Below are 114,590 nucleotides of genomic sequence, written 5' to 3' on the forward strand. Positions count from 1 at the left end.
AGCCGATATTGCTATCGATAGGAGTAAAACATTTAATATCGGTTATGGTGGAGTGATTTCCGTATTCGCTCCGACAAGTGTAACACTCACAGGAAATACCGGAACAACCCTCACTTCTGCTTTGCTTGTGAAGAAAAATTCAGAAACTGAATATACCGCACACGGTGGAGGAACGATTATCAGTTTTGACCAAAGTAACTATACATCTAACCGTGCAACGATCCGCTTTGATCAGCCTCTGCTCGCTGGCGGAGGGATGATCCCTGCCGGTTCCTATACAGGTACGATGACCTTTACGATTTCTTACAGTGAATCAGAATCAACAAGTGGGCAGTGAAAGGGGAGAACAGCATGAATAAGACATCAAAGACAGTTCTCCTGATTCTGCTGGCGGTGATCCTTGTGGGAGGCGGCGTGTTTGTCGGGATCAACTGGAACAACTGGTTTGGCAAAGATGATACGCCGGTCACTGCGGATCTTGATGAAAATGCAGAGGACTATACCGGCGACCGGGATGTTTACCAGGGAGAGAAGAATACCGATACCATTGATATTCCCGGATTCGAGGCGATCAATCTGAAGGCAGGAACCGCCGAGCAGAGTGTGAACCTGTATAACCCGGAACAGAATACCTGCTATTTCCAGATGTCACTGCTTCTTTCAGACGGCACGGAACTTTGGAAGAGCGGCCTGGTGGAACCGGGGAAGGCAATCTACAATATCACCCTGAACCAGACGCTGGAGGCAGGAGAATATGAAAATGCGGTACTCAAATATGAGTGCTTCGCCATGAATGATGAACAGACGCCGTTAAACGGCTCTGAAATAAAACTGACATTAAATGTATTAGAATAGGGAAGACAAGGATGTACCCTGAAAAATTTCAAGGAGGAAGAAACAATGAAGAAAAAAATGTTCGCAGCAATGATGGTGGCAGTGATGACGGCGGGAATGGTGATGCCGGTGAGTGCAGATACAGGAACATCATCAGAGGATATAACTGTAGGATACGAGGAAGAGTCCACTTATATGTTGTCGGTTCCGAGAGACGTTACATTATCTGAAGATGCTGTAACAACTGGTACGGTTGGCCTTAGCACCATTAACGTATCTACCACAGAAAAAGTACAGATTACAGTAACGAGTGGTATTTCATCAGAAGGAGCAGTAACACTTACCGATACGAATGATTCGGAGAATACCTGTACTTCTATTGTCAGACTGGCGCAGGGAGGCACTCCGCTGACTTCTGATGCTGTAATCGCAGAATTTACAATGGATTCTGATCCTTTGACTGCTAATCTGTATTTTGATCCTTTGGGAAACGTTCCTGCCGGAACTTACAGCGGACAGATTGTATATCAGGCGTCTATTGTAAGCACAGATGTTTCCGGAGTAACAGGTGAATAATAGAAGGAAGTGCCGGGAACAGTCCGGCGGAAGGGAGAGACAGACCATGAAAGTAAGGACGAAAAAAGCAGGCGTTGTTTTCCTCTCGGCGGCCCTTATCATGGCAGCCGGGATTCCGGTCTATGCTAGTGAGGGAGCCGATACCGGAACGCAGGAATCTTCCATGAACTTAACCATGAGCAAGGAGTCAGATTATATGATGACGATCCCAAAGACGACAACGAGTATTCAATTTGGAACAGTGGATACCGTGATCGGGGATCTGTCCGTGACCGGAGACATTGGCACGAAACAGCAGGTGGCTGTGACGGTGGAGAAAACGGATTTTACAGATGTAAAGGATGAGAAGAACGCTTTTCCTTTTGCCCTGCAGAGCGGTGGAGCAGATTTTGAAAAGGCAGTATGGAACTGGGAACAGGTTCGGGCGGATACACCGACAGCTTATTCCCTGACAGTACATATTCCCAGTGAGACCTGGGGAGAAGTTGTGGCAGGAGATTATACGGCAGTACTGACTTTCCATGCGGAGCTTCAGGATATCGAGTAAACAGGTGGTGACAGGATTGAAAAAGAGACGAAAAATAACAGGACTTGCGGTGATGCTCCTCCTGCTGATTTCCATCTTCCCTATGACCGCTTTTGCGGCAGAGAACACCGGCCAGTCCAGCAGTCAGCTTACACTGACGGTATCCGTTTCCGGATATCCGGCAGATATAGAGAACGGTCAGGCAGAGACAACGCTGCCGGACGGAACCACAGTAGCGGTGCAGGGAGAGGATCTGCCGGACGGGCTTCTCTTCGTAGTGGAACCCTTGGAGGGAGATACTCTTGCGTGGATCGAATCCTGTATGGAAGGCAAAGGAACCGATATCCGGGCTTACGATATTTATTTCCTGGATAACAGTGGCAATCGGTATGAGGTCACAAAGCCGATTACGGTGTCTTTCAGCCTGGATGGAGAATATCAGCGCCCGGTGGTGTATTACATCAGTGAAAGCGGAGAGACGCAGAAGATGGAAACCTCTGTAGCCGGAGATCAGATCTCCTTTACCACAGACCACAACAGTTATTATGCTCTGGCGGAACAGGTGGGAACAGAGGAGACAGGCAGCTCCGGGAATCCTTCGGGCAGCACAGGCGGAACAGGAGGGCAGACCGGAAGCGGTACGTCCGGCAATGTATCCGGAAAGGGCAGCCCAAAGACGGGAGATGAGACAGAGATAGGATTTTGGGCAGGCATGATGGCTGTCTCTATGATCTTTTTATCTACCATGGCAGTTATGTTAAGGAAGAGGAAAGCATAGGGATAAGGAAAATTTTTTACAGCCGTAACATCTTTAAAATAAGAAGCAGCCTTAGAGCATTTGAGCGTCCAGGCTGCTTCTTGTTGTAAATGACAGTTACTATTCAGAAGAAAGGACTTGCGATAATGTACGATGATTTCCAGATTATATCCAACAATATAAAATATTTGCGAGAGAAGAAAGGATATACCCAGGAGCAGTTGGCAGAGGCGGCAGATTTATCTGTATCTCATTTAAGCAAAGTGGAAGCCGGTCAGCGAAGGATCGGGATGAAAGCGTATATCACGGTATTGAAAGCCCTGGGAGCAGAGGAAAAGGATTTTATTTCTCTGGTAGCTGTAAAAGAAAATGAAAATAATTTTAAAAAGTTTCAAAGGATAATGAAAGGTTGTAGTGAGGCAGAGCAAAAATTTTTAATAGAAACAATGGAATCCATAAAGGAGAATTTGTCTCTACTCATGGATAATAACCTTTCTTCGGAAGTGATTTAGGCTTCAGTGGTGTTTTCTCGGAACTTGCTTAAAATGGCGATGAAATATTCGCCATTTATTATTGGAACAACAAAGGAAAGAGGAATAACAATGGAAAAGAGAATCGACGAATATGAAGCATATTTAAAGGAACAGGAATTAGCAGAGGGCACGGTCAGTACCTATATCAGATACGCAAGGCAGATCGAACAAAGAATGGAATTGTCGGGAGCATCGAAGAAAACAGTCCTTGAGTATAAACAGAACCTTAAAGAAAAGAAAGCGGCTCCGACCACTCTTAATCTTGCCATAATTGCTGTTAATAAGTATTTGAAATTCTGCGGACTCAAAGAATGTACGGTAAAAACAGAAAAAATACAGAAACGAAAGAGCTTGGAAAATGTGATCAGCATAGACGAATACAGAAAAATGCTGCAATATGCAAAGAATAGCAAGCGAAAAAAATATTATTACATTATGAGAACGCTGGCACAGACCGGAATCCGAATCAGCGAATTGCAGTATTTCACTGTCGAAGTGCTGGAAAAGAAGAAAATTCAAGTGAGCAATAAAGGAAAGATCCGTGAAATATATCTTCCGGATGGATTGATACAAGAGCTGTACGAATACTGCAAAGATAACGGTATAAGCAGCGGAGTAATATTTAAAGGAAATACATCAAAACCTATAGGCAGATCATCTGTTTATAAGATGCTTGCCCGGATCGGAACCGAGGCAGGCATATCTAAAGACAAAGTTTACCCACATAGTTTTCGTCATCTATTTGCTGTAACGTACATGAACTGTTATGGCAATCTCACAGAGCTGGCCGACATTCTAGGCCATTCCAATTTAGAAACCACCCGAATTTACACACTAACAACAGCAGAAGAAAAGCGAAAGCGCATGGACAATTTAGGACTGTAAAAGCACATTGACAAGGGCAACAAAATACGATATTTTGATGCATTTATCAATGTGCTTTTGCCATATGTGAGTGACTTTATCTGGATTTTTTTGCTGGGGAAACGGGAGGAGAGTTGTGGCTTTAAAAATCTTTACGTCAAATTATTACAAATTCTAATATTGTATAAGAAGATTTGACAAATTATGATATAAAAAATTTGTCACAATTCATCTAAAAATCTGAAAGGGCAAGACGGGAAACTGGCTTGCCCTTATAGTCTCTGTTTAAAATTCCCTTTTTTATTAAAATAGTATTCAATCCGGAATAATGGATTATCGCACCTTGATAAGTAAATAGGATTATATTGATCCTGCAGGACGTATGAAGCCGTGGAGCGGGTAACGGGATGCGCCATGACTGCCTGTATCTCTGACTTTGCGCCATCGTGTCGCAAAGTTGGTTAAAATTGCCATAGAAACAGGTACGAGCGAAACACATCCGGTTACAGCGGGGGATGGAATCCCTGTGCGATGATCTGGCTTCTGATAATGATACTTTCGGGGATGGCTGCTCCGGTCTGAAAAGATGGTGAGATTCCAATGTGGTTGTGTTCCGCAGCCGCCTGCAGGAGATTAGAAAAGAACTTATAATGAAATGTTTTGACAGGGAGAATGATTTTATGCAAAGAACATCCAAAAAGATAGAAAGGAAAAGATTAGTACGGTATAAAGAAGGCGCAGAGCTGTATAGCATGGGGATGAATAAGTTTCAGACACTGGCAAAGGACGCCGGTGCTGTTTTAAAAATAGATAGAATGGTATTGGTAGATTTAGATACATTTGACCAATATCTGGAAACATTTCGTGTGAAAGAATAAAGAAAAGAGTTTTCGCATTATAAGAAATTAGTATTGACTTTTCGTTAAACAAAAAGTATAATGAACATGTAATGGATGGAGGTGTATGATGTGGCGAAAACAGGAAGGCCGAAGTCAGACAATCCGAAAAACAATTTGTTTGGACTGAAGCTGACAGATGAAGAAGCCACAAAACTTAGAGAGTATGCGTCCAAACATGGCATGAGTATAACGGAAATGTTACAGAGAGGAATTGAATTGCAGTATGAAATGGACAAGACCTCAAAGTAGCTAGTGCGAAAATTCTTTCCTTGAGAAAGGAGAGAAAATGGCACGATCAAGGAAAGACAGTAAAGGGAGGGTTTTAAGAAAAGGCGAAACGCAGCGCAAATGCGACGGGAAATACGTGTACACCTATACTGATCCGGAAGGACGGAGGCGGAGTATTTATTCCAAAGATATTAAGATACTTCGAGAGCGTGAAGAACAGTTGGTTAAAGATCAGTTGGACGGACTGGATACATATGTTGCTGGGAGTGCGACAATAAATTTTGTCTTTGACAGGTACATTTCTACCAAAACGGAGCTTAGAGATACAACTAAGACAAACTATAAATATATGTATAATCGTTTTGTCAGAGATGGTTTTGGGAGAAAAAAGATTGCCGGAGTGAAATTTTCAGATGTTCTGCAGTTTTATCAACATTTAATAAAAGATAAAGCAATGCAGATTAACACGTTGGAAACGATTCATACGGTACTTCATCCAACCTTTCAATTAGCTTTAAGAGACAATATTATCCGAACAAATCCGAGTGATGGCGTTATGGCACAGATAAAGAAACTGCCAGGTAAAAATCATGGAGTGCGACACGCTTTAACATTGGAGCAACAGAGGGCTTTTGTCAAATACATAGAGGACAATCCGAAGTTTGACCGTTGGGTACCGATTTTCAAGTTTTTGCTTGGAACAGGATGCCGGATTGGCGAGGCTATCGGAATCAGATGGGAAGATGTAGACTTTGAAAAGAGACTGATCAATATTAACCACAGCTTAGTGTATTATAGCAGAGAATACAAAGAACATCCCACTTGTACGTTTTCTATATCCTTACCAAAGACAGAAGCAGGAATACGCATTATTCCGATGATGGATGCAGTTTATGAAGCGTTGCAAAAAGAGTTGACTGAACAGCAACAAAACGGATTTAATGAGACAGAAATCGATGGAATGAAAGGCTTTATTTTTATGAACCGTTTTGGAAATGTCCATAATCCGCAGGCCATCAATCGAGCAATTAAGCGTATTTATGAAACCTATAATGCCGAAGAAATGGTAAAGGCTGTAAAAGAACACAGGGAGCCGCTCTTATTACCACATTTTTCATGCCATCATTTAAGGCATACCTTTTGCTCAAGGTTTTGTGAGAATGAAACAAATTTAAAAGTGATTCAGTCTATTATGGGCCATGCGAATATTGAAACCACGCTGGACATTTATGCGGAAGTCACAGAGACAAAGAAACACGAAGCAATCGAAGAATTAGCACATAAGATAGACGTATTTTAGGAAAGAGTCCTATTTAGGACTGATGGAGAGTACGACAAATCATGTGCTGTACGACAAGAGTACGACAAATTCGAGAGTCTTAATCAGTTTTAAAGGTTTATAGGATAACTGATAGCAGACTGTAAAGTGTTTTAATAAAGGGAAATAAATTCTAACGGATGTGTGAGGTTAGAAATCCCGACAATGAAGTCACAGGGAGCGGCAAAGAATGCAGCGAACAATGACGCGCAGGCTTCCGGGACAGTAGCGGAGCAGGCTGAGGGTCCGGCAGCGTCAGCACCGGCCGTAAAGATCGATCTTTCCAAAGTGAAAGTCGAGCCGCTGTTTGAGGAGGATGTTGATTTTGATACCTTCAGCAAGTCGGATTTCCGTGTTGTAAAGGTGGAGGCATGCGAGGCAGTTCCGAAGAGTAAGAAGCTCCTGAAGTTCACTCTGAATGACGGAACAGACCGGAAACGCACGATCTTAAGCGGTATCCACGATTATTACGAGCCGGAAGAACTGGTCGGAAAGACCTGTGTGGCGATCACAAATCTGCCGCCGAGGAAGATGATGGGAATTGATTCCGAGGGTATGCTGATCAGTGCGGTGTACGAGTATGACGGACGCGAAGGACTGAACCTGCTGATGCTGGATGACAGCATTCCGGCGGGGGCGAAGCTGTACTAAAACGATAGCGGAAAAGTGGTTTTGTACCAATCTTGTACCAATTTTGTACCAATTTCCAGAGAAGATTTAAAAATTTATAAAGAAATATGTATGAGACCCCGGGAGAGAGACGTCTTCCGGGATCTTTTGATAAGATGGCTGCAGCTTAATCAAAAGCGGAGTAAAGACATGGCTCAGAACCAGAAAGACGTTATGGAGATTCTTGATTTCGGAGAAGGAGATGGATATACTATAAGTGAAAGCAAAGAGTTGTCTGAGCTATGCAGGGGAGGGGAGATTCGGTAATGAACGACAAAAATGAAATTACGTTTATGCAGACAAGGATGATCCGTCTTGCGGCAGAGGAATGGCATTTATCTATTGATGAAGTTGTGGGAATTTTTAGAAAAATGAATGTATTCGACTATATAGAAAAAAGCTATGGGATTTTTCACTGTGAAGGTGATGAGGCGGTTCTGGAAGAAATCAGAGAGTTTCTGGAGAGGAAAGGGATAGATATATATGCAGGAGTTAGTTGACGGACTTATTCTTTATCACGGAAGTTACTGTGAAGTGAGCAGCCCCCAGCTTAGTAAGTGTGCAAAAAGAAAGGATTTTGGAAAGGGGTTCTATCTTACGAGTTCCAGAGAGCAGGCTGTCAGTTTTCTAAAGACATCTATTATCAAAGCAGAAGTGGAGGGCGTGATTAAACCGGGACAGGAGTACGGCGTCATATCAACGTTTAAAGTTCGTCTGAATCACAGGTTGTCCAGCTATATATTCCAAAGTGCAGATACAGACTGGCTTCATTGTATTGCCGCACACAGGAAGAAAAACGCTTTTACGGAAGTAGAAAAGCAGATGGCACAGTATGACGTGATTGGCGGAAAGATTGCAGATGATGCCACAAATAGGACACTGTTCCGGACAGATTGAAAGACCAGTATTGCTTTAAAACGGAAAAAGCTCTGGAGTGCCTGCATTTTGTGGAAGGTGAGAAAATATGGCTGAAAAAATAAATGAGAAAGACAAGATGGATTTTACGATTGATACGCTGATTGCTATGGTGGTGGAAGAACTGTCAGAGGATCTTGGAAAAGATTCAAAAGAGATATTGGCAGATTTCTGTATCTCAAAGACAGGGAAAGCCCTCTACGATGAATCAACGAAATTGTGGTGGAACGGTCCCTCGTATATTGCAGACATTTATAAAAAGGAACTCGCCGTAAGGGAAAGCGGAAAATAATATGTAAAAGAATATGTAAAAGAATGTCCGGGATGAAATATGCCCGGATTTTTTATGCGAAAAGAGCGGAAAACACCAAGATAAAAACAAAGCTTGTAAAAAGTATAAACAGAAAGTATAAACAGGAGAGGAGAAGCACCTTGGCGTCGGATTGTATCTGGCTGAGAAGATTTTCCGGGCGGATGGGCTCAGAATGCGGGTGGAAAATACAGAAGACGGGGTGTGCGTAACCGTGAGATAAATCCTGTATTTCTCACTCCTCTTCATCCTCCGCCATCCGGTATCCTACTCCGACTTCTGTGAAGATATACCGGGGCTGCGCCGGGTCGTCTTCGATCTTGCGGCGGATATTGGCCATATTGACGCGCAGGATCTTGTTATCGCTGTCCGCGTAGGGACCCCACACATTGGACAGGAGAGTGGCGTATGTGATGACCTTGCCGGAATTCTGGGCGAGGTAAGCGACGATCTTGTATTCAATGGGGGTCAGATGGACGACCTGGCTGCCGATGGTGAGCAGACGTTTGGAGAAATCCAGTGTCATCTCCCCGTGGCGGTAAGGGCGCAGATAGAGAGGACTGTCTGTGCGCAGGCGGTTGCTGTGCCGGAGGGATGCCCGGATGCGGGCCAGGAGCTCAGAAGTCCCGAAAGGTTTTGTGATATAATCGTCTGCGCCCAGGTCAAGGGCGGATACTTTCTCCTGTTCTGCGGTGCGCGCTGAGATTACGATGATAGGAGTGCTCGTCCATGTGCGGACCTCCCGGATGATATCAAATCCGTTCATGTCCGGGAGACCGAGGTCAAGGAGGATGATGTCAGGGCACTGGGAGCGGATGATCTCAAGCCCCTGGGCGCCGGTATCAGCACACAGGACCCGGTATTTCTGGCGCTTAAGCACTTTCCCCATAAAAGTCTGTATATTTTTTTCATCTTCAATGATAAGAACTGAGCATTTAGACATTGTTGTTCTCCTTTTCTTTCGGAAGTGTGAAGGTAAATTCAGCTCCGTCAGCGTGGTTTGACGCTGTGATCGTACCACCGTGCGCGCGGATGATGGTTTTGCAGATGGACAGTCCGATGCCAATCCCTTTGTGTCCGTCCGCGGACGGGGATGCAGAGCGCTGTCCTTCAAAAATATAAGGAAGCTGGCCCTCATCTACTCCGTTTCCATAGTCGCGCACGGTAAAGATAATGCTGTCATCGATATCCCGTATGATGAGGTCGATCGGATCGCTGCTCCCGGAGTGTACAAATGCGTTTTCCAGGAGGTTGATAAGTACCTGTTCGATCAGGGTGGGATCCATGGAGAGCATCAGGAAATCATTGGGCATGCTGACGCGGATGCGGATATCAGGAAGCCGTTTTTTCAGCCGCAGTATTGCCTCTGAGATCACTTCTTCCACGACTTCAGGGGACTTTTTGACTTTGTCTGTTGAGTTGTCGTCAATGCGGGTGACTGTCAGCAGGTTTTCGACCATGTTGAGCAGCCATTGGGAATCATCCCGTATATTCGCGATCAATTCCGTGCGTTCCCCGTCAGAGAGCTCGGGATAATTTTCCAGAAAGGACGAGGATGAGCCGATGATACTGGTCAGGGGAGTCCGGAGGTCGTGGGAGACCGCCCGCAGGAGATTGGCGCGCAGCTTTTCCCGCTCCGCCTCAGCCAGTGCCTTCTCACGGTCCGCCATTGCCTGCCGCTGTTTTTTCAGAGTGCTCGTGGTCGTGCTGGTAAGCAGGGAGATGGCGAGCATCCCGATGAACGTGATGGGGTAGCCGTCCAGAGAAAAATTAAAGTGAAAATACGGGTAGGAGAAAAAATAATTGACAGCTGTTACACAGTACAGTGATGCTGCGATGCCATACCAGTATCCTGTAGTCCCCAGAGCAGTCAGTATGAGCGCGAGAGAATAGATGACAGTGATATTGGCGATATTTTTATTGCCGAACTGAAAAAAGGCAAATGATATCATTGTAGCCGCAAGCATCAGCAGTATAGTTAATAGGATTTCGGATAGGATCTTTTTCTTCATACGCATAAAACCTGCCGGGGATACGCCGCCGCAGGGATACAGTTACGAAAAGGGATAACGGGCAACAGGCGGGGATAACGGAAAGAAGAGCCGGTTATACCGGCTCTCCGTTCTTATATTTCTGAATGACGTGCTGGATCCTCTCGTTCGGGCTTAAGATGGAACTGATGGAACCATCGTGATTCAGTGTGTCAATGATGAGAGCGATGTATTTGCTCATATCACAGTTGATATAATACGGTTTGGAGAGAAGCTCCGGCGTCTGATAGATCAGGTTCGTGGTGAGGATGCCGCTGATGATACCGTCCTCATACGCTTTGTCGAACTTCTCCATACCATTGGTAAACAGGCCGAATGTAGCGGCAGCAAAGATCCGTTTTGCTTTTCTCCTCTTTAACTCCGCGGCAACATCCAGGATACTGTCTCCGGAAGAGATCATATCGTCAATGATGATCACATCCTTGCCTTCCACGGAGCTTCCCAGGAACTCATGGGCTACGATCGGATTGCGTCCGTCCACGATCCGGGTATAGTCGCGGCGTTTGTAGAACATCCCCATGTCAAGGCCGAGCACATTTGCCAGATAGATGGCGCGGTTGGTAGCGCCTTCGTCCGGGCTGATCGCCATCATGTGCGCGCTGTCGATCTGGAGATCTTTCACAGTGCGGAGCAGCCCTTTGACAAACTGATAAGTCGGGGAAACTGTCTCGAACCCGCTTAACGGGATAGCGTTCTGCACGCGCGGGTCATGTGCGTCAAAGGTAATGATGTTCTCTACGCCCATGCGGACGAGCTCCTGGAGCGCAAGAGCACAGTCCAGGGATTCGCGGGAGCTTCTCTTGTGCTGGCGGCTCTCGTACAGGAACGGCATGATGACATTGAGGCGCCTGCCTTTACCGCCGACAGCTGCGATCACTCTTTTTAAGTTCTGGAAATGGTCATCCGGCGACATATGATTCGTCTTGCCTGTGAGAGAATACGTAACACTGTAATTACATACATCCACCATCAGGTACAGATCTTTCCCGCGTACGGACTCACCCAGTATGCCTTTTGCCTCGCCGGATCCGAAGCGCGGCACGCGCGCGTCGATGAGATAGGTATCCTTCTCATAACCGGAAAAAGCGATGTCATCCCGGTAATCATTGGCACTTTCATGGCGCCATTTTACGAGATAATCATCTACTTTTTTCCCAAGCTCCTCACAGCCTGTGAGTGAAATGAGCCCGAGGCTCCCTACCGGAATGTTTTCTAAGATTCGTTCTGTTCGGCGTAACATTAATGTTCCTCCCTGTTTTTTAACTTTTTCTTGATACGTATATCATCACCGATGATCTTCAACAAGGTATAGCTGCTGGTGATCCTGGAAAAAGAACGCTCTGTGTAGAGGTCCGCGATGGATTCCAGAGACAGGTTTGTTGAGATGATCGTTGATTTCCTGTGCAACAGCCTTTCGTTGATGCAGGAGAAAAACTGCGCTGCAATAAAGGCGTTTGTGTACTCGCTCCCCAGATCATCGATGATCAGGAGATCGCAGTTGAAAATAAAGTCATTCATATTTTTAGCGTCCACGTCGCTCCGGTCAAACTTTGACTGGGAGAGCGCGCTGAAAAGCTGTGGAGCTGAAAAGTACAGGACAGAGAATTCCCTGTCCATGATCTCCCGGGCAATGCATGTGGAAAGATAAGTTTTCCCCACGCCCACGCTGCCGTAAAAAAAGAGGTTCTGGAATTCTGTCCCAAAAGTATCGATAAACCGATGGCAGATCCTCAAGGTGTCCTCCATCATGGCGCGGGCGCTCCTCCCGGTTGTTTTATCATAAAGGGACGGAGAATAAAAATCAAGACTGAAATTCTCAAAAGCCGCTTCCGAGGGGAATTCCCGTATATTGGACTGGTCGTACAAAAGACGGATGACAGCCTTTTTGAAGCAGTGGCATTTCTCGTTTCCGATATAGCCGGTGTCCTTACAGTCCGGACATTCATAGACCGGTTCCAGATAGTCTTCCGGGAAACCGGCGGACACGAGAAGATTTTTTTTGCTGCTGCGCAGGATCTCCAGCTCTTCCTTCAGGGCGTCCAGCGCGTGGTCATCTCCGTTTAGCAATTTCTTTCCATATTGAACGGAAAGGATGGAGATGGACTCATCCAGGGATTTAAATTCAGGAAGCTTTTTATACACTTCCTGGTAGCGGGCAGTCTGGATGTCATGGTTCCTGAGCTGCCGCTGTTCATATTCCCGCATGATCGCATAGTATTGTGAATTTTTCAGTGCCATTGGAAGACTCCTTCTAATTACTGTTCAATAACTGCTCCTCAAGGGATTCCATATCATAGCTGCGCCGTTCGAAGTTGTTCAGGTTCCTTGTGGCAGCCCGGGATCTTGCGGCAGTCCTGCCTGCGGAGCGCTCTTTCTGGTACTCATCATCCAAAGCAGAGATATCTTTCAGATGGCGGATATTTTTTTCGTGCCATTTTGTAAGGATAGAGTCCGCATATTCAAAGCTGGGCTGATGAGTGGCAGTGATCGTGCGCCGGCATGCCTCGGCGATGATATCCGGAGAAAAAGCATAGTCATCCGCCCATTTCCTGATATATGTAAGCTCGGAAGACGCCGGCCCCCGGTTCTTGATGCCGAATGCATTGAGCACGGTGTAGCAGTTCTTATTATAGAGGGCGGACTGTTCCTTTGCCTGGGAGACAGTCTCAATGCCTTCCTCCACCCATGAAAAGGCAACTTTGCGGATATAGTGCATACTCTTATGCCCGTTCTCCACGCAGGACTCGATCAGATATTCGATCAGGTCCGCGGACATATGGAGAGTATCATAAAAATAAGTGATCGTCTCCATCTCTGTATGGGTCAGTGTTTTGCCCAGGTACTGCTCCGCGATAAACAGGAGAGACTTGATCTCCTTCTGGGCGCGGAAACTGTCGATGGGCACTGCTTTCGAAGTCCTTGATGCGCAAAGCGGTGCTGAAGCAGCGTCCGCAGACGGCGCTGCCTGGGAGACGGCCGCGGACTCCGCCTGAGAGGCTGTGGAGAGCGCCGCCGCAGAGGCGGCCGGAACCGCTGCCGCAGTGGAAGATGCAGAGGCAGACGGAACTGCCCGGGCGGGCATGCCTGTCCCCGGTGCGGGGGATGTGTTCCCGCCTGAGAGAGACATTTTCTGCAGCTCAAGTGCGTTGATCTTCCCGTCCGCATCCCGCTCTGTGCGCAGGAGACCTTTTTTCTCCCAGTAGCGGAACGCGCGCAGGACATCTGCCTCCGTATTGTTCAGGCAGTCTGCGATCATCGTGAGCGTCAGTGACGAGCACGGATCGTCAAGATGCCGGAGAAGGAAAAGATATACCTTCACAAATTCACCGTTTGCATCGACCATATAGTTATCGATGAAATCATTTGGCAGCAGTGTCGCATTTGTCTGAAATTTATTTTTTAGTGTCAAAGTCTTCATAAGATCCCGTCCCGCTTTCTTCATTCGCTTTTGTAAAATATAAGATCCACAGAGTGTAAAATGGAAAGCGGTCCTGTCCCGCTTTCCCCTTTTACTTTCAGGAAACAAACTCCCTGTATTTCCTTCTGTCATGAATAATATATCATCTTATCGCCGGGGCTAAAAGTATTTTTTCGTGGGTAACTCCCGGTTTTTTGTAGATAACTATGTGTAGAAAGTGTGGATAACTTCCGGAGACCGCGCGCACTGCGGTATAAATGACTGTCAGGCGTCCTGGCGGAGCAGGTCTTCCCCGACTGTCACCACATCGCCTGCGCCCATGGTGATAAGCAGGTCTCCGGGGCGGCAGTTCTCTTTCAAAAAGGCCTCGATCTCTTCGAAACTCGGGTAATAATGCGTATCTGTACCGAGCTTTGCTGTCTCCTTCGCAAGGTCAGCGGAAGAGATCCCCAGTGTGTCTGTCTCACGCGCCGCATAGATGTCAGCCAGGACCAGGTGGTCCGCATGGGAGAGCGCCTCGGCAAATTCATGGAAGAACGCTTTTGTGCGGGTGTAAGTATGAGGCTGGAACACGCACCACACGCTGTTGTGCGGGGAATGCTGGGCAGCCTTCAGGGTGGCTTCGATCTCGGTCGGATGGTGCGCGTAATCGTCCACCACGGTCACACCGTTAAACTCGCCTTTATACTCAAAGCGGCGGTCTGTCCCCGTAAAGGAAAGCAGGCCCTTCTTTGTGACTGCCATGGGGATGTCGAGCAGGTCTGCCACAGCGATGGCGGAGAGCGCATTTGACACATTGTGGTCCCCGGTCACGGAGAGGCAGATGTGATCCGTCTTTTCCCCGTGCAGGATCAGGTCAAAGGATACATGGCCGTTCTCATCGTAAGTGATATTGTCCGCGCTGTAATCAAAATCACTGGAAGAGCCGTACGTCACGACATTGCAGGAGAGCCCTCTGTATATCTCGGGATAATCTTTGATATCCCCGTTGATGACAAGCGTGCCGTCGTCCGGCAGGAGTGCGGCGAACTGATGGAAGGAATGCCGGATGTCTTCCAGATCCTTAAAGAAATCCAGATGGTCTTCTTCTATATTTAAGATCACGCTGATCTTCGGGAAGAAATGAAGGAAGCTGTTCGTGTATTCGCATGCTTCTGTGATAAAAGTGCCGGAACTTCCCACACGGATATTCCCGCCGATCGCTTTCAGGATGCCGCCCACGGAAATGGTCGGGTCCATATCTGCCTCGAGAAGGATGTGGGAGATCATGGAAGTGGTAGTTGTCTTCCCGTGGGTGCCGGACACCGCGATGGGGGTGTCGTAATTTTTCATGAGCTGCCCCAGGAGCTCCGCGCGGGTCAGCATGGGGATCTTCTGTGCGACAGCTTCGATCAGTTCCGGGTTGCTCCGGTTGATCGCCGCGGTATAGACAACACAGCCGATGCCGGGAGTGATATTCTCAGCGCACTGTCCATAGGCGATATGGGCGCCCTCTGATTCCAGCTTCTTAGTCAGCGGGGATTCCTTTGTGTCAGAGCCGGACACTGTGAACCCTTCTTTGAGCAGGATCTCGGCAAGGCCGCTCATGCTGATGCCCCCGATACCGATGAAATGGATATGCATCGGATGGTTAAAATCGATCTTATACATGTGGATTCCTCTTCTCTTTATTTTCTGAACTTTGGATTTTCTGTCATAATTTATCTCAGTCTTCTATATTATACTATATATGATAAAAATTAAAAGCAGTTCTTTTTATGCAAAATCAATAAAAAGTTTGAAAAAAATAAGAAAAAATTGTAAATTATTATTGGATAAAAATGAAAATATGGTATAATGTTTACATCTAACTAGAAATGAGGTGACGCAATGTTCAAAAAGGAAATGATTGCCATGCTGCTGGCGGGCGGACAGGGCAGTCGACTGGGGGTCCTTACAGCAAAAGTTGCTAAGCCTGCCGTTGCATTTGGCGGCAAGTATCGGATCATTGATTTCCCGCTGAGTAACTGTATCAATTCGGGAATCGACACTGTGGGCGTGCTGACTCAGTATCAGCCGCTTCGCCTGAACACGCACATCGGGATCGGTATCCCGTGGGATCTGGACAGAAACGTCGGAGGAGTATCTATCCTGCCGCCGTATGAAAAGAGCTCGAACAGCGAGTGGTACACAGGGACGGCGAATGCGATCTATCAGAATCTGAACTATATGGAGACATACAACCCGGATTACGTGCTGATCCTTTCAGGGGATCATATCTATAAGATGGATTACGAAGTCATGCTCGATTTTCACAAGGCAAACAAGGCGGACGTCACGATCGCGGCAATGCCTGTGCCGATCGAGGAGGCGAGCAGGTTCGGTATCGTTGTGACAGACAGCGAGAACCGGATCAAGGAATTTGAGGAAAAGCCGGAGAAACCGAGCAGCAATCTGGCGTCCATGGGGATCTACATCTTCAGCTGGCCCGTGCTCAGGGATGCGCTGATCAAGCTGAAAGACCAGCCCAACTGTGACTTCGGGAAACATATCATCCCATACTGCCACGGAAAAGGGGACAGGCTGTTCGCATACGAATACAACGGATACTGGAAAGACGTGGGTACGCTGAGTTCCTACTGGGAAGCGAACATGGAGCTGATCGATATCATCCCGGAGTTTAACCTCTATGAAGAATTCTGGAAGATCTACACGAACAGCGCGAGCATCCCGCCCCAGTATATTTCAGAGCAGGGTGTTGTGGACCGCTGTATCATCAGCAATGGGTCCGAGATCTACGGTGAAGTACACAGCTCTGTCCTGGGCAGCGGCATCACGGTCGGAAAGGGAAGCGTGGTGCGCGACTCCATTATCATGCAGGGAGTCACGATCGGAGAAAACTGTGTGATCGAGAAAGCGATCATCGCAGAGGACACAGTGATCGGAAACGGCGCTGTCATCGGTATCGGAAGCGAAGTACCGAACAAGATGAAGCCGAATATCTACAGCGGCGGCCTGGCGACGATCGGAGAGAATTCCGTGATCCCGCCGGGAGTCCAGATCGGGAAGAACACCGCGATAAGCGGAGTGACATCCATCGAGGATTATGACAACGGAGTGCTGGAGAGCGGCGAGACATTGATAAAGGCAGGTGACAGAGTATGAGAGCAGTAGGGATTATCCTGGCGGGCGGAAATAACCGTAAGATGCATGAACTGACCGCGAAGAGGGCGGTTGCGGCAATGCCCATCGCAGGGAGCTATCGGGCGATCGACTTCGCGCTGAGCAATATGACGAATTCTCATATCCAGAAAGTCGCGGTGCTGACGCAGTATAATGCAAGATCATTAAATGAACATCTGAACTCTTCCAAATGGTGGGATTTCGGAAGGAAGCAGGGAGGCCTGTTTGTATTTACCCCTACGATCACTGCTGATAACGGCTACTGGTACAGGGGCACGGCGGATGCGATCTACCAGAATCTCGATTTCCTGAGGAAATGCCATGAACCGTATGTGATCATCACATCCGGCGACGCAGTGTACAAGATGGATTACAATAAGGTCCTGGAATACCACATCGCGAAGAAAGCGGATATCACAGTGGTATGCAAGGAGCTGGGGCCGGATGAAGACGCGACCAGGTTCGGCACGATCCGCATGAACGAGAGCTGCCGGATCGAAGAGTTCGAGGAAAAGCCCATGGTGGCGCATTCGCAGACCGTTTCCACGGGGATCTACGTGATCCGCAGGAGACAGCTCATCGACCTGATCGAGCACTGTGCGGAAGAGGAACGGCATGACTTTGTAAATGATGTCCTGATCCGTTATAAGAATCTGAAGAAAATATACGGATACAAGATAAGCAGCTACTGGAGCAACATTTCAACAGTGGATGCATATTACCAGACGAACATGGACTTCCTGAAGCCGGAAGTGAGGAACTACTTTTTCAGAGAACTCCCGGCGGTCTACTCCAAGGTGAGCGACCAGCCGCCGGCAAAATACAACCCGGGCGCGATCGTAAAGAACAGCCTTGTGGGGAGCGGGAGCATCATCAACGGCACGGTTGAGAATTCTGTGATCTTCAAGAAAGTCTTTGTCGGAAATAACTGTGTGATCAAAAATTCCATCATCCTCAATGATGTGTATCTCGGAGACAATACGTACATTGAGAACTGTATCGTCGAGAGCCGTGACACGATCAGGGCGAACACAAGGCACGTCGGAGAAAATGGTGTCAAAGTAGTAGTGGAAAAAAATGAAAGATATGCTTTATAGACTTACGGGGGATGAAGTAAGGCTGATGATGCCTGTCAGCGCAGGGATCGGATGTTAAGTAACAGCGGCAGCTGATCGGGACAGGTTCAGGGATGCACATGAGAAAGGAGAACTGAGAGTATGCAGATCACAGATGTACGTGTACGTAAAGTAGCAAAAGAGGGGAAATTAAAGGCAGTCGTATCGATCACGATCGATGACGAATTCGTAGTGCATGACATAAAAGTCATAGAGGGAGAAAAAGGAATGTTCATCGCCATGCCCAGCAAGAAATCACTGGATGGCGAATACCGCGACATCGCCCACCCCATCAATTCAGCGACAAGAGAGCGGATCCAGACGACCATCCTCAACAGATATGAGGAAGCGATGGAGGAAGAAGAGGAAGCGGCAGTGGTCGATGAGATGTAAATCTGTATTTGTGGGGGAGCCTTCAGTAGAGTCAAACGTCCGAAAACACCGAAGCGTGTGTACCGAAGACGTATTCAGCACGGGTGTGTGGGTGGCTTCGGCTCCGGGGCTCCGTGGCAGCAAAAACTAAGAAATCCGGGACTATGCTAAAAGCAGAAATCAGCAGGGAGCAACTCGCCTTTGGCTCAGACAAGCCCCCTGCTGATCTCAACGCATAGTCCCGGATTTCAAGTTTTTTCAAGCCCCTCCGCAGTCACCTCAGACACCCACACACCCGTGCTGAAAGGTTTTCGAAAAAGGCGCTTCGCTGTTTTCTGGTTTACTCAAGCCGGAAGGTCCCCAGCAAATGCAGCGTTTAAAAATGTAACGAAAAGGGAGCTCTCCCGGCCAAAGAAAACCCTTTCCCAGCCGGCAGAAACACACAAACAAGCATACAACAAGGAAAACCTCTCCGCCAAAAGATAAATCTCCTTTTGCCAGCAGAAACTTATCACAAGAGAAGCGAAGCTCCCCTCTCACCCACCTTTCGAAATCCTGCATTTGCCTGCGGGGACCTTCCGATCGGATGAACCCATATCCCCGTCCGCCGCGAAAACATCCTGCAACAAACCGACGGTTTTCGGACGTCATATTCACAAGGAAGGCTCCCCCGCAAATCCAGATTTTTCCTGCTCGGTCCATGCGGATGGTGTCATCCCGGTCTCGTTTTTGAAGATGCGGCTGAAATACCGGGAGTCTTCGTACCCGACATTGGAAGCGACTGTTTTGATACTGATGTCCGGGTGCCTGAGCAGGAGTTCTTTCGCGCGGGAAATCCTCAGGTCAGTAAGGTACTGGAGCGGGGAGGTCCCATACTCTTTCTTGAAGATCCGGTTGAGGTAGGATGGTGTGTACCCGAAGCGCTGGGCGAGTGCGGTCAGGGAGATCTGTTCCCTGAGGTTGATCTCAAGATACTGGGCAATCTTTGCGCACAGAGTGGTGCTGCCTGTGTGGTGGGAAGCGGTTTTCCACAGCTCTTTTAAAGACGCCTCCAGACAGGACTGGAATTCCTCTGCGGATTTCACAGATATGAGCCGGCTGCAAAAGGCGGCGGCAGCTCCTTTGCAGTCCTGGTGATCGATCTGGAAGCACATCGGCGATAGCGATGATGCTGGCAGGAGTCCTGTGCGGCGCGGCAGTCATCCGAAAAAGACGAGAGGAATAGATCAGGATCTGTAAAGCCGGATCGGATTTCTCTGGTATGATACAGACGAAATAATAAAATGTGACAGGGTTGCAGAATGCACAAAATTGCTATGGGTGGTTTGAATAAAACTGCCCATAGTTTTTTCTGCCCGGATATGCTATGATTAAGTCCACCTGATCCCGGTCATGGGGATCAAATTATCTGTTTCAATTTCATTTTATTTCAAGGCTGGTTCAGCCAGTTATTCACAGGCGTACGATGTGAACTGCAAAGGAAAGGAGTGAGGAGCAGGAGCTGTTTATTTATTGTAAATCAAAAGCAAAAATACTATAATCAAAGGAGAAAAGCTTATGGAAGAAAAAACAAAACTGAATATGCAGATGTATGATGCTGAGAGTATCCTTGCTCCCCTGCAGAAGCTGAACCTGATGGATGATTTCCTGTTTGATGCTGCCACCGGGGATCTGGAAACATGCAGGATCATTATCGAACTGTCACTGGGCATCAGGATCCGTAACATTGCCTGGAAAGAAGGACAGAAGGTGATCCGCAATCTTCCGGGGAACCGGGGGATCCGGATGGATTTCTATGTGGGTTCGACCTTTATGGATATGGGCTGTACCGATATACATTTGACAACCGGTGCAAAGAGCTCCCGGATCTGGTCATGGGAGACGAATGCAGCAAGATCATCCTGAATACGAAGGGGAAAAATGAAGACAGAGTAGACAGGGCGCTGATCGATTTTTTGCATTACGTGGAAAAGAGCAGCGACGAGAATGTGCCGGAAGACTGTGATGAGCGTTTGAAACATCTGCATAAAAAGATTCACCAGATCAAAATGAGTGAGGAGATTGGAGTGAGTTATATGAAGATGGAAGAACGAGACAGACTGATAAGAGATGAAGGTTTAAGGCGGGGAAGAGCGGAAGGAAAAGCGGAAGGCAGAGCAGAAGGAAGAGCGGAAGGCGAGAGCCGGCTGATCGGTATCATACGCAGAAAAGTATCCAGAGGGATGGGAGCTGCTGAGATAGCGGATTTATTAGAGATCCCCTGCGCGGCGGCCGAGGCGGTGACAGAAGCGCTCATGCTGCATCCTGACTGGACAGATCTCCAGATCGCAGAAGAACTGCTGAGCGGGGAAAACCTGGCAGACTCAGATCTTACCACGGATTTTCCTCCAGCATAAATGTCATTTTCTCCCCGCTCACGGGATGCAGGAACTCCAGCCGGTATGCGCAGAGCCTGAGAGGACCTTCCGGTGTCTGTGATGCCGGGGGTGTGGATGCCGGGGGGATGTCTTTGCCGGGGGTTGTGCGGCAGGATTGGACTGCGCCGTATTTCCGGTCTCCCACGAGCGGGCATCCCAGATGCGCCATCTGCACCCGGATCTGGTGATGCCGCCCGGTGTCCAGATGGATCTCCACAAGAGAGGTGACAGGGGAAGTGTCCCGGTATATTTTTTCAGTCCGGTAATGAAGCCTGGCGGCTTTTGCGCCGGGAGTATTTTTGGTGCAGACCCGTGAGGCGTTGGTGCGTGCGTCCTTTACAAGATAGTCTTCCAAGGTGCCCTCGGACGGATCGGGGATGCCGGAGACGAGGGCGCGGTAATATTTCCCAAAGCCGGCGGCGGTAAGCTGCCGGTTTAATTCTTTTGCTGCTCTTGGTGTTTTCGCGAAGACGAGGAGCCCTTCCACCGGCTGGTCCAGGCGGTGGATCACAGCGAGATATCCGCCGGATAAATAGTTCTTCAGCATGCTTTCCATGTCGGAAGTGCCGATGCGGGCGGTCTGTGTCGGGATCCCCGCGGGCTTGCGGCAGACGATGATGTGCGGATCTTCATATATAATGAGAGAGTGGATATCGTGTCTCATAAAATCCTCCTTCTTAAGATCATTTTAGGGAACCGTTCAGCCGCCGGGCTGAGCAGCTGCCTTTTCAGCAGTATTTTAACATGCCGTTTCTTGACTTTTCCGGGTCTTCTGGCTAAACTGATTATCATATAAAAGTAATGAACGGTCAAGTGATTTCAGGGAGGCTGGGTATGATAAATAATGACTGGGAGCGGTTCGGTGATGAGATCCGCAGGACGATACAGGATGCGGTCGATTCCGGGGATTTCCGCAGATTAAATCAGACGGTTTCGGATACGGTGGGACGGGCTGTGGACAATGTGTCCCGCGGCCTGAAAAACGGCGGATGGTACCGGGAGGCCCCGTCAGGCATGGGGAATCAGAAAAACCAGTCCGGGAACAGGCAGTTTCAGGGACAGGGGGGACAGATGGGGCAGAGCGGCCCGATGGGAGAGAGCGGCCCTGCATATGGCGGTCCGGCACAGACCAGGCAGCGTCCGTTGTTCCTGAAAGGGACTTCCGTGAAGATCGGCGGGATCTTTCTGGCTGTGACAGGGTATGTATTCGGCGCGGCATCCCTGGTCTTCCTGCTCCTTCTTGCGATCGGCGCTCTGGCGGCAGGATGGGATCTGGTGCTGCAGATCGGGGCAGGGGCCTTCGCTGTGTTTACAGCCATATTCCTCGTGATGGCTGTGACCGGGACGAGGATGGCGGGCAGCGTCAGCCGTTTCCGCAAATATGTGGGATTTATCGGGAATCGGGAATACTGTGATATCAAAGAACTGTCGCAGAAAGCAGGGCGTCCGCTGAAAAAAGTCATAAAAGATCTGAGGAAGATGATCGAAAAGGGATGGTTCTGCCAGGGACATATGGATGAACAGGAATCCTGCCTGATGGTCAGTGATGGGGCTTACCGCCAGTATACGGAACTTATGGAGCGCACACGCAGGGAAAAGGCGGAGCGGGAAGCTGCCGCAAGGAAGAGGGAAGAGGAGTATTCCAGGCTTTCCCCGGAAGTGCAGAAGGTGATTGAGGCGGGCGATGAATATGTGAGAAAGATCCGTGAGGCAAATGACGCGATACCGGGCGAGGAAATCTCGGCGAAGATTTCCAGGATGGAGACGCTGGTGGACCGTATCTTTGACCGGGTGGAGCAGAAGCCGGATACTGTGGACGATATACGGAAGCTGATGGAATACTATCTCCCCACCACGATCAAGCTCCTGGAAGCCTATGAGGAACTGGACGCGCAGCCTGTGCAGGGCGAGAATATCATTTCGTCCAAGCAGGAGATCGAGAAAACGCTGGACACGCTCAACACAGCTTTTGAAAAGCTCCTGGACGAGCTGTTCCAGGATACGGCGTGGGATCTGTCATCAGATATTTCCGTTCTGAATACCATGCTTGCCCAGGAAGGGCTGACAGAGGACGGGCTGAAGACAGGCAGGAAGAGATAACGCATAGAAATGTGGGAAAACGTGTTGTATATAGAGCAGAGGGAAAAAGAACAACGATAACAGAAAGATGGAGGACAGGCAGATGGGCAATGAATTTCAGGACATGAGCACAACACCGACGCTGACACTGGATCCGTTCCAGGCACAGGAGCAGAAAAAGCCGCCTGTGGCGCAGCAGGAAGAACCGGCGCTGGATGACAGCGTGCTGACAGAGGAAGAGCGCAGGATGGTGGATTCGTTCGCGCAGCAGATCGACCTTACAAATTCCGCGCTGGTGCTCCAGTACGGGGCGGGAACGCAGAAGAAGATGGCGGATTTCTCAGAGTCTGCCCTCGAGAATGTCAGGTCAAAGGACCTGGGAGAAGTAGGAGACCTGCTCTCGGGTGTTGTGACAGAGCTTAAGAGCTTTGATGAGGAAGAGGAAAAGGGATTCCTCGGATTCTTTAAGAAAGCGTCGAACAAGATCGAGTCCATGAAGACGAAGTACGCGAAGGCAGAGGAAAATGTAAATGAGATCGTCAAGGCGCTGGAGAAACATCAGGTACAGCTTATGAAGGATACGGCTCTGCTGGATAAGATGTATGAGCTGAACCTGACCTACTTTAAAGAACTCTCCATGTATATCCTGGCAGGGAAAAAGAAGCTGGCGGAAGTCAGGGGCACTCAGCTTGCGCAGCTCACGCAGAAAGCGCAGATGTCCGGCCTGCCCGAGGACGCGCAGGCAGCCCGGGACCTGGAGTCCATGTGCCTGCGGTTTGAGAAGAAGATCCATGACCTGGAGCTGACCAGGATGATCTCGATCCAGACCGCTCCGCAGATCCGGCTCGTGCAGAACAACGATACGCAGATGGTGGAGAAGATCCAGTCAACGATCGTGAATACGATCCCGCTGTGGAAGAGCCAGATGGTGCTCGCCCTTGGGGTGGAGCACTCTGCGCAGGCTGCGGAGGCGCAGCGTCAGGTGACGGACATGACGAATGAACTGCTGAAGAAAAATGCCGAGAAGCTGAAGATGGCGACCGTAGAGACTGTGAAGGCGTCTGAGCGGGGCATTGTGGATATGGAGGCGCTGAAAGCGACGAATGAATCCCTGATCTCGACGCTGGACGAGGTGATGAACATCCAGAGAGAGGGCAGGGAGAAGAGAGCGGCAGCGGAGACGGAACTCAGGAATATGGAGACGGAGCTGAAAAATAAGCTGCTGCAGATGCAAGGATAAAGACGGTATATTCTTGAGCATTTTCATAGAATATGTTAGTATGATCATGTGGTGGCAAACTTTCTCGGAGACAGGCAGGGAAAGTTTGTCCCTTTTTATATTATGCTGCCGAATAATCCCGAACGATTATGTTGAATAGTTATAGGCTGCATGATATAATGAGGGCGCAGAAAGGGGTACCCATGATAAATCAACTGGCAGGATATTTTGACCAGATGGCAGCGATAATCCGGCGGATCGAAGATAAAGAAATATTTCGTGAAAAAGATTTTGCGAGTCTGTTAGGTGATAAAAATCATCAGATTTATTTTGAGTTAATTAGTTTTTTTCCCAAATTGATCAGGGACAACAGAACGGCGGGAAGCCTTATGATAAGTGATATTGGAGAGGATTTTTCTATGGCTGTATCGCAGGTGCTTGCCCAGGATAATATCGCGATGCTGCACCTGCTCCTCTATTATATGGATCGGGGGATTGGAGATTGCTATGATCAGATGATCGGATTTGAGGATGATATTGAGGTGTGTGATGCGCTGAATGATAATTATCATGATACCGGTATTATAATTTTGAGAAAAGTGGGATGCAGATGGGAAATGCGTCAGCCGGGTAAAGGCCTGAATGGGTTGCTTCAAAATTTTTACTACATCGATCGGAACAGACTGGATGGAATGAGACTTAGAAATTATATATTGGACCGGGCCTATGTGATGAGAAGCAGAAAAACCAGTCTGAAAATCGCGGTTTCTCCCATAACCCGGGAAAAATCGGTTGAATTCAGTGCTCCTTATGAAGGAGTCAACGGAAGGACAGGGATACCTCAAAAGATGTTCCGCGTGGAAAGGGTTCTGAGTGAAAAACTGATTACGGATCAGGTGATCGAAAATATTCATATTGCCGGGGCGAAGGAGACAGATATCCTTGTGTTTCCTGAAATGCTGGGTACGGAGGAAATGCTGTGTAAGGTGATGGAAGCACTGGAAAGTGACTGGAAGACAAATGTACCAGCCCTGATTGTTTTTCCGTCTGTGTGGGAGAAAACAGAAAACGATCTGGCTAATACAAATAAGAGTTATATGATCCTGAATGGAGACGAAGTTTTGTTTGAGCAGCACAAGCGCTGTGATTATAAATATGATACAGAGGGTGGTCCGGTTTATGAGGATATTAACCGCGACAGGGATAAAAACAATATTTTGAATGTCATACATGTGGAAGGGCTTGGAAGGATATGCATAATAATCTGTTATGATTATCTTGATGAAGAAAACCAGGAGAGGATCATGAAAAATATACGGCCGACACTTGTGTGTACCCCGTCCTTTTCAACCGGGAGTTTTCATTTTAAAACTTTGGCTGAAGCTTTTTTCAAACAGAGCTGTAACCTGGTGTGGTGCAATACTTGTTCCGCAGCGCATGAGACAGATAAAGACAGAAATTTTGAAATTATAGGCCTGGTCACAACGTTGAGTAAGCAGTGTGAGCAGTTTAACCCGAATTCATTTGAACGGATTTTTGAGGGGAAAACAAAGTGTGGCAGAGAAAATTGTAAAAATTGTATTTATTATGCTGAGATTCCATTGAACAGAGACAGCGTAAAGACGGGAGAGCCATGAGAGAAGAAAGGAAATTTATTGCAGAATTAGAAAAAAGCATAAAATATGGCAGTGAGCCGATGAGCAATGCTGTGCTGGGTGCTTTTCAAAAACTATTGGTGGAAAGTACAAATACATATTTTCAGGCATATTTTGAACATGATTTTGGAGAAATCAACCGGCTGCTTCAGGAACAGCGCAGTTTGAGAAAAACATTGACAAATGAACTGAGAAACTATGCGGATCAGTCAATCGTAATATCTGCTAAGCTGGTTCAGACATATAATGTATTTCATAAGCTTTTACAGGCTGAAGAGCAAAAAAGGGAGTTCGCAGACCAGATCATATTGATTGAAAAACGATATGTAAAAGCAAGAAAAGTTTTGGTATATCTATACAGACACGCACATGTTCAGCACAAAGAACTGAAAAAGAATCTGGGAATCGCGGGAAGTACGCTCAGTGATCTGCTCAATGTGTTAAGAGATGCAGATTGTGTGGAAAAAATCGAAAGCGGAAGATGCTGCTTCTATAATCTGACAAATGCCGGACGCAAATATTTAAAGGACGTCCGGCCGGATATCGATGAAGAGTGGGACGTTGACCCGGACAGTTTCAGCGTTGCGGCCTGGAAGATTATAAGGGAAAAAGAACAGGAAGAGACATTTCCTTTGTATGCAAATTACAGACGGAAACCGGATATTGACAGATTGGATAAGAAGTGGACGGATGAAAAAAATTTTATGCGGATGTTTAGTGATGCGGGAGAGTGCCTATGAATTTATTGATAGAAAAATTTGAGCAACTGAAAGAAATTGACGATAATTGGGCGCAGACAGTACGGGAAGAACAAAAGAATGATACACCGCCTGAAAACAAGGAACTGGTCCGTGCTTTTAATGAACTTTTTTCTGTAGCAAGGGAAACTTATAAGAAAGATGCAAAACAGACGGAAAGTGTTTTTAAAACCTATATGGCAGACGACAGTTCGTGGCTGCTTGAGGATGTGATAAGTTCGCTGGAAATTTTCTTTGAGGTTTCAGAACTGAGAAAAATGCAGAGCAGTGATGAAAAAAAGGCAAAGAAAGTCATTGATTATCTGTTTGACAATGCAATCGTATATTTTGACCGGCAATTTGCGAATGCCTATGATGAATTGGGTTTTGAGACACAGGATTCCCTTTATAATACAGCCCGGGTACTGGATGGTTTGATTGGATATTATATCAGGCAGCATCTGTCCCCGAAGGCGATGAAAAGAGATCTGAGGATGGAAACAGAATTCGGTGAAGAAGTGTGCGGGTATTTAGTGCACAAGATCAGTGAAAATTACCATACTCTGCAGATGAATACACTGATGGATATGATTCGGGTTGACAATCCATCCTGAATTCGCTAAAATCACAGTTACGGACAGCGATGAACGGGATCAGTATATATGAAGGAATGCCCCAGAGAGAAGGCGGGTGGTGCGAGCCTTGAGCAGGAACATATAGAACCGGCCCGGGAGCTTCTGCATGAAAATGCAGCGCAGGCCTGCGTTAAGGGCAAAAGAGCGAACCGCGCATGCGGCTTTTCGGATGCGGCTGACCGGCTGTCAGATGAAAAGGAAAATGCAGGCGCAGTTAATTAGGGTGGTACCGCCGGGAAATCCGGTCCCTTGTTTTATGACAGGGACAGAGGATGTCCCGGCGTTTTATTTTACAGAAAAAAGGAGAAGAGAAGATGGCAAAGGAAAAGAAACTGGTACAGTCGATCACTTCCAGGGATGAGGACTTCGCGCAGTGGTATACAGACGTTGTGCGCGAGGCAAAACTCTGTGATTATTCAGGGGTAAAGGGATGTCTGAACTACCTGCCCAACGGCTATGCGCTGTGGGAGAATATCCAGGCGGACCTGGATAAGCGTTTTAAAGATACAGGTGTGGAGAATGTGTATCTTCCGGTGCTGATCCCGGAGAGCCTGCTCCAGAAGGAGAAGGATCATATCGAGGGCTTTGCGCCGGAAGTGGCGTGGGTGACACACGGCGGTATGGAGCAGCTCCAGGAGAGATTCTGCATCCGGCCCACATCTGAGACGCTGTTCTGCGATGTGTGGAGCAAGACCGTGCAGTCCTACCGCGACCTGCCGAAGGTATGGAACCAGTGGTGTTCCGTGCTCCGCTGGGAGAAGACGACAAGACCGTTCCTGCGTTCCAGGGAGTTCCTGTGGCAGGAGGGGCATACGATCCACGCTACTTATGAAGAGGCGGAAGAGCGCACAAAGATGATGTGGGAAGTGTACAAGAGTTTTGTTGAGGAAGACCTGGCGATCCCGGTCGTTGCCGGAAGGAAGACTGAGAGCGAGAAGTTCGCGGGAGCGCAGGATACTTATACGATCGAAGCGCTGATGCATGACGGGCAGGCGCTCCAGTCTGCGACAAGCCACTTCTTCGGAAACGCGTTCCCGGATGCGTTCAATATCAAATATGCGGATAAGAACAATGAGCTGCACAGCGTGTATGAGACTTCATGGGGGCTGTCCACAAGGATCATCGGGGCGATCATCATGGTACACGGCGATGACAGTGGTCTGGTGCTCCCGCCGAGGATCGCGCCGGTACAGGTGAGAGTGATCCCGATCGCGCAGCACAAAGAAGGCGTACTTGACAAAGCGAATGAGCTGCTTGACGCGCTGAAGGCAGCAGGCTACCGCGCGAAGATCGATGATTCCGAGAAGAGCCCGGGGTGGAAGTTCAGCGAGCAGGAGATGCTCGGTATCCCGGCGCGTATCGAGATCGGACCGAAAGATATCGAGAATGGACAGGTCGTAGTCGTGCGCCGCGATACGAGAGAGAAGATCGTCGTAGCGATCGATGAGATCACGACAAAGCTGGGTGAGATCCTTGAGACGATCCAGAAAGACCTGTATGCAAAGGCAAAGGCATTCCTGGACGACCACATCAGTTCAGCGACGACGATGGACGAGATGAAAGATGCTGTCCAGAATAAGAAAGGATTTGTGAAGGCAATGTGGTGCGGAGAGGAAGCATGCGAGGATGAGATCAAAGCCCAGACAGGCGGCGTGACATCCAGATGCATCCCCATGGAAGAAGAGCACCTCTCCGATGTGTGCGTGTGCTGCGGCAAACCGGCGAAGCACATGGTATATTGGGGAAGAGCATACTAAAAGCAGAGATTACGGAAAGATAAAGAGGGATACCGGTCATGTACGCCTGGGAAAAAATGTTTCAGCAGACAGCCCTGGAAAAGGGGAAAATGAAATATAAGGAGCACCGTGTGACAGAATTAAAGACAGACGGGGAAAAATACACTGCGGCTGTATTGGGACACAAGCGGCATGAGGTATCCATAACGATGCAGGATGGCAGGCCGAAACGGGGGAAATGTGACTGTCCTGTGGCAAAAGGGCGGCAGTTCTGCGCACATATGGCGGCACTGCTCTACGTGATAGAAGACGAGAAAAAACGGCAGGAAAAGAAGGAGCAGAAAGAGGACGAGGAGAAAGAACGCCGGCGCCTCGCCAGGGAAAAGAGAAAAGAAATAAAGAAGCAGCGTGAGATCGAGAAACAGCAGCTGGAGGAAGCCAGAAAGCGCGCGGCGGCAGAGGAAGCCGCCCGGGAAGAGGGACAGAAACGGGCGAAAGCGGAGAAAGAAGCCGCAGAGAAAGCGCGGAGAGAAGAACGTAGAAGGCTGGAAGAGGAAGCACGCCGCCTGGCGGATGCGCGCAGGGAGGAAGAAGAAAGAGAACGGCTGGCCCAGGAGCAGGAGCGGCTCGAGCGGGAACGCCGGGAACAGATGCGGAAGGCGGAAGAAGAGAAGGACAGCAGATATACGCTTCTCGGGGAGCCGTGGGAGGACGGTGCGGAACAGGAAGAGACAGAGCAAAATGAGTTCAGTATCATCGACCTGGAGCATTATCGGTATTTTGATATCACAAAGATCCGGGACTCTGTCCGGTTCCCTGCGGATGCGCTGAGAAATGGGAGAAGGCTTTTCCAGCAGGGTGCGGTGAAGATCACGAAAGTACGGGCGGGATTTGACCGGGAGCACGGAGAAGCTTTCGGCGAGTTTTTTACAACCGTGACGGACAGGAATACGGAGATCCCGCAGATTATCCGTTTTACGCGCACAGAGGTTATGGATTCCCGCTGCGGATGCCCGCAGTGTACCAGGAGATATTATGGCTTTTACAGCGGAGGAGAGAAATCCGTATGCCAGTATTCCGCCGCTGCCATGGATGCGCTGGAACTGTACCTGCAGAACTATGAGGTCACAGACGCAACGGATGCAAAAGGCTGGTATGTGCTGGATGCGTTCGGCGGAGAGGGAGTCCGGGAAGACCGCGGGGACGGAGACATGGACGGCGGGAAACTGCAGCTTGAGGCAAGGGTTTCCGCAGCGCAGCAGGGGCTTGAGGTGTCCTTCCGTGTCGGAAACAGTAAGATGTTTGTGATAAAAAATCTGGAAGAGTTTTGTGACAATGTACGGAACTGCGCGGACGAGACTTATGGGAAAAACACAGTATTCAACCTTGCCCGCCCGAACTTTACCGAAGAAGCAAAACAGTGGGTTGATTTTATCATGCGGGTGGAAAAGGAAAACGGGCAGGCAGTGGAGCGGACGGAAGCTGACTGGTATTACTATGGATCGAGAAGAAAAGCTTCCAGGGACCTTGATCTGTATGGCTGGAGACTGGACGCGTTTTTTGATACAGCTTCCAAAGCGGGATCAGTTGAGTATGACGCAGGCGGAAGAGGGAAGAAAAAATATGTACCGCTGAAGATGAGGGAGCAGAATCCGAAGGTCAATGTGGAGATTTCGGAGGCAAAGCTTGACGGGGGAAAAGATTTCCACGGCATTGATGTGGATATCGCCATGCCCCGGCTGTATTCCGGCCTGAATGCGGATTATTATATTGAAGGCGGTTACATGAACCGTACGGATCCGGGATTTTCCGAGAAGCTGGGCGCGCTCGCAGAGCAGGAAGAAAATGGGCATGTCGCCTTCCGGGTGGGCAGGAATTATCTGAATACATTTTATTATAATGTACTTCCACGCTTGGAAGAGATCGCCAGGATCAACGAGCACTCCCGGGAGAGGATCCGTCAGTACCTGACCCCGGAGGCGAGATTTACGTTTTATCTGGATGCGGATGAAGGCGAGGTGTTCTGCCGGATCTTTGCAGAGTATGGACAAAGGGAGTTCTCACTTGTGGAGACGCTGGCGCAGAAAACGATAAAAGAACCTTACCGGGATGCAGTGGGAGAAGGAAGGATCCTGAACAGGGCGTTGGACTGGATGCCGTATGTGGATGAAGAGAGAGACGCCTTATCTACCGGCCGGGATGAAGAGCAGGTTTACCGGGCGATGACAGAAGGGGTGGAGCAGCTCCTTCAGATGGGTGAAGTGAGATGTACGGACAGCTTTCGCAGCCGCCGGGTGATCCGCCGGGTAAAACCGCGGGTCGGAGTGTCTGTGTCCGAAGGGCTGTTGGAGCTGGAAATCTCGGCGGACGGGCTGGATCAGAAGGAGCTGCTGGACATCCTGCAGAGCTATCGGATGAAAAAGCGGTATCACAGGTTGAAGGACGGGAGTTTCGTTGGGCTGGACGATGCTGCCGTAGGGACAGTGGATGAGCTTACAGAGGCGCTTTCCCTGAAACCGGCGGATATGATAAAAGGGAAAATGCATATCCCGCTGTACCGGGCACTGTATCTGGACCGTATGCTCGCCGAAAATGACGAAGTGTACAGCAAAAGGGACTCCCATTTCCGGGAGATGGTCAAAGAGTTTAAGACCATCGACGATTCGGATTTCGAGGAGCCGTCGAGCCTCTCTGATATCCTCCGGAATTATCAGAAGGACGGCTTTAAATGGCTGCGTACACTGGAAGAATGGAACCTCGGGGGGATCCTGGCGGATGACATGGGACTGGGAAAGACGCTTCAGATCATCGCTCTCCTGCTGTCTGCAAAGCTAGAGGGACGGACAGGGACCACCCTTGTGGCAGCGCCTGCCGCCCTTGTATATAACTGGGAGGAAGAAATCCGGAAATATGCGCCGGAGCTTCGCGCAGCGGTGATCGCGGGGAATCAGGAGGAGCGGCGGGAAAAGATCGAACGGTATGGAGAATATGACGTGCTCGTGACTTCCTATGACACTCTGCGCAGAGATATTCCTTTTTATGAGGGAAAGGAATTCCGCTGCGAGGTCATTGATGAGGCGCAGTACATTAAAAACCATACAACGGCAGCAGCGAAAGCTGTGAAGGTCATAAAGAGCAGGCATCGTTTCGCGCTGACCGGAACGCCGATCGAAAACCGGCTCAGTGAGCTTTGGAGTATCTTTGATTATCTCATGCCGGGATTTCTGTATGGATATGAGACATTCCGCAGAGAGATCGAGACGCCGATCGTGAAAAACCAGGACGAGGATGTGATGAAGCGGCTGCAGAAGATGACAGGGCCTTTTATCCTGCGCAGGCTGAAGGAAAACGTACTCAGCGACCTGCCGGAAAAACTGGAAGAGACACGGTATGTGCGTTTTGACGGTGAACAGAAAAATCTGTACGATGCCCAGGTGGTCCATATGCGCGAGACGCTCGCGGGACAGGCGGAAGAAGATTTCAATAAAAACCGTTTCCAGGTGCTGGCGGAGCTGACACGCCTCCGCCAGATCTGCTGCGCTCCGTCCCTCTGTTTTGAAAATTACAGAGGGGGTTCGGCCAAGGTCGACGCATGCGTGCAGCTGATCTTAAGCGCCATCGACGGTGGACACAGGATGCTCGTGTTCTCGCAGTTCACAAGTATGCTGGAGATCCTGGAAAAAGAGCTGGATAAAGAGGAAATCCAGTATTATGTGATCACAGGGAGCACCCCGAAAGAAGAAAGGCTCCGTCTGGTGAAAGAGTACAACAGTGGCTCTGTCCCTGTATTCTTCATCTCTCTCAAAGCCGGCGGAGTAGGACTGAACCTGACCGGGGCGGACGTGGTCATCCACTATGATCCATGGTGGAACCAGGCAGTGCAGAATCAGGCAACGGACCGTGCACACCGCATCGGGCAGACAAAGAAAGTCACAGTATACAAGTTGATCGCGAAAAATACGATCGAAGAAAAGATCCAGAAGCTCCAGGAAACAAAGCAGGATCTGGCGGATCAGATCATCGGCGGCGAGACGGGCCAGCTGGCAGGGATGAGCAGAGAAGATATCCTTGCCCTGCTGGAACAGGAATAAAATGCGCGGGAATAAGGACAGAAAGCTGTTGAGCAGTTCCGAAAAGCGTCATATAATATAATAGTTCAGCCATCGGGCTGCTCAGGAGAGAAAATCATGCGCGCATGATTTTTCGAGCGGGCAGTCCGATGAGCTGAACTGTTGCAGCATGTTGGAAATAAACATTTTCAGAAAGGCAAGTGACCGAAAGTGATCTATAATAATATTCTTGAAGCAATGGGAAATACACCTCTGATCCGTCTGGAGCGCATGGCGGAGAAGGGGAGCGCCCAGATCCTCGTGAAATTCGAGGGACTGAATGTGGGAGGCTCCATAAAGACAAGGACCGCATACAATATGATCCGCGATGCGGAGGAAAAAGGACTGATCCATGAGGATACGATCATCGTAGAGCCTACCAGCGGCAATCAGGGGATCGGGCTGGCGCTGGTGGGCGCGGTGCGCGGTTATAAGACCCGGATCATCATGCCGGATTCCGTCAGCGAGGAGCGCAGGAAGCTGATGAAACATTATGGCGCGGAAGTGATCCTGATCCATGACGCGGGAAATATCGGGGCCTGCATCGAAGAGTGCCTGAATACAGCGCTTAAGATGGCAAAGGAGGATCCCAGGGTATTCGTGCCGCAGCAGTTTGAAAATCCGGCGAACCCGGCAGTGCACAGAAGCCGGACCGCGGTCGAGATCCTGGAACAGGCAGACTGTCCGATCGACGGATTCTGCTCCGGCATCGGGACTGGCGGGACGATCACCGGCATCGGTGAAGTGCTCAGAGAAAAGAACCCGCAGATCGAGATATGGGCAGTGGAGCCGGAGCACGCGGCGATCCTCTCCGGCGGTTCGATCGGGACCCATCTGCAGATGGGGATCGGCGACGGCCTGATCCCTGCGATCCTGAACACAGAGATCTATGATGATATCTGCATCGTTACGGATGAGGAAGCGATCCAGACATCCCGCGACCTGGCTGCAAAAGAAGGAATCATGTGCGGGATCTCGTCCGGCACGAATGTGGCGGCGGCTCTGAAACTGGCGAAGAAGCTCGGGGAAGGGAAGACGGTGGTCACAGTGCTGCCGGATACGGCGGAGAGGTACTTCTCCACGCCGCTGTTTGAGGAGTGAAGATAAAGAAGAAAAAAAGTGAAGAATTGGTCTGAAGCCGCAGCGTGCAGCTTTGGATCAATTTTTTTGGGAAAAATGATGGACCGGGGAAAATGATGTAATAAATTCCTGTAAAATCCCTTGACTTTCCAATTTAAACGTAATAAACTAGTCTAGCGTGCACAAAAGAGGCATCGCTCTTTTTGTGCGCTCAAATGGATAATGACAAGATTATCCGCAGCCGCCCGCGGCATGAGCCGTGAGGTAACGAATAATCCATAGGAGGTGAAAAGGAATGCCAACATTTAACCAGTTAGTTAGAAAAGGACGTCAGACTTCTGAGAAAAAGTCTACTGCACCGGCACTTCAGAAAGGATACAACTCCCTGAAGAAACGTGCGACAAACGTATCCGCACCGCAGAAGAGAGGTGTGTGTACAGCTGTTAAGACTGCTACACCGAAGAAGCCGAACTCAGCTCTGAGAAAGATCGCCAGAGTTCGTCTTTCTAACGGAATCGAAGTAACAAGCTACATCCCGGGCGAGGGACACAACCTTCAGGAGCATAGCGTTGTTATGATCCGTGGAGGAAGAGTTAAGGACCTGCCTGGTACAAGATACCACATCATCCGTGGTACACTGGATACAGCAGGTGTTGCAAAGAGACGTCAGGCTCGCTCCAAATACGGCGCGAAGAGACCGAAAGACGCTAAGAAGTAATGAACACTTAATGAGTTCAAGCGTACGCGAAGAACGAATTTAGTGTGAATACTGTTCTTCGGAACTTGGCGATGCTTTGAACACTTGGCAAGGTGTTATCGAGCCTGGTGAGAAAGCAGATACTCGGAGCGTAGCAGAGAGTATCCTCATGCGAGCCTGGTAAGAAGAACTACTTTAGCGCAAAGTAACTATAGTGTTAAATCGTATCACAAACAGAACTATGATTATCGTAGGTTGCGGTTAAGCAGAGCACTTGGCGAGGTCTTTTCGAGCCTAGTGCGAGCTTAGTTCGGCGGAACTTGGCGAGGTCCTTTCGAGCCTAGTAAGCCGAACATCTTAGATATATAAAGTCCCGCGGCCGCGAGCACATGCTATGCGATTCCATAGAGAGACACATGTGAGTACCGATGAATTAATCCCGGCAAGACCGGAAAATATGATTAAGGAGGGAAGGACCGTGCCACGTAAAGGACATACTCAGAAAAGAGATGTATTAGCGGATCCGATATACAACAATAAAGTTGTTACCAAACTTATCAACAACATCATGCTGGATGGTAAGAAAGGCGTAGCACAGAAGATTGTATACGGCGCATTTGAGAGAGTTGAGGCAAAGGCTGAGAAGCCGGCGATCGAGGTGTTCGAGGAAGCTATGAACAACATGATGCCGGTTCTGGAAGTTAAGGCAAGACGTATCGGCGGTGCAACATACCAGGTACCGATCGAGGTTCGTGCTGACAGACGCCAGGCGCTCGCTCTTCGCTGGCTGACAATGTACTCCCGTCAGAGAGGCGAGAAGACAATGGAAGAAAGGCTGGCTAATGAGATCCTCGACGCAGCGAACAACACAGGCGGCGCTGTGAAGAGAAAAGAAGACATGCACAAGATGGCAGAGGCAAACAAGGCGTTTGCTCACTATCGATTCTAATAGGAGGAAAAAACCTTGGCTGGAAGAGAATATCCATTAGAGAGAACCAGAAATATCGGTATCATGGCGCATATCGATGCGGGTAAGACAACGCTGACAGAGCGTATTCTCTACTATACCGGTGTTAACTACAAGATCGGTGATACTCACGAAGGTACTGCTACCATGGACTGGATGGAGCAGGAGCAGGAGAGAGGTATCACGATCACTTCAGCCGCTACGACATGTCACTGGACTTTGGAAGAAAAGACAAAACCGAAGCCGGGTGCACTGGAGCATCGTATCAACATCATCGATACCCCGGGACACGTTGACTTCACCGTAGAGGTTGAGCGTTCACTCCGTGTACTGGACGGCGCTGTAGGTGTTTTCTGTGCAAAGGGCGGCGTTGAGCCTCAGTCAGAGAACGTATGGCGTCAGGCAGACACATACAACGTACCGAGAATGGCATTCATCAACAAGATGGACATCCTTGGAGCTGATTTCTACAATGCAGTGGATCAGATCAAGACCAGACTCGGCAAAAACGCGATCTGTCTTCAGCTTCCGATCGGAAAAGAAGACGAATTCAAGGGAATCATCGACCTGTTCGAGATGCAGGCTTACATCTACAATGATGAGAAGGGTGATGACATCACCGTATGCGACATCCCGGAAGAAATGCAGGATGAAGCAGAACTGTATCACACAGAGCTGATCGAGAAGATCTGCGAGCTGGATGACGACCTGATGATGGAATACCTGGAGGGCGAGGAGCCGTCCGTAGATGCGCTGAAAGCCGCACTGAGAAAGGCTACATGCGAGTGTACAGCCGTTCCGGTATGCTGCGGTTCCGCATACAGAAACAAAGGTGTCCAGAAGCTTCTGGATGCGATCCTTGAGTTCATGCCTGCTCCGACAGACATCCCGGCTATCAAGGGTGTTGACGAAGACGGCAACGAAGTGGAGAGACATTCTTCCGATGACGAGCCGTTCTCCGCTCTCGTATTCAAGATCATGACAGACCCGTTCGTAGGTAAGCTTGCTTACTTCAGGGTTTACTCTGGTACAATGAACTCCGGTTCCTATGTACTGAATGCAACTAAAAATAAGAAAGAGCGTGTTGGACGTATCCTTCAGATGCATGCCAACAAGCGTGAAGAGTTGGATAAGGTTTACTCAGGAGATATCGCTGCTGCGATCGGATTTAAGATCTCCACAACAGGAGATACGATCTGTGACGAGCGTAATCCGGTAATCCTTGAGTCCATGGAATTCCCGGATCCGGTTATCGAGCTCGCGATCGAGCCGAAGACAAAGGCTTCCCAGGGCAAACTTGGTGAGTCCCTCGCGAAACTTGCTGAGGAGGACCCGACATTCCGCGCTCATACTGATCCTGAGACAGGACAGACGATCATCGCCGGAATGGGTGAGCTCCACCTGGAGATCATCGTTGACCGTCTTCTCCGTGAGTTCAAGGTTGAGGCTAACGTAGGTGCGCCTCAGGTTGCTTACAAAGAGACGATCACAAAATCCACAGATATCGACAGCAAGTACGCAAAACAGTCCGGTGGACGTGGTCAGTACGGACACTGTAAAGTTAAATTTGAGCCAATGGATGCAAACGGTGAGGAGACATACTCCTTCGAGTCTACTGTTGTCGGCGGATCTATCCCGAAGGAATACATCCCGGCCGTAGACGAAGGTATCCAGGACGCTATGAAGTCCGGTATCCTCGGAGGATTCCCGGTAGTAGGTGTTCACGCAAACTGCTACGATGGATCCTACCATGAGGTCGACTCTTCAGAAATGGCATTCCACATCGCAGGTTCCCTTGCGTTCAAGGATGCTATGAAGCAGGGCGCTCCGGTGCTCCTTGAGCCGATCATGAAGGTTGAGGTAACAATGCCAGAGGAATACATGGGCGATATCATCGGCGACCTGAACTCACGCCGCGGACGCATCGAGGGTATGGACGACCTTGGCGGCGGAAAGATCGTACGCGCGTTCGTTCCGCTTTCCGAGATGTTCGGATATTCCACAGACCTCCGTTCCAGAACACAGGGACGCGGTAACTACTCAATGTTCTTCGAGAAATACGAGCAGGTACCGAAGTCTGTACAGGAAAAAGTGTTATCCAATAAAAATGCGTAAATCGCAGAAAAAGGCTTGAAAATCGGCTAAGATTGAAATATAATCAGTCTTAGCCGAGTAAAATCGAAACCAATTAAGGGCCCGAAAACGGGTGGTAATTTTAAGGAGGACATTCAAAATGGCAAAAGCTAAATTTGAAAGAACAAAACCGCATTGTAATATTGGTACCATCGGCCACGTTGACCATGGTAAAACAACTCTGACAGCTGCTATTACAAAGGTGCTTTCTCACAGAGTATCCGGTAACGCAGAGGTTGCTTTCGACAACATCGATAAGGCTCCGGAAGAGAGAGAGCGTGGAATCACGATCTCCACAGCACACGTTGAGTACGAGACAGAGAAGCGTCACTACGCACACGTTGACTGCCCGGGACATGCTGACTACGTTAAGAACATGATCACAGGCGCAGCTCAGATGGACGGCGCTATCCTCGTAGTTGCTGCTACTGACGGTGTTATGGCTCAGACAAAGGAGCACATCCTTCTGTCCCGCCAGGTTAACGTACCGTACATCGTAGTATTCATGAACAAATGCGATATGGTAGACGACGAAGAGCTGCTTGAGCTCGTAGAGATGGAGATCCGTGAAGTACTCAACGAGTATGAGTTCCCGGGAGATGACACACCGGTTATCCAGGGTTCTGCTCTGAAGGCTCTTGAGGATCCGGACAGCGAGTGGGGCGACAAGATCATGGAGCTCATGGATGCTGTTGACGAGTGGATCCCGACTCCGGAGCGTGACACAGATAAGCCGTTCCTGATGCCGGTAGAGGATGTATTCTCCATCACAGGACGTGGTACAGTTGCTACAGGTAGAGTAGAGCGTGGTACACTTCACGTATCTGACGAAGTTGAGATCATCGGTATCCACGAGGATGTTAAGAAGACAGTCGTAACAGGTATCGAGATGTTCCGTAAGCTTCTTGACGAGGCTCAGGCTGGTGATAACATCGGTGCTCTTCTTCGTGGTATCCAGAGAACAGAGATCGAAAGAGGACAGTGTCTGATCAAACCGGGCACAGTTACATGCCATACAAAATTCACATGCCAGGTATACGTTCTGACAAAGGATGAGGGTGGACGTCATACACCGTTCTTCAACAACTACCGTCCGCAGTTCTACTTCAGAACAACAGACGTTACAGGCGTTTGCGAGCTTCCGGAAGGCACAGAGATGTGCATGCCTGGAGATCACGTTACAATGACAGTTGAACTGATCCATCCGGTAGCTATGGAAGAAGGTCTGAGATTCGCTATCCGTGAGGGTGGACGTACAGTAGGATCAGGAACAGTTGCTTCCATCATCGAGTAATTACGCGTAAGGCTACAAGCCGTGCGCTAAAATAGAAGAAAAGCCCAGGGAAAGTGCTTGCATTTTCCCTGGGCTTTTCTTCTATTTTAGCATAGGGCGCCAGCCCGCGAGCGAGATGTAGCGAAGCGGAATCGAGCTACGCACGGCGGAGTAAATCATTCGAAAGTGCTTGCATTTTCCTGTGGCTCTTCTTTTATTTCGTCATAGGGCGCCAGCCCGCGAGCGTGATGGAGCGCAAAGCGCGGAATCGAACTGCGCACAAGTGTGAAAATAGAAGGTTGACTTGGTTGCATTTCAGAACTATTATTAAGAAAAGTTCATTCTTAGAATTGATGGAATAACAGATCCTGGATTTTGGAGGGCGTTGGATGGGAAAAAGGATGAGCCTTCATCGGTATATGTTTTTTTGTGCAGGATACTGTCATTGCTTGGTCTGATCATTTTAGTTATGTTAATGTATTTCCGCCAGATGAATTAGTACTTTTGGCTTATTCGGCAACATATTATCGGAAGCTGACATATGTATTATTCTATAAAGATTATTATAGAATTTTCTTAAATCAAAACATGAACATTAAAAAGTAAAGTTATTTTGATATATCAAAATAACTTTACTTTTTAATGCGTTTATTCTAAAATAAAGGAGGGGATAATAGGGTAAACGAGGTGTTTTTATGATCAAGCGTGAAAATATATTAAAAAGGATCCGGCCATTTTACGAGAATGAATTGATCAAGGTGCTGATCGGTTTAAGGCGTTCCGGAAAATCTGTGCTCTTGCATCAGATCATGGATGAGCTGCTGCAGGCAGGTGTGAAAAAGGAACAGATTATTTATATGAATTTCGAAGATTTTCAATATTCCTCGATTACAAATGCACAGCAGCTATATGAGTATATTTGCGATAAAAGGCAGAATGAGGAAAAATATTACCTCTTTTTTGATGAGATCCAGATGGTCTCAGAATTTGAAAGGTCGATCAATTCTTTCCGGGCGACATGGGATGTAAGTATTTTTATGACGGGTTCCAACAGTAAACTTTTGTCAGGGGAGCTGGCTACTGTTCTTTCCGGGAGATATATTACATTCAGGGTAATGCCATTCTCTTTTCAGGAAGCATGTGAGATGAGAAAAATTAAGACGCCGGATGAAAATGATCTTACAGAATATATGAACTGGGGCGGTATGCCGCAGCGGTTTTCCATGCATGGGGAGAGCGAGGTCCGTACATTTCTGCAGGATCTGTATAACTCGGTTGTACTGCGGGATATTGTACAGCGGGCTGGCGCCCGGGATGTCGATCTTCTGAACCGCATTATGGAGTATCTGATGGCAAATCCTTCGCAGACTTTTTCCTCTCAGGGGATACTGAAATATTTCAAGAGTGTGGACAGAGATGTAAGTACGCAGACGCTGTACAATTATCTGGATCACATCCAGACGTCCCTGATCGTGTCGAAAGCGCGGCGGTATGATATCAGAGGCAGGAAGATCCTTACTACGCTGGATAAGTACTATCTTACGGATCTAGGGCTTGGGAGGATCCATAACAGCGGGTATAAGCTGGAAATGGGAGCGCTTCTGGAAAATGTCGTCTATAACGAGCTGCTCTCCAGAGGCTATGAGGTGTATGTCGGAAAGCTCCCGGGCGGCGAAGTGGATTTTGTGGCGCTTAAAAACGGAAAGAAAGAATATTATCAGGTGACATATTATCTGTATGACCAGAAGGTGATCGACCGGGAATTCGGAGCATATGCAAGTATACCGGATAATTATCCGAAATATGTGATATCCATGGATAAGATGGATTTTTCAAGAGAGGGGATCATACATCTGAATGCCCTGAAATTTCTGTTGGAGAAATAAACAACAATAGATATTGCAAGTGTAAAGGAAGTGATGACCTATGTTTGCGCAGTTCAGCCTTGAAGTGGCGGGGATGCTTTCCCGCAGCACGTCTCTCTCGACGATCGTCCAGTATGCGGAGAGCCGGGCTCTTTATCCGCTCATGTGAAACGCGGATACTTTAGAAAAAACTGCATATCCTGACTATATTAAACATCAGGAGCAGCAGAATGAAAAGAAGAGAAGAAACAAAAACGGGGAAACTCCTGTGGGACTTCCTCTACAATATCGCCGGCAGCATCCTGTATGCTGCCGGTATTTATACTTTTGCGGGAAATGCGGGATTCGCCCCAGGCGGAGTATCCGGGCTGGCACTGATCATGGACTATCTGTGGGGACTGCCTGTGGGAACGGTGACGCTCCTGCTCAATATCCCGCTGGTCATCATCAGTTACCGTGCAGTAGGGAAACGGCTGTTGGTCAAAAGCGCGGTAACGATGGTGATCTCGTCCTTATTTCTGGATCTGGTGTTCCCGCTCTTTCCCATGTACAGCGGCGACCGACTGATCGCGTCAGTGTGTTCGGGAGCATTCCTCGGGGCGGGAATGGCTTTGTTTTATATACGCGGTTCATCATCGGGCGGCATTGATTTCCTGGCATTTGCGATCAAGAAAAAGAAGCCGCACATGACGATCGGGGTGATCACCATGCTGATCGACCTGGCGGTGATCCTGCTCGGTTGGCCCGTGTTCGGGGATGTGGATGCTGTGCTGTACGGTGTGCTCGCCACATTCGTATCAACGGTGGTCATTGACAAGATCCTCTATGGCGTGGGCGCGGGAACGCTGGCTGTCATCATTACCGGGAATGGAAAAGCGGTGGCGGAACGGATCGGGGAGCGGGCGGCGCGGGGCGTTACGTCCCTGAGGGCGGTCGGCGCTTATACGGGGAAAGACAGGGAGGTCCTCCTGTGCGCCTGCTCCAAAGCTGAGGCATATCTGGTAAAAGAAGCAGTGCAGGAAGCGGATGAGAAAGCGTTTTTCATGTTTACGGAGATCAGCGAGGTATACGGGGAGGGATTTAAGAGATAGCGGGACTTGCAAAATACACTTTCATGCCGTAAAATAAAGACCATATGAGCCGGAAATCCGGCTGCCGGATGATAAGAACGGATATGCCGGCAGCCGCAGATATTTATTGGAGGGCAGGAAGCCGATGGAAATGATCCATGCAGAGAAACTGATCTATGAATATGACAAGCGGGACGAGGAAGGCAATGTGATCGGGACGAACCGCGCCATCGACGGCGTGGACATAGACATCCCACAGGGATCCTTTGTCGCCGTGCTGGGCCATAACGGCTCCGGGAAGTCTACGCTGGCAAAGCATATGAACGCCATCCTCGTGCCCACGGGCGGGACAATGTGGGTGGACGGCCGGGATACGAAAGATCCGGCTGAACTGTGGAATGTGCGCCAGACCGCGGGCATGGTCTTTCAGAATCCGGACAATCAGATCATCGGCACTGTGGTGGAAGAGGACGTGGGATTCGGCCCGGAAAATCTGGGTGTGCCCACGGATGAGATCTGGAAGCGGGTGGAGGACAGCCTGCGCTCTGTGGGAATGATCGAGTACCGCAAGGCGTCCCCGAACAAACTCTCCGGCGGGCAGAAACAGCGCGTGGCTATCGCGGGAGTGATCGCCATGGAGCCGAAGTGCATCGTGCTGGACGAGCCCACGGCGATGCTGGACCCCAACGGAAGGAAAGAGGTCATCCGCGCGGTGGAGAAGCTGAGGAAAGAGAAGAAGGTCACAGTGATCCTGATCACACATTATATGGAAGAAGTCATTGACGCGGACCAGGTGTTCGTCATGGACGGCGGGCATATCGTCATGCACGGCACGCCCCGGGAGATCTTCAGCAGGGTGGAAGAGCTGAAGTCGTACCGGATGGATGTGCCCCAGGTGACGATGCTGGCAGAGGAACTGCGGAGACGGGGACTGGATATCCCGAGGGGCATCCTGAGGAGAGAAGAATTGGTGGAGGCATTATGTCGATTGCGTTAGAACATATCAATTATGTATACAGCCCGGGGACAGCCTATGAGAAACAGGCGCTCAAGGATGTGTGCCTTGAGATTCCCCAGGGACAGTTCGTGGGCATCATCGGGCACACCGGATCCGGGAAGTCCACGCTGATCCAGCACCTGAACGGGCTGACCAGGGCGACTTCGGGCAGGATCCTGTACGAAGGGAAGGATATTTACGAAGAGGGTTTTGACATGCGCTGGCTGCGCAGCCAGGTCGGTCTTGTCTTCCAGTACCCGGAGCATCAGCTCTTTGAGGTGGATGTGCTGAGCGATGTTTGTTTCGGGCCGAAGAACCAGGGACTGTCCCAGGAAGAATGCGAAGAGCGGGCAAAAGAGGCGCTGGAGCTGGGTGGTTTTCCGGAGAAGTATTACAGGCAGTCGCCCTTTGAACTGTCCGGCGGGCAGAAGCGCCGCGTGGCGATCGCAGGAGTCCTGGCCATGCGCCCGAAGGTGCTCGTGCTGGATGAGCCGACGGCAGGGCTGGATCCGAAGGGAAGGGACGAGATCCTGGATCAGGTGGAGAGGCTCCATAAGGAGACCGGGATGACTGTCATCCTTGTGTCCCACAGTATGGAAGATGTGGCGAGATATGTGGAGCGTATCATTGTGATGAACCGGGGGGAGAAGATGCTGGACGGCACGCCTCGGGAAGTGTTCCGCCACTATAAAGAACTGGAGAAGGTAGGGCTTGCGGCGCCGCAGGTGACTTATGTGATGCATGATTTAAAGGAGAGGGGATTTGACCTCTCACCGGATGCCACGACGATCGAAGAGGCGGCGGATGAGATAATGAGGAGCTTATCATGATAAGAGATATCACGATCGGGCAGTATTACCCGGCAGAGAGCAGGATACACAGACTGGACCCAAGGGTGAAGATCGTATGCACCCTTCTTTTTCTTGTGTCTTTATTCGTCCAGAGCAGCCTGCTCGGATATGTGATCGCGACGGTATTCCTCGGGGGGGTCATAAAGCTGTCGAAAGTACCGCTCAAATACATAGTAAAAGGCTTAAAGCCCATAGTGATCCTTTTGCTGTTCACTGTAGTGATGAACCTGTTCCTCACGCAGGGAGGGGAAAAGCTGGTGCATTTCTGGATCTTCACGATCACGGAAAACGGGCTGAGGACTTCGGTTTTTATGGCTGTGAGGCTGATGTACCTGGTGGCAGGTTCCTCGATCATGACGTTTACGACTTCGCCCAACGGGCTGACGGACGGGATGGAAAAACTTCTCCACCCGCTGAATAAAGTAAATGTCCCGGTGCATGAGGTGGCGATGATGATGTCCATTGCCCTGCGTTTCATCCCGATCCTCCTGGAGGAGACGGACAAGATCATGAAGGCGCAGATGGCGAGGGGCGCGGATTTTGAGAGCGGGAATATCATCCAGAGGGCAAAGGCGATGATCCCAATCCTCGTGCCGCTGTTTGTCTCCGCGTTCCGCCGGGCGAATGACCTGGCGATGGCCATGGAGGCGAGGTGCTACCACGGCGGAGAGGGGCGCACGAAGATGAAGCCGCTGAAATATAAGACACGGGACAGAATGGCCTATATTATCACAGTGGTTTATGTGGCTGCGGTTTTTGCGGCAGGAAGATTTGTAGATTTTAAATTATGGATATTCTGATGAACAGTCAGAGCGTTGTCTGAGATGCGTGGTCCGGATGTGCGGAGCTATCGCATCTCATGTTTTATACACAGAGGAAAATACACAGAGAAAACGGAGGGTGTTATGAAGGATATCAAAAAGGGTATCAGGAAGGGGAACATGAAGAGGATCAAACTGACAGTTGCCTATGACGGAACGGATTACTGCGGATGGCAGATCCAGAAAAACGGCGTGACAGTGGAAGAGGTGCTCAACCGGGCGCTGTCCCGGCTGACCGGGGAGAAGATCACTGTGGTCGGGGCGAGCCGTACGGACGCGGGCGTCCATGCACAGGGAAATGTGGCTGTGTTTGATACGGATACCAGGATACCGGCGGAGAGGATCGCATATGCGGTAAATGCGCTGCTCCCGGAAGATGTGGTGGTGGTGCGGTCCGAGGAGGTCCCGGCGGGATGGCACCCGAGGAAATGCGTGTCCGTGAAGACTTATGAGTACCGGATCCTGAACCGGGAGTTTCCGGACCCGGTGAGGCGCAGGGATACTTATTTCGTGTCGTTCCCGCTGGATCTGGACCGGATGCGCCGGGCGGCGGAGTATCTGAAGGGCACCCATGATTTTAAGAGCTTCTGCAGCGCGCAGACGACAGTGGAGGATACTGTGAGGACGATCTACAGCCTGGATGTGGACCGGGAGAGGGAGCTCTTTACGATCCGGGTCCGGGGGAACGGATTCCTTTACAATATGGTCCGCATCATCGCGGGTACGCTGGCAGGCGTGGGGAGGGGATATTTTGAACCGGGAGATGTAGAGCGGATGCTGGCGGAGAAGGACCGGACGAAGGCAGGGGTGACGGCCCCGCCGCAGGGGCTGACGCTGGTGGGGATAGAGTATGAGGATACTGCGCAGGACGGGGGCTGCAACAACAAGGGAAATGATCAGGGGAAGTGCTGTTCTTCTTGACATTTATCCAATGGATTGATACTATAATTTCCCGTTTTCGACACTTTAACGAATTAGAAGAGCCGGAGACCCTTTAAACTTAAGGGTTTCCGGCTCAAACTGACAGAGAAAGATGTTGTATGTGAATGCTATTGTAAAAATTTTTTTATCATACTGTTTAATTCTTTTGGTCTGTAGTGAAGTCTGTCCAGTGGTAGCATAGTCAATCTGGTTAATGCGTCAAGGGCTTTGCTTCCGTTATAAAGCGCCATGTATTCAATATCGTGGACATTAGCGACGTTCATATTCTTTAAGGTGGTTATGAGATTGCTGGCTGTTACATGTGTTCCCTGATCATCTAGCCGGGCTTCCAGCAGGCGATAGACCAGAAGTGCGGTATAACAGATCAGAAAATGTGCCTTAATACGTTCCTGAAGCCTATGGTTGACCGGACGGCCGTCAAAGTTGGTTTTCATGATCCGAAAGCATTCTTCTATCTGGTATCTCTTATTGGATACTGCGAGGATATCTTTTGCGTGATCCTGCAGATTGGTCGCTACGGCATAGTAACCATCATATTTTTCTTCTTCGGCAATCTTATCCTGATCCAGGATATATTCCACGACTGCTGTTTCCCCCGATTTTGTTTTCGCTGTTCTTTTTAAGAAACGTTTTACATCGTTCGGACCTTTTTTGATCTCTTCAGGATCTTTTAACTCTAATAACTTCTTTGCCCGCTCAATCTGCCTGCTGCGGACAGATCTCTGATATTCCATCACCTTTCGGGAAAAAGTAATGATAATGCGCTGTTTAAGGACACCCTTCGCTTTCCGTTTCATAGTGCGTCCGTTCTTTAACGTCACATCTTCGTAGAGGCCGAGATCCAGTACCTTATCGGCATCTACCACTTTATAAGCAAAATCGTTATATAATTTCAGGTTTTCCTCTTCAAATCGGTCAAAGCTTTTCATTCCAGCGATCGTGACAGGTTTGTCATTGGAAAGAAGCCGGTAATCGTAGTCGTTGAAAACGGATTGTTTTAAAACACCGCTCATTTTTTTGATCGATTGCGTGACAATGAACGTCCTGCCGCCCATACTGTTAAATTTTCGGATGTTGTAAGAACCGAGACCGGCATCTGCGCAGTAGATAAATTTTGCATCCGGCAGCATTTTCATCACTTCTTTTTCCAGTGGGATAGCGGTAAGCTGTTCACTGGTGTTGCCGGGGTGGAGACACATGGTGATAGGGATGCCCCGCGAATCCATAAACAGCCCCATCTCTACGATCGGGTTAGGCCGATGCTCTTTGCTGAAACCGTACTGACGCATTCCCTTCATGATTTCTCCCGTGACTTCATCTACGACGTCTTCATCCGGCTGCTCTGATTCAAAATAGAAGTTGGAACAGTCATAGTAAAGGACAGAAGTATCTCTTTTTACGATCGTATTACTCTGCCTGAACAGCCATGCCAGGTAATCGTCATGGTTTTCTTCCAGTAAATCCATAAAACGCAGGATGTGCTGGTAATCAAAATCCGGCTGTTCATAGTAGGTGTCAAGCTTATGCCATGTGGCATGTTTTGAAAGCGGGTCGAGGATCCTTGCATAGGTAAGGAAACGGGATATCGTGTAACAATCGAAAGTAATCTTCCGGTCTTTCGTTTTCTGATGGAAGAAATCTCTGAGCCGGAGACCTTTCATAAGTTCCTGGAGGAAAAAGTATCCAATGTTCAGCCAGGTAGAGGAAGAAGCAGGGTCGTTTGTATGAGGAACACGTTGATTGAAATCAGCGGACAAAGTATATTCCACTTTTCCGGACCGGTATTCTTCATTCCACTTTCGTATCTCCTCGCGGACATAAGCCTCCGGGTCGTCCGTGATTTTCAGGAGTTCAGAATGTTTGCCGAACTTGATTATATTTTTAGATGTAACTTTTTTCCCGTTGCGAAATCCCTGCTGACCATAATAGGTAGGGTCTTTCAGGCGTTTATCAAAATAGAGCTTCAATCATTATCACCTCAAGACCATTATACCATAAACATGCAACACATGCAACATATAAAAAGATAAAATTTGACAAAAAAATACCGCATTTCTGCGGTTTGTAAGAATTTATTGATGATTCAACTGTTGAAAACCCGGGCGGCGGAGTATCTGAAGGGCACCCATGATTTTAAGAGCTTCTGCAGCGCGCAGACGACAGTGGAGGATACTGTGAGGACGATCTACAGCCTGGATGTGGACCGGGAGAGGGAGCTCTTTACGATCCGGGTCCGGGGGAACGGATTCCTTTACAATATGGTCCGCATCATCGCGGGTACGCTGGCAGGCGTGGGGAGGGGATATTTTGAACCGGGAGATGTAGAGCGGATGCTGGCGGAGAAGGACCGGACGAAGGCAGGGGTGACGGCCCCGCCGCAGGGGCTGACGCTGGTGGGGATAGAGTATGAGGATACTGCGCAGGACGGGGGCTGCAACAACAAGGGAAATGATCAGGGGAAGTGCTGTTCTTCTTGACATTTATCCAATGGATTGATACTATAATTTTAATAATATCACTGGGATGTTACGAGGGAAGACAAAACCAGATTTTCAAGTAATAAGGTCTGACTTTATGCTTCGGAAATCTGGTTTTTTTATCTGTCCTGAGTGCCTTCCGCGGCGAATATATGATTTGAGGAGGAAGAGAATATGAAGATCTATGAAGCAAAAGACTACCAGGAAATGAGCAGGAAAGCGGCAAATATCCTTTCCGCGCAGGTGATCCTGAAGCCGGATTGTGTGCTTGGGCTGGCTACGGGTTCCACGCCGATCGGGACATATGATCAGCTTGTAGAATGGTACGAAAAAGGAGATCTTGATTTTTCGGAGGTGAAGACAGTCAATCTGGACGAGTACAGAGGGCTGACACGCGACAATGACCAGAGTTACTATTATTTCATGCATGAGCATCTGTTTGACCGTGTGAATATCAAACCGGAGAATACCAATGTGCCGGACGGCACAGAGCCGGATGCGGACAAGGAGTGCGCAAGATATGAAGAGCTGATCGCATCCATGGGCGGTGTGGATATCCAGCTTCTGGGACTGGGACACAACGGGCATATCGGGTTCAACGAGCCGGACAGCTCCTTTGCGCAGACCACACACTGCGTAGACCTGACAGAGAGTACCATCGAGGCGAATAAGAGATTCTTCGCTTCTGCGGATGATGTGCCGAGACAGGCGTATACAATGGGGATTGGAACGATCATGAAAGCAAAGAAGATCCTTCTCATCGTAAACGGGGAGGCAAAAGCAGATATCGTGGCAAAAGCATTCTTCGGCCCGGTAACGCCGGAGGTGCCGGCGTCGATCCTCCAGCTGCACAATGATGTTGTAATTGTTGGTGACAGCGCAGCGTTGTCTAAGATTCCGAGATAATTTGGCGAGTAGTCTGAAAATGGCGGCAAAAGGGGTCAGACCCCTCTTAAGAGGGGTCTGACCCCTTTTGCTGATATCGTCAGAATATTCTGAAAGGAGTAGCTATGTCTTATTTACTTGAAGTCTGTGCAGACAGTGTCCAGTCTGCGATCGCTGCCCAGGAGGGCGGTGCGGACAGGATCGAACTTTGTTCGGGGCTGGTCATCGGCGGGCTTTCTCCGTCACCGGCTTTGTTCCGCGAGGTTAAGCGGAATACGGATATAAAGGTGAGGGTGCTGCTGCGCCCGCGTTTCGGCGATTTTTGTTATGATGGATATGAATTCAGGGTACTCAGGGACGAGGTGGAAATGTTCCGCGATCTGGGGGCCGACGGTGTGGTCATCGGTATCCTGAAGCCGGACGGGACGCTGAACATGGAGCAGATGGAAGAGTTGGTGCAGGCTGCCGGCGGGATCGGCGTTACCATGCACCGGGCATTTGATGTATGCAGGGATCCTATTGAGGCGTTGGAGCAGTGTGTTTCCCTTGGGATCGATACCATCCTTACGAGCGGGCAGAAGAGTTCTGCCTGGGAGGGAAGGGAACTGCTCAGGCAGCTTGCAGACCGGGCCGGAGGACGCCTGGATATACTGGCAGGTGCAGGGATCGGACCGGGAGTGATCGGGAAACTGGCGGAGTATACCGGAGTGAGATCCTTCCATATGTCTGGGAAAAAGGTCGTGGACAGCCGGATGGGATTCCGGCGGGAAGGCGTGCCGATGGGAATCCCCGGTTTCAGTGAATTTGAAATCTGGCAGACAGATGCGGAAAAGGTGAGAGAAGCGAAAAATAATATGAAGAAAGTATAAGCATTGTAAAATAGTCGATTCCTAAAAAAGAATAAATGCTATATGCTAAATAAATTGGAATATGTCTTATACCAGGAGGAAAACAAATGCTTACGAAATTGGGAAAATGTGCGCTGGCAGGACTTTTGTCCGTATGCACGGTGATGACTGCGGCGCCGGTGATGGCATCGGCCGTGCGTGCTGCTGATGAAGCGGTTGTCATCGATGACACGGAGTTTACATACTCCGCAGGGAAAAATGCGAACGACGGAGGCTGGGACAGCGCGGCCGGGGCGGATGCCGCGGCGAGCGAACACTGGTCAAATACAGTGGGAGCCTGGGCTGAGATCGAGTTTGAAGGCACAAAACTCGAGATATACGGGAAGAAGGCTCCTAACCACAGGATGTTTTCCGTGCAGATCGATGGGGGAGCGGTTGTTGAGTGCGACGCGTATGCAGCAGTGAGCACGGATAATAACGCCCTGCTTTATTCGACTGAGGATGCGGGCATCGAGCTGGAGGCGGGAAGCCATACGGCGAGAGTGACGATCCTTGACAAGGCAAATGCGTCTGCTTCAAATGTGCTCGGCATGAATCTCGCGTATGCGAAAGTATATGGCGGGGATACGGCGGAAGAGCCGGAAGAACCGGAGTTCCCGGGATACACGGATGTGGACGACAGTGTTGTGACAACGTCCGGCGAGGCATTTAAGATCCAGTATGAGCCTTCAGGACGCTGGCATGCGGAATCCGGGTATCCGAACCTCTTTTTTGACGGAACGGACCACTACAGTGACAATGGCGCAGACACAGATTACTATACAATGACATTTACAGGGACCGGGATTGAGATCTGGGCAAGCAAAAACCCTGCACACGCAAACTTTGACGTGTTTATTGATGATGTGAATGTCGGATCAGGGGAGGCAAAGCTTGAGTCCGGCAGCGCGGTGCATCAGCAGAAAATGTTTGAGATAACGGATCTCGAGAATACGGAGCATACATTAAAAGTCGTAAAGCAGAGCGGGGATACAGCGGCTCTCCAGTTGGACAAGATCCGTGTATACCACGATGAGCTTGCTCCGGAATCGATCACGCTGGATCAGACAGAGGCGCTTTTGATCCCGGGAGGCACAGTGCAGCTGACAGCAGCGCTCACACCGTGGAATGCGTCAGACGAGCTGGTCTGGGAGAGCAGCGATCCCGATATGGTATCTGTGGAGGATGGACTGCTCACAGCTTCAGAAGATATCACAGAGAAAACAACTGTGACAGTGACTGTAAAGTCAGCGGTCGATGAGACAGCATCCGCGTCAGCAGAGATCACAGTGGATCCTGCGCTGGCAGTGATGAACGCATATGTGGGAGATGAGAAGCTCCTGGATATGGGAGAGGATTATGATTCGCTCAAAGGCGGCAGCGGAAGCACATTCACCGGGACCGCTTGGAAGGCGGATGAGCTCAACTCCAAGATCGTGGTTGCAGCAAATAAGGACGTGCACAACGTGCAGGTGACGGCGTCTGACCTTAAGACAGAGGACGGAAAGACGCTCTCCAAAGACAATGTTGATATCAAATGGCTGAAAGAAGTCACTGCGAAGGAAGGAAGAAATGCTGCGGGCGAAAGAAAGCAGTACCCGGATATCATTTATAAAGGCGGAGCAAAAGATATCGAGGCAAATGACGTGCAGTTCGCATGGGTGCAGATCGCTGTCCCGGAGGATACCGCGGCAGGCACATACACCGGAATGATCAGTGTGACAGCGGATGAACTGGATCAGGCGTTTGAGCTGACATATACAGTAGAGGTCATTAACCTGGTACAGCCGACGGCGCAGGATGTCGGGTATGAAGTGCAGATCTGGCAGCATCCGTTCTCAGTGGCGAACTATTATCTCGGCCTTGGCGATGAGATCTCACCGGGAGGCGGGATCTGCAATGAAAGTGCGGATGATTTCTACTTTACAGAAGAGCATTTTGCCCTGATGGAAGACTCCATGCAGGAGTATAAAGAGCTGGGCGGCCGCGATGTCGTCGCGAACATCGTGGAGGAGGCTTGGAACCACCAGTCCTTCTACGGAGACCCGTCCATGGTCCAGTGGACAAAGAAATCCGATGGGACATGGGAGTTTGATTATGACTGGTATGACAAGTGGATCAACTTCCAGATCGAGATGGGGATCCTGGATCCGGCAAACGGAGAGGGACAGATCAAATGCTACAGTATCGTGCCGTGGAATAACCAGATCGCTTACTATGACGAGGCGTCAGGCACTGAAAAGAAAGAAGTCTTTACCCCGGGAACAGATGCGTTCAGGGAGATATGGACGATATTCCTTACAGATTTCATGAAACATTCCGAGGAGATGGGATGGTTTGACATTACATACATTTCCATGGATGAGCGCGGGCTCGACCTGCTCAAACCGGCGGTCAGCGTGATCGAATCCGTGACAAATGAGGAGGGGGAGAGCTTTAAGATTTCCTCCGCTATGAATGCGGAATCCCTGCATGAGAGAGAGTTCTTAAAGAGAGTGGATGACATTTCCATCAATCTGGACAATGCAGGCGATGTGGAACTGATGAACGAAGTGTCGGCAGAGCGCAGGGAACTCGGATTAAAGACAATATACTATACATGTACAGGCAATTATCCGGGCAACTTCATGATCAGTGACCCGGGAGATAACTACTGGACAGCATGGAACGCCCTGACACTCGGAACAGACGGGTTTATGAGATGGGCATGGGATAACTATCTGTATGATATGTTCGGAGATGCCACATACCGCTACTGGGAGCCGGGAGACGGATGGTTTATATATCCGGTGGAGAGAGGCACAGAAGATACCGCGGAGAGCACTGTGTACAGCACCCCGCGCTACGAGATGTTCAAGCAGGGCGTACGCGACGCGTGCAAGGCGAAATATCTCCTCGCTTCTGATAAGGTGACAGAGGAGCAGAAAGAAGCTTACAGCGCAATAGTAGAAAATCTCCAGAGGCCGGCTAAGACCACATATGCGGGAGCAGCAGTCCCGGCAAATGAAGACCAGAGGATGCTGGCACACAGCGAGACGGCACGTGCGCTGGAGGCTACAAATGACCTGGCGCGTCAGATCGCGGATCAAACAGGACCGTCCGGACCGGACAGCGGAGATAACGATAAGCCCGGTACAGGAGAAGATAAACCGGGTACAGGGGAAGATAAGCCGGGTGCAGGGTCAGATACGCCGGATGCAGGGGAGGATAGACCTGATGCAGGGACAGATAAACCGGCAGCAGACGGCAGCACACCGAAGACCGGAGACGGTGCAGGCTTTCTCCCGCAGATGACTGCTCTTGTATTGGCTGCGGCAGGATTGGCTGCGGCAGCGGGGGGTGCCGCGAAAAAGCGCTTGACAAACAGGAGACGATAGGCTAAGATTGCCTCATATGATACAGGCTGTGAAGGGAAGAAGTAGCAGATGGCCGTGAAGACAGAAAGCTGCCGGGTGATGAGAGGCGCGTGATGCGGTGTCAGTGAATACATCCCGGAGCTTCGCACCGAAAGTGCTGAATCTGATCCGAAAAGATCCGAAGATGCATGTGTAGGCTGCGGCGGAGCGGCGCACGTTACAGCGCCAGACGAGACCGGCAGCAGGATATCCCCGGATATCGGCAGTCCGGTGAATTAAGGTGGTACCACGGGAAAGATCCGTCCTTATTGCGAGAGCAGTAAGGGCGGTTTTTTAATCCCAAAGGCTGAGATGGAAAAGGAGAAGAAAGATGGGAATCTATGAAGAACTGCAGGCAAGAGGGCTGATCGCCCAGGTGACGGACGAGGAAGGCATCCGCGAGTTGGTGAATAACGGGAAGGCTGTGTTTTATATCGGTTTTGACCCGACGGCTGACAGCCTCCATGTAGGGCACTTCATGGCGCTGTGCCTGATGAAGCGTCTCCAGGAGGCTGGGAACAAACCGATCGCCCTGATCGGCGGGGGGACAGGCTATATCGGCGATCCGTCCGGGCGCACGGATATGCGCAGCATGATGACCCCGGAGCAGATCTGCCACAACTGCGACTGTTTTAAGGCACAGATGAGCAAGTTTATCGATTTTTCTGATGGCAAGGCGCTTATGGTCAACAATGCGGACTGGCTGCTGGACCTGAATTACGTGGAGCTCCTGCGTGAAGTGGGACCGCATTTCTCTGTGAACAGGATGCTTACGGCAGAGTGCTACAAGCAGAGAATGGAAAAGGGCTTAAGCTTCCTTGAGTTTAACTACATGATCATGCAGGCGTATGACTTCTATGCACTATTCCAGAAATACGGCTGCAATCTCCAGTTCGGAGGGGATGACCAGTGGAGCAACATGCTGGCGGGTACAGAGCTGATCCGCCGCAAACTCGGGAAAGACGCGGGGGCTATGACCATCACCCTTCTGCTCAACTCAGAAGGCAAGAAGATGGGCAAGACACAGTCCGGCGCGGTCTGGCTGGACCCGAATAAGACGTCGCCGTTTGAGTTCTATCAGTACTGGAGGAATGTGGCGGATGCGGACGTGCTGAAATGTATCCGCATGCTGACCTTCCTGCCGCTCGAAGAGATCGACAAGATGGATTCCTGGGAAGGCGCCCAGCTCAATACTGCAAAAGAGATCCTCGCATACGAGCTGACCAAGCTGGTACACGGCGAAGAAGAGGCGAAGAAAGCACAGGAGAGCGCACGCGCCCTGTTCAGCACGGGTAATGCGGCGGAGATGCCGACGACGGAGCTTACGGACGGGGATTTTGAAGAGGGGCAGATCGATATCCTTACCATGCTCGTGCGCAGCGGACTTGTCCCGTCAAAGTCAGAGGCAAGACGCGCGGTGCAGCAGGGAGGCACTGCCGTGGACGGAGAGAAAGTAACGGACATCAAAGCGGTGTTTGCAAAGGATGTATTCGCGGGAGAAGGCGTGATCCTGAAAAAAGGAAAGAAAAATTTCCACAGACTTGTGGTAAAATAAGAGTGATCCGGGACAAAGATCCCTGGGGTCATGTATCAGAAAACCATTTTGCAAGGGGGCAGGAGGAATCTTGCCCCCTGCCTTTCATTTGCAGACAGATGATTTGATTTTAATGGAGGGATGGATCATGAGTATGAATCAGACACCGTCATCAGAGCGGGTGCACATCGGTTTTTTCGGCAGGAGAAATGCAGGAAAATCAAGCGTAATGAACGCGGTCACAGGACAGGATATCGCGGTGGTCTCGGATGTGCGAGGGACGACCACGGATCCGGTCTATAAATCAATGGAGCTCCTGCCGCTGGGGCCGGTTGTGATGATGGACACGCCGGGGATCGACGATGAGGGAGAGCTTGGAACGCTCCGGGTAAGGAAGAGCTATCAGGTGCTCAACAAGACGGACGCGGCAGTGCTCGTCATAGACGGGACAGTCGGAGCTGCGCCGGAAGATATGGCGCTTCTGGAACGGATCAGGGAGAAGAAGATCCCATATGTCATCGCGGTAAATAAAAAGGAAGCAGCGGAAGAAGCTGCCCTGAAAAAGACCGTGGAGCAGCTGAGCCGTGAGAAGGCAGTCGGTGGCGGGAAAAATGAGGAAAACGGAAAATGCGGGAAAAGCGTGAAACGAGGGGTAAGCGGCAGCGAAGGCTCTGTGGAGGATACCGGGAGGGTAATCTGCGTGAGCGCAGCCACAGGCGAGGGGATCCCTGAACTGAAGGAACTGATCGCCTCGGCGGCGAGGATGGAAGAGCCGGAGAGATATATTGTAAGGGATCTTTTAGATCCTTCGGACATGGCGGTGCTGGTCGTGCCGATCGACAAAGCCGCTCCCAAGGGCAGGCTGATCCTCCCGCAGCAGCAGACGATCCGGGATATACTGGAGGCAGACGCAGTGTCCGTCGTGGTGAAAGAGACGGAACTGAAAAATGTACTGGGGCGGTTCCGGGAAAAGCCGAAGCTGGTGATCACGGACAGCCAGGCATTTGAAAAAGTGGCGGCGGATACGCCGGACGATATCCTGCTCACCTCCTTCTCCATCCTTTTTGCAAGATACAAGGGAGACCTGGCATCAGTGGTGAAAGGCGTGACCGCGCTGGATACAGTGGAGGACGGAGATGTGATCCTGATCAGCGAAGGGTGCACCCACCACAGGCAGTGCGATGATATCGGGACAGTGAAGCTGCCGCGCTGGATCCGGGAATACACGGGAAAAGAGATCCGTATTGAGACAACGTCAGGCACGGAATTCCCGGATGAACTGACAAAGTATAAGATGATCATCCACTGCGGCGGGTGCATGCTGAACGAGCGGGAAATGAAGTACCGGCTGAAATGCGCGGAAGACCAGGGAGTGCCTATGACAAATTACGGGATCGCCATCGCGTTTATGAAAGGGATCCTGAAGCGGAGCGTGGAAGTATTCCCGGAGATATATGAGATGCTGTAAACTCCCGAAAAGTTATGAATGTGGCTGTCAGAACGTTATCAGAAAAAGAAAATGATTGCCAAAAATTTATAATTTGTTTATAATTAGTTTCATATCGTGCCGGAAAAGCCAAAGACAAAAGACGGAACTGCAGATAAGATCCGGCAGGGCATAAACTAAAAAGTACCGCAATATTGGTATGGAGAACAGAAAGGATAATATGGAATGGGAGATACGTTACAGATTCTGGTCGCCATGGTCATCTACATGGCTGCGGTGATCATCTTAGGAGTTACTTTTGCCAGAAGGGCAAACGCGAGTTCAGACGCTTATTTCCTCGGGGGCAGGAGCCTGGGCCCCTGGGTGACGGCGATGAGCGCGGAGGCGTCGGATATGTCCGGGTGGCTGCTCATGGGCCTGCCGGGCGTTGCGTACTGGTGCGGGATCGCTGACGCCGCGTGGACTGCGATCGGTCTGGCGGTCGGTACATATATCAACTGGCTGATCGTTTCCAAGAGACTGCGCAGGTACAGCGAGAAAGCGGGAAATGCCATCACGCTGCCGGAATATTTTTCCAACCGCTTCCATGAGAAGCGCAAAGTGATCATGACGATCTCAGCGGTGTTTATCCTGGTCTTTTTTACAGTGTATGCGGCGAGCTGCCTTGTGACATGCGGCAAGCTCTTTTCCACACTGTTTGACCTGCCCTACATCCCGATGATGATCGTGGGCGCGGTCTTTGTATTGATCTATACGATCATCGGCGGGTTCCTCGCGGAGAGCGCCTCGGACTTCATGCAGGCAGTGGTGATGATCATCGCCCTCGGTGTGATCGTCTGTGTAGGTACGGCGTCAGCGGGAGGGCTCGGCGCTGTGATCGATAATGTAAAAGAGATCCCGGGGTTCCTTGATTTCTTCGGGATCGCCACGCCCCAGACCGTGGACGGCGTACAGCAGGCGGCGGACGGAGTGCCGCTCTTCGGCGAGGCGGCAGTGTACGGATTCCTTCCCGTGGCGTCCGCCCTTGCGTGGGGTCTCGGATATTTCGGGATGCCGCAGGTGCTCCTGCGCTTTATGGCGATCCGCCGTGAGGACGAGCTGACGCGCTCCCGCCGCATTGCAGTCGTATGGGTGGTCATTTCCCTGACGATCGCAGTATTTATCGGACTTGTGGGCCGCACGCTGTTCCCGACAGCGCTTACGACGTCTTCTGAGGCGGAGAATGTATTCATCCTTCTGTCTACGAACCTGCTCCCGCCGCTGATCGCGGGATTCGTGATGGCGGGCATCCTGGCGGCGACGATCAGTTCGTCGGATTCCTATCTTCTGATCGCTGCCTCTGCGTTCGCGAAGAATATCTACCAGGGACTGTTCCGCAGGAAAGCGTCTGACAGGGAAGTGCTGAATATTTCCAGGATCACGCTTCTCCTGATCGCTGTGGTGGCGATCATCATCGCCCTGGATGAGAACAGTGTGATCTTCACGATCGTAAGCTTTGCGTGGGCGGGCTTCGGGGCGACCTTCGGGCCGCTGATGCTCTTCAGCCTGTTCTGGAAGCGGACGACAAGGGCGGGAGCGGTCGCCGGGATGGTCGGCGGCGGAGTGATGGTCTTCGTATGGAACCTGCTCGTGCGCCCGCTGGGCGGCCTGTGGGATATCTACGAGCTGCTTCCGGCGTTTCTCTTCTCCTGCCTGTGCATCATCGTGGTATCCCTGCTGACGCCGGAACCGTCGGAGGAGATCCGCAGAGAGTTCGCGGAAGTGAAGGAAGGGAGATGATCTGCGGCGCTTATCTGACATCCTGACATCCGCATAACATTCGTATAACCGGCGGGACAGCGGTCAGGCCTGCAGGAACATCTTGCGGTAGGCTGACGGCGTCATGCCGATGATATGAAAGAACAGTTTGGAAAAATGCTGGGAGTCTTTCAGCCCGATCCTGCCGGAGATCTCGGTCAGGGTGAGGGTGGTAGTCTCCATCAGCTCGATGGCCCGGTTGATCCGGTAAATATTGATATAGTTGCCCGGGGAGACGTTCATGTAGCGTGTGAACAGCTTCCCGAGATATCTGGAGGATATGTGCAGTTCTTTTGCGATATCCTCCAGAAGTATTTTATGCATGTAATTGTTTTCGATATAATTCAGGGCGAAGGAGACATACTTCTCCTGAAACTCAGGCTGGGAGCCGACCGTGCCGTCCGGATCTGAGCGGTGCAGGACGTGCATGAGCAGGCAGAGCAGGAGCGAGTTGATCTCAGCCGGAGAATGCGCGCCGGACTGATACATGCGGATGACGGACTCTGTGAGCTCTTCCAGTTCGCTGTCAGCAGCCTGTCTGTGGCAGGCGGGGGATGCGAACAGCAGGGCGTGGATCAGGTTGACAGGCGTATTCTCGCTGGGGATGATCCGGGCAAAAAGGTTCGTAAAAAAGTGGATATGGCAGAAGGTGCATTCGCCGCTGTCGTCCAGATAAAACGAGTGCACCACATTGGGGAAGATCATGACAAAGTCTCCCTTAGCACAGTGGATCGTAGTGTCGCCGATATCCATGGTGCAGCTGCCGGAGCGGATCAGATAGATCTCCATGCTGGTGTGCAGATGTTTGCCGAAACTGTACCGGTCCGCCCGGCGCTGGACTGTAGCGCCCGCGATGGAATTGATGTAAAAAGGGATAGCGGTCATGTCGTTTTTCATTATCTTTTCTCCTTTGTCTGCGTCAGAATGGAAGCTGCCGCTTCCGGTCTTTCTATTATTATAGGACGGGATCAGAGATAAGTAAATTCATTAGTTCCTGATTATACAAAAAAACCCAGTAATAGTTTCAGATTATACAAGCGAAAAAGATGCACAGGGATTATAATTATGAAATATGAAGGGTTGTGCATATTGACATGAAAAAGACTGGGAAAGGTAAGAATTTTATCATTATTGCTGTTATCTTTCTGGCTGCCGCGGCAGCTGTTGGCATCTTTTTGTACGGAGTGTTGGGAAAGGAACGCCTGCATCTGCGGATCAACGGGACCGAAATATCGGAAGAAGAGTACCTGCAGGCTGTAAAAGCTGTCCGGTATGATGTGGCGGCGTATTTTGCCGGCACTTACGGCGCGAAGGAGGAAGACAGCTTCTGGTCAGAGGAGTACGGAGGGGAGATCCCCTGCGAAAAGCTGGCTGAAGAGGCTGTAGAGCGGCTGAAATATATACATGCAGTGTACGGGTTGGCAGAGGAGAAGGGCTACATTGATGACGCGGGGTATGATGCCCTTGTGGAGAGGTTGGAAGATGAGAATGCCTCCCGGAAGGAAAAGATCGAAGCCGGGGAACCGGTCTACGGGCTGTCAGAATATACACTGGACCTCTTTATGGAATATGAAGTCAGCAGTTTCAGGGAGAGATACTGCAATGACAAGACAAACGAGGGGATGGACCTGACAGAGGAAGAAATCCTGGAGTATTATGAAAGCCAGGAGTGGACCTTTGGGGACAGCGGGGAAACGGCGGATCTGGAAACAGCGCGCATCGCCGTGGAGAGAGAGCTGCGCGAAAAGAAATACGATGAGATCATCGCACAGCGTGAAGCGGATTCTCAGGTGGAGACGGACAGGGAGGAACTGTACCGGTTCACCTTGCAGAATATATAAAAGGAAAAGGAGCTTCCTGTATAATTCAAATATAGGGAATCCCATGAAAGGTGGTTGAGAAAAAAAGATACCTCAGAGTAAAATAAGATTTGCTGACTTTGAGCGGTTAGTAAAATCTTATAAAACAGAGAGGTATCTGAAATGAAGTATAACACACAAAACGCAAAAATTGCATCTATTACGGAAGAAACTTTAGTCCTTGGGATTGATGTCGGAAGTGAAACTCATTACGTAAGGGCATTCGACTGGCGTAATTATGAATTTTCTGATACACCGTTGGCGTTCAGTAATGATGAAGCCGGATTCCTGACATTCATGGCATGGGTTGAGGATATCAAGGAGAAAGCCGGTAAAACTGCTGTAATCCCCGGAATGGAACCAACAGGACATTACTGGTTCAATCTTGGGAAGTTCCTGCAGGACAGCGGAATGAGACCGGTTCATGTGAATCCGCACCATGTAAAAAAATCGAAGGAGATGGACGACAATAATCCCGACAAGAATGACCGTAAAGATCCAAAGACTATCGCTGCATTGGTAAATGAAGGACGCTTTTCCTATCCCTATATTCCAACAGGGGTTTACGCAGAAATCCGAAGCCTTTCCAATCTGCGCTTTCAGACACAGGAAGAGATTACAAGGATCCGGAACCGGATCGCACGATGGATCAGCATCTATTTTCCTGAATATAAAGACGTTTATGGGAAACTGGATGCAGTAAGCGGGATGATGGTGCTTAAGGAGGCTCCGCTTCCGGTGCAGATAAAAGAACTGGGAGCAGAAGGAATCAATCAGATCTGGCGGAACGCAAAGCTGAGGGGCGCCGGGATGAAGAGGGCAAAGACCCTGTTATCGGCAGCGGAGCACAGCGTTGGGAGCCAGGAAGCACCAGAAGCGGCAAGTATGGAGATCCGGAACCTGTTGGAGGACTATGAGAAGTACAGCAGCCGCATGGATGACCTGATGGCTAAAATAGAAGCAAAGATCAAAGAAGTCCCCTATGTAGATAAACTTCTTGAGATCAAAGGGATCGGACTGAAAACGGTATGCGGATTTATCGCAGAGGTCGGCGATCTGAGCAGGTTTGATGATCCAAAGCAGCTGCAGAAACTGGCAGGATATGCGATCGTAAAGAACAGCTCCGGGAAGCATGCGGGGGAAAGCCATATCAGTTACCGTGGACGGAAGAGACTGAGATATGTGCTGTATGAAGCAGCGATATCTGTAATAGGGAAAAATGGCGAATTCAGGGAGATCCATCGGTATTATCAAACAAGAGAGAAAAACCCCCTGAAGAAGATGCAGTCGGTGATAGCGGTAGCATGTAAAGTTCTTCGAGTCTTCTATGCCATACTGACAAAAGGTGTAGATTACGATGGAGAAAAGATGCTGGGAGATATCAGGAGACCCGCGGTGAGTGTCCAGGCTGCATAAGAAGATAAGCTGACCGAAGGAAGACTGACGTGGTTGAAGTGAGCAGTCAGATATAAAGAGAACTGTCTGCTGACCTCAGCCACGCCGGGAAGAAAACGGATGACTGAAAGAACTGTTGAGAAGCAGAAGAAAAGGCAGAACGTGGGAGGGAAACGTCCGCTGGGAACAGCGCTGTCACGGGAAGCAAGTCAGTAAATGTTATGATTACAAAGAAGGAGCTAGTAGTCGGCAGGAATATTTTCCATAGGGCAAGACCCAGGCAAGGAGCTAAGCTGACACCCTGGTTATGGGCAGGCGGAACGAAGGAAGTGAGGACCAGTACAGAAATGTACAGAGATCCTGGTAGACACGGGAGGTGCGCCGCCATAGATGGATGGGTATATACAAGGCCATGTAAAACGGAAAAATAGAGACGTTTTATTTCGTATACCTATAACCATCTATTTTCGTACCAGATACAGAAAAATGCTCATGATCGAGGCTCATTCATCTGAGATAGAAACTTAGAAATCCCTTGATTTTAAGGGAAAAAACACTTGACTAAATAGGGAGGAAGATTATGAAAAGGAAATGGATCGCAGGCGCGCTCGCGCTGGCGCTTACAGCCACAACGGTTTTTGCGGCGGCGCCGGCCACAGCGTCTGCAGCCGGCGACGGAGAGAATGACCATGGGATCGGATCCGGGACTACCTATTATGTGAGCTCGGAAATCGGCAATGATGAAAACAGCGGGACGTCAGAAGACCAGGCCTTCAAGACGCTGGACAAGATCAATGAGATCACCCTCAAGCCGGGCGACAGGGTACTTCTGGAGAAGGGATCTGTATTTAATGATCAGTACCTGCATATCAAAGGGAGCGGTACGGAAGATCAATACATCGAGGTCTCTACATATGGAGAGGACAGTGAAAGACCGGTCATCAACACGAACGGATACGGCCAGTGGGAACAGAACTACGGTACGCCGCTGGATAACACCAATCACAAGTGGCACGGGACCGTGTCCTCCTCGATCCTTCTGGCGGATGTAGAATACATCGAGATCCGGGGGCTTGAGATCACAAACGACCGTGTCAAGGGAGGACCCGAAGGAGACAAGGCATATAATGCCGCGGACGCGATGGACAGGACTGGCGTTGCAGGTGTGGCGCAGAATAACGGGACCATTGAACACATCGTGCTGGATGACCTTTATATCCACGATGTGGACGGAAATGTATACAATAAGCACATGGCCAACGGCGGGATCTATTTTATCGTGGAGAAGCCGGAAAATGAAGGACAGACAGGAATTGCAAGGTATGACGACGTGCAGATCCGCAACTGTTATCTCGACACTGTAAACCGCTGGGGTATCGCGGTGGGATACACTTATCAGTGGGGCAAGTTCACTACAGCGGCGCTCAGTGATGCGACAATGAAGCAGTACGGCTCTTCCAATGTCCTGATCGAGAACAACTATCTGCGCGATGTGGGCGGGGATGCGATCACGACCATGTATCTGGACAGGCCACTTGTGCAGTATAACGTTTCGGAAGGCGCTGCAAAGCAGATCAATACAACGGATTATTCACAGCAGCAGCCGGTGCTGGATACAACGACCGGAGAGCCTACGGGACAGTACCAGGGCGTGGGCGCGGGGCGCGTCGCTGCGGGCATCTGGCCGTGGAAATGCAAGAATGCTGTATTCCAGTATAACGAATGCTTCAATACAATGAACGCTGCGCACGGAAACGGCGACGGACAGCCGTGGGATGCGGATTACGGCGACGGAACGAACTATCAGTATAATTACAGCCATGGCAATACAGCGAGCACGGTCATGTTCTGCGGAGTGCAGTCCATTAACAATACATTCCGCTACAACATCAGCCAGAATGAAGATATGGGACCGCTCGACCCGGCAGGGAACACAGGAAACTGCCATGTGTACAACAATACATTCTACATCAAAGAGGGACTGACCCATATCTGGAGCACCATGCATGCGAACAACGGCCCGGTCACTCTGGAAAACAATATCTTCTACTTCGCAGGGGATACCCCGGTGAATGCGACGAACTGGAACCCGTCCAATAACAAAGCGTATGACAACAACCTGTATTACAATGTCACAAACGTGCCGGGATCCGATGAGAACGCTGTAAATGTCGCAGCAGGGACAGAAGTGCTCGCGGCTCCGGGTTCAGGTCCGACGGCAGCAGCTGACAACGGACAGGCAAGGCTGCATGAAGACCCGGAAGAGACGACAGTATTTGACGGGTACAAGCTGGCGGAAAATTCTCCGGCGATCAATGCAGGAAAGATCATCACCGACCAGAATGGCTTTGCGATCGAGCACGACTTCTTCGGCCATAAGATCACGGCGACACCGGAGATCGGAGCGGCTGAGAGCGATGTGCCTTCTGTAGGGCTTGGATCGACTGTGTATATGACGGATGAGACAGACGAGGGCAATAAGCTGATCTATATCCCGTTTACGGATGCAAATTCGACGACAGCCGGAGAAGTGATCATGAACGTGACCACGGATGACACGGCGATCGTGTCGGTAGTCGAGGAAAGCGGAGATGCTATTGGCTATACAGATGCTGTTGCAGAAGGTATGAAACTTCGCATCAGCGACGGCGGAAACAATGTCAATGAATATACGATCAAACAGAAAAATACATACCAGTGGGCGAAGGATTACGTCCACAGACAGCAGGGCAATGTATGGTTTGCGCAGGCTCTGATCGGTGATGCGTGGCAGAACATGACCACAGTAGATAAAGACGGCTGGCCGAACTGGGCACTGGATACCTATTATGGACCGGGCATAGATGCATCGCAGGGAACAATAACGGGTAATGATTCTACCCATGGACTGATATCCACCCCGACGAATAAGGAGACAGCGGAAGGGACGGCGATGGCGTTCCGTGCTCCGAAGTCAGGGACGGTTAATTTCAGCGTGAAGGACAATGAGCCGTATCTGAGACAGACTGGAAATACAGGCGGCAGCGTAAAGATCACGCTCTATGTCAACGGTGAGTCGAGGCAAGAATGCACAATGTCTGTCAGCGGAGAAAAGGCAGACTTCCAGGATTTAAATAACATCGAAGTGAAGCAGGGCGACTGGATCCGCGTAGTGGCGACTAACATTGATAGCCCGAGCAAGGGCAGCGTCCATATCACGCCGACGATCGTATATCAGAATGTGAAAGCTGACGATACGACAGCGCCGAGAGCGCCCAGGAATGTCGATGTATCCGATATTGATAAAACCACAGCGACAGTGACCTGGGATGAGGCGATCGACAATGTCGGCGTCACAGGATACAACATCTACCTCGGAGACAGCGAGGAAGCGCTGAACGGAGAGGAACTGGTAACAGATCGGTCTTATAAACTGGAAAACCTGGATGCGGGGACATCCTATACGGTATCTGTTGAGGCAGTCGATGCGGCTGGAAATAAATCCGATAAGGCATCCGCTGATTTCACAACCGTAAGGGACGGGGACGTAACACCGCCGTCCGCGCCGACAGACCTGAAAGTGGGTGAGAGAACGGATGAAAGCATCACGGTATCGTGGAAAGAATCCACAGACGATACAGAGGTGACGGGATATAGGGTCTTTGTAGACGGCGAAGAAAAAGCTGACGTAACAGAAACAGAGTGTACGGTCAAAGGGCTGGAAGCAGGGACAGAGTACACGGTCAGCGTAAAAGCATATGACGCGGAAGGAAATGAATCCGAAGCATCAGAAGCAGTAACAGTTACTACGCTGAGCGATAACTGCAGCCTTGTAGACAGTATGTACATGACGGACGAAGAATCCTTAGTGATCTATGTGCCGTTTACGGAGAATAACCCGACGACTGCTGCGGAACTGCTTGGAAATGTAACGGTCGATGCGACGGCAGAGGCCGGAGTAGTGACTGGCGGTGACGAGTTCGGCGTTGACTGGGCTGTTGGTACAGATAAGATCGCAGAGAACATGCTTCTCCGCATTACCGCAGAGAATGGAGATACAAAGGACTATACGATCCTCCAGAAAAACGAATACAGCTGGACAATGGACTACGCAGGACCGCAGCAGGGGAACGTGTGGTTCGGACAGATGAAGACAGGTGCAGACGGAGCATGGGGAAATATAGAAACTTATGACCCCACATACCCGAATTGGCAGGTTGACAAATATTACGGACCGGGCGTTGATGAGGAGAGTCATACTACTCCGGTCACGGATGAGACACATGGCCTTCTCTCAGCACCGCCGAATACGGATACCTATACAGCAATGGCGTTCCGCGCGCCGAAGACGGGAACGGTTTCCTTTGAGGTGAAGGATGATGAGCCATACCTGAGACAGGCTGGAAATGAAGACGGGACAGTGACACTTTCTCTCCTTGTGAATGACGAAGTAAAACAGTCTGTTACATTGGAGACGAGCCAGGTGAAGGCAGAAGGCTGGGAAAACTTTGACGAGATCGAAGTGACAGCGGGTGATTATGTCCGTGTGGCAGCAAAGACAAATGGAGGTGCATCGAGGCCGTCTCTCCATGTGAGCCCGGTCATCACATATCGCGATGTTCAGGTAGAGGACACGACAGCACCAGGCGCACCGGGCAGTGTGACTGTGTCCGGTATCACAGCAGACAGCGCGGAAGTGGCATGGGAGAAGGCGTCTGACAACGTCGCGGTTGCCGGATACAATATTTACCTCGGCGACAGCGAAACTCCGGTGAACGGGGACCAGCTTGTGATGGGTCTTACTTACACACTGGAAGGACTGGATGCAGCGACAGAGTATACGGTCAAGGTTGAAGCGGTAGACACATCGGGTAATAAGTCAAAGACAAAGGCTGAGACGGACTTTACCACGTTGGAGGCGGAAGAGCCGGATAAGGAAGCTCCGACAAAGCCGACAGATGTAAAAGTAGATGCAAAGACAAAAGACAGTATCACGATCTCCTGGACAGCGTCAACGGACAATGTTGGCGTCAAGGGCTACAAAATCCTTGTGGACGGCATGGAAAAAGCGAATGTAACAGAAGGGACAACCTGTACGATCACAGGGCTTGAGCCGGGAACAGAATACAAGATCGTTGTGATCGCTTATGACGCGATGAACAGTACAGCACCATCAGACGTCCTTACAGTCAGCACACTTCCAGAGTCAGGGGAGGAGCCTGGCAAGGATCCGGAAGTAAAACCGGAAGATAAGCCTTCCAAAGATCCTGCGAAGGAAGAGGATAAGGCAGTGCAGACAGGCGATGCGGCTGACTTCTCGGTATGGGCGGCAGCGCTGCTCGTATCAGCGGGAGCGGTCATCGCAGTCAGAATGAGGAAAAAGGAAAGCTAAGGCCTGGAAAGGGCAGAAGAAAACTGGATAAGACCAGGGAGGACCGCCTGCGGGGATGATACCTGCAGGCGGTCCTCTCTGTCTGATGAAATTTTTTTGAGCTTACACAGAGAGGACGATGTCCCCATCCTTCTGCGAAAGCTCCCGCCGCAGCCGCAAAAGGATGACTGCTGACAGGACGGCAGCAAGGACGGACGTTCCGGCGAAATTGAGCCAGATGCCGGTGAGACCAAGTGGCCAGAGCGCGCCGATCAGTATCACGGGAAAAACCAGAGCCGTGGAAACAGAGATCAGGGATGCGGGCAGAGGTTTTTCTATGGCAAGCATATAGCTCTGGGTGGCAAAAGAAAACCATCGTGTAATGTAGGTGAGACTGAAAAGCCGGAGTGCTGTGACTGACATGGAGAGGATATCTTTGTCAGCACCGGAGATAAACAGCCGGGCTGCCTGCTCGGGAAAGAGGATCATGACCAGTACTGACAAGAGGGACAGGATCCCGCTTGCTGTAAAGCAGCATGTTTCGATGGCGCGCACCCGGGTGTATTTTTTCGCTCCCCAGTTAAATCCGACTGCCGGCTGCAGTGAATCGCACATCCCGTAGAGAAGCGGCTGGATCAGACCTTCTGCAAACATGAGGATGCCATATACAGACACGGCCGTCTCGCCGCCGAGGCGGACAAGGATTACATTCATCAATATAGAAGTGATCCTGCCGGCGATGTTGTTCAGGAAATTCGGAGTTCCACATGTGATGATCTGCCGGATAAGACCTGGAGTAAAATGCGGCCGGCAGAATCTGAGCGACGCCTTCCCTTTAAAAAAGGGAAGAAAGGCGACCACACTGCATATGCACATGCCGGAACATGTGGCAAGCGCTGCCGCCCATATGCCCCAGTGGAATATTCCGAGGAAAACAAATTCCAGCACAGCGCTCAGTACGGACATCAGGAGATTGACGAACAGACTGCCGCGTATATATCCGCAGATGCGCAGGAAATTGTCCACCGCGAAAATGATCGTTGTCACCGGGGAGCAGAGCGCGTAGACCCTCAGATACTGTACTGCGAGATCCGCGAAATCTCCTTCTGCTCCCATAAGCCGGATCAGGAGAGGCGCAGAAGCAAAAAGAGTGGCGCCGATCAGTACTCCGGCGGCGATGATCATAATGCATGCACAGGTAAAGAGGTTGTCTGCTTCCGCCTTCTGCTTTTTCCCCAGACTGATAGAAATGGGTATCGCCGAACCAACACCGATGAGGTCGGCGAGTGAGAAGTTGATGATCACGAACGGCATGGAAAGGTTCAGCGCGGCAAATGCTGTTTCTCCCAGAAAATGTCCGACAAAGATCCCGTCCAGGGTGTAGTACAGGGCGCTGGCAAACATGCTTGCGGCTCCGGGCAGTGAAGCGAGCAAGAAGAGTTTTACGGGATGAGTTTTTATAAAAAGTTCTGTAGAATTCATAAATGGCTCCTTGTTCTATGTTATGGCGATCCTATGTGTCGTCCGATATACGGCGGACATGCCGGCGCAGAAGCTCCGTATATTTTTTGGTGAGAGAGAGCAAATCTGTCCGCTCGTCAGGCGTCATGCACAAAAATGAGTCCTGCTCCGCCGCTGTCAGACGCGCGATGATTTTTTGGGTGAGGGTCAGTCCGTCTTCGGTAAGGGATACCAGTTTGTTCTTTTTATTGCCGGGGGCGGCTGTCAGGGAGATGATCCCCTGTCTTTCCAAAGACTTTAGTGCGGAGTTGACAGTCTGCGGCGGATAGTGCCACTCTGAGCACAGTTCCTTTTGTATATAGGAAGAGTTGTTTTCATAAAGGGAATACAGGATCCAGAGTATCGTGTCAGAGATCCCCTGTTCTTTTGCGTAAGAATGGTAGATATCATCCATTTCTTTGTAGAGTTGATTAAAAGCTGCAAGCTGGGCGGCGATAAGAGTTTTCATTAACAGATGTCTCCTTCTTTAAAGTATAAACATTATGATATGGACCGTAATTTCAATTTGATCTGAAACAGGATTATAATCCGAAATCGGATAAAAGTCAACAAAAGATAAAATGTTTGGATTGTACTGAAAAAAATACAATTTTTCTCAAAAACCTCTTGAAATAAATCCCATCATCTTATATACTGGTAGAGCTGTGACATGATAGCGATGAAGCGTGAGGTTGCCGCCGGGGCAAAATAATAAACAACGGCGGGTTTTCCGTGGAGCGAATGTCAAGTTAGGAAACTGGCGACAAGTCACTGTACGAATCACAACAGTATCTCGTACCTGCGTGTGGATAGAACCACTGCGCGAGTTGAAGGGACGGGAGCGCCGTGTATGTTTCTCACGACACACACGGGAGAGTGTACAGTCACCGCTTGTCGTACTGAGTTACAAGTACGAAAAGGAGGCGACTTTTTTTATGGCAAGTCAAGTAATGAGAATCACACTGAAAGCGTATGATCATCAGCTCGTTGATGCATCCGCAAAGAAAATCATCGAAACTGTAAAAAAGAACGGTTCACAGGTGAGCGGACCGGTGCCGCTGCCGACTAAGAAAGAGGTAGTGACGATCCTGAGAGCAGTACACAAGTACAAAGACTCCAGAGAGCAGTTCGAGCAGAGGACTCATAAAAGGCTGATCGATATCATCACACCGACCCAGAAGACGGTTGATGCACTTTCCAGACTGGAAATGCCGGCGGGTGTGTACATTGATATCAAAATGAAGTCCAAATAAGACGGACATCTACATTATTAAAGCAGTAACGTCCTAACATTTAGGATGAGCGCATGAGCGCTCCGCTGTAAATCACAGGAGGTAATCATAATGAAGAAAGCTATCTTAGCTACAAAAGTTGGTATGACTCAGATCTTCAACAACGAAGACGGAAGTCTGATCCCGGTAACAGTCCTTCAGGCTGGCCCGTGTGTGGTAACACAGGTGAAGACAGTTGAGAACGACGGCTACAAAGCTGTACAGGTCGGATTCGTTGACAAGAAAGAGAAGATCGTCACAAAAGACGGAAGCGGCAAAAAGCAGATCGCACACAGAAACGGTGTGACAAAAGCTGAGAAGGGACACTTCGACAAGGCAGGCGTTTCCGGAAAGAGATATGTAAAAGAGTTCAGATTTGACAATGCAGAGGAATATGCTCTGGCTCAGGAGATCAAGGCTGACATCTTCGCAGTGGGCGACCACATCGACGCGACAGCGATCTCCAAGGGTAAAGGTTTCCAGGGTGCGATCAAGCGCCACGGACAGAGCAGAGGACCTATGACACACGGTTCCAAGTTCCACCGTCACGCTGGTTCTAACGGTGCTGCATCCGATCCGAGCAAGGTATTCAAAGGAAAGAAGATGCCCGGACAGATGGGTAACAAGAAGATCACAGTCCAGAATCTCGAGGTCGTAAGAGTAGACGCAGAGAACAACCTGCTCCTGATCAAAGGTTCTGTACCGGGACCGAAGAAATGCCTCGTAACGATCAAAGAATCCGTTAAGAGCTGCTAAGGGTGACAATAAGAAAGGAGGAACACACAGATGGCAAAAGTATCTGTTTACAATATCGAAGGTAAAGAAGTTGATACCATCGAACTGAACGATGCTGTATTCGGTGTTGAGGTAAACGAGCACCTGGTGCACATGGCAGTCGTAAATCAGCTTGCAAACAATCGTCAGGGAACACAGAAAGCTAAGACACGTTCTGAAGTTTCCGGCGGCGGAAGAAAACCGTGGAGACAGAAAGGAACAGGCCACGCAAGACAGGGTTCAACAAGAGCTCCGCAGTGGACAGGCGGCGGCGTAGTATTCGCTCCGGTTCCGAGAGACTACTCCTTCAAGATGAATAAGAAAGAGAAGAGAGCAGCCCTGAAATCCGCTCTTACTTCCAGAGTAGAAGAGAACAAGTTCATCGTTGTTGACGAGCTGAAGTTCGACGAGATCAAGACAAAGAACTTCCAGAATGTCCTGAACAACCTGAACGTAAATAAAGCGCTGGTTGTGCTTGAGGACGGAAACGCAAACGCAGAGATCTCTGCAAAGAACATTCCGGACGTAAAGACAGCCCGCACAAACACGATCAACGTATATGACATCCTGAAATACAACACAGTGATCGCAACGAAAGCTGCTGTTGCTGCAATCGAGGAGGTGTACGCATAATGGCAAACATTCAGTATTATGATGTGATCCTTAAACCGGTCATCACAGAGAAGAGCATGGATCTGATGGCTGACAAGAAATATACATTCCTTGTACACACAGAGGCTACAAAGAATCAGATCAAAGAAGCTGTTGAGAAAATGTTCGAGGGAACAAAAGTAAAGAGCGTCAACACCATGAATCTTGACGGAAAGACCAAGAGACGCGGCATGACATTCGGAAAGACAGCAAAGACAAAGAAAGCGATCGTACAGCTTACAGAAGACAGCAAAGATATTGAGATCTTTGAGGGCCTGTAAGCACTGAACACTTGGCGAAGCCAAGCGTCAGCGCAGGCTGAGTCTAGTGAGAAGGCTGCTCCCAAGCGTTAGTGAACCCGAGCCGCAGGCGAAGGGTGAGCTTAGGCGCACGGAGCCTGAGATCCTTTGATGAGAGTTCATCAATCTAAACGGTGCAATTCCGTGAAACGAATAATTAGAGCAGACGAAAGGAGAGACAGTAATGGGAATCAAAACCTATAACCCATATACACCTTCCAGAAGACAGATGACAGGGTCTGATTTCTCTGAGATCACAAAGACAACTCCTGAGAAATCCCTCCTGGATTCAAAGAAAAGAAACGCAGGCCGCAACGCACAGGGTAAGATCACTGTAAGACACCGCGGCGGCGGAGCTAAGAAGAAATATAGAATCGTAGACTTCAAGAGAAATAAAGACGGAATTCCGGCTAAGGTCATCGGTATCGAGTACGATCCGAACAGAAGCGCGAACATCGCTCTGATCTGCTACGCAGACGGCGAGAAAGCTTACATCCTTGCACCGGAAGGACTGAAAGACGGCATGACTGTCATGAACGGCGCAGAGGCAGAGGTAAGAGTAGGAAACTGCCTTCCGCTTTCCGAGATCCCGGTTGGTACTCAGGTACACAACATCGAGCTTTACCCGGGAAGAGGCGGACAGCTCGTACGTTCCGCAGGAAACAGCGCGCAGCTCATGGCGAAAGAAGGAAAATATGCAACACTGAGACTTCCGTCAGGTGAGATGAGAATGGTTCCGATCATCTGCCGCGCATCTGTAGGTGTGGTAGGAAACGGGGAGCACAACCTGATCAACATCGGTAAAGCGGGACGCAAGCGCCACATGGGTATCCGCCCGACAGTGCGCGGTTCTGTTATGAACCCGAACGACCATCCGCACGGTGGTGGTGAAGGTAAGACTGGTATCGGCCGCCCGGGTCCGTGTACTCCGTGGGGTAAACCGGCACTTGGTCTTAAGACCCGCAAGAAGAAAAAAGCTTCCAACAAGCTGATCGTAAGAAGAAGAGACGGAAAAGCGATTAAATAATCAGATTCACAAGGAGGTTAGAACCTATGGCTCGCTCACTTAAAAAAGGACCATTTGCAGACGCTCACTTACTGAAAAAAGTTGACGCTATGAATGCATCTGGCGATAAATCAGTTATTAAGACATGGTCACGCCGTTCTACGATCTTCCCGTCATTCGTCGGCCACACATTTGCCGTACATGACGGAAGAAGACATGTGCCGGTATATGTTACAGAGGACATGGTAGGACACAAACTCGGTGAGTTCGTTGCGACAAGAACTTACAGAGGCCACGGCAAAGACGAGAAGAAGTCAAAAGTAAGATAAGATTCATATATTTCGAAAGGAGGGTTCATCCATGGCAAAAGGACATAGATCCCAGATCAAGAGAGAGAGAAACGAGCAGAGAGATACAAGACCTTCAGCCAAGATCTCTTACGCAAGAGTATCTGTTCAGAAGGCCTGCTACGTTCTTGATGCCATCAGAGGTAAGGATGTAACAACAGCACTCGGAATCCTGGCATACAATCCGAGATATGCTTCAACAGTGATAGAGAAACTTCTTAAGTCAGCGATCGCAAACGCTGAGAACAACAACGGTATGAGCGCAGACAACCTGTACATTGAGGAGTGCTACGCAAACAAAGGACCGACAATGAAGAGAATCAGACCGAGGGCACAGGGCAGGGCTTACAGGATCGAGAAGAGAATGAGCCACATCACAATCGTGCTGAATGAAAGATAGGAGGGCATTATGGGACAGAAAGTTAATCCTCATGGCTTGAGAGTCGGCGTTATCAAAGACTGGGATTCCAAGTGGTACGCAGAGAAAGATTTCGCTGACAACCTTGTTGAAGACCACGAGATCAGAACATTTTTAAAGAAGAGATTATACAGCGCAGGAATCTCCAGGATCGAGATCGAGAGAGCTTCCGACCGCGTGAAGATCGTTGTATATACAGCTAAGCCGGGTGTTGTGATCGGCAAGGGCGGTTCCGAGATCGAGAAGGTGAAAAAAGAGCTTGCGAAGTACACAGACAAGAAGCTCATCGTTGACATCAAAGAGATCAAGAGACCGGACAAGGACGCACAGCTCGTAGCTGAGAACATTGCCCAGCAGCTTGAGAACCGTATCTCCTTCAGACGTGCCATGAAGTCCTGCATGTCAAGGACAATGAAGGCAGGCGCTCTCGGAGTGAAGACATCCGTATCCGGACGTCTCGGCGGCGCTGATATGGCCCGCACAGAGTTCTACAGCGAGGGAACGATCCCGCTGCAGACACTCAGAGCTGACATTGATTATGGATTCGCAGAAGCTGACACAACTTACGGAAAAGTCGGTGTAAAGGTTTGGATTTACAAAGGCGAGGTTCTTCCGACTAAAGCAGATAAGGAAGGGAGCGATAAATAATGTTAATGCCAAAAAGAGTAAAACGTCGTAAACAGTTCCGTGGTACCATGAAGGGTAAAGCTCTCAGAGGTAACACGATCGCATATGGTGAGTACGGTATCGTCGCAACAGAGCCGTGCTGGATCCGTTCCAACCAGATCGAGGCAGCCCGTGTTGCCATGACACGTTACATCAAGCGTGGCGGTAAGGTGTGGATCAAGATCTTCCCGGATAAGCCGATCACAGCTAAGCCGGCTGAGACCCGTATGGGTAGCGGTAAAGGTACGGTTGAATACTGGGCAGCAGTAGTAAAACCGGGCCGTGTAATGTTTGAGATTGCAGGAGTACCAGAGGAAATCGCTAGAGAGGCACTTCGACTTGCAATGCATAAATTACCTTGCAAATGCAAAATCGTTTCTCGCGCAGACTTAGAAGGCGGTGATAACAGTGAAAACTAATACATTTGTAAAAGATTTAAGAGGAAAATCCGTAGAGGAATTAAACCAGGAATTAGTAGCTGCTAAGAAGGAACTCTTCAACTTAAGGTTCCAGAATGCCACAAACCAGTTGGATAACACAAGCAGGATCAAGGAAGTAAGAAAGAATATCGCTCGTATCCAGACTCTGATCACAGAGGCTGGCCGATAGGCTGGAAGCACTTGGCGAGGTAGTGTCGAGCCTAGTGCGAAGCCGTTCTTTGAGATTAGTGAGAACGAGCCGTCAGGCGAAGATCGAGCTTAGCGAAAAGAACTTCCTTAACTTCCATAAAATGATTGAAAGGAGAAGAAAAGTGGAAGAGAGAAATCTTAGAAAAACCCGTGTGGGCAAGGTTGTCAGCGACAAGATGGACAAAACGATCGTTGTTGCAGTTGAGGACCATGTAAAGCACCCGCTTTATAAGAAGATCGTAAAGAGAACTTACAAGCTGAAAGCTCACGATGAGCAGAATGAGTGTAAGATCGGAGATACAGTAAAAGTTATGGAAACAAGGCCGCTGTCCAAGGACAAGAGATGGAGACTTGTGGAAATCATGGAGAAAGCGAAATAATTTTTGAAGGAGGTTTACCTGCATGATACAGCAAGAAAGCAGACTGAAAGTAGCAGACAATACAGGCGCGAAAGAGCTGCTGTGCATCCGTGTGCTTGGCGGTTCTACAAGAAGATATGCGAGCATCGGCGACGTGATCGTTGCGACTGTTAAAGATGCAACACCAGGCGGCGTTGTGAAAAAGGGAGATGTCGTGAAAGCCGTAGTTGTCCGTTCTGTAAAAGGTGCACGCCGTAAAGACGGTTCCTATATCAGATTCGATGAAAATGCTGCTGTTATTATAAAAGACGATTTAAACCCGCGTGGAACACGTATTTTTGGACCAGTAGCACGTGAGCTCAGAGAGAAACATTTCATGAAGATCGTTTCCCTCGCTCCGGAAGTACTCTAGGAGGTGCCGAAGATGTCAACAATGAAAATTAAAAGAGGCGACACTGTAAAGGTCATCGCCGGCAAAGATAAAGACAAAGAGGGCAAAGTAATTGCCGTAAACAAAAAAGACGGTAAAGTCCTGGTTGAAGGCGTCAATATGCTGACAAAGCACACAAAGCCGAGCGCTGCGAACCAGAATGGCGGTATCATCCATCAGGAAGGCTACATCGATGCGTCCAACGTAATGTACGTACACAAGGGACAGCCGACAAGAGTAGGATTCAAGATGGACGGCGACAAGAAAGTTCGTTTCGCTAAGAAGACAGGCGAAGTGATCGATTAATCAAGGAAGGAGGTCCAGGACTTTGAGTAGACTGAAAGAACAGTACCAGAACGAGATCGTTGATGCAATGATCAAGAAATTTGGATATAAAAACATTATGGAAGTGCCGAAGCTCGACAAGGTTGTGATCAACATGGGCGTCGGCGAGGCAAAGGAAAACGCAAAGCTTTTAGAGTCTGCGATCGCTGATATGGAGAAGATCGCAGGACAGAAAGCCGTTGTGACAAGAGCAAAGAATTCCGTGGCTAACTTCAAGATCAGAGAAGGTATGCCGATCGGATGCAAGGTTACTTTAAGAGGCGAGAAAATGTATGAGTTCGTTGACCGCCTGATCAACCTTGCGCTCCCGCGTGTGCGTGACTTCAGAGGTGTAAACCCGAACGCATTCGACGGAAGAGGAAACTATGCGCTTGGTATCAAGGAGCAGCTGATCTTCCCTGAGATCGAGTACGATAAGATCGACAAAGTCAGAGGTATGGATGTAATCTTCGTTACAACTGCCAAGACTGACGAGGAAGCACGTGAATTATTGACACAGTTCAATATGCCGTTTGCTAAGTAAAGGAGGGAAAGACATGGCAAAGACATCAATGAAGATCAAACAGCAGCGCAAACCGAAATTCTCTACAAGAGAGTACAGCCGCTGCAGAATCTGCGGACGTCCGCACGCGTATCTGAGAAAATATGGAATCTGCCGTATCTGCTTCCGTGAACTGGCATACAAAGGACAGATCCCGGGTGTTAAGAAGGCAAGTTGGTAGGCACTGAACACTTGGCGAAGCCAAGCGTCAGCGCCGGCTGAGTCTAGTGAGAAGGCCGTTCTTGGAGCGGAGCGACAAGAACTTCCTTGTAATAGTTAAAGAATGAATAGGAGGATATCTATCAATGACTATGAGCGATCCGATTGCAGATATGCTTACAAGAATCCGTAACGCAAACACTGCAAAACATGATACAGTAGATGTACCGGCATCCAAGATGAAAATTGCTATCGCAAACATCCTGCTTGATGAAGGATATATCGCAAAATATGACCTTGTAGAAGACGGACACTTCCAGACGATCCACATCACACTGAAATACGGCGTGGATAAGAATGAGAAAGTTATCTCCGGACTGAAGAGAATCTCCAAACCGGGTCTTCGTGTTTACGCAAGCACAGAGAATATCCCGAAGGTTCTCGGTGGACTGGGAACAGCGATCCTTTCTACAAACAAAGGTGTCGTAACAGACAAAGAAGCAAGAAAGCTCGGCGTAGGCGGAGAGGTTCTCTGCTTTATCTGGTAAGCACTGAACACTTGGCGATGCCAAGCGTCAGCGCAGGCAGAGCTTAGTGAGAAGGCTGTTCTTTGAGCTTAGCGAGGTATTTTCGAGCTTAGCGAAAAGGACTTCCTTATAAAAACCCCCGCGCCGAAAGGCGCATGCAACTGAAAACAGAGCAGCCACCGCAGCTGCTCCGAAAATCTAAGTTAAGGAGGAAACAGGTATGTCACGTATCGGAAGACTGCCGGTAGCGATCCCGGACGGAGTGACCGTTGAGATCGCAGAGAAGAATGTAGTGACTGTAAAAGGTCCGAAGGGAACTCTCACAAGAGAGCTTCCGGTTGAAATGGAAATCAAAGTTGAAGACGGACACGTAGTAGTAACAAGGCCGAACGATCTCAAGAAGATGAAATCTCTTCACGGCCTGACAAGAACACTGATCAACAACATGGTTGTAGGTGTTACTCAGGGATATGAGAAAGTCCTTGAGGTAAACGGTGTAGGTTACAGAGCTGCAAAGTCTGGAAATAAACTGACACTGAACCTTGGATACTCTCATCCAGTCGAGATGATCGATCCGGAAGGCGTTGAGACTGTTCTGGAAGGTCAGAATAAGATCACAGTAAAGGGCATCGACAAAGAGAAAGTCGGACAGTATGCCGCTGAGATCAGAGATAAGAGAAGACCGGAGCCGTACAAGGGCAAAGGTATCAAGTACGCTGATGAGGTCATCAGACGTAAAGTTGGTAAGACTGGTAAGAAATAAATAAGGAGAGTGTGAAAATGGTTAGTAAGAAATCAAGAAGCGAAGTTCGTAGAAAAAAACACATGAAATTACGCAACCGTTTCAGCGGAACAGCAGAGAGACCGCGTCTCGCTGTATTTCGGAGCAACAATCACATGTATGCTCAGATCATTGACGACACGGTTGGAAATACACTGGTTGCAGCCTCCACTCTTCAGAAAGACGTGAAGGCAGAGCTGGAGAAGACAAACAATGTCGAAGCAGCAGCATACCTTGGAAAAGTGATCGCTGAGAAGGCGAAAGAGAAAGGCATCACAGATGTCGTATTCGACAGAGGCGGATTCATTTACCAGGGAAAGATCAAAGCACTGGCAGACGCGGCAAGAGAAGCCGGGCTGAATTTCTAGGGAAGGGAGAACACAGATGAGACAGGAACGTATTGATGCTAGTCAGATGGAATTATTAGAAAAAGTAGTATCGATCAAACGTGTTACCAAGGTTGTTAAAGGTGGTCGTAACTTCCGTTTTACAGCTTTAGTTGTTGTCGGTGACGGCAATGGCCATGTTGGTGCAGGTTTGGGAAAGGCTGCTGAGATCCCGGAAGCGATCCGCAAGGGAAAAGAAGACGCGATGAAGAAGATGATCACAGTATCACTCGATGAGAATGCGAGCGTGATCCACGATGTGATCGGAAAATTCGGAAGCGCTTCCGTACTCCTTAAGAACGCTCCGGACGGTACTGGTGTGATCGCCGGCGGTCCGGCCCGTGCCGTGATCGAGATGGCAGGGATCAAGAACATCCGTACAAAATCTCTTGGATCTAACAACAAGCAGAATGTCGTACTTGCTACGATCGAAGGCCTGAAAGAGATCAAGGCGCCTGAAGACGTTGCGAGACTGCGCGGCAAGTCAATTGAGGAGATCATGGGCTAATTGACAGGCCTATATGGAAACAGGTTCTGTCACACAAGGAGGTAAGATTGAAATGGCAAACTTAAAAGTTACATTAGTAAAGTCTACAATCGGCTCCATACCGAAGCATAAGAAGACAGTTGAGGCTCTTGGTCTCAGGAAGACAGGCAAGACAGTCGTACTGCCGGACAATGCAGCTACAAGAGGTATGGTACAGCAGGTAAGACATTTGGTTAAGGTTGAAGAAGAGGCATAAAAAGATAAGGAGGTAACGTCATGGACTTATCAAACTTAAGACCGGCAGACGGTTCTAAACAGAGTGATAATTTCAGAAGAGGCCGTGGACATGGTTCAGGAAACGGTAAGACAGCCGGCAAAGGCCACAAAGGACAGAAGGCTCGTTCAGGTGCGACAAGACCTGGCTTCGAAGGTGGTCAGATGCCTTTATACAGAAGAATCCCGAAGAGAGGTTTCACGAACAGGAACTCTAAGACGATCGTGGGTATCAACCTGGGCGCTCTTGAGAGATTCGAGGACGGCGCGACAGTGTCTGTTGAGACACTGATCGAGAGCGGGATCGTTAAAAACCCGAGAGATGGAGTTAAAATTCTTGGAAATGGAGAGTTAACTAAGAAGCTTACAGTTCAGGCTAACGCATTCAGCGCAAAAGCTGCTGAGAAGATTGAAGCACTTGGTGGAAAAGCAGAGGTGATCTAATGCTTAAGACAGTACGCAGAGCATTCCAGATAGAAGACATCAGAAAAAGGATTTTCTTTACATTTTTAATGCTCATTGTTGTAAGGCTTGGATCAGAGCTGCCTACACCGGGAGTCGATCCGACCTTTATTCAGGAATTTTTTGCACAGCAGACCGGTGACGCTTTCAACTTTTTTGAGGCGTTCACCGGCGGCTCCTTTACAAATTTCTCAATCTTTGCCCTGAGTATTACACCGTACATCACATCTTCCATCATTATGCAGCTCCTTACCATCGCGATCCCCAAGCTGGAGGAGATGCAGAAAGAGGGAGAAGAGGGCAGGAAAAAGATCGCGGCTATCACAAGATATGTGACAGTCGGTCTTGCTCTGATCGAGTCCACAGCTCTTGCGGTAGGACTCGGACGCCAGGGACTCCTTGAGGAGTACAATTTTGTAAACTGTGCGATTGTTGTATGTACACTGACAGCCGGAAGCGCATTCCTTATGTGGATCGGTGAGCGTATTACGGAAAATGGCGTCGGAAACGGTATCTCTATCGTCCTTCTGATCAACATTATCTCACGTGTACCGAATGACTTTGTGACACTGTATACTCAGTTTATGAGTGGGAAGAAGCTGGCGATGGCGGCTCTTGCAGGTGTGATCATCGTGGCAGTGATCCTTGTTGTCGTGATCTTTGTCGTAATACTTCAGAGCGGCGAGAGAAGGATCGCGGTCCAGTATTCCAAGAAAGTACAGGGAAGGAAGACATACGGCGGACAGTCTACGCATATCCCGCTGAGAGTAAATACGGCAGGTGTTATCCCGGTCATCTTTGCATCATCGCTGATGCAGACCCCGATCGTGATCGCCGGATTCCTCGGAAAGGGGAATGGAACAGGCATCGGAAGCCAGATACTTGCCGGGATGAACTCCAGCAACTGGTGTAATCCTGACAGACCGATCTACTCGATCGGACTTCTGGTATATATTGTGCTCACTATATTCTTTGCGTATTTCTATACATCGATCACTTTTAATCCGTTGGAGATCGCAAATAATATGAAGAAGAGCGGCGGCTTTATCCCGGGTATCCGCCCCGGAAAGCCGACGGTTGAGTATCTGCAGAAGATCCTCAATTACATTATTTTCATAGGCGCGTGCGGTCTGGTCATCGTTCAGGTCATCCCGTATTTCTTCAATGGTGTGTTTGGAGCCCAGGTATCCTTCGGCGGAACCTCCATCATCATCATCGTGGGTGTTGTGCTTGATACGATCAAGAAGATCGAGTCACAGATGCTTGTGAGAAATTACACAGGATTTTTAAATAACAAGGGAAGCAACATGTCCAACAGCTTCCTCGGATACTAAACCATACAAGCTCGCGCAGTTTTGTCCTGAAAAGGGGAAAACTGCCGCGGGCTGATGGCTTATATAAGGCAATGCCCCCGCGGAAAGCCGGGGAATGCAGTATAAACAACTAAATAAAAGGAACGGAGGTATGAGTTTATGAAGATCATCATGCTGGGCGCGCCGGGCGCAGGAAAAGGGACACAGGCAAAGAAGATTGCGGAGAAGTACGGTATCCCGCACATTTCCACAGGAGATATCTTCCGCGCAAACATCAAGAACGGCACAGAGCTTGGGAAAAAGGCAAAGACCTATATGGACCAGGGACTCCTCGTGCCGGATGAGCTGGTGGTGGATCTGGTTGTTGACAGAGTGAACCAGGATGACTGCACAAAAGGGTATGTGCTCGATGGATTCCCGCGTACGATCCCCCAGGCAGAGGCGCTGGACAAAGCGCTCTCGGAGATGGGACAGAAAGTGGATTATGCCATCAATGTGGAAGTGCCTGACGAGAACATCGTAAACCGCATGTCAGGGAGAAGGGCATGCGTGGACTGCGGCGCGACATATCACATCGTGTATGCGCCGACAAAGGAAGAGGGCGTCTGCGACAAGTGCGGAGGCAGCCTGATCTTACGGGATGACGATAAGCCGGAGACAGTGCTTAAGAGACTTGGTGTTTACCATGAGCAGACTCAGCCTCTGATCGACTATTACACCCAGTCAGGGATACTCAAAGAGGTTGACGGGACGATCGACATCAACGAGGTCTTCGCAGAGATCGTGAAGATCCTGGGAGAGTAGCCCGGATGGAAATGGGACCGGGGACACTTGTCAGATCAAAGGCGGGACGGGACAGAGGAGCCCTTTACGCTGTGATCCGCAGTGATGAGAAGTATGTTTATGTGGCGGATGGGGAGAGATTCCCCCTCTGCCGTATGAAAAGGAAAAACCGAAAACATCTTCAGCCGATCTATAAGGTGCGGCTGGAAGCAGCGCCGGACGATGAGGCGCTCCGGGATGCAGTAAGGAAATATAAGGAAGCAATGTAAGGTTTGCCCGCTGACGCGGCGGGGACAGTGGAAGATTGTCCTGCCGCAGCGGCTCATGGCACAAAAGCCGGAGCTCGGATGCGCCGGGATCAGGAGGAGTGAATATGTCAAAAGCTGACGTGATCGAGATTGAGGGAGTTGTAGTTGAAAAGCTCCCGAATGCAATGTTTAAAGTGGAGCTGGAAAACGGACACATCGTTCTTGCCCACATCAGCGGTAAGCTGAGAATGAATTTTATCAAGATCCTGCCGGGAGATAAGGTGACGTTGGAGATGTCGCCGTACGACCTGAGCAAGGGAAGGATTATCTGGAGAGATAAATAAGGAAGATCCCCGGTTACCGGCCGGGGGTCTTTTTTCGGAAACTGCAAAATTTTCTGTTGACTTTGATCTATACACGGTGATATACTATGGGATGGTCACTATTGGGGTGGTGTGCCCAATTGGCCGGAAAATGTAGGCAGAGCAAAGAAGGGAAGGAGGATTTGACATGAAGGTTAGATCATCAGTAAAACCAATTTGTGAAAAATGCAAGATCATTAAAAGAAAAGGAAGCATCAGAGTAATCTGCGAGAATCCGAAGCACAAACAGCGTCAAGGCTGACACTGAACACTTAGTGAAAGCAAGCCGGCAGGCGCAGCTTGAACTTAGTGAGAAGGTCCGTCCCAAGCGTTAGTGAGCCCGAGCCAAAGGCGAAGGGGGAACTTAGGCGCACGGACGTGCAGTGGATTGATGCACGTTTACCAGTGAATATAAATGGGAAGCGTGCGGCATGATTTAAGCGGCTGACAGCGCAGCACACAAGGCGTGTGCAGAGCTGTTTCATATACAAGTAAGGATACACCGCACCTGTATACAGGTACCGCAGGGCGCGTGTTCTGGCATTTTCACAGCAGCATGTTGAGACAAATAAGCGAAAATGCGATTGTATATTGCTTCTAATACCCGGCATTTGCATTGGCGGATTTCAATACAGATCCGTGCCGGGAAAGGGCGTGGAAGAGAAACACGCCTGGGCTGGGATATCGGGCGGATAGAAATCTATACATTTATTATAGAAGGAACCCGGTAGGATGCAGACACCAGAGAGCAGAGATACTGCAAGCATCCGCAGCCTCAGTTAAAGACAGTATCAAACAAAGAAAATGGAGGAAAGACACATGGCTCGTATTGCAGGTGTAGACTTACCAAGAGACAAACGTGTAGAAATCGGTTTGACTTATATTTACGGAATCGGAAGAACAAGTTCAAACCGCATCTTAGCAGAGGCAGGAGTTGACCCGAACACACGCGTGAGAGATCTTACAAGTGAGGAAGTAAAGAAGATCAGCGCAGTGATCGACGAGACTCAGGTCGTAGAGGGTGATCTCAGAAGAGAGATCCAGCTCAATATCAAGAGACTGAAAGAAATCGGTTGCTACCGTGGGATCCGTCACAGAAAAGGACTTCCGGTACGTGGTCAGAAGACAAAGACCAATGCAAGAACATGCAAAGGTCCGAAGAGAACAGTTGCAAACAAGAAAAAGTAGGCCGAAAGCAACTTAATGAGAACGAGCTGAAAGCGAAGTTTGAATTTAGTGCGAGGCCGTCCGCGAATCTTAGCGAATGCAAGCTGAAAAGCGCAGCATGAGCTTAGCTGAGCGGACTACCTTTTGAAGAGATTAAAGAAAGTAGGTTAGTTTAAATGGCAAAGAAAGTTGCAAAGAAAGTAACAAAAAAGCGTGTCAAGAAAAACGTTGAACGAGGACAGGCACATATCCAGTCATCTTTTAATAATACGATCGTAACATTAACAGATACACAGGGAAATGCTCTTTCATGGGCAAGCGCTGGCGGCCTGGGATTCAGAGGTTCAAGGAAATCTACTCCGTATGCAGCACAGATGGCAGCTGAGACAGCAGCAAAGGCAGCTCTTGTGCACGGACTTAAATCCGTAGATGTATTCGTAAAAGGACCGGGATCAGGAAGAGAAGCAGCGATCCGTGCCCTTCAGGCATGTGGTATCGACGTAGTGAGCATCAAGGACGTAACACCGGTTCCGCACAACGGATGCCGTCCGCCGAAGCGCAGAAGAGTGTAATTACAGATCTGATCACTGACGTACAACGGAAATCAAGAATTGCGGCGTGATGCCGCTGTGATAAAATTAGGAGGATAGACATGGCAGTAAACAGAGTTCCTGTTCTTAAAAGATGCCGTTCATTAGGCATGGATCCGATTTATCTCGGAATCAATAAGAAATCTAACAGACAGCTGAAGAGATCAAACAGAAAAATGAGCGAGTATGGTCTCCAGCTCCGTGAGAAACAGAAAGCAAAATTCATCTACGGCGTTCTCGAGAAACCGTTCAGAAACTATTTCGAGAAAGCAAAACAGATGGAAGGCATGACAGGCGACAACCTGATGAGACTTCTTGAGTCCAGACTGGACAATGTAATGTTCCGCATGGGATTTGCAAGAACAAGAAAAGAAGCAAGACAGATCGTTGACCACAAGCACGTGCTTGTAAACGGCAAGCAGGTAAATATCCCGTCTTACCTTGTAAAGGCAGGAGACACGATCGAAATCAAAGAGAATAAGAAAGGCTCACAGAGATACAAAGAGATTCTCGAAGTGACAGGCGGAAACATGATCCCGGACTGGCTTGAGGTTGACTCAGAGAATCTGAAAGGAACAGTGAAAGAGCTTCCGGCAAGAGAAGCTATCGATGTTCCGGTAGATGAAATGTTGATCGTCGAGTTATATTCTAAGTAATATCGGCTGCAACAGCGTATCCCCTCAACATTTTAAAACCCATAAGGAGGGTCTGTGTAGTGTTTGATTTTAATAAACCTAATATTGAAATTACGGATGTTTCAGATGATAAAAAGTATGGAAGATTTGTCGTAGAACCGCTGGAGAGAGGCTACGGTACAACACTTGGAAACTCCCTGAGAAGGATCATGCTTTCTTCTCTTCCGGGAGCTGCCATCAGTTCCGTAAAGATCGACGGCGTGCTCCACGAGTTCAGCTCCATCCCGGGTGTGAAGGAAGATGTCACGGAGATCATCATGAACCTGAAATCTCTTGCCATCAAGAACACATCTGAGTCAGATGAAGTGAAGACCGCGTATATCGAGTTCGAGGGAGAGGGCGTTGTAACAGGCGCTGACATCCAGGCGGATTCCGATATCGAGATCGTCAACCCGGAGCAGGTCATCGCTACGCTGAGCGGCGGTAAAGACAGCAGACTGTATATGGAACTGACCATTTCAAAGGGCAGAGGATATGTAAGTGCAGATAAGAATAAGACCGAGGACATGCCGATCGGCGTGATCCCGATCGATTCCATCTACACACCGGTCGAGCGTGTGAACCTTACTGTGGAAAATACCCGTGTGGGACAGATCACAGACTATGACAAGCTTACGCTGGATGTATGGACAAAAGGCACGATGCTCCCGGACGAGGCAGTCAGCCTCGCGGCGAAAGTGCTGAGCGAGCATCTGAAACTCTTTGTGGATCTGTCAGAAGTTGCCCAGGCAGCGGAAGTCATGATCGAGAAAGAGGATGACGAGAAGGAAAAAGTTCTTGAGATGAGCATCGATGAGCTTGAGCTTTCCGTCCGTTCATACAATTGTCTGAAGAGAGCCGGAATCAATACGGTAGAAGAGCTTACAAACAAGACTCCGGAGGATATGATGAAAGTCCGTAACCTCGGACGCAAATCTCTGGAAGAAGTGCTTGCAAAGCTCAAAGAGCTCAACCTGGAGCTCAACCAGGGCGACGAGTAATTCGGAACCGCCCTGTGGGAAATGAGATAAATACTCTGCCGGTAAGACCGAAGCGCGCGGCAGGGGCATTTGATTAATAAGCCCGAAGATGCATAACCAAATGTGTAGTTATAGTTCAGGCATACATTGGGCGGGAGAAGAAAACATGCCCGCATGTTTTTTCGAGCGGACATATGTATGCGCTGAGCGCCTGTTCATGAGCAAAAAAGCGGCGTCAGCCGCGGGGAGCACGCAAGTGCGGTTTTGCGAATGGCGCGACTGAACTATAACGGAAAGATTAGGAGGAAATAATAAAATGGCAAAGTATAGAAAACTCGGCAGAACATCAGGCCAGAGAAAGGCTCTGATCAGAAATCAGGTGACAGCTCTGTTAAATAACGGAAAGATCGTTACAACAGAGGCAAAGGCAAAAGAGATCCGCAAGGTCGCTGAAGGCCTGATCGCCCTGGCTGTAAAAGAGAAAGACAACTACGATGAAGTTACTGTAAAAGCAAAAGTTGCCCGCAAGGACAAAGACGGCAAGAGAGTAAAAGAAGTGGTTGACGGCAAGAAAGTAACTGTTTACGACGAAGTAGACAAGAAGATCAAGAAGGATCAGCCGAGCAGACTCCACGCAAGACGTGAGATGCTCAAGGTTCTCTGCCCGGTTAAAGAAGTTCCTGCAAAGGCTGCCGGAAAGAAAGCTAACACAAAGAACGTAGATATGGCAGAGAAACTCTTTACAGAGATCGCTCCGAAGTACGCTGACCGCAACGGCGGATACACAAGGATCATCAAGATCGGACAGCGTAAAGGCGATGCTGCTATGGAGGTCCTGATCGAGCTTGTGTAATCATCTGATGATGATCAGTATGATAAAAATATCTGAATAAGAAAAAGAAATTTGCCACCGGGTAAATTACAGCGCTGTGACTGTGTCGTTAGGTCTTAGAAGACACAGCTCCAGCGCTTTTCTTTTGCGCTGCGGGCGGGGGCAGATAGAAAAGGAGAGTGCACATAAGATGGAATGGGTGTTTTTAGTGATCGCAGGGGGCCTGGAAGTGTTCTGGTCCACATGCATGAAATATTCGGAAGGGTTTACTGTCCTGAAGTTCTCTGTGCTGACAGTTGTGGGAATGATCTTCAGCTTTTTGTTTTTGTCCCAGGCGACAAAGAGTCTGCCCCTGGGGACTGCCTACGCGGTCTGGACAGGGATCGGGGCACTGGGTGCTGTGATCGTGGGTATCGTACTGTTTAAAGAGCCGGTGACTGCGGCGAGGATCTTCTTTGTGTCGCTGCTGCTGATCGGGATCGTGGGGCTGAAGGCGACGTCAGGACACTGACAAAAGAGAGAAATCGGTATTACTTCCTGAGTACATGGAACAATGGTCTGAACGAGTTTGGCTAATATGCACAACTACCGTTAAAAAAATAACGTTAAAATATTAACAAATAACAGGTTGACAAATATTTAACGATTCGTATATACTTAGTCTTGTGGGAACAAACCAGATTGATTCAATTACAGGAGGATTTATCAAAATGGCAGAGAAAGAAAAAGTAGTCGTGCCTGAGATCATCGACAATGTAGAAGCTCTTGAAGCGAAGATGAAAGCGATGCGCGAAGCGCAGAAGATCTTCGCTACATTCACACAGGAGCAGGTGGACAAGATCTTCTACGAGGCAGCTATGGCAGCCAACAAGCAGCGTATCCCGCTGGCTAAGATGGCAGTCGAAGAGACACAGAGAGGTGTCATGGAAGACAAGGTCATCAAGAACCACTACGCAGCAGAGTACATCTACAATGCGTACAAAAACACAAAGACATGCGGCGTGATCGAAGAGGATCCGGCTTACGGCATCAAGAAAGTTGCAGAGCCGATCGGACTTGTCGCAGCGGTCATCCCGACGACAAACCCGACTTCCACAGCGATCTTCAAGACTCTGATCTGTCTGAAGACAAGGAACGCGATCATCATCAGCCCCCATCCGGCTGCAAAGGCATGTACCATCGCAGCTGCAAAGGTTGTCCTTGACGCGGCTGTAAAGGCAGGCGCTCCGGAAGGGATCATCGGCTGGATCGATACTCCGTCACTTGAGCTGACAAACACAGTCATGAGAGACGCAGACATCATCCTGGCTACAGGCGGACCGGGAATGGTTAAGGCTGCTTACTCTTCAGGAAAACCGGCTCTCGGTGTTGGCGCGGGTAATACACCGGTCATCATCGACGATACAGCAGATATCAGAATGGCAGTAAACTCTATCATCCATTCCAAGACATTTGACAATGGTATGATCTGTGCTTCCGAGCAGTCTGTAACTGTTCTGGACAGCGTATACGACGCAGTGAAGAAAGAATTCGCATACAGAGGCTGCTATTTCCTGAAACCGGGCAAAGAGCTTGACGCAGTGCGCAAGACGATCATCATCAACGGCGCCCTGAACAGCAAGATCCCCGGAAAATCCGCATACGAGATCGCAAAGCTCGCAGGCGTTGACGTACCGGAGAATACAAAGATCCTGATCGGTGAAGTAGAGTCTGTTGATATCTCCGAAGAATTTGCTCACGAAAAATTATCTCCTGTACTTGCTATGTATAGAGCAAAAACATTCGACGAGGCTCTTGAGAAAGCAGCTCAGCTCGTTGCTGACGGCGGATACGGACATACATCCTCCCTGTACGTACACCCGGCAGAGAAGGAGAAGATCCAGAAGCACTACGAGGCAATGAAGACATGCCGTGTCCTGATCAACACACCGTCCTCACAGGGTGGTATCGGTGACCTTTACAACTTCAAACTCGCTCCGTCACTGACACTTGGATGCGGTTCATGGGGCGGAAACTCTGTATCAGAGAACGTAGGAGTAAAACATCTTCTGAATGTGAAGACAGTTGCCGAGAGGAGAGAGAATATGCTGTGGTTCAGAACACCTGAGAAGGTATACTTTAAGAAAGGCTGTATGCCGGTAGCTCTGGACGAGCTTGGCACAGTGATGCACAAGAAGAAAGCGTTTATCGTAACAGATACATTCCTTTACAAGAACGGATATGCAAAACCGATCGAGGAGAAGCTCGATTCAATGGGAATCCAGCACACATGCTTCTATGATGTAGCTCCGGACCCGACACTGCAGTGCGCTCAGGAAGGCGTGAAGCAGATGAGATCCTTTGAGCCTGACACGATCATCGCTCTGGGCGGTGGTTCTGCAATGGATGCTGCCAAGATCATGTGGCTCATGTACGAGCATCCGGAAGCAAACTTCGAAGACATGGCTATGGACTTCATGGATATCCGCAAGAGAGTATTCACATTCCCGAAGATGGGCGAGAAGGCTTACTTCGTAGCAATTCCGACATCTTCAGGTACAGGTTCCGAGGTGACTCCGTTCGCGATCATCACAGACGCTGAGACAGGCGTTAAATGGCCGATCGCTGACTACGCTCTGCTTCCGAACATGGCAATCGTTGACGTTGACAATGCTATGACAGCTCCGAAAGGACTGACAAGCGCGTCCGGTATCGACGTTATGACACATGCGATCGAGGCATATGTATCCATCATGGCATCCGACTACACAGACGGACTTGCAATGAAGGCTGTTAAGCTTGTATTCGACAACCTTCCGTCCGCATACGAGAACGGCGCGAACGATCCGAAGGCACGTGAAGAGATGCACAATGCTTCCTGCATGGCAGGTATGGCATTCGCAAATGCGTTCCTCGGCGTGAACCACTCCATGGCTCACAAGCTTGGTGCGTTCCATCATCTGCCGCACGGTGTTGCAAACGCCCTGATCCTGACAGAAGTCATGAGATACAATGCAGCAGAAGTTCCGACAAAGATGGGAACATTCTCACAGTACCAGTATCCGCATGCACTGCAGAGATACGCAGAGCTCGGACGCTTTGCCGGATGCACAGGAAATACAGACGAGGAAGTATTCGAGAACTTCATCGCAAGACTGGAAGAGCTCAAAGAGAAGATCGGCATCAAGAAGACGATCAAAGATTACGGCATCGACGAGAAATACTTCCTGGATACTCTGGATGACATGTGCGAGCAGGCATTCAACGACCAGTGTACAGGTGCAAACCCGAGATACCCGCTTATCAAGGAGATCAAAGAGATCTACCTGAAATGCTACTACGGGAAATAATCTCGGAAGCAATTGCCAAAATATATAATATAAGGGCTGCCGGCAGTGCCGGCTTTGCCCTCTGACAGGCAGGGAGGAGACAATCCTGCAGGATCCGGACTTTTTCATGGACGGAGTTCTGCAGGGGATTGTCTCCTTCTTTTATGTAAATTATTTTTCTTCGCAGGTTTGCCGTTCTTTATGTTGATCTCAGGCTTTCTCCCGATTTTGGCGGCGTAGTGGAATGATCCGCCAAACATCGGAAAAATAATCCGCCAATCGTCGGAAAAATAATCCGCCAATCGTCGGAAAAATAATCCGCCAATCGTCGGAACAATATTCCGCCAAACATCGGAAAAACGTTGTAAAATTTATCGTTTGGGGTATAATATAGACAACGCGAATGGAAATGAGGTGTTCCGAATGAAAAACTACAGAAAAAGAATTGCCGATGATATTCTGATACGGAAATTGGAAGGCAAAGGCGCGGTGCTGATCGAAGGACCGAAATGGTGTGGTAAAACGACGACTGCTGAACAGATTGTCGCCAGCATTCTGTATATGGATGACCCGGAAAAGAAGGAACAGAACATTGCCATGTCTGAACTGAATCCCAAACGGCTGCTAAAGGGGGAGACGCCGAGGCTTATCGATGAATGGCAGCTTGCTCCAAAACTCTGGGACGCGATCCGGTTCGAGGTTGACCACCGTGACCAGCTCGGGCAGTTTGTACTCACTGGATCTGCTGTACCCGCCGATACAAGAGAAATTACTCATTCCGGTACAGGACGCTTTGCCTGGCTGACAATGAGGCCTATGAGTCTGTATGAATCGGGAGATTCTACGGGGGATGTCAGTTTGAAAGATCTGTTTTCCGGCGTGTCTGAAATTGACGGGAATTCTGATTTAAGTATCGACCGCCTGGCATTCCTTGTGTGTCGGGGTGGATGGCCTCAGGCGGTGGATATGCGTGATGAAATCGCCTTAGACCAGGCGATGGACTATTATGACGCTGTTGTCCATGCTGACATTAACCGGGCTGATAACGTGCAGAAGAATCCGGAAAGAGTGAAACGGCTCATGCGCTCCTATGCGAGAAATCAGGGCGGCCAGGTCCCTAATACTGTGCTTTCACAGGATATTGCCGCAAACGATGAAACACCGATCAGTGAAGAAACAGTTGCGGCGTATGTGAATGCCCTGCGGAAAATTTTTGTTGTAGAGGATATGCCTGCCTGGAATCCGAACCTCCGCTCTAAAACTGCGATCCGCTCCTCGGATACCCGTTATTATATCGACCCATCTATCGCGGCTGCGGCATTGGGTATCGGGCCGAATGACCTGATAAACGACTTGAAGACTTTCGGATTTCTGTTTGAAACTCTCTGTGTCAGAGATCTCCGTGTTTTTGCAGATGCTCTGAATGGAGAAGTTTACCACTACCGGGACAAGGAAGGGCAGGAGTGTGATGCGGTCGTCCATTTAAGAAATGGCAGATACGGACTTATTGAAATCAAACTTGGAGGCGACAAACTGATCGAGGAGGGAGTCAGAAGCCTGAAATCAATGGAAGCGAAAATCGATACTGATAAGATGAACGCTCCGTCTTTTCTTATGGTTTTGACGGGCATCGGGGATTACGCTTACCGCCGGAAGGATGGGGTATATATAGTGCCCATCGGCTGTTTGAAGGACTGATCCGGTAAAACAAAATATGAAAATAATATAAAATAAAAAGACTGATAGTTAAAAAATTAACAATAAAAAAGATTGAAAAAAGATAGTTAAAAATTGCACAAAATTTGCCCGGACGGGTTACATTTCTCTTTTTTCTGGTGTATAATATCCCCATCGAGAAAAAGAAATGCGCAAACGCAGATCAAGGAGGGCATGATTTATGAAGCTGGAAGAAAAAAATATTATCGTAAAACGTCCGTATAAGACAGTCTACAGATGCGATGACAGTATCGTCAAAGTATTCGCTGAGACACATCCGAAGTCAGATGTATTTAACGAGGCGCTGATCACATCCCAGATCGAGGCGACGGGCCTGGATATCCCGAAGGTAAAGGGTGTGACGCAGATCGATGGAAAATGGGCGATCGAGATCGAGTATAAAGACGGTAAGACTTTAGAAGAGATGATGAACTCCGACAAAAAGAACATCGAGAAATACATGGAAGATTTCGTAGATCTCCAGATCCAGGTACAGAGCAAGACATTCCCGCTCCTGAAAGGAATGAAAGATAAGCTCGCCCGTCAGATCAACAGCCTGAAAGAAGTAGATGCAACTACAAGATATGAGCTGCTGACCCGCCTTGAAAGTATGCCGAAGCACAATAAAGTCTGCCACGGCGATTTCAACCCGAGCAATGTGATCGTAGGCAAGAACGGCAAGATGACAGTTGTGGACTGGGCGCATGCGACACAGGGAAATGCCAGCGCGGATGCGGCTATGACATATCTCCTCTTCGCGCTGAAAGACCAGGAGACAGCAGATCTCTATCTGAATATGTTCTGCAAGAAGAGCGATACGGCAAGACAGTATGTACAGCAGTGGCTTCCGATCGTTGCAGCGGCGCAGCTTACGAAAAACAATGAATTTGAGAAAGACTTCCTGATGAAGTGGATCGATGTCATTGATTATCAGTAGGAAATAAGCGCACAAGAAGCGTATAAACAGAGCATATCGTCTCAAATACTATAGTTTAAAACAGCCTGCAGGCATCCGCCAGCAGGCTGTTTTTAGACTTATGGTATCGAATTCCTTAAATATTTCTATACAGACGAAGCACAGCTCGAGTGGCACTCGGGAACAGGATATCTCCCGGTAACAAATTCGACCTATGAGTCGGACGCTTACGCGCAGTTTATCGCTGAGAATCCTCAGTTTGCGGTAGCCGCTGACTGCGTTGCGGAATCAGATCCAAATGTACAGGAAGCAATGTGCGGCGTGGCAGGGACGATCCTTACGATCGTGAAAGACGGCATTATGAACTGCCTCGACGGTTCACTGACCGTGGATGAGGCGGTGCAGACCATGGCGGAAGAGAGCAATACCGCGATCCAGGACTACAATGACGCAAACTACTGATTATAATGAATAGGCAGAGGTGTATGGATGAAAATACATTTTTATGGCACAGGTTCTTCCGAGGGATTTCCGGCGCTGTTCTGTGAATGTGAATACTGCAGGACAGCGAGGAAGATCGGGGGAAAAAATATCAGGACAAGGTCATCCGCGCAGATTGACGAAAGCCTGCTGATCGATTTCTCGCCGGATACTTATGCGCATGAGGTATATGGCGGGCTGGATCTGACGAAGATAAAATACTTACTGGTTACCCACTCCCATACGGATCATTTCTATGCGGCTGATATCGAAGGAATCTTCCCGCCGATGGCGGAAACGTCCCCGGAGCGGAAACTGGAAGTGTACGGGAATGAGGAGATCGGAAAGCTTTTAAAAGATACTCTTCAGAAAGGATATGAGTCAAAAGTGGATTTCCACAGAACAGAGAGTTTTTATCCTTTTCAGATAGAGCAGTACACAGTGATGCCTCTCCGTGCGAACCATATGCAGTCGGAAGAATGCCACCTGTATATTATCAGCAGGGACGGCAGGACGGTTTTATATGGACAGGACTCGGCGATGTTCCCTGAGGAGACATGGGAAGAGCTGAAATTGTGGAAGTTCAGCTGTGTGATTTTGGACTGCACTTCTGTGGACAGAGATAATTATTTTGACTGCCATATGGGGATCCAGGATAATGCGAGGATAAAAGAACGCATGATAAAAGAAGGCATGGCGGATGAAGATACAAAGTTCATCGCAACTCATTTTGCCCACACATTCGCCCCTTATCATGAAAGGCTTACAGAGCTGTTCCGGCCTTATGGGATCATACCGGCGTATGACGGCATGGAAATAGAAATATAGTTTCGGTGAAAAGGCCGGCTCAGATTACTTATCTTTACGGTATGATGACGGTGTTTCCCCATAGTACTGCTTAAAAATACTTGTAAAGTGAGACTGATTTGAAAATCCGCAGGACTGAGCGATTTCCCCGATAGCGGCAGCGCTGTTTTTCAGAAGCGCTGCCGCCTTTTTTAACCGGAAACTCAGGATGCAGTCCTGGATGGACTGATGGGACACTGAGTCAAAGATCCGGTATAAATGCGAGCGGCTGATCCCCATATGATCCGCAATGCGGGCAACGGAAAGCTCTGGATCGGGATAGTTCAGCCGGATGAACTGGAGCGCTTTGTAGTAGTAATCTGCGTGGACCCACATACTCGTATGTCTTGGGGCTACGCTGATCATGCTGACCGGAGAGTATATGTTCCACAAATTTTCTACCGGGGATCCCGCCCGGCTGGGAAGCCCAGGTCGTAAGCGGGATCGCGGCGACAGCAGTCGTGTATGTTGTTGTTTCAAGATTTAAATTAATCTCCGATCATTTCACACATAATAATCTCTGGATGAGGATCTATGTGGAATTCCACGATCCGTCCTGTCTGGAGACGATCTGCAATATCCTGCAGTCATGCGGCGTCCAGGTTGGAGAGGTGACAATGAATAACCCGGGGAATTCGGGAAATTACAATGCGATCATACTTTTGAAAAACCTGGATAATAAAAGCAGCAGCCAGATAGAGGAGTTCCTGGAACATGTGACAGAGATCGATACGCTGAAGTTTCTGGATTAGCCCTGACTTCCATTTCCTGTTCCGGGCTGGAAATAAAAACAGAGGATACAAAAAACAGGACCCGTCCCATCCGAAATGGATGGACACGGATCCTGGTTTTTTATTCACTGTGTTTTACCAGCTTGGGAAGAAAAGATTTCCTCCGATGTTGACTCCGGGCCTGTTCGTTGACCCTGCGTACAGGAAGAAATAGCAGTGGGACACTGCGGCCAGCCGCGCCCCGTTGATCGCGTCCTGAGCCACCTGCATGGAGAGGTCTGTGGGACCGGAGTTGATCACATTCTGGAGACGGCCTGTCCAAACCGGCTCGAACTGTCCCTGTGCATAGATGACCCCGCTGATCGAATTGGGGAACCGGGGATCTTCCACGCGGTTCATGATCACAGTTGCTACAGCCAGCAGGGAATCATATTCCTGATGTGCTTCGCACTGGATGATCGCTGCCAGGAGCGTGACGTCGTCTGCTGTGGCGTCGATGGCTCCGCCGTTGACTACGGAATTGTCATAACCGCCGCCGGAAGAGATCGTCTCCTGGGCAGCCTGCTCTGCCGCGATGCGGGCTGCTTCTTCGGCCTTTGCCTGCTCGAGCCGTGCCTGTACGTCAGCCAGGTTTGTGGAGGTCTCCTCGGCTGTTGTCTGCAACTCCTCCTGGCGTGCAGTGAGACTGGCCTGGATCTCTTTGAGGGAATCCTGCTGGATCTCCAGTGTCTCTTTCTGGTCCTCGATCTGCTCGTGGACTTCTTTCAGGCTGTCAAGAGCAGACCTGTCATATTCACTCAGATGCTCGATAAAGTCAGCTTTATTTAAGAAATCCGTCATGTCCTCAGCAGAGAAAAGCATTTCGAGAAGTGTTGCATTTCCATGCTCATACATATATTTAATACGGGATTTCATATCTTCATACTGCTGGTTTTCGTTTTCTTCCGCTTCAGCCAGCGCATCGGATGTACGCTCGATCTCACCGTTCATGATCTCGATCTGCATTTCAGCGGTAGATATTTCTTCACTCAATGAGAGGATTTCCTCATTGATACCCTCCAGTTCGTTCTGAAGAGTCGTGCTCTGTCCTTCCAGACTGGAGATATCCTCGTCTGCGAAAGAAGGAAAAACTGAAAGTACAATTGCGAGGGAGCTGACCAGTACAACGCCTGACCTGACCCAGCGTTTTTTGTAGAGTTTCATACCTGATATTCCTTTCTCAGTGCAAGTTATTGTAATCTTTAAGTTGCCGGGAAACTATTATACTATAAATTGCGTATTTTGGCAAACTCTGATAGAATGGATTTGTGACTGAACTGAATTGACGGCACTCAGAAAGGATAAAGAATGGAACACAGGATAAAAATGATAGGGCTGGATCTGGACGGTACTCTGCTGACGGACCGAAAAGAGATCACACCGCGCACGCGGAGAGTGATCAGCCGGGCGATCGAAGAAGGGGTCGTCGTCCTTGTCGCTACCGGCAGGCCGTGGATGGGAGTCCCGGAGGAACTGCGGGAGTTCCCGGGGATGCGGTACGCGCTCACATCCAACGGGGCGAGGATCCTCGATGTACAGGAAGGGGTTGTACTGGAAGAGCATCTGCTCCCGCCGGACTCCGCGAAAAAGGCGATGCGGATCTGCGAGAAATACGATACGCTCCAGGAGATTTATTTTGACGGGCAGGGCTACGCCCCGGCGGAGAAGATGGCAAAGGTAGAGCGCTACCATAAAAATCCGAATATGTGGGAATATATGAGGAAGACAAGGATCCCGGTCGATGATATCTCTGAGTTCCTGGAGCGGGAGAACAGAGGGCTTGACAAGGTGCAGGCGCTGTTCGCGGATATGGAAGAGCGCGAGGCGGCCTGGAGAGAGCTGGAGAGGGAACCTGATCTGGAACTCGTGGGATCGCTGAGATATAATATAGAAATAAACGCGGCGGGCGTCAATAAGGGGACGGGGCTTGTGAACCTGGGCAGGCTACTCGGCATCAGACGCGAAGAGATCATGGCGTGCGGGGACGGAGACAATGACACTGTGATGCTCCGCGAAGCCGGTTTCGGTGTTGCCATGGGAAATGCGGAAGAACAGGTGAAGGAAGCGGCGGATCATATCACGCTGACGAATGAAGAGGAAGGCGTGGCAGAAGCGATCGAAAAATTTGTGCTCAGAGGAGGAGAAGGAGTATGTTAGAGATATTAAAGGCCATTATATTCGGTATTGTGGAGGGGATCACAGAGTGGCTGCCCATCAGCAGCACAGGCCATCTGATCCTGCTGAATGAATTCCTGAAGCTGGAACAGGGGGATGCGTTTTTTGAGATGTTCCAGGTGGTGATCCAGCTCGGCGCGATCCTGGCAGTGATCGTGATCTATTTCCATAAGCTGAATCCGTTCTCGCCGAAGAAAACTCAGAAACAAAAGATGATGACATGGCAGATCTGGATCAAAGTGCTGATCGGCTCTGTGCCTGCGGGTGTTGTAGGGCTGCTGTTCAACGACTGGATCGATGAAAAGCTGTACCACTGGTACGTGGTGGCGGCAATGCTCATTGTCTATGGTATCCTCTTTATTATAGTAGAGAATTATCAGAAGGGGAAAGAACCGAAGGTGAAGAAGCTCTCCCAGCTGAGCATCAAGATGCTGCTTGTCATCGGTGTGTTCCAGATGCTGGCGATGATACCCGGGACTTCCCGTTCCGGGGCGACGATCGTGGGCGCCCTCATGCTGGGGGTGTCGAGAGGTGTGGCGGCGGAGTTTACGTTTTTCCTCGCCATCCCGGTCATGTTCGGAGCGAGCGCGCTGAAGCTGTTTAAGTTTGGATTTGATTTTACGGGAATGCAGGCGGCGATCCTTATCGTCGGGATGGCAGTGTCATTTATCGTATCCGTCATTGCGATCAAATTCCTGCTGAAATATATCAAAAACCATGACTTCAAAGTGTTCGGGTATTACAGGATCGTGCTCGGTGTGATCGTATTTCTGTATTTCGGGATCACTGCCATGCTTTCATGACAGCGGCTTACATAATAAGCGATGGATCTGATCACGTATATAATTACAGGGATTACCTGCATAAAAGGCGGAAATACACTTGTTTTTTGTGAAAAATATGCTAAAATATGAAATTAGTCTGTATGATTATGCAGAAAGAGAAATAAATGGAGGAATGGAATGATGAAGAGGTTATTAGCAGCAGCTTTATGTGCGGTACTTGCTGTGGGCATGCTCGCGGGATGCGGGAGCAAAGAAGGCAGCGATACAGGCAGCAAAAAGACAGCGAAGGTGATTGATGTCGATCTGACAAATGAGGAATATGCCTTCGGCGTTGATAAGACACAGCCGGAACTTCTGGAGCAGGTAAATGCATTTATCAATAAGATCAAAGAAGACGGAACACTGGATGAGATCTGCGATAAGTATTTCGGAGGCGGCGAGCCTGCACCGGTAGAATCCGCAGCGCTTGATGAGTCCAAGGATCAGCTTGTCGTTGCAACAAATGCAGCGTTTGAGCCGTTTGAGTACATGCAGGGTGATTCCTATGTGGGGATCGATATGGAGATCGCGGCTCTCCTTGCGGAGGAGCTCGGAAAAGAGCTTGTGATCCAGAACATGGATTTCGATGCGGTCTGCCTCTCTGTAGGACAGCAGAAATGTGATATCGCAATGGCAGGACTCACAGTCAGCGAAGACAGAAAAGAGTACGTGACATTCTCTGATACATATTATCAGGCGTCACAGAGACTGATCGTGCCGAGTGATAACACAGATTTTGATGATATGAAGGACGCGGATTCTATCGCGGCAGCGCTTGCTGAGCTGGATTCTTCCGTAAAGATCGGATGCCAGCAGGGCACGACAGGAAACAGCTATATCGTGGGAAGTGAAGACCTGGGATTCCCGGGACTTGAGGCGACATGCCAGACATATAAGAATGGTTCGCTGGCTGTGACGGATATGCTCAATGGCAATATTGATTTTGTGATCATCGATGCAGCTCCGGCGGAAGCGATCACAGAGTCGATCAACGAGATGCAGTAATCCGTCCGTCAGATGGCAGCCCTGGCGGAGAATGAGCCGGATGGCGGCAGAGCAGATAACAGAATACGGAACACAGGACTGAAATGAGAAGGGAAATACAGGCATCAATGGCGTTCTGTCATAGGTGCATGCGTTTTCCTTCTTTTAAGAAGGGAAGGCAATGGGAAATTTTAGTCAGAAGATAGATAAGTTTATAGAGATATTTATAGATCAGAACGGCTATACCAGGGTTGTGGAAGGTCTGCAGAATACGCTTCTCATCGCGGTGTGCGGCCTGATCATCGGTATCCTGATCGGTACGGTGATCGCGACGGTGCGCGTTCTGCCGAAGTATAAGGTGCTCCCGAGAGTGCTCAACGGGATCTGCAGCTTTTATGTGGCGCTGTTCCGTGGTACGCCCATGGTGGTACAGCTCCTTGTATTTTATTATGTCCTCCTGCCGATCATCGGCTGGAATATCACCGGCGTACAGGTGTCGATGCTTGTGTTTGGATTAAACAGCGGCGCGTACATATCAGAGATCATGAGGAGCGGTATCCAGTCCGTGGATCCGGGACAGATGGAAGCCGGACGGGCAGTGGGACTGAGCTTTGGCGCGAGCATGTCAAAGATCGTGATCCCGCAGGCAGTGAAAAACATCCTTCCCACACTGGGAAATGAGTTCATCGCCCTGATCAAAGAGACGTCAGTCGTAAGCTTTGTCGGCGCGGCGGACCTTTATGTGGCATTTAACTATATCGGAACGAACAACTACGAGTTCATGGTTCCGTATCTGGTGATGGCGCTGATCTATATTGTCATCGTACTTGTGATCACACTGCTGGTCAAATTACTGGAAAGGAGCCTGAAGAAGAGTGATAGACGTAATTAATCTTAGGAAAAGTTTCGGGGATCTTGAGATCTTAAAGGGCATCAATATCACCATCAACAAAGGGGACATCGTCGCTGTGCTCGGACCTTCCGGTTCCGGTAAGAGTACATTCCTGCGGTGCCTGAACTGTATGGAGGACCCCACAGAGGGCAGCATTATCTTCAAAGGGGTCGATATCGCGGACATGAAGGTGGACATCAACCTGCACCGCAGGCATATGGGGATGGTATTCCAGCATTTTAATCTGTTTAATAACAAGACCGTGCTTCAGAATGTGATGATGGCGCCGGCATATTTAAGATGCCAGGACCTGAAAAAAGCGAAGCGCAAAAACAGGATGACACGCCTGAAAAATACCTTCCGCGGAAAGAAGGAAGAGCTGATCCCGATCACAGAGACAAAGGAGCAGATCAAAGCGGAGGCAAAGCAGCAGGCGCTGGATCTCCTGAAGAGGATCGGGCTGGATGATAAGGCGGACGCTTATCCGTCCACCCTGTCAGGCGGGCAGAAGCAGAGAGTGGCGATCATCCGCTCCCTGGCGATGAACCCGGATGTGATCCTCTTTGACGAGCCGACTTCAGCGCTGGACCCGGAGATGGTCGGAGAAGTGCTTGACCTGATGAAGAAGCTGGCGGCTGAGGGTATGACCATGGTCGTGGTGACACACGAGATGGGATTTGCCAGAGAGGTGGCGTCGAGGGTGATCTTTATGGATGACGGGCAGATCCGCGAGGAAGCTCCGCCGGATGAGTTTTTCGGGAACCCGAAGGACGAGAGGCTGAAGGAATTCCTCTCTAAAATACTGTAGGACTGCATAAGTATAAGGCTGAGTATAGAATGAAATATGAGAGAATAAGCAGGGCGCTCTTTTTGGAGCGCCCGAACCGTTTTATCGCATATGCGGAATTAAATGGGAAAAAAGAGACGATACATGTGAAGAATACCGGGCGCTGCGCGGAGCTCCTGCGCCCGGGCGCGGTGATCTATGTGCAGGAGAGTGACAATCCGGAGAGGAAGACGAAGTGGGACCTGATCGCTGTGGAGAAGGAGACGGGCAGGGGAAAGCGTCTGATCAATATGGATTCCCAGATCCCGAACCGCGTCGTACAGGAATGGATCGAGGCCGGGAATCTGTTCCCGGACGTGTCCCTTGTACGGCCGGAGACTACGTACGGGAATTCCCGGTTTGACCTGTACGTTGAGGCCGGGGACAGAAAGATCTTTATCGAAGTGAAAGGCGTGACGCTGGAAGAGGACGGGGTGTGCCGGTTCCCTGACGCTCCCAGCGACCGTGCGGTAAAGCATCTGGAGGAGCTGATCCGGGCGAAAAAGGAAGGGTATGAGACATATGTTTTCTTTGTGATCCAGATGAAGGGCGTCTCGTATTTCACGCCCAATACGGATACCCATCCCGCGTTCGCGGAAGCGCTGAGGCGGGCAAAGGAGGCGGGGGTCGAGATCCTCGCTTATGACTGTAATGTAACTCCGGACAGCATCGTGGTCTCGGAACCCGTAGATGCAGTGCTGTACAGCCCGCAGATGAAGGAGACAGTACAGCCTCTTGTGGAGTGGTTCCGTGAGAATCAGAGAGACCTGCCGTGGAGAAAGAGAATGGATGCGTACCGGGTGTGGATCTCGGAGATCATGCTCCAGCAGACCCGTGTGGAGGCGGTGAAGCCTTATTATGAGCGGTTTCTAAAGGAACTGCCTGATGTGAAGGCGCTGGCGGAAGTGCCGGAAGACCGTCTGCTGAAGTTGTGGGAAGGACTGGGATACTATAACCGCGCCCGCAATCTGAAGGAAGCGGCCTGCCAGATCATGGAGAAATACGGCGGGCGGTTCCCGGAGACGTACGAAGAGATCCGGGGGCTCAAAGGGATCGGGAATTATACGGCCGGGGCTGTCAGCTCTTTTGTGTACGGCGTCAGGAAGCCGGCAGTGGACGGAAATGTGCTCCGGGTGGTGACAAGGATCACAGCCGACTGGAGCGACATCACGAAGGCAGGGACCAGGACAAAGGTCGAACGTGAGGTGGAAGAAGTGATCCCGGCGGAGGCGGCGGGAGATTTCAACCAGAGCCTGATCGAGCTGGGCGCCATTGTGTGCGTCCCCAACGGGGAGCCGAAGTGCGGGATCTGCCCTGTAAGCGGGATCTGCCTGGCACATGCGCAGGGCAGGGAGACAGAGTTCCCGGTAAAGGCGAAAAAGAAGGCGCGCAGGATCGAAAAGCGCACGATCCTGGTATTCCGTGACAATGAAAAGACCGCGGTGCGGAAACGTCCGGATACCGGGCTGCTGGCCGGGCTGTATGAATTTCCGGGGACGGAAGGGCACCTGAAGCAGCCAGAGGTTGTCAGATACGCGAAATCGCTGGGGCTTATGCCTATACGGGTAAAAAAGCTCGGCAGCGCAAAGCATATATTCAGCCATGTGGAATGGCATATGGTGGGATATGAAGTGATCGTGGATGAGCTGGAGAAAAATGTGAGAGACCAGGGTGCTGCTCCGGGAGAAATCCTTTTCGCAGAGCTGAGGGAGCTGAAGGAACACTACCCAATGCCGTCCGCGTTTGAGGCGTATATGCCGGATGTATTGTAGTGCAGGGGGATAAATGCGGGGTGATACCGGGGAGATGCAGGATAGAAGCAGAGTCCGCTCTGTTTTCTTGAAAGATGAGGGAAGGCGTGGTATAATGATTGCACATTGTGCAATCCGAAGCGGATGCTCCGCTTCGCCCTGCTCCGCAGGGATTATACCGGGAGCCACGGCTTGGAAAGTAAATGCCGCTGCGCGGCGCTTCCTTTCCTGCGCACGTGGTATAATGATCACACATTGTGCAATCCGAAGCGGATGCTCCGCTTCGCCCTGCTCCGCAGGGATTATACCGGGAGCCACGGCTTGGAAAGTAAATGCCGCTGCGCGGCGCTTCCTTTCCTGCGCACGTGGTATAATGATCACACGTTGTGCAATCCGAAGCGGATGCTCCGCTTCGCCCTGCTCCGCAGGGATTATACCGGGAGCCACGGCTTGGAAAGTAAATGCCGCTGCGCGGCGCTTCCTTTCCTGCGCACGTGGTATAATGATCACACGTTGTGCAATCCGAAGCGGATGCTCCGCTTCGCCCCGCGCTGCGGGAATTATACCCAGGAGAGTAACTGAGATCATGAACGAGAAAGTACAGATATCCAGACAGCAGCAGAAATCAAGGGAGACAAAGGAGAAGATCTTCCAGGCGGCGAAGAGGATCCTCCAGAAGAGTGGATATGAGGCGCTGTCTATCAAAAATATATGTGAGGAAGCCGGCGTGTCTAACGGCAGCTTTTACCACCACTTTAAGACAAAGGATGACCTGCTGTCTTATTATATCGAGGACCAGCCGAAGATCGAGCCTGACCTGCTGGAGGTCCCGGAGGACGTCAGCGGGGTGAAGGAAGGGATCATCCAGGTTTATCTGAATTATGTAAAATACTGCCGGGAGCTCGGCGTAGAGTTTATGGCGGAATATTATGACACGAAAAACCAGGCGCTCAACGCTGCGATCCGCGCAGAGAGGCCGTATCCGATCGTGACGGTCCAGGCCTATGTGGAAAAGGCGGTCGAAGCCGGTGTGGTAAGCCTGAACGAGGAGATCGAAGAATTTACTACAGATATCCGTATGATCGTGATCGGCAATGTTTTTGAGTGGTGTGTGAAGCACGGGAAAGCGGATTTTGAGGGAAATATGAGCCGTTCTCTCGGGAAATATCTTGACGCAGTGCTCTGCCCGGCTGGTACGGATAAAGTCTGAAGGCGCCGCCCGAGGCAGGAGATGGAAAAGAATGAGATGAAAAAGCACGGGGATGAAAAGTACAGGGGATAAAACCATGGAAATGGAATATGATTTTATTATAAATCCGGAATCCCGCTCCGGGCTGGGAGAGATGACCTGGAAGATGATCGAGCCGGAGCTGAAAAAGCAGCGCGTCAGATACAGGGTCCATATGACGGCGAAGCGGAAGGATGCAGGGAAGATCGCTGAGGAGCTGACATCGGACGGAAGGGAGCATACGCTTGTCGTGCTCGGCGGGGACGGGACGCTCAATGAGGTGGTCAACGGGATCCGGGATCCGGAGAAGATCACTCTGGGATATATCCCGATCGGATCGAGCAATGATTTCGCGAGGGGGCTGAGGCTTCCGAAAGACCCGATGGATGCCCTTGAGGCGGTGCTGCATCCGGGGAAGGTGATCCGGATGGACGTAGGCGTTATCTCAGACGGGACGCGCAGCAGGCGGTTCCTCGTGAGTGCGGGGATCGGGTTTGACGCGGCGGTGTGCCATGAGGTCTGCGTGTCCAGGTGGAAAGTGATCTTAAACAGGCTGGGCCTGGGGAAGCTGAGTTACGCTGTGGTCGCCCTTGACCGTCTGGCAAAGGACCGCCCGGCGCATCTGGCCCTTACGATGGAAGACGGCAGCAGGCGGGAGTTCCCGGGGACATGTTTCGCGGCGTTTATGAATCTTCCCTATGAGGGCGGCGGATTTAAATTCTGCCCGGGCGCATCCCCGGAAGACGGGCTTTTGGATGTGATCGTGGCGCATGGACTCTCGGTGCCGAAGATATTGTGCCTCCTGCCGCTGGCGTTCGGCGGAAAACATACAGGATCCAAAGGTATCACGATCCTTAAGTGCAGGAGCGTGCGCGTGGAGGCGGATACACCCCTTCCGCTTCACACGGACGGTGAGCCGGGATTCCCCCGGAGAACGGCAGAGGCCGGGATCCTGGATTCCGGGATTTGGGTGATCACCGGGTAAAGGCGGCTCCGGGAACAGGGGCAGGATGCCCCGGGAAACGGAAGAATGAAACGAAATGCGAGACAAAAGATGAAACGAAAGATTTGCTAAAGGTTTTGTGAACGAGGTTGTTGTAAGTTTTAAATCGTGCTATAATCGGATGCGATAAGAGGGGCGCCCGCATGTCAGATGTATCCGAAATGACAGGGCGGGAGAAAACGGGGAGAAAGTAAAAAGACGGAAGCAGCAGGCTGAGTACAATATTAAAAGGGGCATATCATATGGAACGAAAAGGCAGGTTCGCCGAGCGGATCAGAAAATATAAACATGCCTGGGTGTTCTTGTACATCCTTGTATATATGCCGTGGTTTCTCTTCCTGGAGAGGCATGTCACCACGCATTATCATGTGATCCAGACTAAGCTGGACGAGTGGATCCCGTTCAACGAATTTTTTATCATACCATATCTGATGTGGTTTGCGTTTATCGCGGCGGCATTTTTATATTTCTTTTTTAAAGATGTCCCGGGCTTTTATAAACTGGCGAAATTTATGTTTACGGGGATGACAGTATTCCTGATCGTGTCCACGGTCTTTCCGAACGGGCAGGATCTGCGGCCCGCTGTATTTGCCCGCGACAATATATTCGTAGATATGGTCCGGGTGTTATACAGGGCGGATACATGCACGAATGTTTTTCCGAGCCTGCATGTGTTTAACTCGCTGGGCGTGTGCATTGCGGTCCAGGAGAGCGCGGAGCTCAGGAAACATCCGTGTGTATGCGGGGGGACCTATATACTCGCGGGACTGATCATCCTTGCGACGATGTTTTTAAAACAGCATTCCATACTGGATGTGATCGGAGCCGGCGTGATGGCGTGCGTGCTCTATCAGTTCGTCTATGCGGCGGAGAAGAAAAAGGAGCCTCATTATGCGAAGCAGAAGAGACCGCTCCTGCAGAATAAATAGGGATCGGATCTGAATCAACAGGAAATAAACAGGGACTAAGTTATCAGGAGGAACAGAGAGATGAAGAAGATCATGCTTACCGGAGACCGTCCTACGGGAAGGCTCCATGTCGGGCATTATGTGGGCTCTTTGAGGAGAAGGGTAGAGCTCCAGGATACAGGAGATTTTGACGATATTTTTATTATGATCGCGGATGCGCAGGCATTGACGGATAATGCGGATAACCCGGAGAAGGTGCGGCAGAATATTATCGAGGTGGCGCTTGACTATATGGCGTGCGGGCTGGACCCGGAGAAATCCACTCTGTTTATCCAGTCTCAGGTGCCGGAGCTTTGCGAGCTGTCATTTTATTATATGAATCTTGTGACAGTGTCCAGGCTGCAGCGCAATCCTACAGTGAAAGCAGAGATCCAGATGAGGAATTTCGAGGCGAGCATCCCGGTCGGATTCTTTACTTATCCGATCAGCCAGGCTGCGGATATCACTGCATTTAAGGCAACGGTCGTGCCGGTAGGGGAAGACCAGATGCCGATGCTGGAGCAGACGAAAGAGATCGTGCACAAGTTTAATTCTGTGTATGGGGAGACGCTTGTGGAGCCGAAGATCCTGCTCCCGGATAACGAGGCGTGCATGCGCCTGCCGGGTATCGACGGGAAGGCGAAGATGAGCAAATCCCTGGGCAACTGTATTTATCTTTCCGAGGAGCCGGAGGACATTAAGAAGAAAGTGTTCAGCATGTTCACGGATCCGAACCATATCCGTATCGAGGATCCGGGAAGCCTGGAGGGAAATACAGTGTTTACCTATCTGGATGCATTCTGCAGGCCGGAATACTTCCCGGAGTTCCTGCCGGAGTATAAAGACCTGGATGAGCTGAAGGCGCATTACCAGAGAGGCGGACTGGGAGACATGAAGGTGAAGCGCTTCCTGAACAATGTGCTGCAGGCGGAGCTGGAACCTATAAGGACAAGGAGAAAAGAGCTCCAGAAGGATATACCGGCGGTGTATGAGATCCTCAGAAAAGGCAGTGAGAAAGCGGAAAAGGTGGCTGCGCAGACACTGAAGGAAGTGAAGGCGGCTATGAAGATCGATTACTTTGCGGATGAGGAGCTTATCAGGGCGCAGGCGGAGAAGTTTGCGGCGGAATAGAAAAGACAGGGATATACTTTTACTCTGTTAGAGAAATATCAGGATAGATTCAGGCGGTCATAAAGAGCAGGAGACTGGCAGTGGAAGTGCAGCCGGTCTTCAGATCTTTATGACCGCCATTGTTTTCGATATGGTGTTTTAGATATAAAAAATCGTCATTTCCAAAAGTCGGATAAATTCTGATAAAGAAAAGAAGAGTAAAAAAATAGCATCTTCATATCGAAGATGCTATTCCGACGTGCGATAGAAGATTCGAACTCCCGACCTTCTGGTCCGTAGCCAGACGCTCTATCCAGCTGAGCTAATCGCACATAAAGTGCTGTCTCGTTCACAGCAAAAATAATTATATATGACAAAGAGAAGAGTGTCAAGAGATTTTTTTGAAGTTGAAATATTCAGACAACTCCGGGAAAAGGGGTCAGACCCCTCTTCAGAGGGGTCTGACCCCTTTTCCCGAAATAATCAGAATATTCTCAACATATCCTCCGGAAGATCTGCTGTGAACTTCAGATCTTCCCCTGTGATGGGATGGCGGAATGACAGACTGTGTGAATGCAGTGCCTGTCTCTGGATGTATTCCATATCTGGGTTGTACAGGTAGTCTCCGACAAGGGGAAAGCCCAGATATTTCATATGGACACGGATCTGATGAGTGCGGCCTGTCTCCAGGACAAGGGAGACGAGGCTGTGTCCGTTCTTTTCTTTTACGACCCGGTAATGGGTCACTGCCCGCTCGCCGTGCTCAAAGTCGATCCGGCGCTCGATCAGCGGTGTGCCTGCCCTGCCGATGGGAGCGTCTATCGTGCCGGAAGGCGGGGTGACGTGCCCGCGGACGATGGCAAGATATTCCCGCCGGATCTCGTGGCGCGTGGTCATGGCGGAAAGGATGCCGGAACTGACCATGTGTTTTGCGACCACGGTCAGCCCGGATGTATCCCGGTCAAGACGGTTCGTGCATCGAAAGATAAAAGGTTTCCCCTGCTGCTGATAATAGTACATCAGCGCATTGGCAAGGGAATTTCTGTAATTATGGAGCGAGGGATGCACCGGCATTCCTGCAGGCTTGTTGACGACAATGATGTCTTCGTCCTCGTATACAATGCAGAGAGGCAGATCTACTGGCGGGATATTCGGTGAGCTTTCAGTTTCGCGGATATGGACAGTGAGAGTGTCCCCGGCGCTGAGAGGAGTGCGCATATAGGACCATACGCCGTTTATGAGGATGCTTTCCGGCATCTTTTTCAGCTGTGTGAGATTCTGGCATGAGTAGCCGCGGCGGCGCAGGAACTGTTCTGTGCGCAGCCCATCCGCATGGGCGTCTATATGGTATGTAATGGTCCGTTCCATTTCCTCTCCTTTCTATTTCTCATTCAGCGCTGCCAGCAGATCAGGGCGGCAGTGAAGGGAAATCCGGGGCAGCGTCCGGCGGCATGCCTGTGTGCCTGACGCGTGCAGTCTTATGCTATGTTAGCAGAACATTAGGAAAAATGAAAGGCACAGAGAAAAACAGTCCGAAAAAAAGTTAAAAAGGTCAGAAAGGTCAAAACTAAACCAGGGGCCAAAACCAAAGCTGGAACAGACGGGAAGCCTGTGTTACAATAGCAGAGACGTCTGTAAATGATCCATATCATGATATATGGCATGGCAGAAGAGCAGCAAAACAGAAGAATAGCAGAATAGAAGAATGACAGAGAGGACAGCACACATGGATATCAATCAAAAGCTGACAGAAGAACTGGGAGTGAAACAGTGGCAGGTCGACGCCGCTGTCAATCTGATAGATGAAGGAAATACGATCCCGTTTATTTCCCGGTACAGGAAAGAAGTGACAGGATCCCTCAATGACGAGCAGCTCAGGAAGCTGTATGAGCGCCTGGTCTACCTGCGCAATCTGGAAGAGAAGAAGGAGCAGGTCTTATCCAGCATCGAGGAGCAGGGCAAGCTTACGGAAGAGCTCAAGGCGCAGATCCTGGCAGCGGAGACACAGGTGGCGGTGGAGGACCTGTACCGCCCGTACCGCCCGAAACGCCGCACCCGCGCGACGATCGCGAAGGAGAAAGGGCTGGAGCCGCTGGCGGCGTTCATCCTGCTCCAGAGGACAAAGGAGCCACTGGAAAAGACTGCTGCGGAATATGTCTCAGAGGAAAAAGGCGTGGAGAGCCCGGAAGAGGCGATCCAGGGAGCTGCGGATATTATAGCGGAGTCAATCTCGGACAATGCGGATTACCGCGCCTGGATCCGAAATGCCACGGCAAAGAAGGGCAAGGTCATTTCCACGGCAAAAGACCCGGAGGCTGAGTCCGTATATGAGATGTACTATGAGTTTGAAGAGCCGGTGGCAAAGCTGGCAGGGCACAGAGTGCTGGCCCTAAACCGCGGGGAGAAGGAGAAGTTCCTTACCGTGAAGGTGGAAACGCCGGAGGAGGATATCATCCGATACCTTGAGAAAAAGACGGTCCGCACGGACAACCCGTACACCACGCCTGTGTTAAAAGCTGTGGTGGCAGACAGCTACCAGAGGCTGATCGCCCCGGCGATCGAGAGGGAGATCCGGAATGAGCTGACGGAGAAAGCGGAGGATGGAGCCATCGAAGTTTTCGGGAAGAACCTGCACCAGCTCCTCATGCAGCCGCCTATTGCCGGCAGGGTCGTCCTGGGATGGGACCCGGCGTTCCGTACAGGATGCAAGCTGGCAGTTGTCGATCCTACGGGGAAGGTCATCGGGACCACGGTCATTTACCCGACCGCTCCGACCACGCCCCAGAAGATCAAGGCGAGCAAGGACCTTCTGAAGAAGATCATCCCAAAGTACCATATCTCTCTGATCTCCCTGGGGAATGGCACCGCATCAAGGGAGTCTGAGCAGTTCATCGTGGAGCTGTTAAAAGAGATCCCGGAGGAGAAGGTACAGTATGTGATCGTCAATGAGGCCGGCGCATCTGTCTACTCGGCGAGCAAGCTGGCGAGTGAAGAATTCCCCAAGTTCGACGTGGGGCAGAGGAGCGCGGCGTCTATCGCAAGGCGTCTCCAGGATCCGCTGGCAGAGCTGGTGAAGATCGATCCGAAGTCCATCGGGGTAGGGCAGTACCAGCATGACATGAACCAGAAGAAGCTGGGAGAATCCTTAAACGGCGTGGTGGAGGACTGTGTGAATAAAGTCGGCGTGGATCTAAATACTGCGTCAGCGCCGCTTCTTTCCTATATCTCCGGTATCAGCGGTACGGTCGCGAAAAATATCGTGGCGTACCGGGAAGAAAACGGCAGATTCTCCGACCGCAGGGAGCTCCTCAAAGTTCCGAAGCTGGGACCGAAGGCCTTCGAGCAGTGCGCGGGCTTCATGCGCATCACAGGGGGCAAAAATCCTCTGGACGGGACCGGCGTGCACCCGGAGTCCTACGGGGCGGCGGAGAAGCTGCTTAAAAAACAGGGATATACGCCGGAAGACGTGGCGGAACACAATCTGGCAGGGCTGTCCCTGACGATTAAAGATTATAAGGGCCTGGCAGAAGAGCTGGGAGTCGGAGAGATCACGCTCCGGGATATTGTAAAAGAGCTGGAGAAGCCGGCGAGAGACCCCCGTGACGAGATGCCGAAGCCAATCCTGCGCACGGATGTGCTGGAGATGAAGGACTTAAAAGAAGGCATGATCCTCAAAGGCACAGTGAGAAATGTGATCGATTTCGGCGTGTTCGTGGATATCGGCGTGCACCAGGACGGACTGGTCCATATCTCCCAGATCACGGACCGGTATATCAAACATCCGCTGGAAGTTGTGAGCGTGGGAGATATCGTAGATGTAAAGGTGATGAGCGTGGACCTGAAAAAGAAAAGGATCCAGCTGACCATGAGAGGGATCAGCTGAATCCAGAGTCTGTCTCCAAAGTCTGTCTCTAAAATCTGTCTCCAAAATCCTGATGTCAGGTGTCTTAAGAGCCCTGACGTCAGGCATCTTAAAAGCCAAATGTCAGGCCTCCAGGAGCATCCGGGCAAGTTCCGCCGGAGTCTCGGGATGATACTGCGCCGGGATATGGGAATCCTCATGCGCTCCCCATACTGCGCAGGCAAAGTCAACGCCTGCGGAGGAAGCGCATTTCCCGTCGCCTGAGCTGTCCCCGACATAGAGGATCTCACCGCTCCCGGCTCCTGTCTTCTCCATGTATTTCAGGAGCGGAGCAGGGGAGGGCTTGTGCTCCTCTGTGTCGTCCGAGCAGATCTCGACAGTAAAATAAGGGCGGATGGGGAGCGGATCCAGAACCAGATCCAGCTCTTCGTGTGTCCTGGATGTGACGATGCCAAGAGTACAGCCGGCATTTTTCAACGCTTCCAGCAGCTCGGGGATGCCCTCAAAGGGCTGCATGAGGTCGCTGTGTTTCGCCTCGTTTTCCACCCAGAGGGCGATGGTCTCTTCCGCTCTGTCCGTGATGCCGAAATATTCCATATTCCCTATGGAAGTCCGGCCGAGGACATGGCCCATCTCCTCGATCTCAGGGGAAGAGCCTGTGACGGCGAGGAGAGCCTCGCGCAGGGAATAAAGGATACAGTAGGCTGTATCGAGAAGGGTTCCGTCTACATCAAAAACGATATGCTTATACTTCTTGTTCATAGTTGAAAGTCTCCGTTCTGCCGCCTGGAAAGCGGCTTTTTTCTTTTTGCAGGCAGCAGCCCGGGCGGATATGCCGCACGGCTGTCTGCCGTATGTCAGGAAGTGCCACCCGTCGGGAAGTGCTACCTGTCGGGAAGCACCGCCTGCCCGGAGGCGTCACCTGCCGGGGAGTACCACCTGTCGGAAAGTGCCACCTGTTTGGGAAAATCCCCCTACGCCGTGGTCTCCCTCCGGATCAGCACCGGCGGGATGATCCGGTGCACGGGTCCTGTCTGCGGGGCGGGCCTGCGTTTCTTCCGTTCCTCCATCTGTTCGGAGAGAAGCTTCATTGCCTCATTCGCGATCACGCTGATCTGCTGCCCCACTGTGCTGATCGGGATGACAGCCTCCCTGGAAATAGGCGAGTTGTCAAACCCGATGATCTGGTAAGTATCGGGAAGGCTGCCGTATCTCTGGATCAGGATGTTCAGTAAGACATTGGCATGGGTATCGTTCGGCATGAAGATCCCCTTCCGTTTCCCCGGGTATTTTTGTTCAAGCTGGTCTGTCAGCGAGGAGATCCTCTCCCTGTTTTCTTCAAACGTATTCCCCAGATGGGTGAGGATCAGCTCATAGGGCAGATGGTACTCTTTGCACGTATCCACAAATCCCCGGATCCGGCCGGATGCAGGCTGGCTGTCAGGCATATCTGCGTTTACATGGATGATGATATCGCATCCGCTCTTGCGAAGGAGGCTCGCCGCCTGGACTCCGCCCATGTAATTGTCTGTGTTGACGCTGGATATAAACTGGTCTTCACGCTCGATGCCGACCACAGGCACCCCGTAGGAAGCCAGCTCTCTGGAAGGGACTGTCCCGCTCAGGATGATCATGCCTTCGATATTGTAGGCAAGCAGCTCTTCAATGTATTTCCGCTCCACATCTGCTTTTTCATTCCCGGCGAAGACAAGGAACTTGTAGCCGTAAGTCCCGTAAGTGTCAAGGATCTGGCTGAGCATTTCTGAGTAGAAGTGCATGTACAGGTTGGGGATGATGAGCCCGACGAATTCCGTCTTCCCGCTGGCAAGGATGCGGCCCACTTTGTTTTCCTTATAATCCAGTTCTGTCAGGGCGTCCGAGATCTTCTGCTGATTCTCCAGTGTGAGGGAATCCGGGGCATTAAAATAGCGGGAGATCGTTGTCTTGGAAAATCCCGTGTATGCCGCGATATCTGCGAATGTTACTTTTTTCTGTTTCATGTCTTTTTGCTCCTTTGGCTTAACGCAGACTGTGTCCTATACGATCACAGCAACTACAGTATAACAGAAAAAAGCGCGGGCAGGCAATAAAGTGACCGGTTACAAAACCGGTTTTGTGAAATCTGTACAGAAAATGCGGAGAGAAAATGGGACAAATGCTGAAACTGTATTTTTGTATTGACACTCTGCGTTCCAAGAGCTATGATCGCATTAAAAGAATCGGTTACTTAACCGGTAACGTAATCGGTTTTACAATAATTGTTTCAGAAGAGGAGGTAAAGGGATGAAGAAACGATGGCTGTGTCTGACCGGCGTGATCCTCGCCGCGGCGTGCCTTTCCGGGTGCCAGCAGAAGGATCCGGAGCCGGGAGAGGTGCCGGGCTATGACCAGGGAGAAGAGTATCTCTCGATCTGGGTGCATTCCATAGAGGATACGGAGGAAGGCCAGGCATACAGAGAATCAGTGGAGAGCTTTAACGAGGCTTATGACGGGACGTATTTCGCGGATATCGAGTTCGTGCCGAGGAATGACAGCGGAGGCGGGTATTCGGACAAGGTCAATGCGTCTGTCATGGCGGGAGGCCTGCCGGATGTGCTCACAGTGGACGGGCCGAACGTATCGGCGTACGCGTCGAACGGGATCATCCAGCCGCTTGCGGACCTGACGGAGGAAGAGGAGAGTGAATACCTGCCGTCCATCATCGAGCAGGGGACGGTCAACGGCGACCTGTATGCCCTGGGGGTGATGGAGTCCAGCGTAGGATTCTACTATAACAAGGACATTATCGAGGAGGCGGGGATCGAGATCCCGGACGCGGACGACCCGTGGACCTGGTCGGAGTTCCTGGATATCCTGGAGGAGCTGAAACCTCTGATGGATGAGAAAGACGGCTATCCCCTGGATATGACATTCCCGGTAGGGGAGACGAGCATCTATTATTATGCTCCCTTTGTCTGGTCAGGCGGGGGCGAGCTGGTAAGCGACGACGGGCTGACAGTGGACGGATATTTCAATTCAGATCAGACTGCCGCAGCGATGGAATACTTCCGCACGATCGTGGAAAATGAGTACATGTCGGAAGCGCCGATCGACCATCTTTTCGAGAGCGGAAGGGCAGCGTTTAAATTCGACGGGGCGTGGGAAGTCAATACCGTCTACACAAGTTACCCGGACATCGACCTGGGAGTCGCGCCTTACATTGTCAGCGACGACTGGGACGGAGAGGCCTATACGCCGACAGGCTCGTGGGCGTTCGCGGCGTCTTCCGAGACAGAGGATATCGAGGGAGCCACGGAGCTGGTCAAATGGATGAGCGGAGTGGACAGCGGGATCCGCATCTGGGAGATGACGAAGAATTTCCCGTCTACATATGAAGCATTTGAAAATATCGATGTGTTCCAGACAGATGAGAACTACAAGGCGCTGTACGACCAGCTGAGCAATTACGGGCATCCCAGACCGAAGACCCCGGTGTATCCGCAGGTGAGCACCAGTTTCCAGGAGGTACTGGAAAGCACGGCGCTGAGCGGAAAGGATGTACAGGAAGAGCTTGACAAGGCTGTGGAACGGATCGATCAGAAACTGGAACGTTATACGAGGGAATAAAATTATGAAGAAAAAGAATTCAATCATGGGAATGGCGTTTTTCGGGCCCGCGCTGGTGCTGCTCACCATTTTCTTATTCCTGCCGATGCTGCTTACGTTCGGATTCAGCTTTACGGATTATTTTGCGCTGAATCCTGAGCTGACACATTTCGTGGGGCTGGAAAACTACATCAATATTTTTAAGGACGAACTTTTTGTACAGTCGTTTTTGAACACCGTAAAATTTGTGATCATCATTGTGCCGCTCCAGTGCGGCGGAGCGCTGCTCCTGGCGCTGGCCATCAACAAAGCGGCGCACTGCAAGAAATATTTTAAAGTCGCGTTTTTCGTGCCGGTGGTCATGTCCCTGGCCGTTGTCTCCACACTGTGGATGCAGATCTACAGTCCGGAGGGCATCCTGAATACGCTCCTGGCGAACTTCGGGATCGACGCGCAGCCGTTTATCCACAGCGCGGACCAGGCGCTGCCGTCCATCGCCATCATGAGCGTATGGCAGGGAGTGGGTTACCAGATGATCATCTTCCTGGGCGGGCTGCAGAATATCAACCCCGCGCTCTACGAGGCGGCGGAGATGGACCATGCCAGCGCATGGCAGAAGTTTAAGGACATCACGCTCCCGGAGCTGAAGCCTCTGTGCATCTTCGTGTTCATCACAGTGACGATCGGCGCGTTCCGTATGCTGGTCCAGCCGATGGTTATGACCGGAGGCGGTCCGGACCATTCGACGTACACCCTTGTCTACGACATTTACGAGACAGGTACAGTCAACTGGGAGATGGGACTTGCGTCTACCATGGCGATCGTATTTACGGTATTTGTGGTGATCCTGACGATCATCCAGAATGTACTGACTAAGGATAAGGAGGGAAGAAAGCATGTTGACAAAAAAGCAAAAGCGAATTAACTGGATCCTGGTAGCTGTGCTGCTGGTGCTGTCCGTATTCTTCCTCTTCCCGGTGATCTGGATGCTGGCGAACTCCTTTAAGCCGGACGCGGCGATCACAGCGGATATGAATTCCATAGCGGCGTTCATCCCGCCGGCGCTGAACGGAAACTTTTTTGAAAATTATGTTTCCATCCTCACGGACACGAACTTTTTGAGATACATGGCGAACACGCTCTTTTACGCGGCGGTCCTGATCGTCCTGAGCATCGTGGTAAACGGCCTGGCGGGATATGCGCTTGCGAAGATCAAGTTCCCGTTCCGCGACCAGTGGCTTATGATCATTA

General features: G+C 50.0%; 116 protein-coding genes, 1 tRNA gene, 1 pseudogene and 1 other annotated feature (2 of these 119 running past the window's edge). Of the genes and pseudogenes, 100 read left to right on the forward strand and 18 right to left on the reverse strand.

All coding sequences use genetic code 11. The annotated features are described in order from the left end of the window. From B5G27_RS09020 to B5G27_RS09090, 14 genes and pseudogenes are all read left to right on the forward strand, one after another. A protein-coding gene (locus tag B5G27_RS09020) for a carbohydrate-binding domain-containing protein (RefSeq protein ID WP_087178581.1) crosses the window boundary here: on the forward strand, positions 1 to 337 show its 3' end. Its footprint begins 2,069 nt before the window's first position; 337 of the gene's 2,406 nt are visible here — the last part of the coding sequence; its start codon lies off the left edge, out of view; the stop codon is at positions 335 to 337. A gap of 14 nt (positions 338 to 351) precedes the next feature. Continuing rightward, a complete protein-coding gene (locus B5G27_RS09025; protein WP_087178582.1) occupies positions 352 to 855 on the forward strand; it encodes a tRNA (uracil-5-)-methyltransferase in 504 nt (167 codons plus the stop codon). 45 nt (positions 856 to 900) lie between these two features. Beyond that, entirely contained in the window at positions 901 to 1,410 is a 510-nt protein-coding gene (locus B5G27_RS09030; RefSeq protein WP_087178583.1) for a hypothetical protein, read from the forward strand. Next, complete coding sequence (locus B5G27_RS09035; RefSeq protein ID WP_143449676.1) at positions 1,403 to 1,957, forward strand: cation transporter; 555 nt, start codon at positions 1,403 to 1,405, stop codon at positions 1,955 to 1,957. Before B5G27_RS09030 ends, B5G27_RS09035 begins: the two co-directional genes overlap by 8 nt. Before the next feature lie 16 nt (positions 1,958 to 1,973). After that, positions 1,974 to 2,714, forward strand: a complete 741-nt coding sequence (locus B5G27_RS09040) for a hypothetical protein (RefSeq protein WP_143449678.1) — start codon at positions 1,974 to 1,976, stop codon at positions 2,712 to 2,714. Positions 2,715 to 2,803: 89 nt separating this feature from the next. Beyond that, complete coding sequence (locus tag B5G27_RS09045) at positions 2,804 to 3,205, forward strand: helix-turn-helix domain-containing protein (RefSeq protein ID WP_087178586.1); 402 nt, start codon at positions 2,804 to 2,806, stop codon at positions 3,203 to 3,205. A gap of 33 nt (positions 3,206 to 3,238) precedes the next feature. Further along, the gene (locus tag B5G27_RS09050) at positions 3,239 to 4,111 is read left to right on the forward strand and encodes a tyrosine-type recombinase/integrase (protein WP_242958281.1); all 873 of its coding nucleotides are present in this window, start codon (positions 3,239 to 3,241) and stop codon (positions 4,109 to 4,111) included. A gap of 659 nt (positions 4,112 to 4,770) precedes the next feature. Then, a complete protein-coding gene (locus tag B5G27_RS09055) occupies positions 4,771 to 4,968 on the forward strand; it encodes a DUF6462 family protein (protein WP_087178727.1) in 198 nt (65 codons plus the stop codon). A 90-nt stretch (positions 4,969 to 5,058) separates the two neighbouring features. Then, the gene (locus B5G27_RS09060) at positions 5,059 to 5,238 is read left to right on the forward strand and encodes a hypothetical protein (RefSeq protein ID WP_242958282.1); all 180 of its coding nucleotides are present in this window, start codon (positions 5,059 to 5,061) and stop codon (positions 5,236 to 5,238) included. A gap of 37 nt (positions 5,239 to 5,275) precedes the next feature. Further along, the gene (locus tag B5G27_RS09065; RefSeq protein WP_087178589.1) at positions 5,276 to 6,517 is read left to right on the forward strand and encodes a site-specific integrase; all 1,242 of its coding nucleotides are present in this window, start codon (positions 5,276 to 5,278) and stop codon (positions 6,515 to 6,517) included. A gap of 168 nt (positions 6,518 to 6,685) precedes the next feature. Further along, a pseudogene (locus B5G27_RS09070) lies at positions 6,686 to 7,186 on the forward strand (lysine--tRNA ligase); the annotation flags it as partial. 284 nt (positions 7,187 to 7,470) lie between these two features. Beyond that, positions 7,471 to 7,704 (forward strand): DUF3791 domain-containing protein, encoded by a 234-nt coding sequence (locus tag B5G27_RS09080; protein WP_087178592.1) that lies wholly within the window; start codon positions 7,471 to 7,473, stop codon positions 7,702 to 7,704. Continuing rightward, entirely contained in the window at positions 7,688 to 8,101 is a 414-nt protein-coding gene (locus tag B5G27_RS09085) for a DUF3990 domain-containing protein (RefSeq protein ID WP_242958284.1), read from the forward strand. Before B5G27_RS09080 ends, B5G27_RS09085 begins: the two co-directional genes overlap by 17 nt. 67 nt (positions 8,102 to 8,168) lie before the next feature. Continuing rightward, complete coding sequence (locus tag B5G27_RS09090; RefSeq protein ID WP_087178593.1) at positions 8,169 to 8,411, forward strand: hypothetical protein; 243 nt, start codon at positions 8,169 to 8,171, stop codon at positions 8,409 to 8,411. A gap of 253 nt (positions 8,412 to 8,664) precedes the next feature. On the opposite strand, the gene B5G27_RS09100 is transcribed toward B5G27_RS09090, so the two are convergent. The 6 genes from B5G27_RS09100 to murC form a co-directional block, all read right to left on the reverse strand. Continuing rightward, the gene (locus B5G27_RS09100) at positions 8,665 to 9,372 is read right to left on the reverse strand and encodes a response regulator (RefSeq protein ID WP_087178595.1); all 708 of its coding nucleotides are present in this window, start codon (positions 9,370 to 9,372) and stop codon (positions 8,665 to 8,667) included. Beyond that, positions 9,365 to 10,441, reverse strand: coding sequence for a sensor histidine kinase (locus tag B5G27_RS09105; RefSeq protein ID WP_087178596.1), 1,077 nt, complete (start codon positions 10,439 to 10,441; stop codon positions 9,365 to 9,367). Before B5G27_RS09105 ends, B5G27_RS09100 begins: the two co-directional genes overlap by 8 nt. A gap of 94 nt (positions 10,442 to 10,535) precedes the next feature. Continuing rightward, positions 10,536 to 11,720, reverse strand: coding sequence for a ribose-phosphate pyrophosphokinase (locus B5G27_RS09110; protein WP_087178597.1), 1,185 nt, complete (start codon positions 11,718 to 11,720; stop codon positions 10,536 to 10,538). Then, entirely contained in the window at positions 11,720 to 12,718 is a 999-nt protein-coding gene (locus B5G27_RS09115) for an ATP-binding protein (protein WP_087178598.1), read from the reverse strand. Before B5G27_RS09115 ends, B5G27_RS09110 begins: the two co-directional genes overlap by 1 nt. 13 nt (positions 12,719 to 12,731) lie before the next feature. Next, positions 12,732 to 13,898, reverse strand: a complete 1,167-nt coding sequence (locus tag B5G27_RS09120; RefSeq protein WP_087178728.1) for a DnaD domain protein — start codon at positions 13,896 to 13,898, stop codon at positions 12,732 to 12,734. A 264-nt stretch (positions 13,899 to 14,162) separates the two neighbouring features. After that, positions 14,163 to 15,548 (reverse strand): UDP-N-acetylmuramate--L-alanine ligase, encoded by a 1,386-nt coding sequence (murC, locus tag B5G27_RS09125; RefSeq protein WP_087178599.1) that lies wholly within the window; start codon positions 15,546 to 15,548, stop codon positions 14,163 to 14,165. 219 nt (positions 15,549 to 15,767) lie between these two features. On the opposite strand from murC, the gene B5G27_RS09130 reads away from it, so the two are divergent. The 3 genes from B5G27_RS09130 (at position 15,768) to spoVG (ending at position 18,568) form a co-directional block, all read left to right on the forward strand. Then, on the forward strand, positions 15,768 to 17,042 hold the full coding sequence (locus tag B5G27_RS09130; RefSeq protein ID WP_087178600.1) for a glucose-1-phosphate adenylyltransferase: 1,275 nt from the start codon (positions 15,768 to 15,770) through the stop codon (positions 17,040 to 17,042). Further along, positions 17,039 to 18,157: a glucose-1-phosphate adenylyltransferase subunit GlgD gene (gene glgD / locus B5G27_RS09135; protein WP_087178601.1), complete on the forward strand. Its 1,119-nt coding sequence runs from the start codon at positions 17,039 to 17,041 to the stop codon at positions 18,155 to 18,157. Before B5G27_RS09130 ends, glgD begins: the two co-directional genes overlap by 4 nt. Positions 18,158 to 18,277: 120 nt before the next feature. Next, a complete protein-coding gene (gene spoVG / locus B5G27_RS09140; RefSeq protein ID WP_087178602.1) occupies positions 18,278 to 18,568 on the forward strand; it encodes a septation regulator SpoVG in 291 nt (96 codons plus the stop codon). A gap of 632 nt (positions 18,569 to 19,200) precedes the next feature. Here spoVG and B5G27_RS09145 read toward each other — a convergent pair. Further along, positions 19,201 to 19,632: a helix-turn-helix transcriptional regulator gene (locus tag B5G27_RS09145; RefSeq protein WP_162611226.1), complete on the reverse strand. Its 432-nt coding sequence runs from the start codon at positions 19,630 to 19,632 to the stop codon at positions 19,201 to 19,203. 472 nt (positions 19,633 to 20,104) lie between these two features. On the opposite strand from B5G27_RS09145, the gene B5G27_RS09150 reads away from it, so the two are divergent. Together B5G27_RS09150 and B5G27_RS09155 are read left to right on the forward strand one after the other, a co-directional pair. Next, positions 20,105 to 20,452, forward strand: a complete 348-nt coding sequence (locus B5G27_RS09150) for a hypothetical protein (protein WP_143449671.1) — start codon at positions 20,105 to 20,107, stop codon at positions 20,450 to 20,452. Continuing rightward, a complete protein-coding gene (locus tag B5G27_RS09155) occupies positions 20,422 to 20,943 on the forward strand; it encodes a hypothetical protein (RefSeq protein ID WP_087178604.1) in 522 nt (173 codons plus the stop codon). The genes B5G27_RS09150 and B5G27_RS09155 overlap by 31 nt, the downstream gene beginning before the upstream one ends. Here B5G27_RS09155 and B5G27_RS09160 read toward each other — a convergent pair. After that, positions 20,918 to 21,628, reverse strand: coding sequence for an RluA family pseudouridine synthase (locus B5G27_RS09160; RefSeq protein ID WP_087178605.1), 711 nt, complete (start codon positions 21,626 to 21,628; stop codon positions 20,918 to 20,920). The genes B5G27_RS09155 and B5G27_RS09160 overlap by 26 nt on opposite strands. A 170-nt stretch (positions 21,629 to 21,798) precedes the next feature. Here B5G27_RS09160 and B5G27_RS09165 point away from each other — a divergent pair, with 170 nt between their 5' ends. The 18 genes from B5G27_RS09165 (at position 21,799) to truA (ending at position 45,809) form a co-directional block, all read left to right on the forward strand. After that, positions 21,799 to 23,064 carry a 5-bromo-4-chloroindolyl phosphate hydrolysis family protein gene (locus B5G27_RS09165; RefSeq protein ID WP_087178606.1) on the forward strand — a complete coding sequence of 422 codons (1,266 nt, stop codon included), beginning with the start codon at positions 21,799 to 21,801 and terminating at the stop codon, positions 23,062 to 23,064. 82 nt (positions 23,065 to 23,146) lie between these two features. Next, entirely contained in the window at positions 23,147 to 24,283 is a 1,137-nt protein-coding gene (locus B5G27_RS09170) for a toxic anion resistance protein (RefSeq protein ID WP_087178607.1), read from the forward strand. Between the two features lie 368 nt (positions 24,284 to 24,651). Further along, entirely contained in the window at positions 24,652 to 25,899 is a 1,248-nt protein-coding gene (locus tag B5G27_RS09175; RefSeq protein WP_143449680.1) for a hypothetical protein, read from the forward strand. Beyond that, positions 25,896 to 26,657 (forward strand): MarR family winged helix-turn-helix transcriptional regulator, encoded by a 762-nt coding sequence (locus tag B5G27_RS09180; RefSeq protein WP_087178609.1) that lies wholly within the window; start codon positions 25,896 to 25,898, stop codon positions 26,655 to 26,657. The genes B5G27_RS09175 and B5G27_RS09180 overlap by 4 nt, the downstream gene beginning before the upstream one ends. Further along, positions 26,654 to 27,268 (forward strand): hypothetical protein, encoded by a 615-nt coding sequence (locus B5G27_RS09185; RefSeq protein ID WP_087178610.1) that lies wholly within the window; start codon positions 26,654 to 26,656, stop codon positions 27,266 to 27,268. Before B5G27_RS09180 ends, B5G27_RS09185 begins: the two co-directional genes overlap by 4 nt. 20 nt (positions 27,269 to 27,288) lie before the next feature. After that, positions 27,289 to 27,542: a binding site (T-box leader), on the forward strand. 61 nt (positions 27,543 to 27,603) lie between these two features. Beyond that, the gene (proS, locus tag B5G27_RS09195; protein ID WP_087178729.1) at positions 27,604 to 29,046 is read left to right on the forward strand and encodes a proline--tRNA ligase; all 1,443 of its coding nucleotides are present in this window, start codon (positions 27,604 to 27,606) and stop codon (positions 29,044 to 29,046) included. A 38-nt stretch (positions 29,047 to 29,084) separates the two neighbouring features. Further along, positions 29,085 to 33,116: a DEAD/DEAH box helicase gene (locus B5G27_RS09200; protein ID WP_087178612.1), complete on the forward strand. Its 4,032-nt coding sequence runs from the start codon at positions 29,085 to 29,087 to the stop codon at positions 33,114 to 33,116. Positions 33,117 to 33,305: 189 nt separating this feature from the next. After that, on the forward strand, positions 33,306 to 34,235 hold the full coding sequence (cysK, locus tag B5G27_RS09205; protein WP_087178613.1) for a cysteine synthase A: 930 nt from the start codon (positions 33,306 to 33,308) through the stop codon (positions 34,233 to 34,235). Positions 34,236 to 34,509: 274 nt separating this feature from the next. Next, complete coding sequence (gene rpsL, locus B5G27_RS09210) at positions 34,510 to 34,932, forward strand: 30S ribosomal protein S12 (RefSeq protein WP_005608989.1); 423 nt, start codon at positions 34,510 to 34,512, stop codon at positions 34,930 to 34,932. A 457-nt stretch (positions 34,933 to 35,389) separates the two neighbouring features. Then, positions 35,390 to 35,860: a 30S ribosomal protein S7 gene (gene rpsG, locus B5G27_RS09215; RefSeq protein WP_009243127.1), complete on the forward strand. Its 471-nt coding sequence runs from the start codon at positions 35,390 to 35,392 to the stop codon at positions 35,858 to 35,860. Between the two features lie 15 nt (positions 35,861 to 35,875). After that, positions 35,876 to 37,993 carry an elongation factor G gene (gene fusA, locus B5G27_RS09220; RefSeq protein WP_087178614.1) on the forward strand — a complete coding sequence of 706 codons (2,118 nt, stop codon included), beginning with the start codon at positions 35,876 to 35,878 and terminating at the stop codon, positions 37,991 to 37,993. A 118-nt stretch (positions 37,994 to 38,111) separates the two neighbouring features. After that, the gene (gene tuf, locus B5G27_RS09225; protein ID WP_087178615.1) at positions 38,112 to 39,305 is read left to right on the forward strand and encodes an elongation factor Tu; all 1,194 of its coding nucleotides are present in this window, start codon (positions 38,112 to 38,114) and stop codon (positions 39,303 to 39,305) included. Between the two features lie 674 nt (positions 39,306 to 39,979). After that, entirely contained in the window at positions 39,980 to 41,170 is a 1,191-nt protein-coding gene (locus B5G27_RS09230; RefSeq protein WP_087178616.1) for an ATP-binding protein, read from the forward strand. A gap of 209 nt (positions 41,171 to 41,379) precedes the next feature. Then, a complete protein-coding gene (locus B5G27_RS09235; RefSeq protein ID WP_087178617.1) occupies positions 41,380 to 42,240 on the forward strand; it encodes a YitT family protein in 861 nt (286 codons plus the stop codon). 124 nt (positions 42,241 to 42,364) lie between these two features. Further along, the gene (locus B5G27_RS09240) at positions 42,365 to 43,216 is read left to right on the forward strand and encodes an energy-coupling factor transporter ATPase (RefSeq protein WP_087178618.1); all 852 of its coding nucleotides are present in this window, start codon (positions 42,365 to 42,367) and stop codon (positions 43,214 to 43,216) included. Further along, complete coding sequence (locus tag B5G27_RS09245; RefSeq protein ID WP_087178619.1) at positions 43,201 to 44,046, forward strand: energy-coupling factor transporter ATPase; 846 nt, start codon at positions 43,201 to 43,203, stop codon at positions 44,044 to 44,046. Before B5G27_RS09240 ends, B5G27_RS09245 begins: the two co-directional genes overlap by 16 nt. Next, positions 44,043 to 44,867, forward strand: coding sequence for an energy-coupling factor transporter transmembrane component T family protein (locus tag B5G27_RS09250; RefSeq protein ID WP_087178620.1), 825 nt, complete (start codon positions 44,043 to 44,045; stop codon positions 44,865 to 44,867). Before B5G27_RS09245 ends, B5G27_RS09250 begins: the two co-directional genes overlap by 4 nt. Positions 44,868 to 45,008: 141 nt before the next feature. Beyond that, positions 45,009 to 45,809 (forward strand): tRNA pseudouridine(38-40) synthase TruA, encoded by an 801-nt coding sequence (gene truA, locus B5G27_RS09255; protein WP_087178730.1) that lies wholly within the window; start codon positions 45,009 to 45,011, stop codon positions 45,807 to 45,809. Positions 45,810 to 45,937: 128 nt separating this feature from the next. Here truA and B5G27_RS09260 read toward each other — a convergent pair whose 3' ends face one another. Beyond that, positions 45,938 to 47,797: an IS1634 family transposase gene (locus B5G27_RS09260; protein ID WP_087178621.1), complete on the reverse strand. Its 1,860-nt coding sequence runs from the start codon at positions 47,795 to 47,797 to the stop codon at positions 45,938 to 45,940. Positions 47,798 to 47,908: 111 nt separating this feature from the next. On the opposite strand from B5G27_RS09260, the gene B5G27_RS09265 reads away from it, so the two are divergent. From B5G27_RS09265 to putP, 7 genes are all read left to right on the forward strand, one after another. Continuing rightward, on the forward strand, positions 47,909 to 48,307 hold the full coding sequence (locus B5G27_RS09265) for a tRNA pseudouridine synthase A (protein WP_087178622.1): 399 nt from the start codon (positions 47,909 to 47,911) through the stop codon (positions 48,305 to 48,307). A gap of 174 nt (positions 48,308 to 48,481) precedes the next feature. Then, positions 48,482 to 49,213, forward strand: a complete 732-nt coding sequence (gene nagB / locus B5G27_RS09270; RefSeq protein ID WP_087178623.1) for a glucosamine-6-phosphate deaminase — start codon at positions 48,482 to 48,484, stop codon at positions 49,211 to 49,213. A gap of 104 nt (positions 49,214 to 49,317) precedes the next feature. After that, the gene (locus B5G27_RS09275; RefSeq protein WP_087178624.1) at positions 49,318 to 50,061 is read left to right on the forward strand and encodes a copper homeostasis protein CutC; all 744 of its coding nucleotides are present in this window, start codon (positions 49,318 to 49,320) and stop codon (positions 50,059 to 50,061) included. Positions 50,062 to 50,147: 86 nt separating this feature from the next. Continuing rightward, a complete protein-coding gene (locus B5G27_RS09280; RefSeq protein ID WP_087178625.1) occupies positions 50,148 to 53,456 on the forward strand; it encodes a glycoside hydrolase domain-containing protein in 3,309 nt (1,102 codons plus the stop codon). A gap of 349 nt (positions 53,457 to 53,805) precedes the next feature. Beyond that, positions 53,806 to 55,029: a tyrosine--tRNA ligase gene (tyrS, locus tag B5G27_RS09285; protein ID WP_087178626.1), complete on the forward strand. Its 1,224-nt coding sequence runs from the start codon at positions 53,806 to 53,808 to the stop codon at positions 55,027 to 55,029. A gap of 127 nt (positions 55,030 to 55,156) precedes the next feature. Then, positions 55,157 to 56,476 (forward strand): [FeFe] hydrogenase H-cluster maturation GTPase HydF, encoded by a 1,320-nt coding sequence (hydF, locus tag B5G27_RS09290; RefSeq protein ID WP_087178627.1) that lies wholly within the window; start codon positions 55,157 to 55,159, stop codon positions 56,474 to 56,476. Between the two features lie 204 nt (positions 56,477 to 56,680). Further along, a complete protein-coding gene (putP, locus tag B5G27_RS09295) occupies positions 56,681 to 58,234 on the forward strand; it encodes a sodium/proline symporter PutP (RefSeq protein ID WP_087178628.1) in 1,554 nt (517 codons plus the stop codon). 63 nt (positions 58,235 to 58,297) lie between these two features. Here the strand turns inward: putP and B5G27_RS09300 are convergent, their stop codons facing one another. Continuing rightward, positions 58,298 to 59,149, reverse strand: a complete 852-nt coding sequence (locus B5G27_RS09300; RefSeq protein ID WP_087178629.1) for a helix-turn-helix domain-containing protein — start codon at positions 59,147 to 59,149, stop codon at positions 58,298 to 58,300. 197 nt (positions 59,150 to 59,346) lie between these two features. Between B5G27_RS09300 and B5G27_RS09305 the strand changes: the two genes are divergently transcribed. The 3 genes from B5G27_RS09305 to B5G27_RS09315 all read left to right on the forward strand — a co-directional run bounded on the left by B5G27_RS09305 (position 59,347) and on the right by B5G27_RS09315 (position 66,877). Next, positions 59,347 to 60,093 carry a hypothetical protein gene (locus B5G27_RS09305; RefSeq protein WP_087178630.1) on the forward strand — a complete coding sequence of 249 codons (747 nt, stop codon included), beginning with the start codon at positions 59,347 to 59,349 and terminating at the stop codon, positions 60,091 to 60,093. Positions 60,094 to 60,234: 141 nt separating this feature from the next. Next, a complete protein-coding gene (locus B5G27_RS09310) occupies positions 60,235 to 61,527 on the forward strand; it encodes an IS110 family transposase (RefSeq protein ID WP_087178074.1) in 1,293 nt (430 codons plus the stop codon). A 559-nt stretch (positions 61,528 to 62,086) separates the two neighbouring features. Next, positions 62,087 to 66,877, forward strand: coding sequence for a fibronectin type III domain-containing protein (locus B5G27_RS09315; RefSeq protein ID WP_087178631.1), 4,791 nt, complete (start codon positions 62,087 to 62,089; stop codon positions 66,875 to 66,877). A gap of 102 nt (positions 66,878 to 66,979) precedes the next feature. Here B5G27_RS09315 and B5G27_RS09320 read toward each other — a convergent pair whose 3' ends face one another. Continuing rightward, a complete protein-coding gene (locus B5G27_RS09320) occupies positions 66,980 to 68,338 on the reverse strand; it encodes an MATE family efflux transporter (RefSeq protein ID WP_087178632.1) in 1,359 nt (452 codons plus the stop codon). Between the two features lie 31 nt (positions 68,339 to 68,369). Then, complete coding sequence (locus B5G27_RS09325; protein ID WP_087178633.1) at positions 68,370 to 68,825, reverse strand: MarR family winged helix-turn-helix transcriptional regulator; 456 nt, start codon at positions 68,823 to 68,825, stop codon at positions 68,370 to 68,372. Positions 68,826 to 69,291: 466 nt separating this feature from the next. On the opposite strand from B5G27_RS09325, the gene rpsJ reads away from it, so the two are divergent. From rpsJ to B5G27_RS09505, 37 genes are all read left to right on the forward strand, one after another. Next, on the forward strand, positions 69,292 to 69,609 hold the full coding sequence (gene rpsJ, locus B5G27_RS09330; RefSeq protein ID WP_087150377.1) for a 30S ribosomal protein S10: 318 nt from the start codon (positions 69,292 to 69,294) through the stop codon (positions 69,607 to 69,609). A 90-nt stretch (positions 69,610 to 69,699) separates the two neighbouring features. After that, complete coding sequence (gene rplC / locus B5G27_RS09335; protein WP_087178634.1) at positions 69,700 to 70,383, forward strand: 50S ribosomal protein L3; 684 nt, start codon at positions 69,700 to 69,702, stop codon at positions 70,381 to 70,383. Between the two features lie 30 nt (positions 70,384 to 70,413). After that, entirely contained in the window at positions 70,414 to 71,034 is a 621-nt protein-coding gene (gene rplD / locus B5G27_RS09340) for a 50S ribosomal protein L4 (protein ID WP_087178635.1), read from the forward strand. Beyond that, complete coding sequence (gene rplW, locus B5G27_RS09345; protein ID WP_087178636.1) at positions 71,034 to 71,333, forward strand: 50S ribosomal protein L23; 300 nt, start codon at positions 71,034 to 71,036, stop codon at positions 71,331 to 71,333. The genes rplD and rplW overlap by 1 nt, the downstream gene beginning before the upstream one ends. A gap of 202 nt (positions 71,334 to 71,535) precedes the next feature. Continuing rightward, positions 71,536 to 72,378 (forward strand): 50S ribosomal protein L2, encoded by an 843-nt coding sequence (rplB, locus tag B5G27_RS09350; RefSeq protein WP_087178637.1) that lies wholly within the window; start codon positions 71,536 to 71,538, stop codon positions 72,376 to 72,378. A gap of 26 nt (positions 72,379 to 72,404) precedes the next feature. After that, the gene (gene rpsS, locus B5G27_RS09355) at positions 72,405 to 72,686 is read left to right on the forward strand and encodes a 30S ribosomal protein S19 (protein ID WP_087178638.1); all 282 of its coding nucleotides are present in this window, start codon (positions 72,405 to 72,407) and stop codon (positions 72,684 to 72,686) included. 31 nt (positions 72,687 to 72,717) lie between these two features. Beyond that, positions 72,718 to 73,104, forward strand: coding sequence for a 50S ribosomal protein L22 (rplV, locus tag B5G27_RS09360; RefSeq protein WP_087178639.1), 387 nt, complete (start codon positions 72,718 to 72,720; stop codon positions 73,102 to 73,104). Between the two features lie 9 nt (positions 73,105 to 73,113). Continuing rightward, positions 73,114 to 73,770 carry a 30S ribosomal protein S3 gene (gene rpsC, locus B5G27_RS09365; protein WP_087178640.1) on the forward strand — a complete coding sequence of 219 codons (657 nt, stop codon included), beginning with the start codon at positions 73,114 to 73,116 and terminating at the stop codon, positions 73,768 to 73,770. Then, on the forward strand, positions 73,770 to 74,207 hold the full coding sequence (gene rplP, locus B5G27_RS09370; protein WP_087178641.1) for a 50S ribosomal protein L16: 438 nt from the start codon (positions 73,770 to 73,772) through the stop codon (positions 74,205 to 74,207). The genes rpsC and rplP overlap by 1 nt, the downstream gene beginning before the upstream one ends. Continuing rightward, the gene (gene rpmC, locus B5G27_RS09375; protein WP_087178642.1) at positions 74,197 to 74,397 is read left to right on the forward strand and encodes a 50S ribosomal protein L29; all 201 of its coding nucleotides are present in this window, start codon (positions 74,197 to 74,199) and stop codon (positions 74,395 to 74,397) included. Before rplP ends, rpmC begins: the two co-directional genes overlap by 11 nt. Positions 74,398 to 74,539: 142 nt before the next feature. Then, a complete protein-coding gene (rpsQ, locus tag B5G27_RS09380; RefSeq protein ID WP_178700027.1) occupies positions 74,540 to 74,797 on the forward strand; it encodes a 30S ribosomal protein S17 in 258 nt (85 codons plus the stop codon). Between the two features lie 22 nt (positions 74,798 to 74,819). Continuing rightward, positions 74,820 to 75,188, forward strand: coding sequence for a 50S ribosomal protein L14 (rplN, locus tag B5G27_RS09385; protein WP_004847511.1), 369 nt, complete (start codon positions 74,820 to 74,822; stop codon positions 75,186 to 75,188). Positions 75,189 to 75,200: 12 nt separating this feature from the next. Further along, a complete protein-coding gene (gene rplX / locus B5G27_RS09390) occupies positions 75,201 to 75,512 on the forward strand; it encodes a 50S ribosomal protein L24 (protein WP_087178644.1) in 312 nt (103 codons plus the stop codon). A gap of 22 nt (positions 75,513 to 75,534) precedes the next feature. Then, complete coding sequence (gene rplE / locus B5G27_RS09395) at positions 75,535 to 76,074, forward strand: 50S ribosomal protein L5 (RefSeq protein ID WP_087178645.1); 540 nt, start codon at positions 75,535 to 75,537, stop codon at positions 76,072 to 76,074. A 13-nt stretch (positions 76,075 to 76,087) separates the two neighbouring features. After that, positions 76,088 to 76,273 (forward strand): type Z 30S ribosomal protein S14, encoded by a 186-nt coding sequence (locus B5G27_RS09400; protein WP_004847508.1) that lies wholly within the window; start codon positions 76,088 to 76,090, stop codon positions 76,271 to 76,273. A 124-nt stretch (positions 76,274 to 76,397) separates the two neighbouring features. Next, entirely contained in the window at positions 76,398 to 76,799 is a 402-nt protein-coding gene (gene rpsH / locus B5G27_RS09405; RefSeq protein ID WP_087178646.1) for a 30S ribosomal protein S8, read from the forward strand. A 199-nt stretch (positions 76,800 to 76,998) separates the two neighbouring features. After that, a complete protein-coding gene (gene rplF / locus B5G27_RS09410) occupies positions 76,999 to 77,541 on the forward strand; it encodes a 50S ribosomal protein L6 (protein ID WP_087178647.1) in 543 nt (180 codons plus the stop codon). A 17-nt stretch (positions 77,542 to 77,558) separates the two neighbouring features. After that, positions 77,559 to 77,927 carry a 50S ribosomal protein L18 gene (gene rplR, locus B5G27_RS09415; RefSeq protein ID WP_087178648.1) on the forward strand — a complete coding sequence of 123 codons (369 nt, stop codon included), beginning with the start codon at positions 77,559 to 77,561 and terminating at the stop codon, positions 77,925 to 77,927. 16 nt (positions 77,928 to 77,943) lie between these two features. After that, positions 77,944 to 78,453: a 30S ribosomal protein S5 gene (gene rpsE / locus B5G27_RS09420; protein WP_087178649.1), complete on the forward strand. Its 510-nt coding sequence runs from the start codon at positions 77,944 to 77,946 to the stop codon at positions 78,451 to 78,453. Between the two features lie 52 nt (positions 78,454 to 78,505). Further along, the gene (rpmD, locus tag B5G27_RS09425; RefSeq protein WP_087178731.1) at positions 78,506 to 78,688 is read left to right on the forward strand and encodes a 50S ribosomal protein L30; all 183 of its coding nucleotides are present in this window, start codon (positions 78,506 to 78,508) and stop codon (positions 78,686 to 78,688) included. A 20-nt stretch (positions 78,689 to 78,708) separates the two neighbouring features. Further along, positions 78,709 to 79,149, forward strand: coding sequence for a 50S ribosomal protein L15 (gene rplO / locus B5G27_RS09430; RefSeq protein WP_087178650.1), 441 nt, complete (start codon positions 78,709 to 78,711; stop codon positions 79,147 to 79,149). After that, positions 79,149 to 80,501, forward strand: a complete 1,353-nt coding sequence (gene secY, locus B5G27_RS09435) for a preprotein translocase subunit SecY (RefSeq protein WP_087178651.1) — start codon at positions 79,149 to 79,151, stop codon at positions 80,499 to 80,501. The genes rplO and secY overlap by 1 nt, the downstream gene beginning before the upstream one ends. Positions 80,502 to 80,639: 138 nt before the next feature. Beyond that, positions 80,640 to 81,284, forward strand: a complete 645-nt coding sequence (locus B5G27_RS09440) for an adenylate kinase (RefSeq protein WP_087178652.1) — start codon at positions 80,640 to 80,642, stop codon at positions 81,282 to 81,284. Between the two features lie 5 nt (positions 81,285 to 81,289). Further along, complete coding sequence (locus tag B5G27_RS09445; protein ID WP_087178653.1) at positions 81,290 to 81,532, forward strand: KOW domain-containing RNA-binding protein; 243 nt, start codon at positions 81,290 to 81,292, stop codon at positions 81,530 to 81,532. A 104-nt stretch (positions 81,533 to 81,636) separates the two neighbouring features. Continuing rightward, positions 81,637 to 81,855 (forward strand): translation initiation factor IF-1, encoded by a 219-nt coding sequence (infA, locus tag B5G27_RS09450; RefSeq protein WP_004847497.1) that lies wholly within the window; start codon positions 81,637 to 81,639, stop codon positions 81,853 to 81,855. Between the two features lie 166 nt (positions 81,856 to 82,021). Beyond that, a complete protein-coding gene (rpmJ, locus tag B5G27_RS09455; protein ID WP_003497809.1) occupies positions 82,022 to 82,135 on the forward strand; it encodes a 50S ribosomal protein L36 in 114 nt (37 codons plus the stop codon). Positions 82,136 to 82,692: 557 nt separating this feature from the next. Further along, positions 82,693 to 83,061 carry a 30S ribosomal protein S13 gene (gene rpsM / locus B5G27_RS09460; protein WP_087178654.1) on the forward strand — a complete coding sequence of 123 codons (369 nt, stop codon included), beginning with the start codon at positions 82,693 to 82,695 and terminating at the stop codon, positions 83,059 to 83,061. A gap of 155 nt (positions 83,062 to 83,216) precedes the next feature. Continuing rightward, positions 83,217 to 83,612, forward strand: a complete 396-nt coding sequence (gene rpsK, locus B5G27_RS09465) for a 30S ribosomal protein S11 (protein ID WP_005613028.1) — start codon at positions 83,217 to 83,219, stop codon at positions 83,610 to 83,612. Positions 83,613 to 83,692: 80 nt separating this feature from the next. After that, positions 83,693 to 84,286, forward strand: a complete 594-nt coding sequence (gene rpsD / locus B5G27_RS09470) for a 30S ribosomal protein S4 (RefSeq protein WP_087178655.1) — start codon at positions 83,693 to 83,695, stop codon at positions 84,284 to 84,286. 59 nt (positions 84,287 to 84,345) lie between these two features. Beyond that, the gene (locus B5G27_RS09475; RefSeq protein WP_087178656.1) at positions 84,346 to 85,305 is read left to right on the forward strand and encodes a DNA-directed RNA polymerase subunit alpha; all 960 of its coding nucleotides are present in this window, start codon (positions 84,346 to 84,348) and stop codon (positions 85,303 to 85,305) included. Between the two features lie 295 nt (positions 85,306 to 85,600). After that, entirely contained in the window at positions 85,601 to 86,137 is a 537-nt protein-coding gene (locus tag B5G27_RS09480) for a bL17 family ribosomal protein (RefSeq protein WP_087178657.1), read from the forward strand. A gap of 169 nt (positions 86,138 to 86,306) precedes the next feature. After that, positions 86,307 to 86,627 carry a DMT family transporter gene (locus tag B5G27_RS09485; RefSeq protein ID WP_087178658.1) on the forward strand — a complete coding sequence of 107 codons (321 nt, stop codon included), beginning with the start codon at positions 86,307 to 86,309 and terminating at the stop codon, positions 86,625 to 86,627. Between the two features lie 199 nt (positions 86,628 to 86,826). Beyond that, entirely contained in the window at positions 86,827 to 89,445 is a 2,619-nt protein-coding gene (gene adhE, locus B5G27_RS09490) for a bifunctional acetaldehyde-CoA/alcohol dehydrogenase (protein WP_087178659.1), read from the forward strand. Positions 89,446 to 89,847: 402 nt separating this feature from the next. After that, positions 89,848 to 91,122, forward strand: a complete 1,275-nt coding sequence (locus B5G27_RS09495; RefSeq protein ID WP_162611227.1) for an ATP-binding protein — start codon at positions 89,848 to 89,850, stop codon at positions 91,120 to 91,122. Positions 91,123 to 91,321: 199 nt separating this feature from the next. Next, positions 91,322 to 92,077, forward strand: coding sequence for an aminoglycoside phosphotransferase family protein (locus B5G27_RS09500; protein ID WP_087178660.1), 756 nt, complete (start codon positions 91,322 to 91,324; stop codon positions 92,075 to 92,077). Positions 92,078 to 92,377: 300 nt separating this feature from the next. Further along, entirely contained in the window at positions 92,378 to 92,518 is a 141-nt protein-coding gene (locus tag B5G27_RS16440) for a hypothetical protein (protein WP_242958286.1), read from the forward strand. Positions 92,519 to 92,545: 27 nt separating this feature from the next. Continuing rightward, on the forward strand, positions 92,546 to 93,364 hold the full coding sequence (locus tag B5G27_RS09505) for an MBL fold metallo-hydrolase (protein ID WP_087178661.1): 819 nt from the start codon (positions 92,546 to 92,548) through the stop codon (positions 93,362 to 93,364). Positions 93,365 to 93,388: 24 nt separating this feature from the next. On the opposite strand, the gene B5G27_RS09510 is transcribed toward B5G27_RS09505, so the two are convergent. After that, positions 93,389 to 93,718 (reverse strand): helix-turn-helix transcriptional regulator, encoded by a 330-nt coding sequence (locus B5G27_RS09510; RefSeq protein WP_162611228.1) that lies wholly within the window; start codon positions 93,716 to 93,718, stop codon positions 93,389 to 93,391. Positions 93,719 to 93,906: 188 nt separating this feature from the next. Between B5G27_RS09510 and B5G27_RS09515 the strand changes: the two genes are divergently transcribed. Further along, positions 93,907 to 94,134, forward strand: coding sequence for a hypothetical protein (locus tag B5G27_RS09515; protein ID WP_143449684.1), 228 nt, complete (start codon positions 93,907 to 93,909; stop codon positions 94,132 to 94,134). A gap of 114 nt (positions 94,135 to 94,248) precedes the next feature. Here B5G27_RS09515 and B5G27_RS09520 read toward each other — a convergent pair whose 3' ends face one another. Next, complete coding sequence (locus tag B5G27_RS09520; RefSeq protein WP_087178664.1) at positions 94,249 to 95,316, reverse strand: cell wall hydrolase; 1,068 nt, start codon at positions 95,314 to 95,316, stop codon at positions 94,249 to 94,251. A gap of 144 nt (positions 95,317 to 95,460) precedes the next feature. Between B5G27_RS09520 and B5G27_RS09525 the strand changes: the two genes are divergently transcribed. The 11 genes from B5G27_RS09525 (at position 95,461) to trpS (ending at position 105,913) form a co-directional block, all read left to right on the forward strand. Beyond that, positions 95,461 to 96,309, forward strand: coding sequence for a Cof-type HAD-IIB family hydrolase (locus tag B5G27_RS09525; protein ID WP_087178665.1), 849 nt, complete (start codon positions 95,461 to 95,463; stop codon positions 96,307 to 96,309). Beyond that, entirely contained in the window at positions 96,303 to 97,130 is an 828-nt protein-coding gene (locus tag B5G27_RS09530) for an undecaprenyl-diphosphate phosphatase (RefSeq protein WP_087178666.1), read from the forward strand. The genes B5G27_RS09525 and B5G27_RS09530 overlap by 7 nt, the downstream gene beginning before the upstream one ends. A 159-nt stretch (positions 97,131 to 97,289) precedes the next feature. Next, positions 97,290 to 98,156, forward strand: coding sequence for a transporter substrate-binding domain-containing protein (locus tag B5G27_RS09535; RefSeq protein WP_087178667.1), 867 nt, complete (start codon positions 97,290 to 97,292; stop codon positions 98,154 to 98,156). 160 nt (positions 98,157 to 98,316) lie between these two features. Continuing rightward, on the forward strand, positions 98,317 to 99,027 hold the full coding sequence (locus B5G27_RS09540; protein WP_087178668.1) for an amino acid ABC transporter permease: 711 nt from the start codon (positions 98,317 to 98,319) through the stop codon (positions 99,025 to 99,027). After that, positions 99,011 to 99,835: an amino acid ABC transporter ATP-binding protein gene (locus tag B5G27_RS09545; protein WP_087178669.1), complete on the forward strand. Its 825-nt coding sequence runs from the start codon at positions 99,011 to 99,013 to the stop codon at positions 99,833 to 99,835. The genes B5G27_RS09540 and B5G27_RS09545 overlap by 17 nt, the downstream gene beginning before the upstream one ends. 29 nt (positions 99,836 to 99,864) lie before the next feature. After that, entirely contained in the window at positions 99,865 to 101,625 is a 1,761-nt protein-coding gene (gene mutY / locus B5G27_RS09550) for an A/G-specific adenine glycosylase (RefSeq protein ID WP_087178670.1), read from the forward strand. Positions 101,626 to 101,796: 171 nt separating this feature from the next. Then, positions 101,797 to 102,186, forward strand: a complete 390-nt coding sequence (locus B5G27_RS09555) for a hypothetical protein (protein WP_143449686.1) — start codon at positions 101,797 to 101,799, stop codon at positions 102,184 to 102,186. 4 nt (positions 102,187 to 102,190) lie between these two features. Next, positions 102,191 to 102,814 (forward strand): TetR/AcrR family transcriptional regulator, encoded by a 624-nt coding sequence (locus tag B5G27_RS09560; protein WP_087178672.1) that lies wholly within the window; start codon positions 102,191 to 102,193, stop codon positions 102,812 to 102,814. Positions 102,815 to 102,890: 76 nt separating this feature from the next. Then, positions 102,891 to 103,817, forward strand: a complete 927-nt coding sequence (locus tag B5G27_RS09565) for a diacylglycerol/lipid kinase family protein (protein ID WP_087178733.1) — start codon at positions 102,891 to 102,893, stop codon at positions 103,815 to 103,817. Positions 103,818 to 104,077: 260 nt separating this feature from the next. Beyond that, positions 104,078 to 104,764: a phosphatase PAP2 family protein gene (locus B5G27_RS09570; RefSeq protein WP_087178673.1), complete on the forward strand. Its 687-nt coding sequence runs from the start codon at positions 104,078 to 104,080 to the stop codon at positions 104,762 to 104,764. A gap of 60 nt (positions 104,765 to 104,824) precedes the next feature. Next, complete coding sequence (trpS, locus tag B5G27_RS09575; RefSeq protein WP_087178674.1) at positions 104,825 to 105,913, forward strand: tryptophan--tRNA ligase; 1,089 nt, start codon at positions 104,825 to 104,827, stop codon at positions 105,911 to 105,913. Positions 105,914 to 106,150: 237 nt separating this feature from the next. On the opposite strand, the gene B5G27_RS09580 is transcribed toward trpS, so the two are convergent. Together B5G27_RS09580 and B5G27_RS09585 are read right to left on the reverse strand one after the other, a co-directional pair. Further along, positions 106,151 to 106,224, reverse strand: a tRNA-Arg gene (locus B5G27_RS09580). Between the two features lie 151 nt (positions 106,225 to 106,375). Beyond that, a complete protein-coding gene (locus tag B5G27_RS09585; RefSeq protein WP_087178675.1) occupies positions 106,376 to 107,260 on the reverse strand; it encodes an RluA family pseudouridine synthase in 885 nt (294 codons plus the stop codon). Between the two features lie 358 nt (positions 107,261 to 107,618). Between B5G27_RS09585 and B5G27_RS09590 the strand changes: the two genes are divergently transcribed. Beyond that, positions 107,619 to 109,775 carry a Tex family protein gene (locus B5G27_RS09590; RefSeq protein WP_087178734.1) on the forward strand — a complete coding sequence of 719 codons (2,157 nt, stop codon included), beginning with the start codon at positions 107,619 to 107,621 and terminating at the stop codon, positions 109,773 to 109,775. 102 nt (positions 109,776 to 109,877) lie between these two features. Here the strand turns inward: B5G27_RS09590 and B5G27_RS09595 are convergent, their stop codons facing one another. Together B5G27_RS09595 and B5G27_RS09600 are read right to left on the reverse strand one after the other, a co-directional pair. Continuing rightward, positions 109,878 to 110,516 (reverse strand): HAD family hydrolase, encoded by a 639-nt coding sequence (locus B5G27_RS09595; RefSeq protein WP_087178676.1) that lies wholly within the window; start codon positions 110,514 to 110,516, stop codon positions 109,878 to 109,880. 212 nt (positions 110,517 to 110,728) lie between these two features. Next, entirely contained in the window at positions 110,729 to 111,754 is a 1,026-nt protein-coding gene (locus B5G27_RS09600; protein WP_087178677.1) for a LacI family DNA-binding transcriptional regulator, read from the reverse strand. 283 nt (positions 111,755 to 112,037) lie between these two features. On the opposite strand from B5G27_RS09600, the gene B5G27_RS09605 reads away from it, so the two are divergent. The 3 genes in view from B5G27_RS09605 to B5G27_RS09615 are tightly spaced (at most 4 nt apart) and all read left to right on the forward strand, a layout consistent with a single transcriptional unit that may run on beyond the window. Then, positions 112,038 to 113,360, forward strand: coding sequence for an ABC transporter substrate-binding protein (locus B5G27_RS09605; protein WP_087178678.1), 1,323 nt, complete (start codon positions 112,038 to 112,040; stop codon positions 113,358 to 113,360). 4 nt (positions 113,361 to 113,364) lie between these two features. Further along, on the forward strand, positions 113,365 to 114,264 hold the full coding sequence (locus B5G27_RS09610; RefSeq protein ID WP_087178679.1) for a carbohydrate ABC transporter permease: 900 nt from the start codon (positions 113,365 to 113,367) through the stop codon (positions 114,262 to 114,264). After that, positions 114,236 to 114,590, forward strand: the beginning of a protein-coding gene (locus B5G27_RS09615; protein WP_087178680.1) for a carbohydrate ABC transporter permease. 497 nt of this gene lie beyond the right edge of the window; the window shows 355 of its 852 coding nt (coding positions 1–355); it begins with the start codon at positions 114,236 to 114,238; its stop codon lies off the right edge, out of view. The genes B5G27_RS09610 and B5G27_RS09615 overlap by 29 nt, the downstream gene beginning before the upstream one ends.

This window comes from Lachnoclostridium sp. An76 (assembly GCF_002161355.1).
GTDB lineage: Bacteria > Bacillota > Clostridia > Lachnospirales > Lachnospiraceae > Mediterraneibacter > Mediterraneibacter caccavium.

What these genes read in the sequence shown, in the direction of transcription:
- B5G27_RS09025 (WP_087178582.1), top strand. Translation starts at nt 352, where the DNA reads ATGAATAAGACATCAAAGACAGTTCTCCTGATTCTGCTGGCGGTGATC.
- B5G27_RS09030 (WP_087178583.1), top strand. Translation starts at nt 901, where the DNA reads ATGAAGAAAAAAATGTTCGCAGCAATGATGGTGGCAGTGATGACGGCG.
- B5G27_RS09045 (WP_087178586.1), top strand. Translation starts at nt 2,804, where the DNA reads ATGACAGTTACTATTCAGAAGAAAGGACTTGCGATAATGTACGATGAT.
- B5G27_RS09050 (WP_242958281.1), top strand. Translation starts at nt 3,239, where the DNA reads ATGGCGATGAAATATTCGCCATTTATTATTGGAACAACAAAGGAAAGA.
- B5G27_RS09055 (WP_087178727.1), top strand. Translation starts at nt 4,771, where the DNA reads ATGCAAAGAACATCCAAAAAGATAGAAAGGAAAAGATTAGTACGGTAT.
- B5G27_RS09065 (WP_087178589.1), top strand. Translation starts at nt 5,276, where the DNA reads ATGGCACGATCAAGGAAAGACAGTAAAGGGAGGGTTTTAAGAAAAGGC.
- B5G27_RS09080 (WP_087178592.1), top strand. Translation starts at nt 7,471, where the DNA reads ATGAACGACAAAAATGAAATTACGTTTATGCAGACAAGGATGATCCGT.
- B5G27_RS09085 (WP_242958284.1), top strand. Translation starts at nt 7,688, where the DNA reads ATGCAGGAGTTAGTTGACGGACTTATTCTTTATCACGGAAGTTACTGT.
- B5G27_RS09090 (WP_087178593.1), top strand. Translation starts at nt 8,169, where the DNA reads ATGGCTGAAAAAATAAATGAGAAAGACAAGATGGATTTTACGATTGAT.
- B5G27_RS09100 (WP_087178595.1), bottom strand. Translation starts at nt 9,372, where the DNA reads ATGTCTAAATGCTCAGTTCTTATCATTGAAGATGAAAAAAATATACAG.
- B5G27_RS09105 (WP_087178596.1), bottom strand. Translation starts at nt 10,441, where the DNA reads ATGAAGAAAAAGATCCTATCCGAAATCCTATTAACTATACTGCTGATG.
- B5G27_RS09110 (WP_087178597.1), bottom strand. Translation starts at nt 11,720, where the DNA reads ATGTTACGCCGAACAGAACGAATCTTAGAAAACATTCCGGTAGGGAGC.
- B5G27_RS09115 (WP_087178598.1), bottom strand. Translation starts at nt 12,718, where the DNA reads ATGGCACTGAAAAATTCACAATACTATGCGATCATGCGGGAATATGAA.
- B5G27_RS09120 (WP_087178728.1), bottom strand. Translation starts at nt 13,898, where the DNA reads ATGAAGACTTTGACACTAAAAAATAAATTTCAGACAAATGCGACACTG.
- murC (WP_087178599.1), bottom strand. Translation starts at nt 15,548, where the DNA reads ATGTATAAGATCGATTTTAACCATCCGATGCATATCCATTTCATCGGT.
- B5G27_RS09130 (WP_087178600.1), top strand. Translation starts at nt 15,768, where the DNA reads ATGTTCAAAAAGGAAATGATTGCCATGCTGCTGGCGGGCGGACAGGGC.
- glgD (WP_087178601.1), top strand. Translation starts at nt 17,039, where the DNA reads ATGAGAGCAGTAGGGATTATCCTGGCGGGCGGAAATAACCGTAAGATG.
- spoVG (WP_087178602.1), top strand. Translation starts at nt 18,278, where the DNA reads ATGCAGATCACAGATGTACGTGTACGTAAAGTAGCAAAAGAGGGGAAA.
- B5G27_RS09150 (WP_143449671.1), top strand. Translation starts at nt 20,105, where the DNA reads ATGGAAGAAAAAACAAAACTGAATATGCAGATGTATGATGCTGAGAGT.
- B5G27_RS09155 (WP_087178604.1), top strand. Translation starts at nt 20,422, where the DNA reads ATGGGAGACGAATGCAGCAAGATCATCCTGAATACGAAGGGGAAAAAT.
- B5G27_RS09160 (WP_087178605.1), bottom strand. Translation starts at nt 21,628, where the DNA reads ATGAGACACGATATCCACTCTCTCATTATATATGAAGATCCGCACATC.
- B5G27_RS09165 (WP_087178606.1), top strand. Translation starts at nt 21,799, where the DNA reads ATGATAAATAATGACTGGGAGCGGTTCGGTGATGAGATCCGCAGGACG.
- B5G27_RS09170 (WP_087178607.1), top strand. Translation starts at nt 23,147, where the DNA reads ATGGGCAATGAATTTCAGGACATGAGCACAACACCGACGCTGACACTG.
- B5G27_RS09175 (WP_143449680.1), top strand. Translation starts at nt 24,652, where the DNA reads ATGATAAGTGATATTGGAGAGGATTTTTCTATGGCTGTATCGCAGGTG.
- B5G27_RS09180 (WP_087178609.1), top strand. Translation starts at nt 25,896, where the DNA reads ATGAGAGAAGAAAGGAAATTTATTGCAGAATTAGAAAAAAGCATAAAA.
- B5G27_RS09185 (WP_087178610.1), top strand. Translation starts at nt 26,654, where the DNA reads ATGAATTTATTGATAGAAAAATTTGAGCAACTGAAAGAAATTGACGAT.
- proS (WP_087178729.1), top strand. Translation starts at nt 27,604, where the DNA reads ATGGCAAAGGAAAAGAAACTGGTACAGTCGATCACTTCCAGGGATGAG.
- B5G27_RS09200 (WP_087178612.1), top strand. Translation starts at nt 29,085, where the DNA reads ATGTACGCCTGGGAAAAAATGTTTCAGCAGACAGCCCTGGAAAAGGGG.
- rpsL (WP_005608989.1), top strand. Translation starts at nt 34,510, where the DNA reads ATGCCAACATTTAACCAGTTAGTTAGAAAAGGACGTCAGACTTCTGAG.
- tuf (WP_087178615.1), top strand. Translation starts at nt 38,112, where the DNA reads ATGGCAAAAGCTAAATTTGAAAGAACAAAACCGCATTGTAATATTGGT.
- B5G27_RS09230 (WP_087178616.1), top strand. Translation starts at nt 39,980, where the DNA reads ATGATCAAGCGTGAAAATATATTAAAAAGGATCCGGCCATTTTACGAG.
- B5G27_RS09235 (WP_087178617.1), top strand. Translation starts at nt 41,380, where the DNA reads ATGAAAAGAAGAGAAGAAACAAAAACGGGGAAACTCCTGTGGGACTTC.
- B5G27_RS09240 (WP_087178618.1), top strand. Translation starts at nt 42,365, where the DNA reads ATGGAAATGATCCATGCAGAGAAACTGATCTATGAATATGACAAGCGG.
- B5G27_RS09245 (WP_087178619.1), top strand. Translation starts at nt 43,201, where the DNA reads ATGTCGATTGCGTTAGAACATATCAATTATGTATACAGCCCGGGGACA.
- B5G27_RS09250 (WP_087178620.1), top strand. Translation starts at nt 44,043, where the DNA reads ATGATAAGAGATATCACGATCGGGCAGTATTACCCGGCAGAGAGCAGG.
- truA (WP_087178730.1), top strand. Translation starts at nt 45,009, where the DNA reads ATGAAGAGGATCAAACTGACAGTTGCCTATGACGGAACGGATTACTGC.
- B5G27_RS09265 (WP_087178622.1), top strand. Translation starts at nt 47,909, where the DNA reads ATGATTCAACTGTTGAAAACCCGGGCGGCGGAGTATCTGAAGGGCACC.
- nagB (WP_087178623.1), top strand. Translation starts at nt 48,482, where the DNA reads ATGAAGATCTATGAAGCAAAAGACTACCAGGAAATGAGCAGGAAAGCG.
- B5G27_RS09275 (WP_087178624.1), top strand. Translation starts at nt 49,318, where the DNA reads ATGTCTTATTTACTTGAAGTCTGTGCAGACAGTGTCCAGTCTGCGATC.
- B5G27_RS09280 (WP_087178625.1), top strand. Translation starts at nt 50,148, where the DNA reads ATGCTTACGAAATTGGGAAAATGTGCGCTGGCAGGACTTTTGTCCGTA.
- tyrS (WP_087178626.1), top strand. Translation starts at nt 53,806, where the DNA reads ATGGGAATCTATGAAGAACTGCAGGCAAGAGGGCTGATCGCCCAGGTG.
- hydF (WP_087178627.1), top strand. Translation starts at nt 55,157, where the DNA reads ATGAGTATGAATCAGACACCGTCATCAGAGCGGGTGCACATCGGTTTT.
- putP (WP_087178628.1), top strand. Translation starts at nt 56,681, where the DNA reads ATGGGAGATACGTTACAGATTCTGGTCGCCATGGTCATCTACATGGCT.
- B5G27_RS09300 (WP_087178629.1), bottom strand. Translation starts at nt 59,149, where the DNA reads ATGAAAAACGACATGACCGCTATCCCTTTTTACATCAATTCCATCGCG.
- B5G27_RS09305 (WP_087178630.1), top strand. Translation starts at nt 59,347, where the DNA reads ATGAAAAAGACTGGGAAAGGTAAGAATTTTATCATTATTGCTGTTATC.
- B5G27_RS09310 (WP_087178074.1), top strand. Translation starts at nt 60,235, where the DNA reads ATGAAGTATAACACACAAAACGCAAAAATTGCATCTATTACGGAAGAA.
- B5G27_RS09315 (WP_087178631.1), top strand. Translation starts at nt 62,087, where the DNA reads ATGAAAAGGAAATGGATCGCAGGCGCGCTCGCGCTGGCGCTTACAGCC.
- B5G27_RS09320 (WP_087178632.1), bottom strand. Translation starts at nt 68,338, where the DNA reads ATGAATTCTACAGAACTTTTTATAAAAACTCATCCCGTAAAACTCTTC.
- B5G27_RS09325 (WP_087178633.1), bottom strand. Translation starts at nt 68,825, where the DNA reads ATGAAAACTCTTATCGCCGCCCAGCTTGCAGCTTTTAATCAACTCTAC.
- rpsJ (WP_087150377.1), top strand. Translation starts at nt 69,292, where the DNA reads ATGGCAAGTCAAGTAATGAGAATCACACTGAAAGCGTATGATCATCAG.
- rplC (WP_087178634.1), top strand. Translation starts at nt 69,700, where the DNA reads ATGAAGAAAGCTATCTTAGCTACAAAAGTTGGTATGACTCAGATCTTC.
- rplD (WP_087178635.1), top strand. Translation starts at nt 70,414, where the DNA reads ATGGCAAAAGTATCTGTTTACAATATCGAAGGTAAAGAAGTTGATACC.
- rplW (WP_087178636.1), top strand. Translation starts at nt 71,034, where the DNA reads ATGGCAAACATTCAGTATTATGATGTGATCCTTAAACCGGTCATCACA.
- rplB (WP_087178637.1), top strand. Translation starts at nt 71,536, where the DNA reads ATGGGAATCAAAACCTATAACCCATATACACCTTCCAGAAGACAGATG.
- rpsS (WP_087178638.1), top strand. Translation starts at nt 72,405, where the DNA reads ATGGCTCGCTCACTTAAAAAAGGACCATTTGCAGACGCTCACTTACTG.
- rplV (WP_087178639.1), top strand. Translation starts at nt 72,718, where the DNA reads ATGGCAAAAGGACATAGATCCCAGATCAAGAGAGAGAGAAACGAGCAG.
- rpsC (WP_087178640.1), top strand. Translation starts at nt 73,114, where the DNA reads ATGGGACAGAAAGTTAATCCTCATGGCTTGAGAGTCGGCGTTATCAAA.
- rplP (WP_087178641.1), top strand. Translation starts at nt 73,770, where the DNA reads ATGTTAATGCCAAAAAGAGTAAAACGTCGTAAACAGTTCCGTGGTACC.
- rplN (WP_004847511.1), top strand. Translation starts at nt 74,820, where the DNA reads ATGATACAGCAAGAAAGCAGACTGAAAGTAGCAGACAATACAGGCGCG.
- rplX (WP_087178644.1), top strand. Translation starts at nt 75,201, where the DNA reads ATGTCAACAATGAAAATTAAAAGAGGCGACACTGTAAAGGTCATCGCC.
- B5G27_RS09400 (WP_004847508.1), top strand. Translation starts at nt 76,088, where the DNA reads ATGGCAAAGACATCAATGAAGATCAAACAGCAGCGCAAACCGAAATTC.
- rpsH (WP_087178646.1), top strand. Translation starts at nt 76,398, where the DNA reads ATGACTATGAGCGATCCGATTGCAGATATGCTTACAAGAATCCGTAAC.
- rplF (WP_087178647.1), top strand. Translation starts at nt 76,999, where the DNA reads ATGTCACGTATCGGAAGACTGCCGGTAGCGATCCCGGACGGAGTGACC.
- rplR (WP_087178648.1), top strand. Translation starts at nt 77,559, where the DNA reads ATGGTTAGTAAGAAATCAAGAAGCGAAGTTCGTAGAAAAAAACACATG.
- rpsE (WP_087178649.1), top strand. Translation starts at nt 77,944, where the DNA reads ATGAGACAGGAACGTATTGATGCTAGTCAGATGGAATTATTAGAAAAA.
- rpmD (WP_087178731.1), top strand. Translation starts at nt 78,506, where the DNA reads ATGGCAAACTTAAAAGTTACATTAGTAAAGTCTACAATCGGCTCCATA.
- rplO (WP_087178650.1), top strand. Translation starts at nt 78,709, where the DNA reads ATGGACTTATCAAACTTAAGACCGGCAGACGGTTCTAAACAGAGTGAT.
- secY (WP_087178651.1), top strand. Translation starts at nt 79,149, where the DNA reads ATGCTTAAGACAGTACGCAGAGCATTCCAGATAGAAGACATCAGAAAA.
- B5G27_RS09440 (WP_087178652.1), top strand. Translation starts at nt 80,640, where the DNA reads ATGAAGATCATCATGCTGGGCGCGCCGGGCGCAGGAAAAGGGACACAG.
- B5G27_RS09445 (WP_087178653.1), top strand. Translation starts at nt 81,290, where the DNA reads ATGGAAATGGGACCGGGGACACTTGTCAGATCAAAGGCGGGACGGGAC.
- infA (WP_004847497.1), top strand. Translation starts at nt 81,637, where the DNA reads ATGTCAAAAGCTGACGTGATCGAGATTGAGGGAGTTGTAGTTGAAAAG.
- rpmJ (WP_003497809.1), top strand. Translation starts at nt 82,022, where the DNA reads ATGAAGGTTAGATCATCAGTAAAACCAATTTGTGAAAAATGCAAGATC.
- rpsM (WP_087178654.1), top strand. Translation starts at nt 82,693, where the DNA reads ATGGCTCGTATTGCAGGTGTAGACTTACCAAGAGACAAACGTGTAGAA.
- rpsK (WP_005613028.1), top strand. Translation starts at nt 83,217, where the DNA reads ATGGCAAAGAAAGTTGCAAAGAAAGTAACAAAAAAGCGTGTCAAGAAA.
- rpsD (WP_087178655.1), top strand. Translation starts at nt 83,693, where the DNA reads ATGGCAGTAAACAGAGTTCCTGTTCTTAAAAGATGCCGTTCATTAGGC.
- B5G27_RS09480 (WP_087178657.1), top strand. Translation starts at nt 85,601, where the DNA reads ATGGCAAAGTATAGAAAACTCGGCAGAACATCAGGCCAGAGAAAGGCT.
- B5G27_RS09485 (WP_087178658.1), top strand. Translation starts at nt 86,307, where the DNA reads ATGGAATGGGTGTTTTTAGTGATCGCAGGGGGCCTGGAAGTGTTCTGG.
- adhE (WP_087178659.1), top strand. Translation starts at nt 86,827, where the DNA reads ATGGCAGAGAAAGAAAAAGTAGTCGTGCCTGAGATCATCGACAATGTA.
- B5G27_RS09495 (WP_162611227.1), top strand. Translation starts at nt 89,848, where the DNA reads ATGAAAAACTACAGAAAAAGAATTGCCGATGATATTCTGATACGGAAA.
- B5G27_RS09500 (WP_087178660.1), top strand. Translation starts at nt 91,322, where the DNA reads ATGAAGCTGGAAGAAAAAAATATTATCGTAAAACGTCCGTATAAGACA.
- B5G27_RS09505 (WP_087178661.1), top strand. Translation starts at nt 92,546, where the DNA reads ATGAAAATACATTTTTATGGCACAGGTTCTTCCGAGGGATTTCCGGCG.
- B5G27_RS09510 (WP_162611228.1), bottom strand. Translation starts at nt 93,718, where the DNA reads ATGTGGGTCCACGCAGATTACTACTACAAAGCGCTCCAGTTCATCCGG.
- B5G27_RS09515 (WP_143449684.1), top strand. Translation starts at nt 93,907, where the DNA reads ATGAGGATCTATGTGGAATTCCACGATCCGTCCTGTCTGGAGACGATC.
- B5G27_RS09520 (WP_087178664.1), bottom strand. Translation starts at nt 95,316, where the DNA reads ATGAAACTCTACAAAAAACGCTGGGTCAGGTCAGGCGTTGTACTGGTC.
- B5G27_RS09525 (WP_087178665.1), top strand. Translation starts at nt 95,461, where the DNA reads ATGGAACACAGGATAAAAATGATAGGGCTGGATCTGGACGGTACTCTG.
- B5G27_RS09530 (WP_087178666.1), top strand. Translation starts at nt 96,303, where the DNA reads ATGTTAGAGATATTAAAGGCCATTATATTCGGTATTGTGGAGGGGATC.
- B5G27_RS09535 (WP_087178667.1), top strand. Translation starts at nt 97,290, where the DNA reads ATGATGAAGAGGTTATTAGCAGCAGCTTTATGTGCGGTACTTGCTGTG.
- B5G27_RS09540 (WP_087178668.1), top strand. Translation starts at nt 98,317, where the DNA reads ATGGGAAATTTTAGTCAGAAGATAGATAAGTTTATAGAGATATTTATA.
- mutY (WP_087178670.1), top strand. Translation starts at nt 99,865, where the DNA reads ATGAAATATGAGAGAATAAGCAGGGCGCTCTTTTTGGAGCGCCCGAAC.
- B5G27_RS09560 (WP_087178672.1), top strand. Translation starts at nt 102,191, where the DNA reads ATGAACGAGAAAGTACAGATATCCAGACAGCAGCAGAAATCAAGGGAG.
- B5G27_RS09565 (WP_087178733.1), top strand. Translation starts at nt 102,891, where the DNA reads ATGGAAATGGAATATGATTTTATTATAAATCCGGAATCCCGCTCCGGG.
- B5G27_RS09570 (WP_087178673.1), top strand. Translation starts at nt 104,078, where the DNA reads ATGGAACGAAAAGGCAGGTTCGCCGAGCGGATCAGAAAATATAAACAT.
- trpS (WP_087178674.1), top strand. Translation starts at nt 104,825, where the DNA reads ATGAAGAAGATCATGCTTACCGGAGACCGTCCTACGGGAAGGCTCCAT.
- B5G27_RS09585 (WP_087178675.1), bottom strand. Translation starts at nt 107,260, where the DNA reads ATGGAACGGACCATTACATACCATATAGACGCCCATGCGGATGGGCTG.
- B5G27_RS09590 (WP_087178734.1), top strand. Translation starts at nt 107,619, where the DNA reads ATGGATATCAATCAAAAGCTGACAGAAGAACTGGGAGTGAAACAGTGG.
- B5G27_RS09595 (WP_087178676.1), bottom strand. Translation starts at nt 110,516, where the DNA reads ATGAACAAGAAGTATAAGCATATCGTTTTTGATGTAGACGGAACCCTT.
- B5G27_RS09600 (WP_087178677.1), bottom strand. Translation starts at nt 111,754, where the DNA reads ATGAAACAGAAAAAAGTAACATTCGCAGATATCGCGGCATACACGGGA.
- B5G27_RS09605 (WP_087178678.1), top strand. Translation starts at nt 112,038, where the DNA reads ATGAAGAAACGATGGCTGTGTCTGACCGGCGTGATCCTCGCCGCGGCG.
- B5G27_RS09610 (WP_087178679.1), top strand. Translation starts at nt 113,365, where the DNA reads ATGAAGAAAAAGAATTCAATCATGGGAATGGCGTTTTTCGGGCCCGCG.